This window comes from Pseudomonas sp. D3, assembly GCF_029320995.1.
GTDB classification, from domain to species: Bacteria; Pseudomonadota; Gammaproteobacteria; order Pseudomonadales; family Pseudomonadaceae; genus Aquipseudomonas; species Aquipseudomonas paraveronii.
The window spans coordinates 5,143,095-5,255,889 of record NZ_CP119772.1 but is presented as its reverse complement, the minus strand read 5'-3'; the positions used below and the strand labels follow the sequence as shown (position 1 = coordinate 5,255,889).

The following is a 112,795-nucleotide window of genomic DNA, read 5'->3' as shown; positions in this document are numbered from 1 at the left end:
CAAAGCCGCCGCTGCAGACGCTGCCGATCACGGTGCCGTGTTCGTCGACGATTTCCGCACCTTCACGCACGGGCGTGCGCTCTTGAGGCAGCAGGCCGACACGTTTGCGGCTTACACCGGCTTGCTGCTGGGTAAAGATCCGGTCGGCGCCGGGAAAGCCACCGGCACGTGCGCCGTCAGCGCGACGGGCCTTGGAGATCGCCCACAGCAGGCTGGCTTCGATCGGGGTGGTGTCGGTGTTCATATCGTGGCCGTACAGGCACAGGCCGGCTTCCAGGCGCAGCGAGTCGCGGGCGCCCAGGCCAATGGCCTGGACTTCGGTCTCGGCCAGCAGGCTGCGGGCCAGGCTTTCGGCGTGGGCGGCGGGCACCGAGATTTCAAAGCCGTCTTCACCGGTGTAGCCGGAACGGCTGACGTAGCAGTCCACACCCAGCAGGCGCAGGGATGCGAACTGCATGAAGGTCATCTTGGCCACTTCAGGGGCCAGGCGCGCCAGTACTTTCACGGCTGCCGGGCCTTGCAGGGCGAGCAGGGCGCGTTCTTCGAACAACGGCTCGATGGTGCACTGGTCGCCAATCTTGGCGCGCAGGTGCGCCAGGTCCTGGTCCTTGCAGGCCGCGTTGACCACCAGGAACAGCTCGTCATTACCCAGGTTGGCCACCATCAGGTCGTCGAGAATGCCGCCCTGGTCATTGGTGAACATGGCGTAGCGCTGCATGCCTACCGGCAGGTCGATGATATCCACCGGCACCAGGGTTTCCAGGGCCTTGGCGGCATTGGCGCCGGTCAGGCGGATCTGGCCCATGTGGGACACGTCGAACAACCCGGCCTGATCACGGGTGTGCAGGTGTTCTTTCATCACGCCCAGCGGGTATTGCACCGGCATGTCGTAGCCGGCGAAGGGCACCATGCGCGCGCCGAGTTCGATGTGCAGCGCGTGCAATGGGGTTTTCAACAGGGTTTCGGTGGACATATTCAGCTCCTGAAAAACGTGCGGACGCGCGTCTAAGCGTCAGCACTCGATAATGTTGACCGCCAAACCGCCACGGGCGGTTTCTTTGTATTTGCTTTTCATATCGGCGCCGGTCTGGCGCATGGTGCGGATAACCTTGTCGAGGGACACAAAATGCTGCCCATCACCGCGCAAGGCCATGCGCACGGCATTGATGGCTTTGACCGAGCCCATGGCATTGCGCTCGATGCACGGCACTTGCACCAGGCCGCCAATCGGGTCGCACGTCAGGCCGAGGTTGTGTTCCATGCCGATCTCGGCGGCGTTTTCCACCTGGGACACGCTGCCGCCCAATACTTCGCACAGCGCACCGGCGGCCATCGAGCAGGCCACGCCGACTTCACCCTGGCAGCCAACTTCGGCGCCGGAGATTGATGCGTTTTCCTTGTACAGAATTCCGATGGCGGCGGCGGTGAGCAGAAAGCGCACCACGCCGTCTTCATTCGCGCCGGGGATAAAGCGCATGTAGTAATGCAGCACTGCCGGCACAATCCCGGCGGCACCGTTGGTGGGCGCCGTAACCACGCGCCCGCCATTGGCGTTTTCTTCGTTGACCGCCAGCGCGTACAGGTTGACCCAATCGAGTACCGACAACGGGTCGCGCAGGGCTGACTCAGGGTTCTTGCATAGCTGGCGATGCAGGGCAGCGGCACGACGCTTGACCTTCAAGCCTCCCGGCAAGATCCCTTCGTTGCGACAGCCTGCGTCCACACAGTCCTGCATCACCTGCCAGATCTTCAGCAGACCGTTGCGGGTTTCGGCTTCGGGGCGCCAGGCACTTTCATTGGTCAGCATCACTTGGCTGATGGACAGCCCGTAGGTGGCGCAATGACCGAGCAAGTCCTTGGCGCTCTTGAACGGGAAGGTCAGGGGGGTGGCGTCTTCGACGATCCGGTCGGCGCCGGCGGCGTCTTCATCCACCACAAAACCGCCGCCCACCGAGTAGTACTCGCGGCTGCGGATCTGGATACCGGCGGCGTCAAAGGCGCGAAAGATCATGCCGTTGGGGTGATAGGCGAGGGGTTTGCGAATCATCGCCAGGTGTTCTTTCTCGTTGAACGCAATGCTGTGTTCGCCGAGCAGGTTCAAGCGGCCGTCGCTGCGCATCTGTGCCAGGCGCGCGGCGATGGTTTCTGTGTTCACGGTGTCCGGGTGTTCGCCTTCCAGGCCGAGCAGCACGGCCTTGTCGCTGCCGTGGCCTTTGCCGGTAGCGCCGAGTGAGCCATAGAGTTCCACCTTGACGCAGGTGGTGGCGCTCAGCAGGTCGTCACGGCGCAACCCCTCGACAAAGCGCGCGGCGGCGCGCATTGGGCCGACGGTGTGGGAGCTGGAGGGGCCGATGCCAATCTTGAACAGGTCGAACACGCTTAACGACATGGGTTGTTCTCCGGTTTCTTATTAGGTGTCGGGTGTACCCGATCAAAGTGTGGGAGGGGGGCTTGCCCCCGATGGCGGTGTGTCAGTCGATCAATAGATAACTGATCCACCGCTATCGGGGGCAAGCCCCCTCCCACATTTTTGATCCGGTTATGCGTAGCTCTCGATTGAAGGGCACGCACACACCAGGTTGCGATCGCCGAACACGTTGTCGACCCGGCCAACCGGCGGCCAGTACTTGCCGTCGATCAATGACGCCACCGGGTACACCGCTTGTTCACGGCTGTAAGGGTGGCTCCATTCGCCCACCAGTTCTGCGGCTGTGTGCGGGGCGTTTTTCAGGGGGTTGTCGTCCTTGTCCAAGGTGCCGTTTTCGACTGCGCGGATTTCTTCGCGGATGGCGATCATCGCGTCGCAGAAGCGGTCCAGTTCTTCCTTGGATTCGCTTTCGGTCGGCTCGATCATCAAGGTGCCGGCCACCGGGAACGACATGGTCGGCGCGTGGAACCCGAAGTCGATCAGGCGCTTGGCCACGTCATCTACGCTGATGCCGCTGCTGTCTTTCAACGGGCGCAGGTCGAGGATGCATTCATGCGCCACCAAGCCGTTGCTGCCGGTGTAGAGCACCGGGTAGTGCTCTTCCAGGCGACGGGAAATGTAGTTGGCATTCAGGATCGCCAACTGCGAAGCGCGCTTGAGGCCCGCGCCGCCCATCATGCTGATGTACATCCAGGTGATCGGCAGGATGCTTGCGCTGCCGAACGGCGCGGCGCACACCGCGCCTTCCTTGTGTGCCATGGTCGCGTGGCCGGGCAGGAATGGGCTCAGGTGCGATTTGACGCCGATCGGGCCAACGCCCGGGCCGCCACCGCCGTGCGGGATGCAGAAGGTCTTGTGCAGGTTCAGGTGGGACACGTCGCCGCCGAACTTGCCCGGCGCGCACAGGCCAACCATGGCGTTCATGTTGGCGCCGTCGATGTACACCTGGCCGCCGTTGTCGTGAATGATCCCGCAGATCTCGCGGATACCTTCTTCGAACACGCCGTGGGTCGACGGGTAGGTGATCATCAGCGCAGCGAGGTGGTCGCGGTGCTCGATGGCTTTGGCGCGCAGGTCTTCGATGTCGACGTTGCCTCGGGTGTCGCAGGCGGTCACCACCACACGCATGCCGGCCATGTGGGCGGTGGCCGGGTTGGTGCCGTGGGCCGATGACGGGATCAGGCAGATGTCGCGGCGCTCATCGCCACGGCTCTGGTGATAGGCACGAATCGCCAGCATGCCTGCGTATTCACCCTGGGAACCGGCGTTCGGTTGCAGCGAGATCGCGTCATACCCGGTGGCCGCACAGAGCATGGCTTCCAGCTCGGTGGTCAGTTGCAGGTAGCCGGCGCTTTGTTCGGCTGGGGCGAACGGGTGCAGGGCACCGAACTCGGCCCAGGTCACCGGGATCATTTCGCTGGCGGCGTTGAGCTTCATGGTGCAGGAGCCCAGCGGGATCATGGTGCGGTCCAGCGCCAGGTCCTTGTCGGCCAGCTTGCGCAGGTAGCGCATCAGTTCGGTTTCGGAGTGATAACGGTTGAACACCGGGTGGCTGAGGATCGGCGACTGACGCAGCAGCGCGGCCGGCAGGCTGCCTTCGACCTTGGCGGCGAAGTCCGGCAGGGCTTTACCGTCGGCGAAGAGTGCCCACAAGGTTTCGATATCGGCCTGGGTGGTGGTTTCGTCGACCGACAGGCCGAGACGCTCACCGTCCACCACACGCAGGTTGATGCGCTGGGCGCGTGCTTGATCGTGCAGGGCGGCGGTGCGCGCGCCGGTGTTGAGGGTCAGGGTGTCGAAGAAGTGTTCTTGCTCGACCTTCAGGCCCAGGGCGCTCAAACCGTTGGCCAGGATCGCGGTCAACTGGTGAATGCGCTGGGCGATCTGGGTCAGGCCTTTCGGGCCGTGGTACACGGCGTACATGCTGGCAATGTTGGCGAGCAGGACCTGGGCGGTGCAGATGTTGCTGGTGGCTTTCTCGCGGCGGATATGTTGCTCGCGGGTCTGCATGGCCAGGCGCAGGGCCGGCTTGCCGAAGCGGTCGACCGAAACCCCGACCAGGCGGCCCGGCATGTCGCGCTTGAACGCATCCTTGGTAGAGAAGTACGCCGCGTGCGGGCCGCCAAAGCCCAGCGGGACGCCGAAGCGTTGGGCGCTGCCGATGGCCACGTCGGCGCCGAACTCACCCGGTGGGGTCAGCAGGGTCAGGGCCAGCAGGTCGGCGGCCACGGCCACCAGGGCATTGGCGGCGTGGAAGCGTTCGGTCAGCTCGCGATAATCAAACACGTCGCCGTTGCTGGCCGGGTATTGCAGCAGGGCGCCGAAGAATGGGCTGACATCGCTCAGTTCGCGCTCATCGCCCACCACCACGTCGATGCCCAAGGGCTCGGCACGGGTGCGCAGCACGTCGAGGGTTTGCGGGTGGCTGTGGATCGAGGCGAAGAAGGCATTGCTGCCCTTGTTCTTGCTCAGACGTTTGCAGAAGGTCATGGCTTCGGCGGCGGCGGTGGCTTCGTCAAGCAGCGACGCGTTGGCAATCGGCAGGCCGGTGAGGTCGCTGATCAGGGTCTGGAAGTTCAACAGCGCTTCCAGGCGGCCCTGGGAAATCTCCGGTTGGTAGGGCGTGTAGGCGGTGTACCAGGCCGGGTTTTCCAAGAGGTTGCGCAGGATCGGCGACGGCGTATGGCAGTTGTAGTAGCCCTGGCCGATGTAGGTCTTGAACAGTTGATTCTGACTGGCGATGTCCTTGATCTTGGCCAGGGCCTCGGCTTCGCTCAAGCCATCTTCCAGGCCGAGCACGCTGGTGCCCTTGATGCTTTCCGGGATCACACTGGCGCTCAGGGCTTCCAGGGAATCAAAGCCCAGGCTGGCGAGCATCTGCAGCTCATCTTCCTGGCGCGGGCCGATGTGGCGGGCGATGAATTCGTTGGCGGTGCTCAAGTTGATCGTCATGGCGCGCTCCTCAGGCTTGTGCGTTGGCTTTGATCAGGCGGTCATACGCATCCTGATCCAACAGCGTAGCCACTGCATCGGCATCGGCGGGTTTAAAGCGGAAGAACCAGCCTTCGCCCATCGGGTCTTCGTTGACCAGTTCCGGGCGGCCCTCCAGCTCGGCGTTCACTTCGAGGACGTCACCGTCCAACGGCATGTACACGCCACTGGCGGCTTTGACTGATTCCACGGTGGACGCTTCGGCGCCCTTGTCGTAGGCCTGCAACTCCGGCAGTTGCACGAAAACCACATCACCCAGCGCGTTTTGCGCGAACGCGGTGATACCCACGGTGACGCTGCCGTCAGCTTCGGCGCGCAGCCATTCGTGATCTTCAGTGAAACGCAACTCGCTCATGGAAACTCCTCGGGGCCAGATTCGTCTGGTGGACGGGATTGGAATAATGGGGAGTTACTTAGCAATATCGCGGCCAATGTCATTAATTACTTATAAATCAATAACTTGATAAAAATGGCCTGCGCGATCGCGCCTGAGGCTGTAGCGATTTCGCTACACTTCGCCGCAAGAAAAAAAGCCTATGTGGATCAAAGCCTTGCATGGCGCGCAAAAAGCAGGGTTGTAGCGATATCGTTACGCTGTAGCGCTTTCAGTACAGATCAAGGTCGTATTTGATGACACGCTGCCCCTCCCCCATTTGATCCGTGTTCAGTCAGGGCTTGTTGGGGATGCCGTATTTGCGCAGGCGATGGGCGATAGCGGTGTGGGAGGTGTGCAGGCGGCTCGCCAACTGGCGGGTCGACGGGTAGCTGGTGTAGAGCTTTTCCAGGAGGCTGCGTTCGAAGTCTTCCACGGCCTGTTCCAGGCTGTCGATTTCGCTGTCGCTCTGGCGTGCGACCGAGGTGCCGGCGATGTCCAGGTCGCCGATGTCCACCAGGCTGCTTTCGCAGATGGCGGCGGCGCGGAAGATCACGTTCTGCAACTGCCGCACATTGCCCGGCCAGCGGTTGCCCAGCAATGCCGGGTAAGTACCGGGCGCCAGGCGGCAGACCGGGCGCTGGATCTGCGCACAGGCCTGCTGCATGAAGTAGCGTGCCAGCAGCAGGATGTCCTGGCCTCGCTCGCGCAGGGGCGGCACTTCGACATTGAGGACGTTGAGGCGATAGAACAGGTCTTCGCGAAAGGTGCCCTCGGCGACCATCTTTTCCAGGTCGCGGTGGGTGGCGCTGAGGATGCGCACGTTCACCTTCACTTCACGGTCGCCGCCTACTCGGCGAAAACTACCGTCATTGAGAAAGCGCAGCAGCTTGGCCTGCAGGTACGGCGACATTTCGCCGATCTCATCGAGGAACACCGTGCCCTGGTTGGCCAGTTCCATCAGCCCCGGCTTGCCGCCGCGCTGGGCCCCGGTGAAGGCGCCGGGGGCGTAGCCGAACAGTTCGCTTTCGGCGAGGTTTTCCGGTAGCGCCGCACAGTTCAACGCCAGGAACGGCGCACTGCAGCGCGCGCTGATAGCGTGGCAGGCCCGCGCCACCAGTTCTTTGCCGGTGCCGGTCTCGCCCTGGATCAACAGCGGTGCATCGAGCACCGCGACGCGCTGCGCACGCGCCTTGAGGGTGCGAATCGCCGGCGACTCGCCGAGCAGCGCATCGAAGCCTTCCGCATGGTCGTGGTGCAGGGCCGACAACTGTTCGCCGATGCGGTTGGGCTGGTAGAGGCTGAGCAGGGCACCGGCATCGGTGATCGGCGTGGCCTCCAGCAGCAGGGTCTGGCCATTGACGCTGATCTCGCGCAGAGGCAAGCGAAAGCCTTGCTCCAGCAAGGTGTCGAGCAATGCCGGGTCGTTGAACAGCTCGCTGATGCTTTCGCCGGCCGGTTCGCGACCGTACAGGGCGATCAACGCCGGGTTGGCCAGCAGGATCTTGCCCGCACTATCCAGGGCCAGCACCGGGTCGGTCATGGCCGCGAGCAGTGCGTCGAGTTGCAGGTGGCGGCGTTGGCCGGGGAGGATGTCCACCACCGTCACCGCCTGCACGCCGTTGACGCTGAACAGCGCGTCCCGCAGCTCTTCGAGGACTCCGGCGCTCAGGGTCGGCGCGTCGATGTAGACATTGGGCGGGATCATTTCTACCGCGTCCAGGTTGAGATTGCGCCCACCGAGCAAGGCCAGGACTTCCTGGGTAATGCCGACGCGGTCGATGAAGCTGACGTGGATACGCATGGGGCGGCTGACAATTCTGGGGAGCGAGAGGCGGCAAGTATGCCAGACAGGGGGGGAGATCAAAAATGTGGGAGGGGAGCAAGCCCCTCCCTCATTTTGACCGAGTTATGCGAGGTGTTCGGGTTTGACCGGATCACCCGGTTTTACATTCAACTGATGCCGAACGTCCTCGAACATCAAGTCGTACTGCTTGTGCATATCGCCGTTGAGCGTCGCGATCTTCGGCATCCCGTACTTCTGCGCGATATTCATCGCATGCCGGGCAAAGTCGAACGCCTGGTCCTTGGGCAGGAAAAACTCTTCCTTGAGGTCGTTGCCCTGCACCGAGCCATGCAGCTTGAACAGCATCCCCTGGCCTTCCTTGGGGTGCTGGCTGACTTCATAGTCGATGTGCAGGTTGTAGCTGTAGTCGGCGTTGTTCAGCGCGTGTCGTTCGATGTGCAAATGCCCGGGTTCAAAGGTAGCCATAGGCGTTTTTCCTCAACTTCACAGATAACGGATGCCTGGGGTTGCCGTGCTGATACGGGTGCCGGCGTGGCCCTGGACGATGGCTTCGATGTCCGAGAGTGAACCGATCACAGCGGTTTTGCCAGTCTGGCGCGCGAACTCGCAGGCCGCTTGCACTTTCGGCCCCATGGAACCGGCGGCGAAACCAAGCCTTTCCATTTCATCCGGGTGGGCCTGGCCGATGGCCTTCTGGGTTGGCTTGCCGAAGTCGATAAAGGCGGCATTGACGTCGGTGGCAATCACCAGCAAATCGGCTTCCAGTTGCGAAGCCAGCAGCGATGAGCACAGGTCCTTGTCGATCACGGCCTCGATGCCCTTGAGCTTGCCGTCTTCGCCGTACATCGTCGGGATACCGCCACCGCCGGCGCAGATCACGATGCTGCCTTTTTCCAACAGCCATTGGATCGGGCGAATTTCGAAGATGCGTTTCGGCCGCGGGCTGGCGACGACGCGGCGGTATTTATCGCCATCCGGGGCGATGGTCCAGCCTTTTTCAGCGGCGAGTTTCTCGGCTTCGGCCTGGGAGTACACGGGGCCGATCGGTTTGCTGGGTTTCTTGAAGGCCGGGTCGTTGGCGTCCACTTCAACCTGGGTGAGCAGGGTGGCAAACGGGACTTCGAAGTCCAGCAGGTTGCCCAGTTCCTGTTCGATGATGTAGCCGATCATGCCTTCGGTTTCCGCGCCGAGCACGTCCAGCGGGTACGGCGAGACGCTGGTGTAGGCCGCCGCCTGCAACGACAGCAGGCCGACTTGCGGGCCGTTACCGTGGGCGATCACCAGCTCGTTGCCGGAATGGATCTTGGCAATCTGTTCGGTGGCGATTCGGATATTGGCGCGTTGGTTGTCCGCTGTCATGGGTTCACCACGGCGGAGGAGGGCGTTACCGCCCAGTGCAACGACGATACGCATAATGCAATCCTTCTAGAGTTCAGCGTGTGAACACAGGACTAAGTGTGGGAGGGGGCTTGCTCCCGATGGCGGGCTAACATTCAATACTTGTATCGACTGATACGCCGCTATCGGGGGCAAGCCCCCTCCCACATTGACTGTGTTCCAGCAGTAAAAGTTAGATATCCGCCAACGTCGATACCAGGATCGCCTTGATGGTATGCATGCGGTTTTCCGCTTGCTCAAAGGCGATGTTGGCCGGGGATTCAAACACCTCTTCGGTCACTTCCACGCCATTGGCCAGGTTCGGATAACGCGCGGCGATGTCCTTGCCAACCTTGGTTTCGCTGTTATGGAAGGCCGGCAGGCAGTGCATGAACTTCACCCGAGGGTTGCCCGAGGCTTTCATCATCTTGGCGTTGACCTGGTACGGCAGCAGTTGCTCGATACGCTCGTCCCACGCTTCCACCGGCTCGCCCATGGACACCCAGATATCGGTGTGGATGAAGTCCACGCCCTTCACCGCCGCGACAGGGTCTTCGGTGATGGTGATGCGCGCGCCGCTTTCCTCGGCAAAGGCCTGGCACTGCTTGATGAAATCTTCGTGTGGCCACAGGGCTTTCGGCGCGCCGATGCGCACGTCCATGCCCAGCTTGGCGCCGATCATCAGCAGCGAGTTGCCCATGTTGTAGCGGGCGTCGCCCAGGTAGGCGTAGCTGATGTCATGCAGCGGCTTGTCGCTGTGTTCGCGCATGGTCAGGGTGTCGGCGATCATTTGGGTCGGGTGGAATTCGGCGGTCAGGCCGTTGAATACCGGCACACCGGCGAACTTGGCCAGCTCTTCGACGATTTCCTGCGCGAAGCCACGGTATTCAATGGCATCGAACATCCGGCCGAGGACGCGGGCGGTGTCTTTCATGCTTTCTTTGTGGCCGATCTGCGACGACATCGGGTCGATATAGGTGACGTGGGCGCCCTGGTCGTGGGCCGCTACTTCGAAGGCGCAGCGAGTGCGGGTCGAGGTTTTTTCGAAGATCAGTGCGATGTTCTTGCCCAGCAAGTGCGGACGCTCGGTGCCGGTGTATTTGGCGCGTTTGAGGTCGCGGGACAGGTCCAGCAGGTAGTTGAGCTCGCGAGTGGTGTGGTGCATCAGCGAGAGCAGGCTGCGGTTGCGCATGTTGAAAGCCATGGTGGATCTCCTTCTGTTTAGGTTATCCCCTTGGCCGACGCCTCGTGAGCGGCGGCCAAGGCGTGAAAATTAATAATCGATTGGGTCGCGGATGATCGGGCAAGTCATGCAGTGGCCACCGCCACGGCCACGGCCGAGTTCACCGGCGCTGATGGTGATGACTTCCACGCCGGCCTTGCGCAGCAGGGTGTTGGTGGAGGTGTTGCGGTCGTAGCCGATCACCACGCCAGGCTCCAGGGCTACCACGTTGTTGCCGTCGTCCCACTGCTCGCGTTCGGCGGCGAAGCTGTTGCCGCCGGTTTCGACGACGCGCAAGGCCTTGAGGTTGAGCGCTGCGGCTACGGTGTCGAGGAAGTTGGTTTTCTCCCGTTGGATATCGATGCCGTGCGGCTTGCTTTCGTCAGGGCGCAGGGTGAAGGCGACGATCTGGTTGACCACTTCAGGGAAGATGGTGACCAGATCGCGGTCACAGAAGCTGAACACGGTGTCCAAGTGCATCGCCGCGCGGGATTTTGGCAGGCCGGCAACGATCACTCGTTCCACGGCTTTGTTTTTGAACAGGTTGCGCGCCAACTGGCCGATGGCCTGGTGGGACGAGCGCTCCCCCATGCCGATCAACACGACGCCATTGCCAATCGGCATGACGTCACCGCCTTCCAGGGTGGCAGCACCGTGTTCCAGGTCAGGGTCGCCATACCAGATCTGGAAGTCCGCGTTGGTAAACTCGGGGTGGAATTTGTAGATGGCGCTGGCCAGCAGGGTTTCCTGACGTCGCGCCGGCCAGTACATCGGGTTCAGCGTCACGCCACCGTAGATCCAGCAAGTGGTGTCGCGGGTGAACTGGGTGTTGGGCAGCGGCGGCAGAATGAAGCTGGAGTGGCCGAGGAAATCGCGGAACATCTCGATGGTCTTGCCACCGAAGCTGCTCGGCAGGTCATCGGCCGACACGCCACCAATCAGGAACTCGGCGGTCTTGCGTGGCTCCAGGCTGCGCAGCCAGGAGCTGACTTCATCGACCAGGCCCAGACCCACTGTATTGGCGGTGATCTTGCGTTCCAGAATCCAGTCCAGGGCTTCGGGGATGGCGACGATATCGGTCAGCAGGTTGTGCATTTCCAGCACATCAATGTCCCGCTCGCGCATCTTGGTGACAAAGTCGAAATGGTCGCGCTTGGCCTGGGCCACCCACAGCACGTCATCGAACAGCAATTCATCGCAGTTGTTGGGGGTCAGCCGCTGGTGGGCCAAACCTGGGGAGCACACCATGACTTTGCGCAGTTTGCCGGCTTCGGAATGTACGCCGTACTTCACTTTTTCCGTGGTCATTACAGATCCTCCAGTGAACAACAATTACATAGTCAGGAAGCCGGCGTAGAGGCCGTAGGCAGCCACCAGGGCGCCAACAACCACTGCGGCGAAAATCAGCTTCTCGACGTTGGTGAAAATCGGTTTGCCCAGTTCATGCTTGGCCTTGGCGAACAGGATCGCGCCAGGGGCATAGAGCAGGGCGGAGAGCAGCAGGTATTTGGTGCCGCCGGCGTAGAGCAGCCAGACCGCGTAGATCAGTGCGATCGCGCCGATGATCAGGTCCTTCCTGCGGTCGGCCGAGGCGTTTTCGTAGGTTTCGCCACGTACCGCCAGCAACAGCGCATAGGCTGCCGACCACAGGTAAGGCACCAGGATCATCGAGGTGGCGAGGTAGATCAGCGACAGGTACGTGCTGGCGGAAAACAAGGTGATAACCAGGAACACCTGGACCATCGCGTTGGTCAGCCACAACGCGTTGGCCGGTACATGGTTGGCGTTTTCCTTACGCAGGAACTCCGGCATGGTGTGGTCTTTGGCGGCGGCGAACATGATCTCCGCACACAGCAGCACCCACGACAGCAGTGCGCCGAGCAGCGAGATGATCAAGCCGACGCTGATCAGCACCGCGCCCCAGTGGCCCACGACGTGCTCCAGCACGGCAGCCATCGACGGGTTCTGCAACTTGGCCAGTTCCGGTTGGGTCATGATGCCCAGCGAAAGTACGTTCACCAGCATCAGGAACAGCAGCACGGTGATAAAACCGATCACGGTGGCCTTGCCCACGTCGGAGCGTTTTTCGGCCCGCGCCGAGAAGATGCTCGCGCCTTCGATGCCGATGAACACCCATACGGTGACCAGCATCATGTTGCGCACCTGGTTCATCACGCTGCCCAGGTCGGGGTTTTTCAGGCCCCAGATGTCAGCGGTGAAGATGTCCAGCTTGAATGCAAACACCGCAATCAGCACGAACAGCACCAGCGGCACTATCTTGGCGACGGTGGTCACGAGGTTGATGAACGCCGCTTCCTTGATCCCGCGCAGTACCAGGAAATGCACGGCCCACAGCAGCACCGAGGCGCCAATCACTGCGGCCGGGGTGTTGCCCTCGCCAAAGATCGGGAAGAAGTAGCCGAGGGTGCTGAACAAGAGTACGAAGTAGCCGACGTTGCCCAGCCACGCGCTGATCCAGTAACCCCAGGCAGACGAGAAGCCCATGTAGTCGCCGAAACCGGCCTTGGCATAGGCGTATACGCCGCCGTCGAGGTCGGGTTTGCGGTTGGCCAGGGTTTGGAATACAAAGGCGAGGGTCAACATGCCTACAGCAGTAATCACCCAACCGATCAGAACGGCACCGACATCGGCGCTGGCTGCCATGTTTTGCGGCAGGGAGAAGATCCCGCCGCCAATCATTGAGCCCACGACAAGTGCAACCAGTGCACCAAGTCGAAGTTTTCCGGGAGATTCAGACATTGCATAACTCCAATGCAGGAGAAGAGAGAGCACAGAATAATTCTGTGTGCTATTCAAACAACTGACTTAGATCACATCATTGGCACATTCCATTGTGAATTAATGACTTAGGCCGAAAATGCTGCGGGCGCAAGGGCTTGGCGCAGCACCTTGTTGTAGAGCCTTTATGCGCTGTTTATTGTTAAGGTTTGCTAATTGCAGAGACATTTCAAGCTAGCCCCTTTTTGTGAATGTGCAAACTTTTTCCAGGGCGATTCGGCAAACCATTGATGTTCATAAAGTTCAATACATATTTAATTTATAAATTTCCCTAAACTCTAGTTATTGACATGCCTTTGGGTTATTAGAACCCGCGTTTTGTTCGCAATACCTGATAAACGCGGGAGCTCTCGTGCAAATTAGTTGAGTACACAATCGTTCGCTCATTTGTTTTTGACTCTGGAGAGTTCATGTCGCAATCGTCTGAAAAGCTTCGACTCAGCGCCTTGATCGCCCTGGTGGTGGGCTCCATGATCGGCGGGGGGATTTTTTCCCTGCCACAAAATATGGCCGCGCGCGCCGAAGTCGGCGCGGTATTGATCGGCTGGGCGATCACCGCCGTGGGCATGCTGACCCTGGCGTTTGTGTTTCAGACCCTGGCCAACCGCAAACCCGAGCTGGATTCCGGGGTGTATGCCTACGCCAAGGCCGGTTTCGGCGACTACATGGGCTTCTCGTCTGCCTGGGGTTACTGGATCAGCGCGTGGATGGGCAATGTCGGCTACTTCGTACTCTTGTTCAGCACCCTCGGCTACTTTTTTCCGGTGTTCGGCGAGGGCAATACGCCGGTGGCCATCGGCTGCGCCTCGCTGTTGCTGTGGGCCGTGCATTTCCTGGTGATGCGCGGGATCAAGGAGGCGGCATTCATCAACCAGATCACCACGGTGGCCAAGCTCGTACCGTTGCTGATGTTCGTGGTCATCGCCGGCGTGGCATTCAAGGCGGATATCTTCACGGCTGACATATGGGGCTTGGGCAAGCCGCAATTCGGCAGCGTGGCGGACCAGGTGCGCAATATGATGCTGGTCACGGTGTTCGTGTTTATCGGCATCGAGGGCGCCAGCGTGTATTCGGCGCGGGCGCAGAAACGCTCCGACGTGGGCCGGGCCACGGTGATCGGGTTTCTCGGCGTGCTGGCGCTGCTGGTGCTGGTGAACCTGCTCTCCTTGGGCATCATGAGCCAGCCGGAACTGGCGAAATTGCAGAACCCGTCCCTGGCCGGCGTGCTGGAGCACATCGTCGGGCCCTGGGGCGCGCTGCTGATCAGCATCGGTTTGGCGGTATCGCTGCTGGGCGCGTTGCTGTCATGGGCGCTGCTCTGCGCGGAAATTCTCTACGCCACGGCCCATGACAAGACCATGCCGGCCTTCCTGAAAAAGGAAAACGCCAACCAGGTGCCGGTCAACGCCCTGTGGCTGACGAATGTGATGATCCAGATATTCCTGGTCATCACGTTGTTTTCCGAAAGCACCTACACCACCCTGATTTACCTGGCCTCGTCCATGATCCTGGTGCCTTACCTGTGGTCGGCGGCTTACGCGGTGTTGTTGAGCGGGCGCGGGGAAACCTACGAAGGCGCCCAGCGCCAGCGCCTGAAAGATCTGCTGGTGGGCCTGATTGCACTGGGCTACGCGGTGTGGCTGCTCTACGCCGGGGGGCTGAAGTACTTGTTGCTGTCGGCGTTGCTGTATGCGCCGGGCGTGGTGTTGTTTGCCCTGGCCAAGCGCGAGCAGGGCCAGCCGTTGTTTACCCATGTGGAAAAAGGCATTTTTGCCTGTGTGATGGCGGGCGCGGGGTTGGCGGCATATGGGCTGTATAGCGGGGTGTTGCGGTTATGAGACTTTGGCGTTTTGATCAGCGCAGCTATGTGATGTGGTGAGCAGGGTGCATGAGTCGTGCTGGTGAGGGCCGCATCGCGGGCTGGCCTGCGATGGCGACCTTCAATTCACCACTGAGGCCGGTGCGACCCCAACTCTCCCGCCGGCAAATCCCACTGCAACGGTGTGCCGCTGATGGCCAGCGGCGCGAGCAATCGGTGCGCCGGTCCCCAGGCCGTTTGTTCCTCCACCAATCCCTGATCTTCAGGTGCCTCGGCCCGCAATGGCGGTTGCTCCGGAACCGGTCCGGCGTCCAGCAACAATTTTGCCGTGCGCGCCAACGACAACCGCGCCGAACCGCCACGGCCAGAGGCCAAACGCTCGCGCAGTGCCTGGATGGCGCTGGCTGCCATCAAGTAGCCAGTGGCGTGATCCAACGCCTGCAACGGTAGCGGTACAGGTTTATCCGCGTGTTTCCAGACCATGCCCGCGTCGGCGATGCCGCTGCTCATCTGCACCAGGCTGTCGAAGCCCCGGCGGTTGCGCCACGGCCCGCTCCAGCCATAGGCATTGAGGCTCACGTCGATCAGGCCGGGGGCGAGTTGTTGCAGTGTGCTGGCGGTGTAGCCCAACTGCTCCAGGGCATCGGCGCGGTAGCCGTGGAACAGGATGTCGGCCTCTTTGAGCAGACTTTCGAAAACCTGGCGGTCTGCGGCGGTTTTCAGGTCCAGGCGCGCGCAGCGTTTGCCCAGGGTCATTTCCGACACTACGCCTGGCTCGTTCCACGTCGGTGAGTCGATGCGCAGCACGTCCGCACCCAGCCCGGCGAGAAAACGGCTGGCGACGGGGCCGGCCAATACGCGCGTCAGGTCCAGCACCTTGATACCGGCCAGTGGTCGGGCCGCTGAGCCGCGCCAGGGTTTAGCGGTGGTGGTGTCGAAACTCTGGCGCTGAACCAAGGCCTCTGCATTCACCGCCAGGCCCTGCGGATGGGTTTGCCAGGCCTGCCACGTGCGCATCTGCGCGGCGCACCCGCCGGCCTCGACAATCGCCTGCTCCAGTTCAGCGGCATTCCAGGCCGCGACCTTGCTTGCCATCTGCGCACGCTCGGCGACCCTACCGAGCACCTGCTCGGCAGCGGCACGGTGATGGGGCGCGTTGGTGTGCAAGCGAATCCAGCCGTCGGCGCTGGCGTAGTCTCCGGCTACCGGGTCCCACAGTGGTGGCACTTGCCAACCGACGGGGCGGATCGAGGAAGAGCACCAGAACGAGGCGAGGCGTCGGTCCACGCTCACGCTGGGCAATCGCCCGGTCTGTTGCAGGATGAGGTGGGCAACGGCCTGACCGGCGGCGCCGATACTGGCGCCGGCCAGGTCGGTCACGGCGAAGATCGAAGGCAGGGCGCCGGCCTCGGTCAAGGTCAGTGGGGTGAGCGGTAGATCGAGTGCGGCTTGGATGGGAGTCAGCAGGTCAGTCATCGAAGGCCCTCCATAAGAGAAGGGCCACTATAGAAGATCATCACGCCGGTGTGACAACCCCCGGCGTCAATGGCAGGTCGATACTGGCGCTAAAACCGCCGTCGGGATGATTGGCCAGGATCAGGTTACCGCCATGGCGTTCCGCCGCCCGCCGTGCAATCGCCAGGCCCAGGCCGTGGCCCTGCGCCGTTTGGCCGGGCGCGCGGTAGAACGGCTCGCCCAACTGGCTCAGGTGCTCGGCCTCGACGCCGGGGCCGTGATCGCGCACGCTGATCAGGATGCGTTCGCCCAGGCGGCGAGCCTGCAATTCGATCGGTTGGCCTGGCGGATTGAAGCGCTGGGCATTGCGCAGCAGGTTATCCACGGCGCGTTCGATCATGGTCGGCCAGCCTTTGAGGCGCAGGTCGGGATCGGCGTTCAGTTGCACCACCTGGTCCGGCGCGCTGAGTTGGGCGTCCTTTTGCAGGGTCTTGAGCAGCGGGATGAGGTCCACCTCTTCGGCGCTGGCGTTGTCGGCGTCGACCCGGGCCAGTACCAGGATTTCGCTGATCAGCGCTTCCAGGCGGTCGCACTCGCGGGTCAGGCGTGGCCAGAGTTTTTCGCGCTCCTCGGGCCCGGCACGTTCGGCCAGGGCCAGGGCGATACGCAGGCGGGCCAGGGGCGAGCGCAGTTCGTGGGACACGTCCCGCAGCAACTGGCGCTGGCTGCCGATCAGGCTCTGCAGGCGCGCGCCCATGCGGTTGAAGTCGTTGGCGAGGACGCCGAATTCATCGCGGCGGTTGGCCAGTTGCGCCAGGCTGTTCTGCTGGTAGGTGGCCTGGCCGAGGTCATGCACCGCGCCGCGCAGACGGCTCAAGGGGCGGGTGATGGACAGCGTCACCAGCAGGCTGAACAGGGTCAGCACCACCAAGGCAATCGCCAATGCGCTCAACGGCCACATCAGGCTGTTGCGGTGCCAGGCGTCCAACTCCGGATGGGGGATGCGGTAGATCAGCAGGTAGGTGTCGCCGGTTTTCTCGCTGGTGTACTCGGCGGTCAGGCGCCGCCAGGGCAGGTGGCCATCCTTGCTGTCGTTCTGCCGGGCTTCGAAGGCGGCGGCGCGGCGCGGAAAGGTGCCGCGTACCACGGGCTCGCCGCTTTCGTTGAGTACTTGCACGTCAATGTGGTACTGGCGCTTGCGCTGTTGCAGCAAGTCTTGCGCGGCGTCCTCGCCCTGGGCTTCGTAGAGCTGGGTCCACTCTTGGGCCAGGTTATTGAGACCGGGATGGCGGCTGAGAATCCAGGCGTCCTGGTTGAGCATATGCCCCAGTAGGATCGACAGCCCGGCAACCAAGGCGATGGCCAGCCAGAAACTGGCCAGGATACGCCAGAACAATGAACGCACAGGAAACCCTCAAACAGGAAAAGCCCAGCGGCGCGAACCGCTGGGCTGGGGCAGTGAAGCTAGAACATTATTGCGCTTTTTGCGGCTGCTGCGCTTTCCAGGCCTGGAATTCCTTCCACTCGGCGCGGCGTTGTTCTTCCTTCTTGACGATCTCGTCGAATTTCTTCTGCTGGTCAGGCTTGAGCACGGCACGGACGTCGGCCTGGGTTTTCTGCCTGCCGGCGGCGATTTCATCCTGCATGGCTTTCTGGTCAGCGGCCGGGAGTTTGTCCAGGTACTTTTTGACCAGGTCTTTGCGAGCGTGCCATTGGTCGCCCATCAGCTTGCCGATCTGCTGGCGTTGTTCCTTGCTCAAATCCAGCTGGCTGAACGGGCCACCTTTGCCACGCGGACCGTGTTCACCGTCAAAGCCTGGACCCCCCATCATGTGGCCTTCAGGGCCGCCCATCGGGCCTGGGCCTTCAGGCATTGCTGCCATGGCAACGGTGGGCAGGGCTGCGGCGAACATCAGGGCGATTAGGGTCTTGCGCATGGTGATTCTCCTGTCTCTATTCCGGTGAGTCCGGATGTGAGTAGATTACGGAGATCAAGGTCAGCGGCGGTCAGGTGTGGGTAAAGCTTGGGTAAAGAGGGTTTTGGTGGAAGCTGACAAAACCCTGGGGGCCGAGCAGATCAAATGTGGGATCAGCGTGTTGCTGGGCTCATAGGCTGTAGTAGTAGCCGCGGCTGCGCAACGCCACGATCCGTGGCCGGCCATCCGGGTGCGGGCCGATCTTTTTGCGCAGGTTGCTGACGTGCATGTCGAGGCTGCGATCATAGAGGGTCAGCTTGCGGCCGAGGGCGATCTGCGCCAGTTCCTGTTTATCCAGCGGTTCGCCGGGCTGGCGCAGCAAGGCTTCGAGCAGGCGGCTTTCGGAAACGGTGAGGGTGAATTCCTGATTGTCGATGCTGACCACGCCGCGCACCGGGCTGAAGCACAGGTCGCCCAGTTCCAGTTGCGTTGACACGGCGGCCGGGTGGCTGCGGCGCAACACGGCGCGCAGGCGGGCAGTCAGCTCCCGTGGGTCACACGGCTTGGCCAGGTAGTCGTCGGCGCCCAGTTCCAGGCCGAGGATACGGTCCAGCGGCTCGCCCCGGGCCGACAGCATCAGCACCGGCAGCTCCGGATGGTCGTTGCGCAATTGCTTGAGCAACTCCAGACCACTGCCATCGGGCAGCATCACGTCGAGCACCACGGCCGCCGGGGCGCTGTCGGCCAAGGCTTTGCGGGCGCTCAAACCGTCGTGGCAGGCGCGCACCTGGAAGCCTTCCTGGCTCAACCAACTGGTCAGCAGCTCGCAGAGCTCCTGGTCATCATCTATCAGTAACAGCTCGCTCATGACTCACTCAATTTAGCCATTGTCGACGGCGACGGTGCCCACCGCTGGCGAAGATCCCGCACAGCAGGGCGATCAGTGCGACGGCCCCGCCGGTGACAAACCACTGCTGTTGCTCGGTCAGCCATCGGGTCAAGGCGCCGCCCTGTGTCTCTTTGAGTTGCTGGGCCAGGCGTTGGTTCTCTTGGCGCAAGCGACTCAGCTGGGCGCTTTCACGGGCAGCATCCGTGGTTTGCAGTTGCTTGCTCAGTTCTTCACGCAGCCGCTCGCTTTCTTTCAAGCGTTGCTGCAATTCGGTGATCTGGCTGCCGGCACTCAAGGACAGGGGCGTAGAACTGCCGGTGTTTGAGGTTTCTTCAGCGTGGGCCGTAGCCCCGATCATTAACACTGCCAACAGACACAACTGACGTAAGCGCATCGGAACTCCTGATTCCACACGAATATTCAGAACGTTGTCGGCAGGTTACCCAGAATAATGAGCAATTAGGAGTGCGCCGAACCGAATTGGTTCGGCGCGACCGGGGTCAAGGCAGGACTTGCTTGAACGGTTTGATCACTACATCCGCGTAGACGCCGGCCGCCATATACGGGTCAGCCTTGGCCCAGGCTTGGGCATCGGCCAGGGACGCGAACTCGGCAACGATCAGGCTACCGGTGAAACCGGCAGCGCCCGGGTCGTTGCTGTCGATCGCCGGGTGCGGGCCGGCCAACACGATGCGGCCTTCGGCCTGCAGCACTTTCAGGCGCTCGACGTGAGCCGGGCGCACGGACAGGCGTTTTTCCAGCGAGTTGGCAACGTCGGTGGCAATGATGGCGTAGAGCATGTCAGTCCTCGGTTTTCGGCGTAGTGGGGTCGGTTTCATGCAGGTGGCGCGACAGGTAGATGCCCTGGCCCACCAGGAACAATACGGTCATGCCCAGGCTGCCGAACACCTTGAAGTCGACCCAGTAGTTCTGGAAGGTGAAGGCCACAAATAGATTGGCGCCGCCGCAGAACAGGAAAAACACGATCCAGGCCACGTTCAGGCGTGTCCACACCGGCTCCGGCAGGGTCAGGGCATGGCCCATGATCCGCTTGATCAACAGGCGATCGCCAACGAAGTGGCTACCGATGAACGCCAGGGCGAACAGCCAGTTCACCACCGGGGCTTTCCATTTAAGGAAGGTTTCGCTGTGGAAGGCCAGGGTCAGGCTGCCGAAGACCAGGCAGGCGACCAGGGTCAGCCATTGGCTTTTTTCGAGTTTGCGCTGGGAGATGAAGATGGCGCCGTAGACCACGATGGAGCTGATGATCAGCACGGCGGTGGCGCTGTAGATGCCCCCGAAGGTCAGTTCATGGCCGGCGAGATCGATGACCCTGGGGTCGAGTTTGTAAACGATGAAAAACAGCAACAGCGGGATGAAGTCGATGAATTGTTTCACAGTAAGAGCCAGAAGCTGGATGTGGCGGCATAATAACAAACATCCTTGGTAGCGAAAGCGCCACCTGACTTGAGGTTACACACTTCCGTGAATGTTGATTTGCACTGCCACAGTACGGCCTCCGATGGCGCCCTGGCGCCTGCGGTATTGGTTGCGCGTGCGTTTGAAAAAGGCGTGCGAGTCCTGTCGTTGACTGACCACGATACCCTCGAAGGCCTCGACGAGGCCCGCGAAGCCGCCCAGGCGCTGGGCATGCAACTGGTCAACGGCGTGGAATTGTCCTGCACCTGGGGCGGCGCCACCATTCATGTGCTCGGCTACGGTTTTGACCAAAAAGCCCCCGCGCTGGTGGAGGCCATCGCCCAATTGCACGATGGCCGCTGGCTGCGCTCCGAAGAAATAAGCCGCAAGCTCGGCCTCAAAGGCATGCCCAACGCCCTCGACGGCGCCCGGGCTATCCAGCAGGAACTGGGCGACAGCGGCAACGCACCGGCCCGGCCGCATTTCGCCGATTGGATGGTGCGCGAAGGGTTTGTCCGGGACCGCGCCGAAGCCTTTCGCAAATGGCTGGGCGCCGGCAAACTGGGCGACGTCAAGCAGCATTGGCCGACCTTGGACGCCACCGTCGAGACCCTGCGGGCCTCCGGGGCCTGGGTCAGCCTGGCACATCCCTGGCATTACGATTTCACCCGCAGCAAGCGTCGCAAGCTGATTGGCGACTATATTGGTGCGGGCGGCCACGCAATTGAAGTGGTCAACGGGCATCAACCCGCCGAACAGGTTGGTAGCCTGGCGATTCTTGCCCGCGAATTTGGTCTGCTGGTCAGCGCCGGCAGTGACTTTCATGGCCCAGGCGGCTGGTCCGAGATCGGCGAATATCGCCCGGTCCCGGAAGACTTGCCGCTCTTGTGGGGGCGATTCAAGCATGACCCCATTATTGCCACCGTCTGAACAGGTAGAGCACGTGAGTCAATTCTTCCAGATTCATCCGGAAAACCCTCAGCCACGCCTGATCAAACAGGCCGTGGAGATCATTCGCGCCGGTGGCGTGGTGATCTATCCAACTGATTCGTCCTACGCCATCGGTTGTCAGATCGGCGACAAAAACGCGGTTGAGCGTGTCAGACGCCTGCGTCAGCTGGACGACAAGCACAACTTTGCGCTGATCTGCAGCGACCTGTCCCAATTGGGCCTGTTCGCCAAGGTCGACACGGGCACCTTCCGCCTGCTCAAGGCCCATACGCCGGGGCCGTACACCTTTATTCTCAACGCCACCCGCGAAGTGCCGCGCCTGTTGCTGCATCCGAAGAAGCGCACCATCGGCCTGCGTGTGCCGGAACACCCGATCGCCCTGGCGCTGCTGGCCGAGTTGGGCGAGCCGCTGATGAGCGTGTCGTTGATCATGCCCGGCGCCACCGAACCGCTGGAAGACCCCTACGAGATGCGCCAACTCCTGGAAAAACACGTCGACCTGATCATCGACGGCGGTTTCGGCGGCGGCAAGGCGTCAACCGTGATCAACCTGGCCGACGGCGACCCCGAAGTGATCCGTGTCGGCTGCGGCGACCCCGCGCCGTTTATGGTCGAGGCCTGAATGTCGGCCGTGGAAACCGTCGACAGCCAGGCCGGCGCCCAGCAGGAACTGCCGTTTGCCATGGTGTATGGCCAGGCGGTCATGGAAATGCCGCTGGACCTGTACATCCCGCCGGATGCCCTGGAAGTGTTCCTTGAAGCCTTCGAAGGTCCGCTGGATTTGCTGCTGTATTTGATCCGCAAGCAGAACATCAACATCCTCGACATCCCGGTGGCGGAGATCACCCGTCAGTACATGGGCTATGTCGAGCTGATGCAGTCGGTGCGCCTGGAACTGGCCGCTGAGTACCTGGTGATGGCCGCCATGCTCGCCGAGATCAAGTCGCGCATGCTGTTGCCGCGCTCGGAGACGGTCGAGGCCGAAGAAGACGACCCGCGCGCCGAGCTGATCCGCCGCCTGCAGGAGTACGAACGCTTCAAGGCCGCCGCCGAAGGCATCGACGGCCTCAGCCGCGTGGGCCGCGATGTGGTGGTGCCCAAGCTCGATGCGCCGGAAGCCCGGGCGCGCAAGCTGTTGCCGGACGTGAGCCTGGAAGAGTTGCTGATGTCCATGGCCGAGGTGCTGCGCCATGGCGACATGTTTGAACACCACCAGGTCAGCCGCGAGGCATTGTCCACCCGCGAGCGCATGAGCGATGTGCTCGAACGCCTCAAGGGCGGCGGTTTTGTGCCGTTTGTCGAGCTGTTCACCGCCGAAGAAGGGCGCCTGGGGGTGGTGGTGACCTTTATGGCGATCCTCGAGCTGGTCAAGGAGTCCTTGGTCGAGTTGGTCCAGAATGAGCCTTTTGCGGCTATCCACGTGCGGGCGCGAGCCGAATAAAGAGCTGAATCGATGAATCTGACTGAACCCCGCGAACTGGCCCCGCTGCTGGAGGCCTTTCTTCTGGCTTCGGGTAAGCCGCAATCCCTGGAGCGCCTGTTCGAACTCTTTGAAGAGGCCGAACGCCCTGAACCGCCGGTTTTCAAGAAAGCCCTGGAGATTCTGCGCAAGTCCTGCGACGGCCGTGCCTTTGAGCTGCGCGAAGTGGCGTCGGGTTATCGCCTGCAGATCCGTGAGAAATTTTCCCCGTGGGTCGGCCGCTTGTGGGAAGAACGCCCGCAGCGTTATTCCCGGGCGATGCTGGAAACCATGGCGCTGATCGCCTATCGCCAGCCGATCACCCGTGGCGAAATCGAGGACGTGCGCGGCGTGGCCGTCAACAGCCATATCGTCAAGACGTTGCTGGAACGCGAGTGGATTCGTATCGTCGGTTACCGCGACGTGCCCGGCAAACCGGCGATGTTCGCTACCACCAAGGTGTTCCTCGACCACTTCAACCTGAAAAACCTCGACGACCTGCCACCGCTGGCCGAATTGCGCGAGATGGAAACCGAGCCGGTACTCGACTTCGACGACGCCCCGGTCCCGGCGAGCCTGCAGGAACTGGCCGACGCCTCCGCCGAACCGGAAGAGCCGAAGGACGAAACCAGTTTCCACACCTTGCTGCTGGAATTGGACGACATGGAGCAGGGCATCAAGACCGACTTCGATGATTTGCTGCGTGATGGTGCGGCAGCGCCGGACGCCCAGGAGCTGCACGTTGAGGGGGCGGCTGAAGTTGAAATTGAAATCGAGTCCGAGTCCGAGTCCGAGCCTGAGCCCGAGGAAGACATCCTCGGCGTCGCCCAAGCCCGCGAAAAACTCCTGGCGGCCGTCGCCGCCCTCGAACAGCCGCCGCTGAGCGACGAAGAAGACGAAGCCCGCGCCCTGGCCGAAGCCATCGAGGCCGAGCGCCGCCAATTCGAAGACTGACGCGGTCCAATGTGGGAGGGGAGTAAAGCATGACTTCAACCAAAGACCCCTGCATCAGCCTGTGCAAGTTCAACGCCGACATCTGCGTCGGCTGCGGCCGCAGCAAGCGTGAGATCCGCGCCTGGAAGAAGCTCGACAAAGTCGACAAGCGCACGGTGCTCGCCGAAGCCGAGCTGCGCCTGTTGGCGTTGGGTGCCACCGGTCGGCGGAAAAGCCGCTGACTCGGCACTTATCGACTAGTCTCTGATGCGCAACGCGCGCCATGCGCGTATGATTCGCGACCCTTTGGCGATGTATTCGCCCAAAGCCCCGCTTTCAACACTCTTCAGGCCACGCCTGAATCGACCCACCGGGAGGTGCTTAAGATGAACGACAAAGACCAGAACGACAGCCAGGAAATCGGCCCTGCAGGCGAAAAACTGCAAAAGGTGCTGGCGCGTATCGGCGTGGGCTCGCGCCGCGACGTCGAAGCCTGGATCACCCAGAAGCGCATCAAGGTCAACGGCGTCGAGGCCACCCTCGGCCAGCGCGTCGACCTGCACGATGCAATCACTATTGATGGCAAGGTCATCAAGCGTGAAGAGGCCGCCGAATCGGTGCGCCGCGTGATCATGTACAACAAGCCCGATGGCGAGATTTGCACCCGTGACGACCCGGAAGGCCGTCCGACCGTGTTCGACAAGATGCCTAAGCCAAAAGAAGGCCGCTGGATCAACATCGGTCGTCTCGACATCAACACCACCGGCTTGCTGATGTTCACCACCGACGGTGAGCTGGCCAACCGCCTGATGCACCCGTCCTACGAGATGGACCGCGAATACGCCGTGCGTGTGCGTGGCGAAGTCGATGACGAGATGATTGCGCGCCTCAAGGCCGGCGTCGTGCTGGAAGATGGCCCGGCGAAGTTCACCGACATCAAGCAGGCTCCAGGCGGCGAAGGGTTCAACCACTGGTATCACTGCGTGGTGATGGAAGGCCGTAACCGCGAAGTACGTCGCCTGTGGGAATCCCAGGGCCTGGTGGTCAGCCGCCTGAAACGCGTGCGTTTCGGCCCGGTGTTCTTGAACTCCGACCTGCCGATGGGCCGCTGGCGCGAAATGAGCCAGTACGAAGTCGACATCCTCAGTGCCGAAGTGGGCCTGACGCCAGTCGCGATGCCGCAGATGAACGCCAAGAGCAAAGACAAGCTCGACCGTATGCAGCGTAAATCGTCGCGTCCGGTTGCGCGTACCGAGCGCGTCGCTCGCACCCTGCGCCCGGCGCTGAATGCACCGGCTACCGGCGGGCGTATTTCCCGTGAGCCGCACATTGAAGGTGAGCGTCGTCCAACGGCGCCATCGCGTCAGGAAGGCGAACGTGCGCCACGCACGCCGCGTCCTGCCGGCCGTGGTGAAGCGCCAAGCGGCGGTCGCGGTAATCGCGGTGAAGCCGGTCGCGGTGAGCCCGCAGGTCGTCCGGCAGACAACGCTAGCACCAAGCGCCCAGCCAAGCCCGCGCCGAAAAAGCGCCCAGGCTTGAAACTGGTGGCGGACGAGCCGTCGGGCAAGCGCCGTGGCGCACCGGCCGGTTCTGGCCAGCGTCCGGGTTTTGGTCGCAAGAAGCCGCAGTGATGTAAGCGCTGCATAAAAACGCCAACCCTCGGGTTGGCGTTTTTTTTGGATCTGCATTTGCAATGCAATCAACGGTGGGAGGGGCGGTGGATTTGATCAGAACGCAAAGGTGCCATCGAACACCGGCTTGTCATCCAGCGCCAACACCCCACTGGCGAAGATCAAATCCAGGTGATGGCTGCCTTTCTGCCCGCCACCCAACCCAAGGTGCAAGCCGCAGTGGCGTTCTTCGAACCCGGCGTTGCGCGCATACAGATCCTTGACCCCTTCATTGGTACCGATCCCCAGTTCCTCCACGCGGCGGTTCGATGGGTTGGCGTTCAGGTACTTGTTGAAGTCGTCCACCAGCCCGGGGATGTCACTGGCGACGCTGCAGATGGTCGAGTTTTCGATCCACAGCTCCAGCGGTGATTGCAGCACGCCATATTTGCGCGCGAAGGGGATGGTGCTGAGGAAGGTGCCGACAAACCGTACCTGACCATTGATGGCCTCGCTGTGGGTGGCGATCTCGCCGGGGGCCAGGTCATGGTTGCCGATGCCGTTGATATTGGTCCACTTCTTGATGCTGTTCAGCGGCGCTTGCAGGCGTGAGCCGTGCCGGTCGGTGAAGCTCAGCAGCGTGGCCTGGGACATGCGCCGGATCAGCGTGGCGTTGAGGTCGGCGATGCGTTGTGGCTCGACGCTGAAGGTGTCGTAGAAATAGTCGCCGTAGTCCTTGAACAGCAGGGATTTCTTCCAGTGCTCGGCCATTACGCCGTGCAAGGCGTGGATAAAGTCCGGGCCTTCGGCGCGGGGGTTGGGCAGGGTCGAGGCGTCGTAGAAAAACAGGTACAGGTCGCAGGTGTCGATGGCCTCGGCCAGGGTGGCGCTGGGGGCCAGGTCCAGGCGCTGCACCTGGAGGTTGAAGCGCGCGGCACTGCTGTGGGTGATCGCCTGGGCAATGGCCTCGTAGCGTTCGGTATGGCCCAACAGCACGGTCGGACAGCTCAAGCCGCTGAGGGCCGGGTGGTGGGCGAGGTAGTAGAGAAAGTGTTCGACGGCGCGGGCCTTGTCCATGACGAGTGTCCTTCTGTGCCTTGGGTAAGGGGGCAGGTGCAGCGCACTGCACCTGCCGGATGCCAGCCGGGGGTTAGAAAGGCCACATCGCCGTGCCAAAGGGCACGACGGCATCGGCTTGCATCATTTCAACGGCGGCCTCATGGGTCGGCGCTTCAAACCAATCGTCGAGTTGCAGTTCGGTTTCCAGGTCGTTTTCCAGTGCTTGCATGGTGTATCTCCTAGAGGACGTTGTTTGAGAACGGCTTGCCCGCGGGCTTCGCTGGGCAAGTGAAAGAACCTAGGTGAGAGTGTTTCGGAATGCAAAAAATTTATTGACACGGTCTCATTTGGATTTTTTGTTCTGTTTTTAGTGCGCGATTTTTTCCCCATGCAAAACAGCGCACTGCGGCTGGCGACTGCTCGGATATTTCCTACCGCCAATTATTTGTGAACTGACAGATACAGGCTGGGTGTAACGCAAGTTTTCCACGATGTAACGATTAATTTACGTGAAAGGCGCACGGTATCGGGCCGGCGCAGCGCTGTAAGGAATAGCTGACAGATTGTCGCGGTTGCTCGCCAGGGCCGTCCGCAAGCGGTCGAGCGGTGTACAATGCGCCGCGTTTTACTGTGACCCCCTTGCGTAACCACGCAAAAGGCCAAGACCTCAGGGTTTATCCACCCTGATCACTCCGCCTGGCCACGAGCCAGACGGGTTCGATTTCGTCACAGATAAAAACAAACAGGTGACGCATGACCGTTAGAACGACGCTGTATTCCTGGTGCCTGCGCTGGGGTTTGAGCGGCGCTGCTTGAGTCGCACATCAAGGCAGCAACCTGCATTCAACATTATCAAACCTTGCGTGAGAGCCTTTTCATGAGTGGACCCGATTCCTCTTCAGGCGAACTGAAACGTGGCCTGAAAAACCGTCATATCCAGTTGATCGCCCTCGGTGGTGCCATCGGCACCGGCCTGTTCCTGGGCTCGGCCGGGGTGCTCAAGTCTGCCGGCCCGTCGATGATCCTGGGCTATGCCCTCTGCGGCTTCATTGCCTTCATGATCATGCGCCAGCTTGGCGAAATGATCGTCGAAGAGCCGGTGGCCGGTTCCTTCAGTCACTTTGCCCACAAATACTGGGGCGGTTTCGCTGGCTTCTTGTCGGGCTGGAACTGCTGGATTCTGTACATCCTGGTGGGCATGTCGGAGCTGACGGCTGTCGGTAAATACGTGCATTACTGGTGGCCGGAGATCCCGACCTGGGTGTCGGCAGCGGCGTTTTTCGTGTTGATCAACCTGATCAACCTGGCCAACGTCAAAGTCTTCGGCGAGGCTGAGTTCTGGTTTGCCATCATCAAGGTGGTGGCCATCGTCGGCATGATCGCCCTGGGCAGCTACCTGCTGGTCAGCGGCAGCGGCGGCCCGCAAGCCTCGGTGAGCAACCTGTGGGCACACGGCGGCTTCTTCCCCCACGGCGTGGGCGGGTTGGTGATGGCCATGGCGCTCATCATGTTCTCCTTCGGCGGCCTGGAAATGCTTGGCTTTACGGCGGCCGAAGCCGACCAGCCACGCACCGTGATCCCCAAGGCGATCAACCAGGTGATCTACCGCATCCTGATTTTCTACATCGGCGCCCTGGTAGTGCTGTTGTCGCTGACACCGTGGGACAGCCTGTTGGTCTCCCTCAACGCATCCGGAGATGCCTACAGCGGTAGCCCGTTCGTGCAGGTGTTCTCGATGCTCGGCAGCAACACCGCCGCGCATATCCTCAACTTTGTGGTACTGACCGCCGCGCTGTCGGTGTACAACAGCGGCACCTACTGCAACAGCCGCATGCTGCTGGGCATGGCCGAGCAGGGCGACGCGCCGCGGGCGTTGGCGAAGATCGACAAGCGCGGCGTGCCGGTGCGTTCGATCCTCGCCTCGGCGGCGATCACCCTGGTGGCGGTGCTGATGAATTACCTGATCCCGCAACATGCGCTGGAGCTGTTGATGTCGCTGGTGGTGGCCACGCTGGTGATCAACTGGGCGATGATCAGCTTCTCCCACTTCAAGTTCCGCCAGCACATGAACCGCACCGGCCAGGTGCCGTTGTTCAAGGCGCTGTGGTATCCGTATGGCAACTACGTCTGTCTGGCGTTCGTGGCGTTTATCCTGGTGATTATGTTGATGATTCCGGGGATTCAGGTCTCGGTGTATGCGATCCCGGTGTGGGTGGCGTTCATGGGGCTGTGTTACTGGATCAAGAACAAGCGCAGTGCGGATCAGCGCCCGGCGACGGTAATGCCGGCGGTGGAATGACCGTTCGATGCTGTCGAGCAAACCCGGCCCTGTGCCGGGTTTGTTGTTTGAAGGGATGGGCGGGGCGCATTCGCGTATCCTTGGGCTCCCCTTAGAGGAACCCGTTGCTCATGCTGGTGATTTCCAACAACGTGCACCTGCCCGACGCCGAGATCGAGCTGACCGCCATTCGCGCCCAGGGCGCCGGCGGGCAGAACGTCAACAAGGTGTCGAGCGCGGTGCATCTGCGCTTTGATATTCCGGCCTCGTCGTTGCCGGAATTCTACAAGGAACGTTTGCTGGCGCTGCGCGACAGTCGGATTACCAGCGACGGTGTGCTGGTGCTCAAGGCCCAGCAATACCGCACCCAGGAACAGAACCGCGCCGATGCGCTGGAACGCTTGGTGGAGTTGATCCTCAGCGCCACCAAGGTGGAGAAGAAACGCCGCCCGACCAAACCGACCCTGGGTTCGAAGAAACGCCGCCTGGAGTCCAAGACCAAGCGCGGCAGCATCAAGGCCGGGCGCGGCAAAGTCGACTTCTAGGCGTCGCGCGCCTTGCGGGCCATGGGCGCTTGCCGGTACAGGTAGACACTCAGCAGCAACCCGCCCAAGGCGGCGAGGGCGGCGAACAGGAAAATCGACGCAAAGCCAAAGCCGGCCGCCACGGCCCCGGCCAGCGGGCCGGTGATCCCCAGCGACAAGTCGATAAACAGCGAGTACGCACCCACCGCTGAACCCCGGCTGGATGCAGGCACCAGATTGACCGCCTCAACCCCCAGCGCCGGAAACACCAGGGAAAAGCCAAAGCCGCTCAACGCCGCGCCCGCCAGTGCCAACTGGGCATCCGGCGCCAGCCACAGCAACAGCAGGCCAAGCACCTCCACCGACAGGCAGGCAATCGCCACGCGAAAGCCGCCGATGCGGTTGATCAAATTGCCAAACAACAGGCGCGCGCCGATAAAACTGGCGCCGAACAGGCTCAGTGCCCACACCGCGTTATCCCAATGCTGGGTGGTGTAGTACAGAGTGATGAAGGTGGCGATGGTGCCAAAACCGATGGAGCCCAGCGCCAGTGCGCAACCATGGGGCAATACCCGGCCCAGCACGTTCATGAAGGGCAGGCGCACCCCTGCAACAATCGGTGCCGGCTCTTTACGCCAAGCCAGCAGCAGGCCCACCGCCGACAGCAGCAGGATACTCACGCCCATGCTCCACAAACCGAGGTGACTGACCAGCAGCACCCCCAACGGCGCGCCGACTGCCAGGGCGCCGTAGCTGGCGATGCCGTTCCACGAAATGACCTTCGCCGTATTCGCCGCACCCACCCGGCCAATGCCCCAGCCGATGGCGCCCGAACCCACCAGGCTTTCAGCACTGCCCAGCACCAGGCGACCGATGAGCAGGCTGCCCAGGCTCAGCGCCGGCAGGCTGGAAAACCACGCCGCGAGCAACATGAACACCCCACTCAGGCCGCAGCCCGCCAGGCCGATCAGCACAGCGCGCTTGCTACCCAGATTATCGATGATGCGCCCGGCATACGGGCGGCTCAGCAGGGTGGCCAGGTATTGCACACTGATCACCAGCCCGGCGATCACCGCGCCAAAGCCCAGTTCACTGTGGACATAGCCCGGCAACACGGCCAGGGGAATGCCGATATTCAGGTAGCCGATAAAGGTGAACAGCACGATGGAAACAACTTGCAGCGTGACCGCCATGGGGCGCTGGGTATCTGGCATGGGAAGGGTCCATTGTCGCAGCAGGTAAAGATAGGCTGCTAATGATACCGATGCTTTGGCCCGCGCAGGGCAGTAAAAAGTCAAAGCGCCACTCTAAACGGCGTCAGGACCGGGCGGGCGCGAGCATTTGCGTGGTGACCAGGGCGGCCAAGGCGTTTTCCTGGGTGCCGAAGCGCTTGAGCAGGAGGGCTTGTTTGTCCGCGCTGAGACGGTTCCAAACGTCGACCATCTGCAGGGCAGTGTCGAGTACGGCGGTGTCGGGGCGATCGGGGTGCTTATCGGTCATGGCGGGTATCTCGGGAAATTCAGGCAGTGTGGAAAGCGCTCAAAGCTGCGCTTTCCACACGGTCTGGTACAGCGTCAGTCCTGGCTTTTGCGGTCGACTGGTTTTGCTTCTTTGGCCTCAGGCTGCTTGGCGCTGGCCTGCTGCGGTGTTGGCTGCTCAGTTGGGTGCAGGCTTGGGAAGGGGAGATTAGGTATCTCGTGCATCGTCGTCGCTCCTCGCAAAGTCTGTTTTTTTCAATCGCAGGTGATTCCGCGCTCTCAAAAAGCCTTGGCAGGATACAGCACTGTAAATGACAAAAAGACTTTTATATCGACGAATGGACAAACCTTCAGCGTTCAAGCGCAAGTGACAAGACGTCACACCGCTAGAACGGCACCTTCCCCAGGATCATGTCGCGGTACATCACGAAATCTCCCAGCAGGCTGTAGAACGGATGTTGGAAGGTTGCCGGGCGGTTCTTTTCGAAGAAGAAGTGACCCACCCAGGCGAAGCCGTAGCCGGCGATGGGCACCGCGAGCAGCAGGCCGACGGCGCCTTTGCCCAGGGCATACGCCAAAAGCCCAATCACCAGCGTGGTGCCGATAAAGTGCAGGCGTCGGCAGGTGCTGTTGCCATGTTCCTTCAGGTAGTACGGGTAAAACTCGGCGAAGCTGTTGAATCGCTTGATGTTTTCCACGGTGGCGGGCCCTTTGATTGTTATGCCGTCGAACACTTGTTCGGCGGGGAGCTTATTTGAGTCTAGAGTGATCAGTGGTAACAGCCAGTGACATTAGATGCCACTTTAGTATCCTTGGCTTTCTGGCTGCTGTTTCAGCCTGCTTTATTAAGAAGACGCCATGAGCGAACGAACAACTTCTGCAAGCTGGGTGATGGGGATAGTCAAGTCACTGGAAATGGACGGTCTGGATTGCCAGGTGTTGTTCAAACAACTGGGCCTGGACTATGCCGCCCTCGACGACCCCGATGCCCGTTTTCCGCAAGACTCCATGACTCGGCTCTGGCAGCGCGCCGTGGAACTGTCGGGCAACCCCGCGATTGGCCTGAACATGGGCAAAGTGGTGCGCCCGGCATCGTTTCATGTGGCCGGTTATGCGCTGATGTCCAGCAACACATTGGCGGAAGGTTTTATGCGGCTGGTGCGCTACCAGCGGATCATCGCCGAAAGCGCTGACCTGAGTTTCCGACTATTACCCGAAGGCTATGCGCTGATTCTGACGGTGCATGGCGATCACCTGCCGCCCACCCGACAGAGCGCCGAAGCCTCGCTGGCCTGTGCGCTGGCGCTGTGTGGTTGGTTGACCGGGCGTACCCTGCATCCGCGTAAGGTGCTGCTGCAAGGTGAGCAACCCGTCGACCTCGCGCCCTACAAACATGCGTTTCATGCGCCGTTGGAATTCAATGCGGTGTATGACGCACTGATTTTCGAGCGCGCCGATATGGATGCGCCGCTGCCCACGGCCAACGAGGCGATGGCGCTGCTGCACGATCGGTTTGCCGGTGAATACCTGGCGCGCTTCTCCGAAAACCGTGTGACGCACAAGGCGCGGCAGGTGCTGTGCCGCCTGTTGCCCCAAGGCGAACCCAAGCGTGAAGTGGTGGCCCAGACCCTGCACCTGTCTCAGCGCACCTTGCAGCGGCGTCTGCAGGAAGAGGGCACCAGTTTCCAGACGCTGCTGGACGACACCCGTCGCGAACTGGCCGAGCAATACCTGGCGCAGCCGGGCATGAGCCTGCTGGAGATCGCCTACCTGTTGGGCTTTGCCGACCCGAGCAACTTCTTCCGCGCCTTCCGCCGCTGGTTCGATGCCACGCCCGGCGAGTACCGCGCGCGGTTGCTGGAGGTGTCGACGGTCAGTGACGCCAGAACGCCGGGATGCACAGAACAAAGACTGTAATGATTTCCAGCCGGCCCAGCAGCATGCCCAGCGACAGAATCCACTTGGCCGCATCCGGCAGGCTGGCGAAGTTGCCGGCCGGGCCGATGGTTTCGCCCAGGCCCGGGCCGACACCGGAGACCGTGCTGGCGGCGCCGGTCAGCGCGGTCATCCAGTCCAGGCCGAGCAGCGACAAGGCCAGGGCGATCATGCTGATGGTGATGGCGAAGAAAAAAGAGAACGTCAGGATCGAGCGCACGATCTCTTCGTCGAGGCGGTGGCCGTTGTACTTCTGCTTGATCACCGCGCGCGGGTGAATCAGTTGGTTCAAGTTGGCCTTGAGCAGGATATAGGCGACCTGGAAGCGGAAGATCTTGATCCCGCCGGCCGTTGAACCCGAGCAACCGCCGATAAAGCCCAGGTAGAAAAACAGCATCAGTGAGAAGTTGCCCCACAGGCTGTAGTCCCCAAGTGCAAAACCGGTCGTCGTCACCACCGACGTCACGTTCAGCGCCACATGGCGCAGCGCATCCAGCCAATGCAGGTTGGTGGTCCACCAATACCAGGTGCCGAGTACCAGCCAGGTCACCACCAGCAACGCGAGCAAACCCTGCACCTGCTGATCCTTGATCAACGCCCGACGGTTGCCACGCAAGGTGGCGACATACAGGGTGAACGGCAGGCTGCCGAGGATCATCACCACCACCGCCACCCAATGCACCGCCGGTTGTTTCCAGTGCGCCAGGGACTCATCGGACGTGGAAAACCCACCGGTGGAAATCGCCGACATCGCATGGTTGATCGCATCGAACAAGCCCATCCCGGCCCACCAGAACGCCAGGCTGCCGAGGATGGTGATGCCCACATACGCCGCCACGATCAGCCGCGCCACCATGTGCGAGCGCGGCATGACCTTTTCCGAACGATCCGAGGACTCGGTCTGGAACAGGCGCATGCCACCAATACGCAGCAGCGGCAGGATCGCCACCGCCATGCCGATAAAACCGATACCGCCGAGCCAGTGCAGCAGCGAACGCCATATCAGAATACCCGGCGACATGCTGTCCAGCCCGCTCAACACCGTGGAACCGGTGGCGGTGATGCCAGACATGCTTTCAAAAAACGAGTCGGTGTAGCTGATGTTCTGGGTCAGGAAAAACGGCAGCGCGGCGAAGATGCACACCACCACCCAACTGCTCACCGTCAGCAGGTACATGTCCCGGGGGCGCAGGTGGATATGTTCCGGGCGACCCGGAATCACCAGGGCCAGGCCGGCGATAAAGGTAATCAGGCTGGCCCACAGGAACGACGGCAGGTCGCTGGTGCGTTCGAAGAGCACCAGGATGGCCATCGGCACGACCATGGCGATCGCGAGGGTGATCAGGAAGATGCCGATGATGAAACCAATGATGCGAAGGGTCGGCAACGCCATGAAGTCTGCTCGGGTGACAGGGGAAAGGCGCCATTCTACCTGGGGTGCAGGGCATGTAAACCGTGGCCGCCGATCGACGGCGTGTGCGTCGGCGCGTAGCTATGTAGCGCATGGCTGAAGGGGGGCGCAGGCACGATGGGCCGCTACGTTTCCTATTCGAGAGGCCACCATGCCGTCTGATTCATTCTTACCTGCACCGCTGACTGTCAAAGACACACCGCTACAGGTCGCGTTGCGCGAACAGTTAATGGCGCTCAATCGCCAGCTCGCTGAGCAGTTTCAGTCGCCACCGACGTTCCATTCATGTGTGCAGCATGCGTTCGAGCAAGCGTTCCCGACCTTGACGCCCAGCCTCGATGTGCGTCACGGCTTCATCCGACTGCCCGAGGCAACCATCCCTCCCACGACGTCAGAGGCGCAGCCTTCCACCGATGCCGAGTTGCTGCCCACGCTGTTCGATGCGGTGGTGCAACGTATCGTGGCTAACCAGCCATCGACATATGCGAGTCGCATGGCGACCCTGTTCCGGCTACCGGCGACTGGCGAAGCCCTGTTGCCCTTGAGCGGCATCACCCCGGCCGGGCTGGATAAGTTCCTCGACCGCCTGGCCGGTGGGCTGGGCACTGATTACAGCGCCTTTGTGCAAGCCTACTGGACGCGCGCGCGCAGCCTGACCGATGCGCGCACGCAGAAACAATGGTGGGTGCAAACCCGTATCGAACTGTTGAAAACCGAAGTGGCGCTGCTCGCGTCTGACCGCTTGCTCAGCCCCGCCGACCAGGACCTGTTCGACCTGGTGCTGCGTCACCCGGACGCCCAGGCACGACAGGCACTGCGCACTGACCGGCCGTGTGTCTATGGGGTTGCCCTCAAGGGGGCAATCGGCGCTGCGGATCTGACCTTGCGCGGGGCTTTTATGCTGACGTCCCGGGACCCGGAACACGCCGTGGTGAGGGCGCAGGGGGCGGTCAAACCGGTCCGGGTGCGGCCTGTCGAGCCGAGCATGAACGTTGGCACGGTGTTGCTGTTTCTACCGGACTACGGCCTTGAGGCATTTGATTCCCTGGCCAGCCTGGATCGGGAGCTGCACCGGCGCTTGAACCACCCCGTCGAATTTGCCGCCGTGCTAGATGGACTGGCTGCGGCGGACCAGGCGCAAGGCTTGGCGCGGCATCGGCAGATGAAGAACGCGGGGCAGGTGGTCTACCACGAACAGCTCGATTCGCCGTTCGACGAGAGTGTCGAGTCGCAATGCAGGTTGCTGTTGGATAACTTCACTTCAACCCTTACCCGCTACCAGTCGCTGGGTGAACACGCCGAGATGACTGAGTTACCGCAGGTGTTGGACCGGGTGACAGACCCTGGCCGCCTCTTCAGTGCGCGCGGGGTGTTGTTGGGCCGTGAAATCAAGCGCGGGCAGGCGCACATCAGGACGTTTCTCCATGATGCGTCCCCCGACGATAAAGACGCATGGCGGGTCGCGATAGCGGACTACTGGGACCTGTTGTCGAGCCTGCCGGATGCCGAGGGGCTGCCATCGCTTGCGCAATTCAGCGATAAATCGGCCTTGCTGGCCTACGCCAATGCACAGTTGCGCATCCGCCTCAAAGCGGACTATGCGCTGGACATTGACCCAGACGATGTCCTCGTCCATACCAAAGAGCCCTACATTCCTGCGACGATTGTCGTCCCGGGCGCGCCTGCTCCCGCGCCCCGCGAGCCCGGTACGCCGTTGTTTCAGCCTCGAAGCCGCACGCTGACCGCGCTGTCTCTGGAGAATGTCGGCGGGCTGGACTTTAACTTCACGCACTTTTCCAGGCTCAGTGAAAACACCCGCAAAAAGCCTGACGAGGCCTTGCTCCCTGAAGATCTAGAGCCTGCCCCAGTCTACGACGGGCTGACCCTGCAACAGGTCAAGGATCTGGTGCGCACGGTCAACGTCGGACAAGGTTATGAGAGCTTTCTGAAGGACCGTCTCATCACATCGCCGAGTGCTCTGGCGCTGAAACACACCTACGGCCAGGTCATGCTGCGGCAACTGCGACTCGACGCCATCGAGGCCAAGATCAACGGCGATTTTCTGCCGGACCGCCTGGCCCGAGGGTTCAATTGGGTGCGGGCGGTGCTCGACGCTCCCGTCGACAGTGATCGGCGCGAGTACGTCGAAGGGCACCGGATTCTTGTGCAGCACTTGAAACTGCGCGGTCAGCGCGTGCGCGGGGTATTGCTGTTCGGCACGGCTGCGGTCGGGGTCGGCTCGATCGTGGTGTACACCCCTCAGGCGCCGGACGGTCGCGTTTTCCATGAGTACGCCAAAGACCGTTTGATCAGTGACTTCATCATGAACAGCAGTTGGCGCGACTACTTGCTGGCGCGCGTGGAGCGGGTGTTTGAGCCTCAGGTCCGGGCGGTGCTCCGGGGGCGCGGCGACGTGTCGATGGTGAGCATGAGCCGGATTGCCAACAATATCTTCGAGGATGCTTATGAGGTCGAAGCGAACTTCGCGATCAACGACGCCGGGGCGCAATCGAAGAGCACCCAGCAAGTCAATGTCGAAACCGGCCTGAACGTGGCCACGGTGGCCTTCGACGTCCTGTCCATGGTGCTGCCGGTCAAGATCATGTTGCCGATCGGCTTGGCGCGCAGCCTGTTCTCGGTGTTCAACGCCGTCGAGGCGCTGGATCTTGGCGACCGCGCCGGTGCTGCGCAGTATTTCGTGCGGTCGATGGGTGAGTTGGTCGGTGCGCTGGTGGACGGCGCGGTCGGGGCCCGCGCCCCGGCGGTGAGCGCCAGGCCCCGCGTGTTGCCGGCGGAGCTGGCGCTGGGGAAAAAGCCCGAGGGCGTGGTGCCGTTGGCCGGATGGGAAGGCAAGGGCGTGCATCACACCGCCTCGAACGCCGCAGGTGCCCAGCGCTACTTCCTCAATGACGGCGGGCGTTGGTATTCGATCCTTGATGACGGCGACAAAGCCGCCTGGCGCCTCAGGGATGCGCGCAAGCTGACGCAATATCACTACTCGCCGCTTCGGCAAAATGCGTCGGGGCAGTGGGAAATCGGTTCCCATCCGGTAGGCGGACTCAAGGGCGGCAACGCGCCGGAGCGCGCCCTCAGGGATCTCTACCCGCGCCTGGATGACGTCCAGGCCAGGCGAGTGTTTGAGTCGTTCAACTTCCCGGCGGGGCGTGAAATCGAATATCGACTGGCCCTGGTCGAAAACCTGCGACTGAGGCTCTCCACGGCGGCCTTTGAGCCCTATCTGAACGTGCCGGTCCTGCGCTTTCAGTGGCGTCTGGACGGGATCGATCTACCGGACGTGCCCGCTGTGATTACACGGCGGCCATCGCCTGTCGAACCACCACCGCCGCCGTCACGCGCCCTTGCCCCGGCTCCTGAGGTGACGACCGTGCGTGCCCCAAACGAACAATTCATCGAATGGGGCAGAACCCTCGACCCGGCCGAGCTTGAGGTGGTGGATGCGACACGGGGCATCTATCGGCGGGTTGCAGGCGATCCGCAGTGGCTGGGCCAGGAGTACATCGAGATGGATCGGCGCTATTTCGCAATTTTGCCCAGGGACGCCGCGATGCCCAATAAAGTCTTCATTCGTGATCCTGCGCAACCGGCCAGGTACTTCATAGACTTGGAAAACCTGGTGCGCTCCGGCATCTACAATCAGCCCCGGCAGGCGAGGTTTGCCAGCGGTGACGGGCTGTGGGTCATTGCCAGTGGCGTGGCCTTGAAAAAGCCGATCACGGTCTATGTCCGCGAGGCGTTTGCGCTGTTGACCACCCGCTGCCAGGTGGAGCTTGCCCAGATCCTGTTCAATCGGGCCAACCCGGGGGGGCTGACCCAATTGGGCCAGCGTTCGCTGATACGTACCTTGCGGGACTGGCAGTTATGGCTGCCCACGGCGCAAGCGCGACTGGCCGATCCGTTTTCGTTACTTCCACCCGCCCGCACACTCAGCGACGGCAATTGGCAGCTACCGAACGCGCCGGGGCATTATCGCCGTCTGGACTTTCGTCCGGAGCCCGTTGCAGTGCCGCTGTTCAACGCGCTCCCGCCTGGCGCCGACAGCCGCTTGAGAACCTTGATGAGTGAGGTGGTAACCCGCTGTCGCTACGGCGTCCTGGGCGGTTATGACTTTCCCGGAGAGTTGCTGTTCAGGCGCCCTGGCGATGTCAGGCTGTACTGGCTGAGACTGCGCCGCGTGGTCGGGGATCGAATCGCCACAGATGTCCAGGTTGCGCCCTACAAGAGCTTGATGGATGAGCCGACGCGCAGACTGGTCACGCAGGCTGAGGTCAGTCATAACCTGGTGCCGCTGATGGGCGGCATTCAATTGACGACGCCCGCCGCGTCACCGCAGATTTTTATCATTCGGGTGTGATGCCTTCGACTGCCGATGTAAAAAAAATGCCCCGAGCAGGTCGGGGCATTCTTAATGGCGCTTAGGTGTCAGCCGTGATCAGAACTCGTGATCAGCGTTATCCGGGTTCAGGTCGCTGATCCCCAGCTTGCCCGCAGCCGCTTCGATCGAGCCGGTCTGCTTGACCAGTGCGGCGATGGCATCGCGCACGATCTGGTTGCCCGCGTCGTTACCCGCGGCGATCAACTGGTCGTAGTGCTCACCCTTGTTGGCGTGGTCAACCATGACCTGGAGCTTCGCTTCGGTCGCCGCCAGGTCCGCTTTCAACGCGGCGTCGGCAGCCGGGTCGGCCTTGGCCACCAGGGACGACAGGCTGGCGCCGGTCATTTTGCTGCCGTCAGCGCGGGTGTATTCGCCCAGGTAGACGTTGCGGATGCCCTTGGCGTCGTAGAAGTGCGAGTTATGGGTGTTGTCGCTGAAGCAATCCTGCTCGTCTTCCGGCGAGTTGGCTTCCAGGGAAACCTTCATGCGCTCACCGGCCAATTCGCCGAGGGACAGGCTGCCCATGCCGAACAGCATTTTGCGCAGGCCATCGGTGGCCGGTTCGGCCTCCAGGGTGGCGCGGTAGTTGTCTTCGACGTTGGGCTTCCAGTTGCCGACCATTTCTTCCAGGTCGCTGACCAGCAATTGGGTCACGGCGCGCAGATACGTGCGGCGGCGCTCGTTGTGGCCGCCGGTTGCACCGTCACCGGTCAGGTAGTCCGACGCAGGACGGTTGCCGGCGCCCGGGCCGGTGCCGTTCAGGTCCTGGCCCCACAGCAGGAACTCGATGGCGTGGTAGCCGGTGGCGACGTTGGCTTCGGAACCGCCCAGCTCATTGAGGCTGGCGAGTTTTTCCGGGGTGATGTCCTTGACGTCGACCTTGTCTTCGCCGACCTGGATCTCGGTGTTGGCGATGATGTTGGCCGTGGCGCCTGGGTTACCCAAGGCGTGCTCGTAGGATTTGTCGGTGTAGTCGATCAGGCCTTCGTCCAGGGGCCAGGCGTTCACTTGGCCTTCCCAGTCGTCGATGATGGTGTTGCCGAAGCGGAACACTTCGCTCTGCAGGTACGGCACGCGGGCGGCGACCCAGGCGGTGCGGGCGGCTTTGAGGGTCTCGTCGTTCGGATTGGCGAGGAAGGTGTCGACCGCAGTTTGCAGGGTTTTCGCCGTGGATTCGGCATCGCTGTACACCGCAAACACCATGTCAGCGTAATGCGCGACCACGGCCTTCGCGGCGGCTTCGTCGACCTGACCGGCGGAAGTGGCAGCCGCTGGCGCGGCAGTGCTGGTGGCCGGGGTCGGCGCCTGGGGCGCGGCGGCCTTGTCTTTACCTTCGCCGCAACCGGCGAGAGAAATGGCAATGGCCAACAGACTGGCGGTGGCCAGGGGCATACGAATCATGGTGAACATCCTGCTTCGGTTGTTGATGGGGCGCGTGGGCGCGCGCAAAACTGCAACATAATGCGAAGGATTTGCATTCTGTGTAAAGGGGTAATGCGCGGTAAATATGAAGTCTCGTTTTATCGTTTCAGAGAATCGCCGCGTTATTGCGCTCGGCCTGCTTCAAATACGCCGCCAATTCCCGAGCCTGCAACGGTTTGCTGTAGTGGTAGCCCTGACCCTCGTGGCATCCCTCGGAGATGATGTAAGCCTCCTGTTCTGCGGTTTCCACACCTTCGGCGATCACCTGCATGCCCAGGCTTTTACCCAATTGGATAATCGCCCGCACGATGGTGGCGTCGTCGTCATCATCGAGTAGGTCCTGCACGAAGCTCTTGTCGATCTTGATCTTGTCCAGCGGCAGGCTTTTCAGATAGCTCAGCGATGAATAACCGGTGCCGAAGTCATCGATGGCGATCAGCGCCCCGGAGCGGCGCAGGCTCAGCAGGTGTTGCGCGGCGGTGCTGATGTCTTCCATCAGGCCGGTCTCGGTCACTTCCAGTTCCAGGCTGCGCGGCGGCAAGCGATAGATCTGCATCAGGTTATTCACCACCCGCGGCAATTCGGTGTGGTGCAGTTGCACGGTGGACAGGTTGACGGCCATGCGCAAGTCGGTGAAGCCCTGGTCATGCCATTCGCGCAATTGGCGGCAGGCCTGGTCGAGCACCCATTCACCAATCGCAATGATGGTGCCGTTCTGCTCCGCCAGGGGGATAAACAAGTCCGGCGGTACCAGGCCGTGTTCCGGGTGCTGCCAACGAATCAGCGCCTCGACGCCGACCACGCGGTGGTCGCGGTAGCTGATCTGCGGCTGGTACACCAGGTAAAACTGGTTGCGGCTCAAGGCGTCGCGTAGGTCTTTTTCCAGTTCGCGGCGTCGGCGCATTTCGCTGTCGACGCTGGCGATATAGAACTGGTAACGGTTGCGCGAGCGGCTCTTGGCCAGCGTCATGGTCTGTTCGGCTTTTTGCAGCAGTTTTTCGGTGCTGTCGCCGTCTTCCGGGAACAAGGTAATGCCGATGGTGGCGCGCAGGCGAATCTGCTCACTGTCGAGGGCAAACTCCGCTTCCAGGTCATCGAGGATGCTTTGCGCCAGCTCGGCGGCTTCGTAGGGCTGGTCGATATCGGCCTGCACCAGGGCGAACTGGTCGCCGCCGAGGCGGGCGAGGGCGCCGAGGCGGCCACTGTGGGCGCGCAGGCGATCAGCCAGGGCCAGCAGCAGTTTGTCACCGGCCTGGTAGGTGAACTGCTCGTTGACGCTTTTGAAGTCATCCAGGCCCACGCACAACACTGCCACGCGACGTTGCCGGCGGCCGGCGTCGATCAGGATCTTGTCCAGTTGCTCCTGCAGTTTCTGGCGGTTCGGCAGGCCGGTGAGAAAATCGTACTGGGCCATGCGCAGCAGGCTGGATTCAGCTTTGTGGCGCAGATGGGTGTTGCGTTCGATGGATTCGAGCAACTGGTTGGCCGTGTTGATCCACAGCCCCAGCTCATTGCGCTCGTGGCCCTTGATCTGGGGGATCTTGTGCTCGCTGGGGCGGTCGGGGTTGATCGACGTCAGGTGCTCGATAATCCGCGACAGCGGCTTGGTCAGCAGCCAGTGATACACCAGGTACAGCACCAGGCCCATGGCCAATGCGCGCAGCACGCCGGAAATAAAGATGATCACCGAGCTGACAATAAAACTCTTGCCGTAGGTGGCCGTGTCGAGGGTGATGCTCAGGTCGCCGTAATACTCGCTATAGGGGCCTTTGCCGACCAGGGCGGTGGTGAACGTGCGTTCCTGGCCGAGAATCAGGTCGGTCAACCAGCGGCTGGAGGATTGCTGCAAGGCGCGGCTTCTTTGCGCGAGCATGGTTTCGTTGGGATGGCCGATGGAGGCCATGCGCACCGCGCCGTCCTGAAACAGGCCTTCGATCACCTGCATGCCCATCTCGCGGTCCAGGCTGTAGACGGCCTGGGTCGAGGGGTCGCGGAACATGTCGAGGATGCGCTGGGCATCATCGGCCACGGCCTGGCGCGTCTTGTAGGCATCGAAAACGATCTGCGCCACGCTCAGCGCCACGCCCACGATCAATGCCGAGAGCAGCACAACCCGTAGCAACTTCACCGACAAGCTGTTTTTGAGTTCCAGCTTCAAAGGGGCATTCCTTGTCTCATGCGGGTGGCCTTCAATATGCCATGAGTATTGGCAATCTGGTGATGGCAGTCAAAGGAACATTGCGCGGCCATGCTCTATGACGTCATGGTTGGCCAGTCTGTTGCAGGTGGGGCTGTCAGGCGGGGAGGAATTCAGGTGATGGCGGACCGGTTTTGTTCCGCCACCTTTTACGCGCACCCGTCAGGGAGGGGGGTATGTCTTCTCAATCAGAATTTGATTTGCTGCTGTTGATTCGTTGCGTTTGCGCCAGCACTCGTTGCGTTACTTAGAAGGTCTTTTGCGACACCCATGGCCATACTGGCGGCTTGCTCTGCCAACGGCAGTAACACCGGGGCGAGTGCTGAGGCTGCTGCTCCTAATCCTGCTGCGCCTGCGATCATAAGTTAATTCTCCGACATTGAATGAAAGGGACATTCCTCTCACTGCCTGGGTGGCAATTTCCGAGTAGTTGGTTCCGTCATGCCCGGCTGGCGCCGCCGTCGAACGCACACAAAAAAGCCCGGCAATCGCCGGGCTCTTTTTACTGCAAGCGTTGCTTAGGCAGTGAAGGTCTTGCCTTCGAACTGCTCAGCCACGAACTTCCAGTTGACCAGGTTCCAGAACGCTTCCACATACTTTGGACGCACGTTGCGGTAGTCGATGTAGTAAGCGTGTTCCCAGACGTCGCAGGTCAGCAGCGGGGTGTCGCCGCTGGTCAGCGGGTTGCCGGCGCCGATGGTGCTGGCCAGGGCCAGGGAACCGTCAGCCTTTTTCACCAGCCAGCCCCAACCGGAACCGAAGGTGCCGACGGACGTCTTGGTGAATTCTTCCTTGAACTTGTCGAAAGAACCGAACGCAGCGTTGATGGCTTCAGCCAGCGCGCCGGTCGGTTGACCGCCGGCGTTTGGCGCCAGGCAGTTCCAGTAGAAGGTGTGGTTCCAGACCTGAGCGGCGTTGTTGAAGATACCGCCCGAAGAAGATTTGACGATTTCTTCCAGGGTCTTGCCTTCGAACTCGGTGCCAGGCACCAGGTTGTTCAGGTTCACGACATAGGTGTTGTGATGCTTGTCGTGGTGGTATTCCAAGGTTTCCTTGGAAATGTGCGGCTGCAGGGCATCGTGTGCGTAGGGCAGCGGCGGCAATTCGAAAGCCATGATGATTCTCCTAATCAGGTCAGTTGCGGTGAGCGCAAGGCCGATCACGGGCGGCCAAACAAGCGCCGGGGAGTTTGTACTCTTTGCGGCGCAGGGTCAGGATCATAGCACCGGGGGTGTGGCAAAACCACGCAACAACTGTGTGGGATAGAGGTTCCAGAGCGTTTTGGAATATTCATTACGCGCTGATCAATTGATAGGCCACGCTGAACATCATCGCCGCCACCAAAAGGTCGAGTAGACGCCATGTCGTCGGACGTGCGAGCCACGGGGCCAGCCAGGCGGCGCCCAGCGCCAGCGTGGCGAACCACAGGAACGAAGCGCTGGCCGCGCCGGCTACGTAGGCGCCGGGTTCGGTCTGTTGGGCGCCCAGCGAGCCAATCAGCAGCACCGTATCCAAGTAAACGTGGGGGTTGAGCAGCGTGACCGCCAACGCGCTGAGCAACACGGCGCGCAATGAGCGCACCTTGTGGGTGTCGCCCTGGTCCAGGCTCTGTTTCGAACAGGCCCGCCGCAGCGCGCAGGCGCCGTACCACAGCAGGAACGCGGCGCCGCCCCAGCGGGCAATCCCCAGCAGAATCGGGCTTTGCGCCAGTACCGTCGCCAGTCCGAATACCCCGGCGGCCACCAGCAGCGCGTCGCAGACGACACACAGGGCCGCCACCGGCAGGTGGTGTTCACGACGCAGGCTTTGCGCCAGCACAAAGGCATTCTGCGTGCCGATGGCCATGATCAGCCCCAAGGCGACCAGCAGGCCGTTCATATAGCTTTGCCACATAGTTGAAGATCCTTGCTCAGGCCGAAACGATGCTGGCTATCTTCCCAGGCATGGCTGTATAAGAAAAACAAATATTGCTGATCGCCCATTAGAGAAACTGATGTTCGACTATAAATTGCTCTCCGCCCTGGCGGCGGTGGTGGAACAAGCCGGCTTCGAGCGCGGCGCCCAGGTGCTGGGGGTGTCGCAATCGGCGATCTCCCAGCGTATCAAGCTGCTGGAGGCTCGGATCGGCCAGCCGGTGCTGGTGCGGGCCACACCGCCGACGCCCACCGATATCGGCCGGCGTCTGCTCAACCATGTGCAACAGGTACGGCTGCTGGAGCGCGACTTGCAAAGCCAGGTGCCGGCGCTGGATGAAGAAGGCATGCCCGAACGCCTGCGTATCGCATTGAATGCCGACAGCCTCGCCACGTGGTGGGCCGAGGCCGTCAGCGACTTTTGCGCCGAGCAGCATTTGCTGCTGGACCTGGTGGTAGAAGACCAGACCGTCGGCCTCAAGCGCATGCGTGCCGGTGAAGTGGCGGCCTGTATCTGCGCCAGTGAACGCCCGGTGGCCGGTGCGCGCAGCCTGTTGCTGGGCGCGATGCGCTATCGGGCGCTGGCGAGCCCGGCGTTTATCGCGCGGCACTTCCCCAGCGGTGTGCGCGCCGATCAACTGGCGCGCACGCCGGCCTTGGTATTTGGCCCGGACGATTTCCTGCAACACCGCTACCTGGCCGCGCTCGGGGTGGACGGCGGTTTCGAGCACCATTTGTGCCCCTCGTCCGAAGGGTTTATCCGCTTGGCGGAAGCCGGGCTCGGTTGGGGCCTGGTGCCTGAACTGCAGGTCAGCGACCAATTGCAAAGGGGCATATTGGTCGAGTTATTGCCAGATAAGCCCATCGATGTGCCGCTGTACTGGCATCATTGGCGCAGTGGAGGGCAACTGTTGGGTTTGTTGACTGACCATCTGGCTCAGGCCTGTGGTCAATGGTTGGTGCCGTTGGACTGATGGCGGGCGTCAAGGCAACAGCGATGAAAAACGAAAGAACACGGAGTAACACATGAAGATTCTGGTCACCGGCGCAAGCGGCTTCATCGGCGGGCGCTTTGCGCGTTTCGCCCTGGAGCAGGGCCTGGACGTGCGGGTTAACGGGCGGCGCGCCGAAGGTGTGGAGCACCTGGTACGGCGCGGTGCCGAGTTTATCCAGGGTGATTTGAATGATGCCGACCTGGTGCGCGAGCTGTGCCGCGACGTCGAAGCCGTGGTGCATTGCGCCGGCGCCGTCGGGCTGTGGGCGCGCGCTCAGGACTTCCATCAGGGCAATGTGCTGGTGACCGAAAACGTCGTCGAAGCCTGCCTCAAACAACGGGTTGGGCGCCTGGTTCACTTGTCGTCGCCGTCGATCTACTTCGATGGGCGCGACCACCTGGGGCTGACCGAGGACCAAGTGCCCAAGCGCTTCAAGCATCCCTATGCCGCCACCAAGTACCTGGCCGAGCAAAAGGTCTTCGGTGCCCAGGAATTCGGTCTCGAAGTCCTGGCCCTGCGTCCGCGTTTTGTCACGGGCGCTGGTGACATGGGCATCTTCCCGCGCCTGCTGAAAATGCAGCGCAAGAACCGCCTGGCCATCGTCGGAGACGGCCTGAACAAGGTCGATTTCACCAGCGTACACAACCTTAATGAAGCGCTGCTCAGCAGTTTGCTCGCCACCGGTTCGGCGTTGGGCAAAGCCTACAACATCAGTAACGGCACCCCGGTGCCGGTGTGGGATGTGGTGAACTACGTGATGCGCCAGATGGATTTGCCTCAGGTCACGCGGTATCGGTCCTACGGTTTGTCCTACAGCGTCGCGGCGTTGAACGAAGCATTCTGCGCGATGTGGCCCGGGCGCCCGGAACCGGCGTTATCGCGTCTGGGCATGCAGGTGATGAACAAAGATTTCACCCTCGACATCAGTCGCGCGAGGCATTATCTCGACTATGAGCCCAAGGTCAGCCTGTGGACGGCGCTCGACGAGTTCTGCCACTGGTGGAAGGCTCAGGAACCGGGGCTGAAGTAAGCTCACAAGCGGCAACACATCGGGAACCGAATTCAGCGTTCCGGGTCGATCAGTGCGGCGCGACAGCGGTTTATACTCCCGTCGCCCGGCTTTCCAGGTAGCCATTTCACGATTCAGGGTTGATTCATGCGCAACGATGCCAACGACGATTTCGACAATGTTCCCAGCCTGCGGGCCGACACCTTGGACGATGATGATTTCGTGCCGACCGCCGCCACCTCCGTGCGCTCGCGCAACACCCCCGTGGTCAAGGTCAAAAGCGCCAGTACCGGCCCGCTGTGGGCCTTGGTCGGCGCGCTGCTGATCGCCTTTGCCGGCCTGGCCTGGTGGAGCTTCCAGCAGATTTCCCTGATGGGCCAGCAACTGGTTGCCACCCAGGAAAGTTTTGCACGCATCAGCGAAGAAGCGGCAGGGCGCCTGCAGGATATTTCCGGCAAGTTCGTCGCCAGTGAAGCCAGTGTGAACAACGGCAGCGAAGCGCTGAAACTGCAGATCAGGCAGCTGGAAACCCAGTTGCTGGAGCAGGGCAAGCAGCAAGTCGGCGTGGCCGGCCAGGCCACCGAGCTGGACAAGCGCCTGGCCCAAATGACCGCCGGCACCACCGACCTGTCCAACGCCAACGCCAAGTTGCAAGGCCAGGTGCAAGCGTTGACCGACGCTGTGGCCGGCCTCAAGGCGGCGCAAGGGGAGGCCGCCAAGCGCGATAGCGAGATCAGGGATCTGGTCGCTGACGTGGCGGCCTTGAAGAAACAGGGCAGCCCGAGCGCCGCCATCGCCCGTCTTGAACAAGACATGGTGGTGCTAAAGAGCGCGCAGGACAACCAGCCGGCCAATAGCGACGCGCCGACCAATAAAGAGTTCGACGTGTTCCGCATTCAGACCACCCGCAATATCACCACCTTGCAGAGTCAGGTGCAGAACCTGAACCAGCGCCTCAATTCGCCGGCCGCAGCCTCGCCCATCGGCCAGTAAAGGTCTTGGGGAATGTCACCATCTGGTGACATTTTCCTTGTCCTTCGTTACATGCCCTCATGCCGCCCTTGTTTAGACTCCGGTCATCCCGCCAAAAATAATAAGGGCCTGCCATGACTACCCAACCACAGCCTGCCGGCAGTTGGCTGAACGCACCCGCCCATCATGCCTGGCTCGCCAGCGAAGGCCAGCGCCTGCTGTCATTCGCCAAGGCCTCGCGCCTGGCCGACGGTTTCGGCAACCTCGACGATAAAGGCCAGTTGCCGGCTAATGCGGTTGCCGAAACCATGAACACCGCGCGCATGACCCATAGCTTCGCCATGGCCCACGCGATGGGGCTGCCGGGGTATGCCGAGCTGGTCGAGCACGGGGTTGCCGCCCTCAGCGGCCCGCTACGCGATAACACGCACGGTGGCTGGTTCGCCGCGCCCCACGCCGTGGATGGCAATACCGGCAAGGCTGCCTACCTGCACGCCTTTGTCGCCCTGGCCGCCAGCTCTGCAGTGGTTGCTGGCGCACCCGGCGCACAAGCCCTGTTGAACCAGGCCATCCAGATGATCGAGCAGTTTTTCTGGAGCGAGGAGGAGGGCGTCATGCTCGAATCCTTTGCCCAAGACTGGAGCGGTCTCGAAGCCTATCGCGGCGCCAACAGCAACATGCACGCGACGGAAGCGTTCCTGGCTCTGGCCGATGTCACCGCTGACACACGCTGGCTGGACCGCGCGCTGCGCATCGTCGAGCGCGTGATCCACACCCACGCTGCCAGCAACCGGTTCATGGTGATCGAGCATTTCGACACCCAGTGGACACCCTTGTTCGGTTACAACGAAGACAACCCCGCCGACGGCTTCCGCCCCTATGGCATCACCCCAGGCCACGGTTTCGAGTGGGCGCGGTTGGTGTTGCACCTGGAGGCTGCACGCCTGCAAGCCGGGCTGGCCACGCCGGACTGGCTGGTGACCGACGCCAAGGGCCTGTTCGCCAGCGCTTGCGACTACGCCTGGGCCGTGGATGGCGCCCCCGGCATCGTTTACACCCTGGACTGGAACCAGCGCCCAGTGGTGCGTGAACGCCTGCACTGGACCCATGCCGAAGCCAGCGCCGCCGCGCAGGCCCTGTTAAAACGCACCTTCGATCCACATTACGAAACCTGGTATCGGCGTTTCTGGGAGTTTTGCGACGCCCATTTCATCGACCGTATCCACGGCAGTTGGCATCACGAACTCAGCCCACAGAACCAACCCAGCAGCAAGATCTGGGGCGGCAAACCGGACCTGTACCACGCCTGGCAAGCGGTCTTGCTGCCGACGCTACCCTTGGCGCCCAGCATGGCCAGTGCATTGGGTCGCGGGTGCTATGTCACCGAGTTGTGACATTTGTGCGTCCCTTTGTTACCTGCGCTTGAAAAATCCCTGTTTAAACTCCGTGCAGCGCAAGCTCTAGACTTGCATGCATAACAACAAGAAAAGGTACTCAGATGAACGCGATTAATCGCCTCGCCGTCGCTATTTCCATTGCCTCGTTGTTTCCCCTCAGTGCATTTGCCGCCGACTCGAAAGGCACGGTTGAAGTTGTGCATTGGTGGACCTCGGGCGGTGAAAAAGCGGCTGTAGATGTCCTGAAGGCCCAAGTTGAAAAAGACGGCTTCACCTGGAAAGACGGTGCTGTCGCAGGTGGCGGTGGCGCCACGGCCATGACCGTGCTGAAAAGCCGCGCGGTTGCCGGCAACCCACCCGGCGTAGCCCAGATCAAAGGCCCGGACATCCAGGAATGGGCGTCAACCGGCCTGCTCGACACCGACGTCCTCAAAGACGTCGCCAAAGAAGAAAAATGGGACTCCCTGCTCGATAAGAAAGTCTCCGACACCGTGAAGTACGAAGGTGACTACGTCGCCGTACCGGTCAATATCCACCGCGTGAACTGGCTGTGGATCAACCCGCAAGTCTTCAAGAAAGCCGGTATCACCAAGAACCCAACCACCCTCGAAGAATTCTACGCCGCCGGCGACAAACTGAAGGCCGCCGGCTTCATTGCGCTCGCCCACGGTGGCCAGCCGTGGCAGGACAGCACGGTGTTCGAAGCGGTCGTTCTCTCGGTGATGGGTGCCGATGGCTACAAGAAAGCCATGGTTGACCTGGACAACGGCGCGTTGACCGGTCCGCAAATGGTCAAGGCGCTGACCGAGCTGAAGAAAGTCGCGACCTACATGGACGTCGATGGCAAAGGCCAGGACTGGAACCTCGAAGCCGGCAAAGTCATCAACGGCAAGGCTGGCATGCAGATCATGGGTGACTGGGCCAAGTCCGAGTGGACCGCCGCGAAGAAAGTCGCCGGCAAAGACTACGAGTGCGTAGCCTTCCCGGGCACTGAAAAAGCCTTCACCTACAACATCGACTCCCTGGCGGTGTTCAAGCAGAAAGACAAAGGCACTGCGGCCGGTCAGCAGGACATCGCCAAAGTCGTGCTGGGTGAGAACTTCCAGAAGGTGTTCAGCATCAACAAGGGTTCGATCCCTGTGCGTAACGACATGCTGAACAAAATGGAATCCTACGGTTTCGACTCCTGCGCCCAGACTGCGGCCAAAGACTTCCTGGCCGACGCCAAGACCGGCGGCCTGCAGCCAAGCATGGCGCACAACATGGCCACCACTCTGGCCGTGCAAGGCGCGTTCTTTGATGTCGTGACCAACTACATCAACGACCCGAAAGCCGACCCGGCCGATACCGCCAAGAAACTTGGCGCTGCGATCAAGTCTGCCAAGTAACGGTTGACCGGGTGGGGGAGCCCTGGCCCCCGCCCGGCATGTTCCTGTAGTCCTTTTCCCTTGTATTGGATTTCCCCATGAGTTCTGTTGCTGTGTTCAGCAAAGCCTCGCCGTTCGATGCACTGCAGCGCTGGCTACCCAAACTGGTGCTGGCGCCGAGCATGTTCATCGTGTTGGTGGGCTTCTACGGCTACATCCTGTGGACGTTCGTGCTGTCGTTCACCACGTCGACGTTCCTGCCCAGCTACAAATGGGCGGGCCTTGCGCAGTACGAGCGGTTGTTCGACAACGACCGCTGGTGGGTGGCGAGCAAGAACCTGGCGCTGTTCGGCGGGATGTTCATCGGTATCACCTTGGTGATCGGCGTGACGCTGGCGATTTTCCTCGACCAGAAAATCCGCCGCGAAGGCTTTATCCGCACCATTTACCTGTACCCGATGGCGCTCTCGATGATCGTCACCGGTACGGCCTGGAAATGGCTGCTAAACCCAGGCATGGGCCTGGACAAACTTCTGCGGGACTGGGGCTGGGAAGGCTTCCGTCTCGACTGGCTGATCGACCCGGATCGCGTGGTCTATTGCTTGGTGATTGCTGCCGTGTGGCAAGCCTCCGGCTTCATCATGGCGATGTTCCTGGCCGGCCTGCGGGGTGTGGATCAATCGATCATTCGTGCCGCGCAGATCGACGGCGCGAGCCTGCCGCGCATCTACTGGAGCGTGGTGCTGCCAAGCCTGCGTCCGGTGTTCTTCAGTGCGGTGATGATCCTGGCGCACATCGCGATCAAGAGCTTCGACCTGGTGGCGGCGATGACCGCTGGAGGTCCTGGCTACTCGTCCGACCTGCCGGCGATGTTCATGTACTCGTTCACTTTCAGCCGTGGCCAGATGGGCATGGGCTCGGCCAGTGCAATCCTGATGCTCGGTGCGATCCTCGCGATCATCGTGCCGTACCTGTACTCCGAGCTGAGGACCAAGCGTAATGACTAGTCTTGCCGCAAAACCTGCCATCAGCCTGAGCCGCATCGCAATCTACGCGGTGCTGATCCTCGCGGTGCTGCTGTACCTGGTGCCGCTGGTGGTGATGTTGCTCACCAGCTTCAAGACCCCGGAAGACATCAGCACCGGCAACCTGTTGAGCTGGCCGACCGTGGTCACCGGCATCGGCTGGGTCAAGGCCTGGGCCACGGTGGATGGCTACTTCTGGAACTCGATCAAGATCACCGTGCCGGCCGTGCTGATTTCCACCGCCATCGGTGCGTTGAACGGCTATGTGCTGTCGTTCTGGCGCTTCCGTGGTTCGCAACTGTTCTTCGGTTTGCTGTTGTTCGGCTGCTTCCTGCCGTTCCAGACCGTGTTGCTGCCGGCCTCGTTCACGCTGGGCAAAATGGGCCTGGCGAGCACCACCACCGGCCTGGTGTTTATCCATGTGGTCTACGGCCTGGCGTTCACTACGCTGTTTTTCCGTAACTACTACGTGAGCATTCCGGATGCGCTGATCAAGGCGGCGCGCCTGGACGGTGCAGGTTTCTTCACCATCTTCCGCCTGATCATCCTGCCGATGTCGACGCCGATCATCATGGTCTGCCTAATCTGGCAGTTCACCCAGATCTGGAACGACTTCCTGTTCGGCGTGGTGTTCTCCAGCGGCGACTCGCAGCCCATCACGGTGGCGCTGAACAACCTGGTCAACACCAGCACCGGGGCCAAGGAATATAACGTGGATATGGCGGCGGCGATGATCGCCGGGCTGCCGACCCTGCTGGTCTATGTGATCGCAGGCAAGTATTTCGTGCGCGGCCTCACGGCCGGCGCGGTCAAGGGGTAATCATGGCTACGCTTGAACTTCGCAATGTAAACAAGACCTATGGCGCCGGCCTGCCCGACACCTTGAAGAACATCGAACTGTCGATCAAGGAAGGCGAGTTCCTGATCCTGGTCGGCCCGTCGGGGTGCGGCAAGTCCACGCTGATGAACTGCATCGCGGGCCTTGAGACCATCACCGGTGGCGCGATCATGATCGGCGACCAGGACGTCAGCGGCATGAGCCCCAAGGATCGCGACATCGCCATGGTGTTCCAGTCCTACGCGCTGTACCCGACCATGAGCGTGCGTGAAAACATCGAGTTCGGCCTGAAGATTCGCAAGATGCCTCAAGCCGATATCGACGCCGAAGTGGCGCGGGTGGCCAAGCTGTTGCAGATCGAACACTTGCTCAACCGCAAACCGGGCCAACTCTCCGGCGGTCAGCAACAACGGGTGGCCATGGGCCGCGCCCTGGCGCGTCGGCCGAAGATCTACCTGTTCGACGAACCGCTGTCCAACCTCGATGCCAAGCTGCGCGTCGAGATGCGTACCGAAATGAAACTGATGCACCAGCGTCTGAAAACCACCACCGTCTACGTCACCCACGACCAGATCGAAGCGATGACCCTGGGTGACAAAGTGGCGGTGATGAAGGACGGCATCATCCAGCAGTTCGGCACGCCGAAAGAGATCTACAACGACCCGGCCAACCTGTTTGTGGCGAGTTTTATCGGTTCGCCGCCGATGAACTTCATCCCCCTGCGCCTGCAACGCAAGGATGGTCGCCTGGTGGCCCTGCTCGACAGCGGCCAGGCCCGTTGCGAGCTGCCGCTGAGCATGAGCAATGCCGGCCTGGAAGACCGTGACGTGATCCTCGGCCTGCGCCCGGAGCAAATCGTGCTGGCGACGGGTGAGGGCAGCGGTTCGTCGAGCATTCGTGCCGAAGTCCAGGTCACCGAGCCGACCGGCCCGGACACCCTGGTGTTCGTGCAGCTCAATGACACCAAGGTCTGCTGCCGCCTGGCGCCCGATCTGGCACCGCAGGTGGGCGAGACCCTGACCCTGCAATTCGATCCGGCCAAGGTGCTGCTGTTCGACGCCAACACCGGCGAGCGCCTGGGCACTGCCGCGTCTTTGCCCACCCAGGACCGTGCCGACAACGTGGCTCAGTTCAAGGGTCGATGAAAATATAAGCTGTTGTTTTTGAAAGAAAAAGTGAACCGCGTTAGATAAAAACAGTTTAATAACAATAAAGACGAGGATGTAGGGATGAAAAAGCAACACAACAACACTCGGCTGATCTGCCAACTGTCAGCAGCGGCAGCCCTGGTCTTGTCCGCCAATGCGATGGCGGCCGATGCGTTCAGCGCCGATTCCAAGTGGATGACCGGCGATTGGGGTGGCGAGCGGACCAAGCTGATCGAGCAAGGTATCGACATCAAGGCTGACTACGTTGGGGAAGTCGGTGGCAACCTGAGCGGCGGCTACAACCACGACAAAACGGCGCGTTACGCTGACCAGTTCGGTCTGGGCGTGGCACTGGACCTGCAAAAACTGTGGGGCTGGGATAACACCCAGGCGAAGATCCAGTTGACCAACCGTAATGGCCAGAACATCTCCAACGACCGTGTCGGTGATCCGCGTGCCGGCACCTTGAGCTCGTCTCAAGAAGTGTACGGCCGTGGCCACATGGTGCGTCTGACCCAGTTCTGGATTCAGCACCAGATGTTCGACAACAAGCTGGACGTGAAGCTCGGTTACTTCGGTGAAGGCGAAGACTTCAACACCTTCCCGTGCGACTTCCAGAACCTGTCGTTCTGCGGCTCCCAAGTCGGTAACTACGTCAGCTCCTGGTACAACTGGCCGGTCGCCCAGGCCGCTATCCGCGTGAAGTACAACATCACGCCTGAGCTGTATGCGCAGATCGGTGCGTACAACCAGAACCCGTCGCAGTTGGAGCACGGTAACGGTTTCAAACTCAGCGGCAGTGGCACCAAGGGCACCGTGATCCCGGTGGAATTGGTCTGGTCGCCGAAGGTCAATAACCTGCCGGGCGAATACCGTGTGGGTTACTACAAAAGCGCCGCCGATGCTGCCGATGTACGTGAAGACGTCGACGGTAACGATGCGGCCACCACTGGCAAAGCTTACCGCACCCACAGCAGCAAAAAAGGCTACTGGTTCGTTGCGCAGCAGCAACTCACTACCCACAACGGCGACGCTTCCCGCGGCCTGAACATTGCGGCCAACGCCACGTTCCACGACAAGGACACCAACACCGTCGATAACTACCAGTCGATTATGTTGGTGTACAAAGGGCCTTTCGACGCGCGTCCAAAAGACGATGTGGGGATTGGTGCCGCTCGTCTGCACGTTAACGATGACGTGAAGAAAAACGCCGAACTGCTCAACATCGCCAATGGCGTGAGCGACTACGACAACCCGCTGTACGCGCCGCTGCGCAGCACCGAGTACAACTACGAAATCAACTACGGTTTCCACGTCACCAACTGGCTGACCGTGCGTCCCAACCTGCAATACGTTGTCCACCCGGGCGGCGTGGATAAAGTCGACAACGCCTTGGTAGCCGGTCTGAAAATTCAGTCGGTGTTCTAACGCTGTTGCGATAAGCTCTTCCTCTCTGTGCGCATTTTGCGGATAGCCATGGCTATCCGCTTTTTTTTGGGTTGCACTGTGAAGATATTCAGGACCGTGTCACATGCATGAGCATCCACTGCAACGCTTTTTCAAATCCCTGCGCGAGCGTCCGGTATTCGCCTGGGAGCGCTTCCAGGTGCGTGACGTGTTGGTGATCGACCATCCGCTCTGCCAGGCGGTATTCAGCCGGCAGGGCGCGCAATTGCTGCATTTTCAGCCTCGTGGACAGAAACCCTGGTTGTGGTGCGCGGCCAAGTGGCCGCAAGTCGGCGCTATTCGTGGCGGCGTGCCGGTGTGCTGGCCGTGGTATGGCCGGCATCCCAGCGAAAATGCGTGGCCGTCCCATGGTTGGGCGCGGCTGATCGACTGGAAACTGCTCGACAGCAGCACCGACGACAACGGCGTGCGCCTGCACTGGCAGTTGCAGTTGTGCGACTGGCAGGTGGACTTGCACGCGCACCTGGGCGAAACCCTGGAACTGCGCTTGAGTACCGAGCATCAGGATGAGCTGCCATGCCAACTGAGCCATGCATTGCACGCTTACTGGCGTATTGGCAACGTCGGTGAGATAGCGCTGTCTGGGCTTGACGGCGTGCAAGGGTATGACCAGCTCAATCGCCAGGCTTGCCAGCAGGAAGGCGAACTGCGCGTGGAGGGCGGGTGTCAGCGGGTGTTCCAGCATGAGGGCGAGTTACAGCTCAAGGACCACGCCTGGCAGCGCGAGTTGTGCATCGACACCGGTGACAGCGCCGACACCGTGGTGTGGCACCCGGGCAGTCGGCCGCTGTTGGGCGTCAGTTTTAATGAGGCGTCGGGGTTTGTGTGCGTGGAGTCGGCGATGGCCGGGGCCAGTCTGGCGCCGGGGGAGAGGGCGCATTTGAGTTTGCAGGTCCGGGCTGGGGTTTAGCGCTGTTGCTATACCGTCTTCGCGGGCTTGCTCGCGAAGAGGCCGGGACTGCTGGAGGCATTGTCTGCCTCAGTTGAACTCATCTCCAACCGGATACCGGCTGTCATTCAAGCTCTCTTTGATCTTGCGCAGATGCGGCTGGAAATCCACGCCACGGCGCAAGGTCATGCCGGTTGCCAGTACATCCAGCACCGTCAGTTGGATGATCCGCGAGGTCATCGGCATATAGATGTCGGTGTCTTCCGGCAGCGGAATGTTCAGGCTCACGGTGCTGACCTTGGCCAGCGGTGAGTTCTCGGCGGTCACGCCCAGCACCGATGCGCCGTTTTCCCGGGCGATACGCGCCACTTCCACCAGTTCGCGGGTACGCCCGGTGTAGGAGATGATCACGAACAGCTCGCCGGTGTGGGCCACCGAGGCAATCATGCGTTGCATCAGCACGTCGGCATGGGCAGTCACCGACAGGTTGAAGCGGAAAAACTTGTGCAACGCATCCATGGCCACCGGTGCCGACGCGCCGAGGCCGAAGAAGTGGATCTGGCGCGCCTGGATCAACAGGTCCACGGCCTTGCTGATCAGGTTCGGGTCGAGGGCCTGGCAGGCGCTGTCCAAAGAGGCAATGGCGCTGCCGAAGATCTTCTGGGTGTAGGCCTCGGGGTTATCATCGGCCTCCACTGCGCGACTGACATACGCCGCACCGCTGGCCAGGCTTTGCGCCAGCTGCAATTTAAGTTCAGGGTAACCGCTGACACCAAACGAGCGGCAGAAACGGTTGACCGTCGGTTCACTGACCGAGGCGGCTTGGGCGAGGGCTGCGATCGAGAAGCGGGTCGCCTGCTGTGGGTTGAGCAGGATGACCTCGGCGACTTTTTTCTCAGCCTTGTTCAATTCTTCGAGGCGGTTCCGGATCTGTTCCAGAAGATTTCGCACGCGGTCCATACAGTCTTTCCTTGGGGCGACGATGCAAATAAAGGGCGGTCATCAATCGACGAGTGGCTCTTTGCGGTGGCCTATCCTACTGAGGGTAGCTGAACACCACCACTCGGAATGCGTATTTCGGGAAAATGTTGTGGTTATTACTACATTTTTCCTTGAGTGATGCCTTGAAAAAAGGTATTTGTAGCTTAACTTGATAAAAGAACAAACATCATGCCTTCGATAACCGTAGAACCCTGCACCTTTGCCCTGTTTGGCGCGTTGGGTGATCTGGCGCTGCGCAAGTTATTTCCTGCCCTCTATCAACTCGATGGCGCCGGGCTCTTGCACGACGACACGCGCATCCTGGCCCTGGCCCGTGAAGCCGGTTCCGAGCAACAGCACCTGGCGCATATTGAAACAGAACTGCGCAACTACGTCGGCAAGGAACTGGACGAGGCTATCGCCCAGCGTTTCCTGGCGCGCCTGACGTATGTTCACGTCGATTTCATGAATGCGGATGACTACGTGGTCCTGGCTGAAAAAGCCGGCACCTCGCAACGCCTGATTGCCTACTTCGCCACGCCTGCGGCGGTGTACGGGGCGATCTGCGAAAACCTGTCCAAGGTCGGCCTGGCGGACAATACCCGCGTGGTGCTGGAAAAACCCATCGGCTCGGACCTGGAATCTTCGCGCAAGGTCAACGACGCCGTCGCGCAGTTTTTTCCGGAAAACCGCACGTACCGCATCGACCATTACCTGGGCAAAGAAACCGTCCAGAACCTGATCGCCCTGCGTTTCGCCAACAGCCTGTTCGAGACCCAGTGGAACCAGAACTACATTTCCCACGTGGAAATCACCGTGGCCGAGCAGGTCGGCATCGAAGGCCGCTGGGGTTACTTCGACAAGGCCGGGCAACTGCGGGACATGATCCAGAATCACCTGCTGCAACTGCTTTGCCTGATCGCCATGGACCCGCCGGCCGACCTGTCCGCCGACAGCATCCGTGACGAGAAGGTCAAGGTGCTCAAGGCCCTGGCGCCGATCAGCCCGGATGGCCTGACCACCCAAGTGGTACGCGGCCAGTACATCGCCGGCTACAGCGCCGGCAAGCCGGTGCCGGGTTACCTGGAAGAAGAGAATTCCAACACTCAGAGCGATACCGAAACCTTCGTCGCCCTGCGTGCCGATATCCGCAACTGGCGCTGGGCCGGCGTGCCGTTCTACCTGCGCACCGGCAAGCGCATGCCGCAAAAATTGTCGCAGATCGTCATCCACTTCAAGGAACCGTCCCACTACATCTTCGCCCCCGAGCAGCGCCTGCAGATCAGCAACAAACTGATCATCCGCCTGCAACCGGACGAAGGTATTTCCTTGCGCGTGATGACCAAGGAGCAGGGCCTGGACAAGGGCATGCAACTGCGCAGCGGGCCACTGCAACTGAATTTTTCCGACACCTATCGCAGCGCACGGATTCCCGATGCCTACGAGCGGTTGTTGCTGGAAGTGATGCGCGGCAATCAGAACCTGTTTGTTCGCAAAGATGAAATCGAAGCCGCGTGGAAGTGGTGTGACCAGTTGATCGCCGGGTGGAAAAAATCCGGTGATGCGCCCAAGCCGTATGCGGCGGGTTCCTGGGGGCCGATGAGCTCCATTGCACTGATCACGCGGGATGGGAGGTCGTGGTATGGCGATATCTGAATTGAAACTGCCTCAGGGCGTCACTGCCCGTGAGTACCGTTCGCCTGCGTTGCTGGCGGATGGCCTGGCCAATGACGTGGCCGAGCAACTGCGCGCGGCCATCAGTGCTCGTGGCGAAGCGACCCTGGTGGTGTCCGGTGGCCGCAGCCCCGTGGCGTTTTTCCAGAACCTGGCCAAGCAGGGCCTGGACTGGTCCAAGGTCACCATCAGCCTGGCCGACGAGCGCTGGGTGCCGGTGGAACATGCCGACAGCAATGCCGGCCTGTTGAAGAAATACCTGTTGCAAGGTCCGGCAGCCAAGGCCAAATTCCTCAGCCTGTACAGCGCCGCTGCCAATCTTGAAGACGCCGCCGAGCAGGCCGATCGCCTGCTGGCCGAACTGCCGGCTATTGATGTGCTGGTACTGGGGATGGGCGACGACGGCCACACCGCGTCGCTGTTTCCCAACAGCCCGAACCTGAGCGAGGCCCTGCAGGCCGACGGTACCCGCCGTTGCTGGCCGATGCTGGCGCCGACCGTGCCGCGCCAGCGCCTGACCATGAGTCGCGCGCTGCTGGCCACGGCGAATTACACCGTACTGTCGATCTCCGGCAGTTCGAAATTGACCACCTTGAGCGCCGCGCTGGCCAGTGACGACGTTGCTGCCATGCCGATTCGCGCGTTTTTGCAACCTACATTAGAGATTTACTGGTGCCCATGAGCCAAGGATCAGCCGCGATGAAAAGCCCTCAATCGACCGTGTCCATGGCGGATAAAGTTGCCCTGATCGACAGTCTCTGCGCCAAGGCGCGGATACTGCCAGTGATCACCATCGCCCGCGAACAGGACATCTTGCCGCTGGCCGACGCCCTGGCAGCCGGTGGTTTGACCGCGTTGGAAGTGACCCTGCGTTCCGAGTTCGGCCTCAAGGCCATTCAGGTCCTGCGCGAGCAGCGTCCGGAGTTGTGTACCGGCGCTGGCACCGTGCTCGATCGCCATATGCTCGAAGCGGCCACCGTTGCCGGCTCGCAATTTATTGTCACCCCCGGCATTACCCGCGACCTGCTTGAAGCCTCGGTACACAGCCCGATCCCGCTGCTGCCGGGTATCAGCAACGCCTCCGGGATCATGGAAGGCTATGGCCTGGGTTATCGCCGCTTCAAGCTGTTCCCGGCGGAAGTCAGCGGTGGCGTCGCAGCCATCAAAGCCCTGGGCGGCCCGTTTGGCGAAGTGAAATTCTGCCCGACCGGCGGCGTTAGCCCGGCCAATATCAAGAGCTACATGGCGTTGAAAAACGTGATGTGCGTGGGCGGTAGCTGGATGCTCGACCCCGAGTGGGTCAAGAACGGCGACTGGGCACGTATCCAGGAAGTCACCGCTGAGGCGCTGGCACTGCTGGACTGAACTGATTTATCGAATCGTTGTTGCTGTGCTTAACGGCATTTTTTGCGGTGCGCTTGGTCGGTGTGCCGCTTTTTTTTGCCTGCAGGAAAGCTGAACCCAACACACACGTCCAAATGTGGGAGGGGGCTTGCCCCCGATAGCGGTCTATCAGCCAATATTTTCGCTGACTGTCACTCTGCTATCGGGGGCAAGCCCCCTCCCACATTTTTTAGTCCGTGTTGAGTGCGGTGATGGCGTTGATCAGTACATGGATGTCTGCGGTTGATGTCCCCGCCCCAGCGTCACCCGGATGCTTTACGGTGCGCTTGGCCGGCGTGGCGTTTTTTTTGCCTGCGCAAAACCTTGAACCCAACACACATCCAAGTGTGGGAGGGGGCTTGCCCCCGATAGCGGTCTATCAGCCAATATTTTCGCTGACTGTCACTCTGCTATCGGCGGCAAGCCCCCTCCCACATTTTTAGTCCGTGCTCAGTGCGGTGATGGCGCTGGCCAGTACATCGATGTCCGCCGCGGACGTCACCAAGCCCGGCGTCACCCGGATACAGGTGCCAAACGACGCGCCCACTCGAGTGGTGGTGAACAGGTTGTAGTCCCTGAGCAGTCGGTCTGCCATCACTTGCTGATCGCGCCCGATGAACGTGAACGCCGTGATCCCGCAATACAATCGCGGGTCATCCGAGGTCAGCACTTCAATTCCCGGTAATGGCCGCACCTGGCGCACCCACAGATCCCGCAGGTAATTCATCCGTGCGCCTTTGGCCGCCGCGCCGCCCAATGCGCGGTGTTCTTCAAATACCAGTGGCAAGGTCATCAGCGCCGGGAAGTTCGGCGTGCTGTACGGCGTGCGGGCGCGCACGTCGGTGGCAGGGTAGTGGAACTCACCCATGTCCGGGTCGATGTCAGCCAGGCGTTCGGTGGCTATGTAAAGAAAGCCCAGAGTCAGCGGCGCGCCGATCCATTTGTGCAGGTTGAAGCCGGCGAATGCGATACCCAGCTCGGCGAGGTTGAACTCGATCTGGCCGAGGGCGTGGGCGCCGTCGAGGATCACATCGACAGCGTGTTCGCGCGCCGCTTTGGCAATGGCCGCGACCGGCATGACCAGGCCGGTGCGGTGGGTCACGTAGGTCAACGCCATCAGTTTCAGGCGGGGATATTGGGTGAAAGCATCGCGATAGCTTTGCAGCAAGCTGTCGAAACTGGCCGGGTGGGTATGGGAAATTTCGATCACTTCCACCCCTCTGTAGCTGGCCAACCAGCGCATGGCGCCCTTGACCGTGTCGTACTCCAAGTCGCTGATCAGCACTTGGTCGCCCGGCTGCAGGCAGTTGTAGTTGCGGATCAGCGACTGCAAGGCTTCGGTGGCGTTGCGGGTGAAGGCGACCGACTCGGGGTCGGCGTCGATCAGCTCGGCCAGTTGGCGGCGGATCTCGACGTTTTCGCCTTGCTCGAAACGCTGACGCACATGCACCGCGTTACTGCGGTTGATAAACGCGACGTGCTCAAGGTACTGCGCTTGCACCGCGCGGCTCATGCGCCCGAAGTAGCCATTTTCCAGGTTGATCGGGCCCGGCTCCAGTTCGTAGTGGTCGGCGATGGCCTGCCAGTGGGGTTCGTTGGCTGCATTCCATGGCATGGCGTGGGTTCCTAATGGCGAGGCGCGGGTTTGCCGTGCTTGGCGCGCAGCGGTTCCAGCAGTTCGGACAGGCCGTTGTGGTCGATTTCCTGCATCAATGCCAGCAACCCGCCCAGCTCGCCGTGGGGGAAACCTTCACGGGCGAACCAGTTCAGGTAGGGGCCAGGCAGGTCGGCGATGATCCGTCCCTTGTATTTGCCGAAGGGCATTTCGCGGGTGATCAGCAGTTCGAGTTTTTCGGGATTCATGATGGCTCAGGCGTTGGCATCGAGGTCTTGGAAAATACAGGCATTCTGCATGAAGGCCAAATGACAGATCATGCAAATAACGCACATACAGAACGTTCAAATATTTTTAAGATATTGAAATTAAAAGAGAAAGTCGTTTTTTAAAACCTGGCACGGCCGCTGCAATCATTCAGACAACCTTTCTCAACCGGCATAAGGAATTGAAAAATGACTGATATCAATAAAGAGTCCATCTCGGTACTGAACGACCTGATCGAAACCAGCATTGACGGTCAAAAAGGTTTTAAAGAGTGCGCTGACGACATCAAACATCCAGAACTCAAAGCGCTGTTTGCCAAGCGCTCCGCAGACTGCACAACCGCTGTGGCCGAGCTGAAAACCGCCGTGCGTGCCCTGGGTGGCGATCCGGAAAATTCCGGCAGCGTTGCCGGCGCCCTGCACCGTGGCTGGGTCGATGTGAAGTCGATGGTGACCGGTAAAGACGAAGAGGCTGTATTGAACGAAGCCGAGCGCGGTGAAGATCACGCACTCAAGGCTTACAAAGAAGCGATCGAGAAGATCAACAAGCACAACCTGCTGGGTATCCGTGACCTGGTTGAGCGTCAGTACCACGGCGTGCAACGCAATCACGATCAGGTCAAAGCCCTGCGTAACCAGGCTCGCGCTCAGTCGTGAGTCGTCGCTGAATAAAAAATCCCCGCCGATGCGGGGATTTTTTATGGGAGCTGATCAGCCGATGGTGATGGCCGGCAGCTCGGTCAACGTCACGACCAGTTGCTTGCGTGGCGCGAGGATCTCCGCCTCGCCATCCACCACCAGTTCATCGCGCTGGTTGAACACGCGGGTGGCGATACGCACGCGGAACTTCGGCAGCTTCTCGAGGATTTCCAGACGCACGGTCAGGGTGTCGCCGATTTTCACCGGCTTCTGGAAGCTCATCTGCTGGCCGATATAGATCGTGCCCGGCCCAGGCAGCTCACAGGCAACAGCCGCACTGATCAGGGCGCCGCTGAACATGCCGTGGGCAATTCGCTCCTTGAACATGGTCGCCTTGGCAAATTCGGCATCCAGGTGCAGGGGGTTGTGGTCGCCGGACATGGCGGCGAACAACTGAATATCGCGCTCTTCGACGGTCTTGCTGTAGCTGGCGGTCTGGCCGACTTCGAGGGCTTCGTAAGGGGTGTTGGTTACCTGGGTCATCTAAACGTGCATCCTGTGGCTAATCGATAATTTAATTGGCTGATTTTAAACGAAAAATTATTCGCAGCGAGCCGGCCTGCGTAAGGTCAGGGCTTGGTCGAGCCACGTCAGCACATCCGCGGTGACTTCGTCGCGGTTGGTTTCGTTGAACACTTCGTGACGCGCCTGCGGGTAGATATTCAGTTGCAGGTTCTGGCAGCCGGCCTCACGCAGGGCATGGGCCAGGCTTTTAAGACGCTTGCCTTCACTCACCGGATCACATTCGCCGCCGATCACCAGGATCGGCAAGCCCGGATCGATCTGCGCGAGATTGGACGCTTTGCTGATTTGCTGCAAGCCACCCAGCAGGTCGAACCACAGTTGGTTGGTGCAGCGGAACCCGCAGAGCGGGTCGTGGAGGTAGCGGTCGACTTCATCCGGGTCACGGCTGAGCCAGTCGAAAGCCGTGCGGTTGGGCTTGAACGCTTGGTTGAACGAGCCGAACGACAGGCACTCAATCAGCGCACTGCGGCCGCGTAAGCCCTGGCGCAGGCGTTCGGCACGGGTGATCAGCCGCGCGGCGCGGTACAGCGCCACCGGCTGGAAATTCGAACCGCTGAGAACCGCCCCATGCAGGCTGGCGCTGTGGTGCAGCAGGTAGGCCTGGGCGATATAGCTGCCCATGCTGTGGCCCAGCAAAATGATCGGCACTCCCGGCAGTTGCTGGCCGATGTGCTGGTTGAGGCTGGCCAGGTCGCCCACCACCTTGTTCCAACCGTCCTGCTCGGCGAACAGGCCCAGGGTGCCCTCGTCGGCGGTGCGGCCATGGCCACGCTGGTCCAGGGCAAACACACCGTAGCCCGCCCCGCACAACGCTTCGGCCAGGCGCACATAGCGCCCGCCGTGCTCGGCCATGCCATGGGACACCATGATCAACGCCTTCGGCGGCGCTTCCGGCAGCCATTGATTGACGTACAGGCGGCTGTGGTCGTTCGCGGTCAGCCAGAAAGTGGTGTGGTTCATGGCGCTTCCTTTGCTCAGGGTCGTTGCAGTGTATAGCTCATCCTCGGACAGCCGTCTGATCAGTACAGACCCTTGTAGGAAGATTCACGCAATTAATGACGCTCTTTCCTGTATTTGCCTGTTTGGCCATAGCTGCTAACGTCCCCGAAGCTCCGCTTTTTATAGCAGCAGAAAAGCGGCTGGGCACATTCAGGTAAGAGGACAAGAATAATGCAACCTGATTTCTGGAATGACAAACGCGCGGCGGGCGTTCCCAACGAGATCGATCTGAGCGCCTACAAGTCGGTGATCGAAGTCTTCGAGCGTTCCTGCAAGGCCTTTGCCGACCGTCCGGCGTTCAGCAGCATGGGCGTCACCCTGACCTACGCCGAGCTTGAGCGCCAGAGTGCGGCGTTCGCCGGTTACCTGCAGCAGCACACCGACCTCAACCCGGGCGATCGCATTGCGGTGCAGATGCCCAACGTGCTGCATTACCCGATTGCCGTGTTTGGTGCGCTGCGTGCGGGGCTGATCGTGGTCAACACCAACCCGCTGTACACCCCGCGTGAGATGCGACACCAGTTCAAGGACGCCGGCATTCGTGCCCTGGTCTACCTCAACCTGTTCGGTTCACGGGTGCAGGAAGTCTGCACCGACACCGAGATCGACTACCTGATCGAAGCGAAGATGGGCGACTTCATGCCGGCAGCCAAAGGCTGGCTGGTCAACACCCTTGTCGACAAAGTGAAGAAGATGGTCCCGGCCTATCACTTGCCGCGTGCGGTGTCGTTCAAGCGCGCCTTGCGCATGGGCGCAGGGCAGGGCGTGACGCGCCACCCGGTGACCCTCGATGACATCGCCGTGCTGCAATACACCGGCGGCACCACCGGCTTGGCCAAGGGCGCGATGCTCACCCACGGCAACCTGGTGGCGAACATGCAGCAGGTGCGTGCCTGCATGTCGCAGACCGGCGAGGATGGCCACCCGCTGATCAAGGAAGGCCAGGAAGTGATGATCGCGCCGCTGCCGCTTTACCACATCTATGCATTCACCGCGAATTGCATGTGCATGATGGTCTCCGGCAACCACAACGTGTTGATCACCAACCCGCGGGACATCGCGGGTTTTATCAAGGAACTGAAAAACTGGCGCTTCACCGGCTTGCTCGGGCTCAACACGTTGTTTGTGGCGTTGATGGACCACCCCGACTTCAAGAGCCTGGACTTCTCCCATCTCAAACTCACCAACTCCGGTGGTACGGCGCTGATCAAGGCCACCGCCGAACGTTGGGAGCAGCTCACCGGCTGCGCGATTGGCGAAGGGTATGGCCTGACGGAAACGTCGCCGGTGGCCAGCACCAACCCGTATGGCAACAAGTCACGCCTGGGCACCGTGGGCATCCCTGTGCCGGGTACGGCGATGAAGGTGATCGATGACGACGGCGTCGAGTTGCCCCTGGGCGAGCGCGGCGAGTTGTGCATCAAGGGCCCGCAGGTGATGAAGGGCTACTGGCAGCAACCGGCCGCCACCGCCGAGGCACTGGACGCCGAGGGGTGGCTCAAGACCGGTGATATTGCCGTGATAGACGAGGATGGATTTATACGCATCGTGGATCGCAAGAAGGACCTGATCATCGTCTCGGGTTTCAACGTGTACCCCAACGAGATTGAAGACGTGGTGATGGCTCACCCTGCGGTGGCTAATTGCGCGGTGATCGGCGTACCGGATGAACGCACGGGGGAGGCGGTGAAGCTGTTTGTGGTGGCGCGCGCCGAAGGCGTGAGCCTTGAGGAGTTGAAGAGCTACTGCAAGACCAACTTCACGGGGTACAAAGTGCCCAAGCACATCGTGTTGCGTGAGTCGTTGCCGATGACGCCGGTGGGCAAGATCCTGCGGCGCGAGCTGCGCGACATCGCCTGATTTGATAGGCAGTCAATAATGTGGGAGGGGGCTTGCTCCCGATGGCAGGAGATCAGTCACCAAATGTGTTGGCTGATTCACTGCCATCGGGAGCAAGTCCCCTCCCACATTTGTCTGCGTTTATCCCGTTAAGCCTTGTTCTAGAGCCATTTCTTTGCTTATAGAATTTTTGCTCTAAAAATGACTATTGGTTATTCATGAGTCATGTTTATGACTGTAGGGGCCTCTTTTGGCTCTAGTCGGCCCTTGGCAAAGCTGCTACTCTCGGCGCGCTTCGTGACCTCTCGGCCTGCTTAAACGCGCCAGACTCACCTAAAAAACACACACCAATAATAATCGCATCAAATGCGATGATGAATTCGCGTCGCTGAGGAGTGGGCTTCCATGAACGTAGACTTTTGGAAGGATAAGTACCCCGCCGGGATTGCTGCAGACATCAATCCAGACGAGTATCCAAATATTCAGGCGGTACTGAAACAGTCCTGCCAGCGCTTCGCCAACAAACCGGCTTTCAGCAACCTGGGCAAGACAATCACCTACGGTGAGTTGTACGAATTGTCCGGCGCTTTCGCTGCGTACCTGCAACAGCATACCGATTTGAAGCCTGGCGATCGAATCGCCGTGCAACTGCCCAACGTCCTGCAATACCCGGTCGCTGTGTTCGGTGCCATCCGTGCCGGCCTGATCGTGGTCAACACCAACCCGCTGTACACCGCGCGGGAAATGGAACACCAATTCAATGACTCCGGGGCCAAGGCCCTGGTCTGCCTGGCCAACATGGCGCATCTGGCTGAAAAAGTCGTGCCCAAGACCGCCGTCAAACACGTGATCGTCACTGAAGTCGCCGACCTGCTGCCGCCGCTCAAGCGCCTGCTGATCAACAGCGTCATCAAGTACGTGAAGAAAATGGTCCCGGCCTATCACTTGCCCAAGGCGATCAAGTTCAACGACGTGCTGGCCAAGGGGCACGGCCAACCGGTCAATGACGTCAGCCCGGCCAGCAGCGACGTGGCGGTGCTGCAATACACCGGCGGCACCACCGGCGTGGCCAAGGGTGCGATGCTGACCCACCGTAACCTGGTGGCCAACATGCTGCAGTGCAAGGCGCTGATGGGCTCCAACCTCAACGAAGGCTGCGAGATCCTGATCACCCCGCTGCCGCTGTACCACATCTATGCGTTCACCTTTCATTGCATGGCGATGATGCTGATTGGCAACCACAACATCCTGATCAGCAACCCGCGTGACCTGTCGGCGATGGTCAAGGAACTGTCGAAGTGGAAGTTCAGCGGCTTTGTCGGCCTGAATACGCTGTTCGTGGCGCTGTGCAACAACGAAGGCTTTCGCAAGCTGGACTTCTCTGGGTTGAAAGTCACCCTGTCGGGCGGCATGGCCCTGCAACTGGCGGCGGCCGAGCGTTGGAAAGCCGTGACCGGCTGCGACATCTGCGAAGGCTACGGCATGACCGAGACCAGCCCGGTGGCGACGGTCAACCCGATCCAGAAGATCCAGATCGGCACTATCGGCATTCCGGTGCCGTCGACCTTGTGCAAAGTCATCACCGATGACGGCGTCGAGCTGGCCCTGGGTGAGGTCGGCGAGCTGTGCGTCAAAGGCCCGCAGGTGATGAAGGGCTACTGGCAGCGCGAAGATGCCACCGCCGAGATCCTCGACAGCGAAGGTTGGTTGAAGACCGGTGACATTGCGATCATCCAGCCGGACGGCTACATGCGCATTGTCGACCGCAAGAAAGACATGATTCTGGTCTCCGGTTTCAACGTTTACCCCAACGAACTGGAAGACGTGCTGGCGACCCTGCCGGGCGTGCTGCAATGCGCTGCCATCGGCGTGCCGGACGAGAAGTCCGGGGAGCACATCAAGATCTTCATCGTGGTCAAGCCAGGTGCCACCCTGACCAAGGACCAGGTGATGGAGCATATGCGCGCTAACGTCACCGGCTACAAGGTGCCCAAGGCCGTTGAATTCCGTGATGTCTTGCCGATCACCAACGTGGGTAAGATCCTGCGTCGAGAGCTGCGCGATGAAGAGCTGAAGAAGCTGGGCCTGAAAAAGTAACCCAAAAAAACCCCGCCAATGCGGGGTTTTTTAATGACTGGATTGGAATGCAATCCAGTGTAGGAGGGGGCTTGCCCCCGATAGCGGTGGATCAGTCACCAGATTCAGCGACTGACACTCTGCAATCGGGGCCCCCTCCCACATTTGAAATACAGTGCTTAGAGGACAAGCTGCGCGAAGCTGACGCCCGCACCGGCTGGGCGCACATCCTTGAGGAACGAGTCCTTGTCTGCGCTCAGTTCCAGCGTGATTTCCGGCTTGCGCTTGCCGGCATTGCGCACCACCAGGCCTTCGAGCTTTTCACGCAGGAACACCGTCGGCACCTTCAAGTGCAGCAACTGGTCAGTCTCGGCGTTGTGCAGCAACAAGTGAATCCACTCGTACTGGCCCACTGCGATCCGCGCCACCGGCAGGTCGAACCACCAGATGTTGCGTTTGCGGTCCAGGTCGGTGAAGTGGCAGTTGTTGACGCCGAGTACGGCACCGCCCAGTTCCTGGTTTCTGCGGGCGATGGCCTGTGCTTTATTGAGTTTCATAACCTTCCTACGGGATCTGTTATTCAGCGTCGTAGCCTGAATGTGCCGCGCATTCTCGTGGGTTGGCCGCAAAACATAAAGCCAAACCTGCTGCCGGCGATGAAATGCGTGCGCAAAATAATTGAAACTCTGCCGAACAGCCTCGGGTCAATCTCTACGTAATGACCAAAACCCCTCGATTGTTCCAGGAGAAATACCATGAGCAGCACATCGGATAAGGTAAAAGGCGTCGCGAACGAAGCTGTTGGCAACATCAAGCAAGGTGTTGGCAAAGTGACCGGCAACGACAAGCTGCGCGCTGAAGGTGTGGTCCAGGAAAAAAAAGGTGAAGTGCAGAAAGCCGTAGGCGATACCAAGGATGCGGTGAAGAAAGCGATCAAGTGATCCTCGATCGCTGGCTGGGTTCATCCCGCCCGACGGCCATCCACGGATGGCCGTTTTTGTGTCACCTGAAGCGGTTAATCTTTCGAAATTGTTTCAAGGTCGCCAAATAGGCTACCTTGATGTAGAAAACGGCCCCTGAGTCGCCCATGAACCTGATCTTTTTGCGGCGAAAGGAGACGCTATGATTTTCCCGGTACTCGATGGTCTCAAGCTGCACAAAGTGCTGGCGCGCACGGTGACGGAGTTCGTCAACGACGAGATGTCCACCTACGCCTCGGCGCTGGCCTACCAGATGCTGTTTTCCTTGTTTCCGTTCCTGCTGTTCCTCATTGCGTTGATCGGTTTCCTGCATTTGCCGGACTTCTTCACCTGGCTGCGCTTGCAGTCGGAACTGGTGTTGCCGCCCCAGGCCCTGGAGCAGGTCAACCCGGTGATCGACCAGTTGCAGCAGTCCAAGGGCGGCCTGCTCTCGGTGGGTATCGTGATTGCCCTGTGGACCGCGTCGGCCGGTGTGCGTCTGATGATGAGCGCGATGAACGCCGCCTACGACGTGGTCGAAGGGCGGCCGATCTGGAAGCGTTTCCCGCTGTCGGTTTTCTACACCGTCGGCATCGCCGGCATGTTGCTCGCCGCCGCCGCGCTGATGGTGCTCGGCCCGCAGGTCATGGAATGGCTGGCAGGGCAGATCGGCATGCAGGAATTCGTGGTCACGCTGTGGACCATCCTGCGTTGGCCGCTGATTGTGATCCTGCTGATGTTCGCTGTGGCCCTCATGTACTACGTGATGCCCGACGTGCAGCAGAAATTCCGCTTCATCACCCCAGGCTCGGTGTTGGCGGTGGTGGTGTGGATCGTCGCGTCCCTGGGCTTTGGCTACTACGTCAAAACCTTCGCCGACTACAACGCCATGTATGGCAGCATCGGTGCGATCATTGTTTTGCTCCTGTACTTCTATATTTCCGCCGCCGTGCTGTTGCTGGGGGCGGAGATGAATGCCGTGATCGAGCACATGTCGGCCGAAGGCAAGGAGCCAGGGGAAAAGACATTTGATGAAAACACCCGCTCAGGTGAAAAAAAGCACGTCTCCGGCCTTGGCCGGGACCATTCCAAGCCCACTCCCGACGAAGTCTGATCGATGATCCATGAAATCCTGAAAATGGGCGACGAGCGCCTACTGCGTATCGCCCCGCCGGTCCCGCCGGAAATGTTCGACAGCCCCGAACTGTGGCAATTGATCGATGACATGTTCCAGACCATGGAACACGTCGGCGGTGTCGGCCTGGCCGCACCGCAGATCGGCGTTGACCTGCAACTGGTGATCTTTGGTTTCGAGAGCAGCGAACGCTACCCGGATGCCCCGGCTGTGGCACAGACAATCCTGATCAACCCGCTGATCACACCGCTCAGTCCGATCATGGAAGAGGGCTTCGAAGGCTGTCTGTCCGTGCCCGGCCTGCGCGGCGCGGTGGACCGTTACCAGCAGATCCGCTACGAAGGCTTCGACCCCAAGGGCGAGCCGATCATACGTATTGCCGATGGTTTCCATGCGCGGGTGGTGCAGCACGAGTGCGATCACCTGATCGGCCGCTTGTACCCGTCGCGGATTAGCGACTTCAGCAAGTTCGGGTTTATCGAGGTGATGTTCCCCGACATGGACCCGAATGCCGACGACTAGCTTCCTGGCACGATACAAGCCCAATGGTGGGGTTGGTCAGCCAGCACGATTGCGACGGGGCTGTCACCCACTCTCCTGGGCGGTTACACGCCTCGTGCCAACCCCATCGCGATCATCGGCTTGTTGCGCTTGTAGCGCACCAGCCGTTCGCTGAGGGATTGGGGCAGCACCGTGTCCTGAGTAAACCCCATGCGCCCATACACACCTTCCAGGTCGGGATGGCACAGCAGCCAGACTGAACCCTCCCGATCGGACGCCGCCTGAAGAATCAAGCGCGCCGCCAGCCCCTGGCCGCGATAGGCCGGGTCGACAAACACCCCGGTCAGCCATTGCCCGCCCACCACGGGCGTCAGGCACAAGCCGGCAACAATCTCGCGGTCCCGCGCCACCCACAGACGTCCGCCCTTGAGTGCCTTCATTGGCGAATTGTGCTGGCGGTAAAACTTGTTCAGCAGCGGCCACAGGGGCTCTGCCAGCGGTTCGAGGTGCAAGTCGGGCATGGTATTCAGGCAGGCGTTATCAAGGGTCGGGGATTATAAGCGCCTTCTGCGCGGCAATAGGTGGTATACCCAATGTTACATCCCCTGTAAGTGGAGCATGCATCATGGCCAAAGGTATGGATTCAAAGAAAGCCGCGAAGAAGAAACCGGCAAAGACCGCCGATGAAAAACGCGCGGACAAGAAAACCAAGAAATCCGAGACAGGGCTGTTCGGTCACTGAGTTAAACGTGTAGAAGCCTACGATCTGCAAGCTGTTCCCGCCTCACCGCACAGAGCAGGACACACCTGCTCTATGCTGCCGACGCCCAACTACCGTGATGGCACCCCATGCCGGGAAATCAACGTCCTGGCGCACGGTTTTACTGCGCGACCGAATAGCCCGATTGGCCGTATCGCTTAGATCGCGGCCAGGGTTTCTTTCACCGCCTGCACCTGCGGCTCTGCCGTCTTCGCGGCTACTTGCTGTTCTTGCTGTTGTTTCAGACGATCGGCCACTTGCTTGGTGATCGCATCCTGTTTTTCCTGCGGCATTGTCTGCACTTCTGCTTCGGTCAAACCCTGCTCCTTGAGCAGTTGTTCGCGAATGCGTTCGGCCGGGGTTTTGCTCATGTAATCGGTGAAGTCTGCGCGCGCGGCGCTCGTGGTAGAACCGGCTGCGGGCACATCCGTGGTCGCCGGGGTGGCGGCCGTTGAGGCCTGCAACTGTACGCGGGTCTTGGCGAAGGCTTCGTCGATGCGGCTGGCGGCCTTGTCCAAGTCCTTCTGCGCAACCGGTGCGGTCACGCTTTGCTGAGCCGCTTGCAGTGTGCCGCTGTACAGCGTGCTGGCGGCGGCGTTGGCGGGGTCCATGTCGGGTCGCTTGATCTGTTGAACGGTCGACAAGGCTTGAGTGTTGTTGTTAACCAGCATGATCGGTCACCTGTGGAAATGTACGGTGCATCTGCTGGAGCAAATAACGTGCCGGGCGCCAACCCCCTGGTTTTACTGGAGCTGGCGCGGCCATCGCGGCAAACATTGTCCCGTCGACGGCCAAGCGTTGCCGTCAACGGGCGATGTTTTCCAACGCCCGGTGGCGTATGGCACCCCTGGACATTCGCTGATTTATCGCACGAGGTTTCAGTCGATGATGGGTTCAAGGCCTGGAAGATTCAACTCACCCTGGGTGACCTTCAGCGGTTCTTCACCCTTGGGCACCTTATGAGAGGTGAAAGAGAATGTCGCAGTGATGTGCCGATGTTCCAGATCGATCTTCCAGATGCGTAATTTCCCGCTGCTGGGCTGGTAAGTCCAAGGGTTCGGTCCAAGCGCATGGTAGTAATAGACCTGAACCTTGCCTTTTTCTTGGGCAACATCATATGAACCAGGCTGGATATCTTTAGCCAAATGAAAGCTCATCAGCCGCTGGCCTTGATTGCTCTTGGCGTCTATAAAAATACCTTCAGGAAAATCGTGAAATTGGATGTTTTCGGATGTGAAGTTTCCAATGGGATGGTTGATGTTCGCTGTTACCAAGCCATCTACAGGCTGCGATTTCAGGGCCTGTGACCGATCGTTATCCATGAGCGTACGCCTTCGAGAGGTTATAGGAATTGGGCGCGCCCAATCACTTCGCTGTCAGTCAAACGTCGGTAACGGGTAGCGTCTACTGTCAATGTTGACAGGTAGGCCGCGTTATCCGATGGGCGGTACGAAGCGAGCGTTTTGCCGATTCTGTCGCAGGCCCCGGTACGGCGCAGTACGTTGAGTCCTTTTACGTTGTCGTTCTTGGGATTAGTCGTGGCCGTCGAGGGCGAAGGTCTTAAAGCCGGCGTGCTGGCCGAGGTGCTGGTAATACGCCGCAACCGCCGGGTAGAGCGGGCGTTCCATGGGGGTCATCTGCCAGCGATGAACCGAGAGGCCGATGAGGATATCGGCCAGGGTGAATTCGTCGCCGGCCACGTAGGCGCCGGTCTTTGCCAACTGTTGTTCCAGCAGGCCCATCTTGTCGTTCCAGGCTTGTACGCCGGCTTTGATGCGTTGCGGGTCCTGATGGTCGGGGCTGTTGCGCACCAGGGCCTGGAAGGCATAGCCCCAGGAAGGGTTGAGCTCGGTGGCTTGCCAGTCCATCCACTGTTCGACCCGGGCGCGGGGTGCGGGGTCGAGAGGCAGCAGGTCGTGGCGTTGGTAGAGGTTCACCAGGTAACGACAAATGGTGTTGGATTCCCACAGCACTCCGTGGTCGTCGATCAGCACCGGCACTTGGGCGTTGGGGTTCAGGGCAAGGAATTCGGCGGATTGGGTCGGCTTGAAGCCGATGCCCCAGTCTTCGTGCACGTAGTCGATGCCCAGTTCCTGGCAGGTCCAGAGCACTTTGCGCACGTTGATGGAAGAAGCGCGACCCAAGATTTTCAGTGAGTGTCCCATGGTGCTTCCCTGGCAGTGGAGAACAGTCAATCTAGCAGGGGGCGGGCACTACGGCGATGGCTTCAAGCGGGCAGGGTAAAAAAATGTGGGAGGGGGCTTGCTCCCGATAGCGGTGGATCAGTCACCAGATGTGGTGACTGTCACGCTGCAATCGGGAGCAAGCCCCCTCCCACATTTTTGACCGAACAGGGCTTTAGCCGCGTGGTGTGTGTTGGTCCATGGCTTTGCCCACTAGCAATACGCTGAGCTCCCTCAACTGATGAATTGCCAAGGCAACATCGCAATGCCAGTCGCGTCCTACAAACGTCCTACGTACTTTCCCGCACCTGCAACTCAAATCCCATATCCACCACCGGCTTGGCGATCTTGTTACCCGCCATGATCGTCAGCAAATGCTCCGCCGCGCGCCGACCAATGGCTTCGCGCGGGGTGCTGATGCTGCTCAGGCGCGGCACCATGAACGAGGACGCTGGCAGGTCGTTGAAGCCCAGCACGGCCACGCGCTCCGGTACGTTGATGCCATGACGCAGGGCTTCGAGCAGCGCGCCTTGGGCCAGGTCGTCGTTGCCGAAGAAGATCGCATCCACATCCGGATGCGCCGCCAGCAACTGCAGGAACAGTTCGCCGCCCAGGCCCACGGAGGAAGGGCGTGGTGTCAGCAGTTCCAACGCCGGGTCGTACAGGCCGGCTTGTTGCAGCGCCCGGCGGAAGCCTTCGCCGCGCAGCAAGGTGCGTTGGTCCAGTTGCGCGCCGATATACGCCAGGCGCTTGCGCCCCCGCGAGATCAAATGCGCTGCCGCTGTCTCACCCGCCGCCAACTGCGAAAAGCCCACACAGTTCACGCCAGCGTTGGGGTCCAGATCCATCATGTACACACACGGCACGTTACTGGCCTCGACCATCCGTCGCGCGCTTTCGGTCCGATCGAACCCGGTCAGCAGCAAACCCCGTGGCTGATAGGCCATGTAGTTGCGCAGCAGGGTCTCTTCTTCGTCGCGCGAATAGTGGGAGTTGCCGATCAGTACTTCAAAGCCCTTGGGCCGCAGCACCTGATGGATCGCTTCGAGGGTTTCGATAAACAGCAGGTTGGACAGCGACGGCACCAGCACCACCACCGAATGGCTCTGGGCCGAGGCCAGGGCGCGGGCGGCGGGGTTGACCACGTAGTTCAGTTCGGCGGCGGCCTGTTGCACTTTTTCCACCAGTTCGGTGGCAACGGTGCTGATGCCACGCAAGGCGCGGGAGGCGGTAATCGGGCTGACGCCGGCCAGGCGGGCGACTTCATTGAGGGTCGGACGACCCGTGGTGCGCGTATTTTTATCGTTCTTGGAGGTCATCAGGCGGCTTGCCAAACAAAAATCGAGGCACTAAGGTAGCGCTGTCTCCAAACGGCTGCAAATGCTAGAGCGCTGGGTTGCCTGATCCGGTTCAAATGCTTGGAGCGGATGCACGCGTCACTCCATAAAAAAAGACAAGACGGCGCGGGAAAAGCCTGTTTTTGCACTAGCCTTACAGCGTGCAAAGGTAGCGCTATCTGCGTCCTGAGGTGTTTCATGAGTCAACCTGTTACCGCCCTGGTTATCATGGGTGTTGCCGGCTGTGGCAAGACCAGCGTCAGCGAGGCCCTCTGCCGCCTGAACGGTGCCACGCCCATTGAAGGCGACAGCTTTCACCCCGCCGCGAACATCGAAAAGATGAGCGCCGGCCACCCCCTCGACGACAACGACCGCGCCGGCTGGCTCGACATCCTGTGCGATGAATTGCGCCGTTCGCTCAAGGCCGGTGAACACCCGGTGCTCACCTGTTCCGCGCTGAAAAAGAAATACCGCGACCACCTGCGCGAAGCAGCGCCGGGTCTGGGCTTTGTATTTCTGGAACTGAGCCGCGAAGTCGCCGCCGACCGCGTGTCCCATCGCCCCGGCCATTTCATGCCGGCCAGCCTGATCGACAGCCAGTTCGCCACCCTCGAATCGCCCGTCGGCGAGCCGCTGACCCTGGCCCTCAATGCCAGCGAAGACAGCGTCAAGGCGTTGGCCGAGCAAACCCATGCCTGGTGGCTCAAACACGGCTTTGAACCTACTCGTTAATTTTTTGCCGGATAAGATAGCGCTATCCCCGGCGACAAATTCAACACCGGCTTTAATAACAACAACAAACAGGAGAGACCCCCCATGTTTGGCATGTCCCACGAGTCCTACCTGCTGCTTGATGCAGTGGTCACTATCATTGGTCTGATCTTTTTGATCACCAAGTTCAAGGTTCACCCATTTATCGCGTTGATCATCGCCGCGGGCTTCCTCGGCCTGACCTCGGGCATGCCGGTGGACAAGATCATCAAGGCCTTCCAGGACGGCTTCGGCGGGGTGCTCGGCTTTGTCGGCATCATCCTCGCGCTGGGTACGATGCTCGGCAAGATGATGGCCGAATCCGGCGGTGCCGATCAGATCGCCCAGACCCTGATCCGCGCCTTCGGCAAGGAAAGGGTCCAGTGGGCAATGATGTTCGCCGCGTTCCTGGTAGGCATCCCGCTGTTCTTCGAGATCGGCTTTGTGTTGCTGATCCCGCTGGTGTTTATCGTCGCGCGCCGCACCGGTGTGTCGCTGATCAAGATCGGTATCCCGTTGCTCGCCGGCCTGTCGGCGGTCCATGGCCTGGTGCCACCGCACCCGGGGCCGCTGCTGGCCATCGGCGTGTTTGGCGCGGACATCGGCAAGACCATTCTGTACGGTCTGATCGTCGCGCTGCCGACCGCCATCATCGCCGGCCCGATCTTCGGTACGTTTATCGCCAAGTACATCCCGGGCAATCCGTCCCAGGAACTGGTCGACCAACTGGCCCGCGAGCCGGAAAACAAGACGCTGCCGAGCTTCAGCATCACCCTGATCACCGTGCTGCTGCCGGTGTTCCTGATGCTGCTCAAAACCTTTGCCGACATCGCCTTGGCCGACGGTCATGTGGTGCGCAACTGGATGGACATGATCGGCCACCCGATCAGCGCCCTGCTGCTTGCGTTGCTGCTGTCGCTGTACACCTTTGGCCATCGCCAGGGCATCCACTCCAAGCAAATCCTCAAGCTGCTCGACGCCAGCTTGGCGCCGACTGCCGCGATCATCCTGATCATCGGTGCCGGTGGTGGTTTCAAACAGATGCTGGTGACCAGCGGCGTGGGCGACGTGATCGGCCATATGGCGGTGAACGCGCAGATCAACCCGATCCTGCTGGCGTGGCTGGTGGCGGCGGTGATTCGTATTGCCACCGGTTCGGCGACGGTCGCGACCATCACTGGCGCAGGCATTGTTGTGCCGGTGGTGGGGATGATTCCGGGGGTTAACCGCGAGCTACTGGTGTTGGCGACGGGGGCGGGATCGTTGATTTTGTCTCACGTCAACGATGCGGGGTTCTGGCTGGTGAAGCAGTACTTCAACATGACTGTGGCCGAGACGTTCAAGACCTGGACGGCGATGGAGACCATTCTGTCGGTGGTGGCGCTGATCTTCATCATGTTGCTGTCGTTGGTGGTGTGACAGACACACCCTAAGGCAAGGGTGCAAACCCAATCCAAATGTGGGAGGGGGCTTGCCCCCGATAGCGGTGTTTCAGTCACCCGATACAGTGACTGACACCCTGCCATCGGGAGCAAGCCCCCTCCCACATGTTTGACCGCGTTAGACGCCGGTTTTTGGTAAGAGCCCATCCGCCCGGAACATCCCGCGAATCCCGCGCACCGCCTGGCGAATCCGGTCCTGGTTCTCGATCAGCGCAAAGCGCACGTGATCGTCGCCATATTCACCAAAGCCAACCCCCGGCGATACGCAAACCTTGGCTTCGAGCAGCAGCTTCTTGGCAAATTCCAGCGAACCCATAGCGGCATACGCCTCGGGAATCTTCGCCCAGACGTACATCGCCGCCTTGGGATTCTCCACCATCCAGCCCAGTTCATGCAGGCCCTTGACCAGCACATTGCGGCGCTGACGGTACTGCTCGGCGATGTCTTTCACGCACTGTTGGTCGCCTTCCAGTGCGGCAATCGCCGCCACTTGCAGCGGGGTGAAGGTGCCGTAGTCGTGGTAGCTCTTGATCCGCGCCAGGGCGTTGACCAGTTCCGCATTGCCCACCATGAAACCAATGCGCCAGCCGGCCATGTTGTAGCTTTTGGACAGGGTAAAGAACTCCACCGCAATGTCCTTGGCGCCCGGCACCTGCATGATCGACGGGGCTTTCCAGCCGTCGTAGACGATGTCGGCGTAGGCCAGGTCATGCACCACCAGCACGTCGTACTGCTTGGCCAGGGCGATCACCCGCTCGAAGAAATCCAGTTCCACGCACTGCGCGGTCGGGTTGGACGGGAACCCCAGGATCATCATCTTCGGCTTGGGGATCGAACCGCGAATCGCCCGTTCCAGCTCGGCGAAAAAGTCCACGCCCGGAATCAATGGCACCGAGCGCACCTGGGCGCCGGCAATCACGGCACCGTAGATATGAATCGGGTAGCTCGGGTTGGGCACCAGCACGGTGTCGCCCTGGTCCAGGGTGGCCAGCATCAAGTGCGCCAGGCCTTCCTTGGAGCCGATGGTGACGATGGCTTCCGACTCGGGGTCGATATCCACTTCATAACGGTCTTTGTACCAGCGCGAAATCGCCCGGCGCAGGCGCGGAATACCCTTGGAGGTGGAGTAACCGTGGGTGTCTTCACGCTGGGCGACGGTGACCATTTTCTCCACGATGTGCGGTGGAGTCGGGCCGTCAGGGTTACCCATGCTCAAGTCGATGATGTCTTCGCCGCGCCGACGCGCAGCCATCTTCAGCTCGGCAGTGATATTGAAAACGTAGGGGGGGAGTCGATCTATGCGCGCAAAGCGGCGCGGCGAACCTTGGTCGGCCATTGTTGCCTCGAGAGTACGTAAGCGCCCGGAACCGTCCGAGCGACGTCGGCCACTGCGGTGGCCTGCGGGCAGACAATACGGTCGATGATGGCCAGTTGTCCAGATACGTAGGAAAAATTTCTACATGGAGCGCAGCCTGGATATACCCCTATACTCGATATGGGTTTTTCCCTCATAAGAAGGAGACTGTTCAGATGGATCAGCAGACACAACAACCGTTAGAACCGCGCATGGAAGAGGGCAAGGCCCTGGTGATCGCTGGGGTGCAGGGGCGCTATTCAAAGGCCACCGTGGGGGATATTCCGCAGTTGTGGGACGTGTTCGATAGCTGCTTCAAAGAAATCAAAAAGCGTGTAGGCGGTTTTACCTACGGGGTTTGCCATAACCCGAAACACGATGAGTTCGACTACCTCGCCGGGGTTGAAGTGCCCGCCAAGGGCGATGTGCCGAGCAATTTCGAGTTCATCGAAATCCCGGCGCATCACTATGCGGTGTTCGCGCACTACGGCCCGGTACAGGCGTTACCGCAGACCTACGAGCGGATCATGTTCGAATGGTTGCCGCACTCCGGTTACGCAATCGCCGGCCCGGATTTTGAGCGGTACAGCGCGGATTTTGATGTAAGTAAGGGCATCGGTACTGTAGAGGTCTGGTTGCCGGTAGCGCCTGAGTAAGGGCTCCCACTGTAGGCGCGAGCAAGAACCTGGCGTCGCTCGCTCCTGCGAGGGCTGCAATCGCCAATGACGAAGGTTGTGTTCAACCGCCAAAACTCAGTTGGTAGCCCTGAGAGGATTGCCGTATGGCTTTCGCAACATCAGGTGCTAATCGGCAGTAATCGTCTTCACGTTTAAGCACGATCTCAAGCGTTTGCAGCAGTGCTTGAATACGTTCTTCAGGCTTTTCGACTTCGCAGGTTCTTGCAAACTCGAGGATGCCCAGACGTGAAGCGAAAAAGGACTTGTTGCCGACCATGTCCAATGCGAGCGTGTCGTCGGGAATGTACGCCGTGGTATTCACAATGTCGTAAGCCGGTGCTAGTCGTGTATCGGCGTTGACTGGGTCGCTGTAGAGCACGCCGAAATTCTTCAGATGCGCATCACCGTTGCCCACTATGCAACTGAGCGCCACGCTGTCGAATAATTGGTCGAGCGAGCTGCGTTGATGGGCAGGTGAACAGAAGACACGCACAGCCTTGGCCATAGCGCCGTAGCTCTTGGTGTATTTTTGCTCGGCAGACAGGCCCATCAGCGTGGTCATATCTTCGAAGCCCAGTGGGTTGAGCTGCTCGTCCCGGTCAAAGCGTCGCATGATGAAGAGTTTCTGGTTCTGCGACAGGTAAAACGGTGGTGTGGGTATGCCTGCATCCCTGGCGATGGACATGCACAGGTATTCATTGATAGCCAACCCCGGAAACTCGTCGCGCCCGCTCTTGATGATCAGGTCATTGGTTTTCGAGGTGATTCTCTGCTCGGGCGTTTGAGGTTTTTCGGGCACCAGCACTTTGGGTTGTACGCCAGAAATGCCTGCTCGCAAGATGTAGCGATCCACCAGGTCAGCGAACAGATCTTCCGTGCCGTCCCAGGCGAGAATCTCCTCGATGTTCTCGCCACTCGAAGGAGGGCTGTTACGTTGGATCAACTCGCTCACTTGATCCGAGCAGACGAACACCCGGCCAATGGGTGCGCTGCTGCCTGACAACGCAAGCAGCAACATTGGGTCGACTTTCACCGTCTTGGCGAGACGATTGCGCAATTGCTCAAGCACGTAACCTTCCGGCAGATTCATCTGGAAGATGGGGTGCAAGTCTCTACGACGATACTCATCTGCGCGAACGGGCATCGAGAGGCTTATTGCGCTTTGTGCGTTTGCTTTGTCGCTGTATCGGAACAGATAGTCGTCGGCGCTTACCCGCACGCTTCCACTCTCGCCTTGAGGGGTATGAACGCGCAGAGTGGGGCTATTCATTGAACAAGTCCTCCAGTTCCTCCAAGGTCGGCATGGTCACGGGAACCAATTTGATCTCGCTGCCCAACGCCGCAATCACACGGGCATAGGCATTCATGGAAACCGAGAGGCTGCCTTTTTCGATTTCAATAAGTTTTTGCCGGGTAATTCCCGCCAGCTTTGCCAGGTCCACCTGTTTATAGCCACGATTGAGGCGCATGGAGCGGATTTGTTTGGCGAGTCGTTGGGTGATAACTGAAATATCCATGTAGCGTATTCATTACTTTAGATTTGATAGGTCATGTATACGTTACATTTAAGGTGTGTCAAGGCCATCCCGACCAAACACCCAACTCAACCTGCGCTCATACCCAACCCGCGCTTTATACGCCTCCCCGCGATCCACCCAGCCAAGCCCGAGGTACAAGCCCATCGCCGCGACGTTGTGTGTGTCCACCGACAACTCCAGCGCCTTGATCTGCGGCCAGGCCTGTAGCGCAGCGTCGGGTAGCGCCTGCAAGCAGGCTTTGCCAAATCCCCGGCCCTGCTGGGTTCGGTCTACCTGTAACGCGTGCAGCGTGGCGCTGTGTGCATCGGCCCAATGGGGCAGGCACGGCGGGCGTTTGAGCAGAAGGAAGGCCACGGGAATATCGTCGGCCAGCAGCACGAAGCCCTTGATGCCGGGGCTTGGGTTGACCAGCAGGGTGTTGAGGGCGCAATACATGTCGCCGCAAAACGGCAACTGCTCAGGGTGAACTTCGATGGCGCCGACTTGCTGTGTCTGCACAGCATTCAGCGCCTCGTAGGCGACAAGGCGGGTTTGCATCGGGGTGTCCGAACGGCTGCAAAGAAGGGCGCAGTCTATCGGGTTTGCACCGCGCGAAATGAGTTTTCAGCGGGGTGTCGATCGGGCGACAGGGCTTGCCGGGTTTGCTGCTGACCTTGCAGGAAGGCTGCGTCGGCCAGGGGCGGCTGGCGGTGGAGGAAATGTGCGGCGAGGACGAAATATTTCTGCCGATATGGGAGGAGTCCTACGTGATGGCCTTACATCCGCAGCCTGACCCGCAATGCGGGAGGGGGCCTGCTCCCGATGGCGGCGTCCCCGTCAATGCTGCCGTGACTGACCGACCGCGATCGGGAGCAAGCCCCCTCCCACAGGTTGATCGTCATGGCCCGGACGGGCTCAGTCGAGCATCTTGCCCAACAACCAACTCCCCGCCGGCCCCGGCGGATGCTGCCGCGACCACAGCGCATCCACCGCCACCGAGCGCGGCCAACTGCGCGCCTTGAGTTCGACCAACTGGCCGCCGCCAAAACGCTCCACCAGCCAGCGTGGAATCGGCGCCCAGCCAAACCCCAACTGCGCCATCTCCATCAGCATCAGGTAACTGGGCGCCGACCACACCCGTCCGGATGCCCGGGTTTCATTGGGGTTGATGATGCTCGCCAGGCGCAGTTCCCGGTGCTGCTGCAAGGCCTGGACGCTGACGTTGTCCTGCTGCGCCAACGGGTGTTTGGGCGAGACGAACAGCGCGATTTCCGTGCGTTCTTCAACCGGTGAACAGGTCAGGTCCGGCGGATACGCCTCCTGCTTCTCGATAAATGCGATCTGCGCCCGGCCGCTTTGCACCAGGGCGATCAAGTCTTCGCATTCGGCGATCAAACACTCCAGTTCAAGGTCCGGGTAGCGCTGTTCAAAGGCACTGAGGGCGATCTCGAATCGGTCGGACTGGTACGTATCGGACATGGCGATACTCAGCTTCGGCTCCAACCCCTGGGATAGCTGGCTCGCCGCCAATTCCAACCGACTGCTGGCCTCTAGCACCTGCTCGGCGCGTTGCAGCAGCACATGGCCGGCGGCGGTCAGCGTCGGCTTGCGGCTGCTGCGGTCGAACAGCAGCACATTCAGGTCAATCTCCAGGCTCGCGACCGCCGCGCTGACGGTGGACTGGCTCTTGCCCAACTTGCGCGCCGCCGCCGAAAACGAGCCTTGGGTCGCGGCCTGAACAAAGGCCTGGAGCACTTCATGGGAGGCCATGACTATCGCCTTGATCGATGGTTATTAGTTATGAAGTATCGATACAAAGCGCAATGATGGCAACCACAGTCACTCACGGAGCCGGGTCATGAACCCTACCAAGTCGATTACTGAACGCGTGTGCCAGGCCATCGGTTTCGAGGCCCTGGCGTTGTTGATTTGCACGCCGTTGCTGGCGTGGATCATGGACAAGCCCGCCCTGGAAATGGGCATGGTCACCCTGGCGATCAGCCTGATGGCGCTGACCTGGAACGTGATTTTCAACGGCCTGTTCGACCGCCTCAAGGCACGCCTGCAACTGGTCAACAACGGCTGGACCCGTGGGCTGCACGCCTTGCTGTTTGAAGGCGGGCTGGTCCTGGTGTGCGTGCCGTTGATTGCCGCGTGGCTGAACGTCAGCCTGATGCAGGCGTTTATCCTCGATATCGGCGTGTTGCTGTTTTTCCTGCCGTACACCTACGTGTACCACTGGGGCTACGACGTGGTGCGCGAAAAGTTCCTACAGAAACATGCCGCCCGACGCCTCGATCCGCTGGCCGGTGATCCAGTGGCTGCCGTCCGCCAGCAGGCTGGCAATGGCCCCGCCGATATCATCCGGTAACCCGGCGCGGCCCAGGGCGGTGTTGTTGGCGACCATCGCGTTGAGGTTGGCGTTGTCGCGCACGGCGCCGCCGCCGAAGTCGGTTTCGATGGCGCCAGGCGCGAGGATATTGACGCTGATACCGCGCGCGCCGAGTTCTTTGGCCTGGTAGCGGGTCAGCACTTCCATGGCGCCTTTCATCGCTGCATACGCGGCATAGCCGGGCAGGCTGAAACGGGCTAGGCCGCTGGAGATATTGAGGATGCGGCCACCGTCACGGATCAGCGGCAGCAGTTTTTGGGTCAGGAAAAACGGGCCTTTGAATTGAATCGCCACCAGTTGGTCGAACTGGGCTTCGCTGGTTTCGGCAAAGCTGGCGTGGATGCCGATACCGGCGTTGTTGATCAGAAAGTCGAAGTCATCCCGTGCGAAAACACGCTTGAGCACGTCGCCCACGTCTTCGACGAACGCGCCGAAGGTCGCGCTCTGGCTCACATCCAGTTTCAGCATGGCGGCGCGGCCGCCCCATTGTTCGATCTGCGCGACCACCGCCTGGGCCTCATCCGCCTGGCTGTGGTAAGTGCCGATGATATCGACGCCTTGTGCCGCCAGGCGCAGCGCGGTGCTTCTACCCAAGCCGCGGCTGGCGCCGGTGATCAGTGCGATTTTACGGGTCATGGTGCAGTCCTCTGATGTGATCGAGGGAATGAGTGTATTTGTCCGCCTATAACGTGATAAACAGCGGTAAAGCGAAATCACTGGCCGGATAAGGCGAACAATCCCATGAACAAACTGGAGTTGCTGCGCACCTTCGTGCGCGTCACCGAACTGTCGAGTTTTACCCGCGCCGGCGAGAGCCTGGGGCTACCGCGTTCCACCGTGTCCGAGCATGTGCAGGCGCTGGAAGAACTGCTCGGCGCGCGCTTGCTGCAGCGCACCACGCGCAAGGTGCAGGCGACCCAGGACGGCCGCGTACTGTATGAACGCAGCAAGGACTTGCTCGCGCACATGGAGGAACTGGAAGGCTTGTTTCGCCAGGACGAAACACAACTGACCGGGCGCATTCGCGTGGACCTGCCGACCATGATGGCGCGGGATTTGATCCTGCCGCGCCTGCCGCACTTCATGGACGCGCACCCGTTGATCGAGCTGGAAATCAGCACCACCGACCGTCAGGTCGACCTGCTGGCCGAGGGGTTCGATTGCGTGCTGCGCGTCGGTGCGCAGCCGGACCAGTCGGTGGTCGCGCGGTTGTTGTGCAGCATGCCGATGATCAACTGCGTGAGCGCCGGCTACCTGCAGCGCTATGGCGTGCCGCAGACCCTGGCAGACCTGGCCGATCACCATTTGGTGCATTACGTGCGCCCGCTGGGCTCGCGCTCGGCGGGGTTCGAATACCTGCAGGGCAACAAGGTGCAGCGCCTGCCCATGGTCGGGCGAGTCACGGTCAACAGCACTGATGCCTACAAGTCCGCCTGCCTGGGCGGCTTCGGGATCATCCAGGTGCCGGCGCTGGGCATTGGCGATCAGTTGGCCAGTGGCGAACTGGTGGCGGTCCTTCCGGATTACCCGGCGCCGCCGTTGGACGTGTCCCTGCTCTACGCCGGGCAGCGCCATTTACCGCTGCGGGTGCGGGTGTTCATGGACTGGTTGGCCGCGACGCTGCAAGCCCAGCTCTAACGCCGCGCCGACAACTGCTGCGGGGCCAGGAAGGCGTCGTGGAAGTAGTCCCGGAACGCCTGCATCGCGGGGGTAAATACGCGCTCGCGGTGCCAGGCCAGGCCGACGCTCATGGGCGCCACCGGGTCGGTCACGGTCAGGGTCTCGATGCGCTTGCCTTCCAGGGACCAGGGCCGATGGACCAGGTCCGACAGGATCGCCACGCCGCTGCCATTGGCGACCATGCTGCGCACGGCTTCCACCGAACTGGTGCGCAGCCGCACTTTGGGCGTTTGCCCGGCCTGTTCCCAATAGCGCATGGCACTGTGTTCGGCCTCGTCGACGGTCAGCAGGATGTAGGGCTCGCGGGCCACATCCGCCAGGCTGACGGCGCCGCGTTCACACAACGGGTGATGGCTGGGCAGCCACAGGCGGCGTTCGGAGTTGAAGAGGATTTCCGAGACGATGTCCGGGTGGGTGAGGTTGGCGGTGAGCACCACGGCCATGTCGAACTGGCCGTCGAGCAGGCCGTGTTCGATAGCCTGGCGCTCCTGCTCGAACACCTCGATGGTCACGTCCGGGTGCCAGTGTTCCATGCGCTGCAGGTGGTGCGGCAGGAAGTAACCGAGCACCGTGTAGCTGGCGGCGACCCGCAGCACGCCGCTGGCGCGGTAGTCGGGCAGCGGGCTGTTCAGCGCGTCGTCGACACTGCGCACGATCACATAGGCGCGGTTGAGAAAGTGCCGCCCGGCGTCGGTCAGGTTCATGCCCTGCGCGGTGCGCACGAACAACTGCACGCCGAGCATCGCTTCCAGCTCTTTGATCGCCGTGGTCACGGCCGACTGGGAGATGTTCAGGTGAATCGCCGCCTGGGAAATCTGGCCGATCTCGGCGGTGGCGACGAAGTAGCGGATTTGGCGCAAGGTCAGTGACATGGCGATATCTGTTTTTCAGAAGATAGGTCATCTGATAATAGATCTTCCCAAGGGGTCAAGCCGCAGCCTACTTTTCAGCATCACCTTTGGCGGAGCGCCTTTTCATGCGGGCAGTGGATTTCAATTCAGACATGGGCGAAGGCTTCGGCCCCTGGACCATCGGCGATGGCGTCGATTCGGAGCTGATGGCTTATATCAGCTCGGCCAATATCGCCACCGGCTTCCACGCCGGCGACCCCGGCACCATGCGCCGCACCGTTGCACGCGCCAAGCAACTGGGGGTCGCCATCGGCGCCCATCCGGGCTTTCGCGACCTGGTGGGCTTCGGTCGCCGCCATATCAACGCACCGGCCCAGGAACTGGTGGACGACATGCTCTACCAGCTCGGCGCCCTGCGCGAAATCGCCCGGGCCCAGGGCGTGCCCCTGCAACATATCAAACCCCACGGCGCGCTCTACATGCACCTGGCCCGCGATGAAGACGCCGCGCGGCTGTTGGTGCAGAACCTGCAAGTCATCGAGCCGACGCTGTTGCTGTACTGCATGCCGAATTCGGTGATCTGGCGCATTGCCAAGGAGCTGGGGCAGCCGGTGGTGCGCGAGTTTTACGCCGACCGCGAGTACGATCTGACCGGCTCCATCGTGTTCACCCGCACGGTGCGCGTGCTGAACCCTGCCACCGTCGCGGCGCGGGTCCTTCGGGCTTGTCAGACGGGTCTTGTACGCACCGTAGAAGGCGAAGACCTGTTTATCGAATTCGACTCCATCTGCCTGCACAGCGACACCCCCGGCGCCCTGGAATTGGTCGAAGCGACCCGTGAAGCCCTGGACCAAGCGGGCATTGTGGTCAGAACACCCAAATAAGATCGAACCCTTACTTTTTTGTCTGCCTTTCTATAACGACTCCAAGAGGAACAGACATGGCTGAAACGTCCCCCATCCGCTACAGCTTCGGCGCCGATGAACACCTGTTTGCCGAGGTCAGCGACAGCATGTCCCTGCAGGCCTTTTTCAAAGGCATGGCCGTGACCCGCGCCGTGGAACGCCTGGCATTGGACGGTGTGCTGGATGTGTGTCTGGCCAACGCATCGTTCCAGATTCGCTTCGACCCGGACCGCATTGCGCCCCATGTGCTGCTCGACGCGGTGCAAAGCGCCGAAGCCCAGGCCGTGGCCGAACGCACCTTGCACACGCGCATTATCGAAATCCCGGTGCTCTACAACGACCCCTGGACCCACGAAACCTTGATGCGCTTTCGCGACCGCCATCAAGACCCCAGCGGCACCGACCTAGAATACGCAGCGCGCATCAACGGTCTGGCCGATGTCGACGCTTTCATCGCGGCCCACAGTGGCGCACCGTGGTTTGTGTCGATGGTCGGCTTTGTCGCGGGCTTGCCGTTCATGTTCCAGATGGTCGAGCGCGAACGGCAGTTGCAGGTGCCCAAGTACCTGCGCCCGCGCACCGACACGCCGAAACTGACCCTCGGCCATGGCGGCTGCTTTGGTTGTATCTACTCGGTGCGCGGCGCCGGTGGCTACCAGATGTTCGGCGTCACCCCGGCACCGATCTACGACCCGGCGCAGCAGTTGGCCTACCTCAAGGACCACATGGTGTTCTTCCGGCCGGGCGACATTGTGCAGTTCAAGCCAATCGACCGTGAGGCCTACGACCTGGCCGTCGCCGAGGTCGACGCAGGACGTTTCGACCTGCGCATCCGCCCGCTGGAATTTTCCCTGGATGCGTTTCTCGCCGACCCCGTCGGCTACCCGAAAACCCTGCAGGAGGCGCTGGCATGATCAAGGTGCTCAAACCCGGCCTCGCCACCTCTGTGCAGGATCTTGGCCGCGAAGGCTACTACCACTTGGGCATTCCGCCATCGGGCGCGTTGGATCAGTACGCGCTCAACGCGGCCAACCATTTGGTGGGCAATCCACCGGGCGCGGCCGGCCTGGAATGCACGCTGATCGGCCCCGAGCTGGAATTTCAACAGGACGCCTTGGTCGCACTCAGCGGCGCCTTGATGTCGCCGCGCCTGGACGGTGAAGTGGTCCACCAGGACACCGCGTTCCACGTGCGCGCCGGGCAGGTGTTGCGCTTCGAATTTCCCAAGGCCGGTGCGCGCGCTTATCTGGCGGTCGCCGGCGGCATCGACGTGCCGTGGGTGCTCGGCAGTCGCTCGACCTACACCCTCGGCGCACTCGGCGGTTTTCACGGGCGGCGCTTGCAGGCGGGGGATGAGTTGCCTATCGGCGAGCCCACTGGGCAGGGGCGGGCGGGCAACAGTTTGCCGATGGCCTTGCGCCGCTCCGTCGGCGGCGATGTGACCTTGCGCGTGGTGCCCGGCCTGTATTACGAACGCCTGACGGAGGCGGCCAAAAGCAGTTTTTTTGCCGAGCCGTGGACGGTGGGTTCCGAGGCGGACCGTATCGGCTATCGCTTCAAGGGCGGCAGTGCATTGAGCTTTCAGCCACGGGAGCAGCCGTTTGGTGCGGGGTCCGATCCGTCGAACATCGTCGACAGTTGCTACCCGATCGGCTCGATCCAGGTGCCGGCCGGGCTGGAACCGATCGTGCTGCATCGGGACGCGGTGTCGGGTGGCGGGTACGCGATGATCGGCACGGTGATCAGTGCAGACCTGGACTTGATCGGGCAGATGCAGCCGAACCAGCGGGCGGGGTTTGTCGCGGTCAGCCTGGAGCAAGCGTTGGAGGCGCGGCGGGTGTACAAGAAGCGATTGAAGGCAATGGCCGGACTCTTCAATACCTGAAACACCCCAAAGCGAAATGTGGGAGGGGGCTTGCTCCCGATTGCAGTGGGTCAGCTACCAATAAGCTGACTGACCCGTCGCTATCGGGAGCAAGCCCCCTCCCACATTTGATCCTGCGGTGTGTCAGAAGAGTTTGGTGAATAACCAGTACAAGCTACCCGACAGCAGAATCGCCGCCGGCAACGTCAACACCCAAGCCATCAGCAAATTGCGGATGGTCTTCATCTGCAAACCACCACCGTTCGCCACCATGGTCCCCGCCACGCCGGACGACAACACATGGGTGGTCGACACCGGCAAGCCAAACATATCCGCAGCGCCGATGGTCAGCATCGCCACCGTCTCGGCCGAGGCGCCTTGGGCATATGTCAGGTGTGTCTTGCCGATCTTCTCGCCCACGGTCACCACGATGCGCTTCCAGCCGACCATGGTCCCGAGCCCCAGCGCGATGGCCACGGCGATCTTCACCCACAGCGGAATAAAGCGCGTGGAGTTGTCGATCTGCTGCTTGAACAACTGCAGCTTGCCTTGGGTGTCGGCGTCGAAGTTGCCGACCTTGGCCTTGTCCATCAAGCGGATGGTTTCGCTGGTCAGGTACATGTCGTTACGCACGTTGCCTACGGCCTCGGCGGGGACTTTGGCCAAAGAGCCGTAGCCTTTGACTTCGTCACCGATCTGGCCGGCGAGGGCGGCGAGGGCCGGGATCAGCTCGGGCGTGGCGTCCTTGGTCCGCACGTAGGTCGAGAGGATGGGGCGCGGGTCGCCCGGCAGCGCTTGCGGCGCGCTTTTCATCAGCGCGACCTGGGTCACTTCGGCCACTGCGGCAAACTGCAGCGATTGTTCGGCGGGCATGGCGCGGTTCAGCGCATACGCCATCGGCAGGGTGCCGACCAGGATCAGCATGATCAGCCCCATGCCTTTTTGCCCGTCGTTGGAGCCGTGGGCGAACGACACACCTGTGCAGGTGAGGATCAGCATGCCGCGAATCCACCATGGTGGCGGGGTGTTGCCTTTCGGCGCCTTGTACAGCGCACGGTTTTTCACGAAAGCGCGCAAGGCCAGCACCAGCAGCGCGGCAAACGCGAAGCCGATTAGCGGCGAGAGCAGCAGGGCATAACCGATCTTGATCGCTTGGCTCCAGTCCACGCCGCTGGTGCCATCACGCCCGTGCATCAGGGCATTGGCCACGCCGACGCCGATGATCGAACCGATCAGGGTGTGGGAGGACGAGGCCGGCAGGCCGAGCCACCAGGTGCCGAGGTTCCACAGGATCGCCGCGATCAGCAGGGCGAAGATCATCGCGAAACCGGCCGAGGAACCCACCTGCAAAATCAGCTCGACCGGCAGCAGGGCAATGATGCCGAACGCCACTGCGCCGCTGGAGAGCAGCACACCGAGGAAGTTGAAAAAACCTGACCACACCACCGCGAATTGCGGCGGCAGCGAGTTGGTGTAGATCACCGTCGCCACGGCGTTAGCGGTGTCGTGGAAGCCGTTGACGAACTCGAAGCCCAGGGCGATCAGCAGCGCCACGCCCAGTAGCAGGAACGGCGTCCAGGTGGTGACCACCGTGCCCAGTTCGTGCATGTCGTGCATCAGGCTGTAGGCGGTGAACAACAGGCCCATAGCGAGCACGGCGAAGAAAATGATCACCGTTACCAGGCCGGGTTTTTTGTCCAGCCTGGGTTGGGTATCGACGGATGACGTATGCGTTGAAGCAGTCAGGGACGGGGTGGCCATGCCGGAGCATCCAGTATCGGGGAGGATGTCGCCCATGATCATTGCAGAATGTTACAGCGATGCTGCGATAGGTCATTATTTCGTGAAATGGATGTGCCGCCGATCTGAAAAATGGCCATAAGCTGATGTCAGATTGCAATCAATTGCGCACGCCAGCTCCCACGGTTGATCCCGTTTCAGGTCGAGAGGGCTCAGTAGTCTTTGCGCTTTCTGAAGGCCCAGCGCCCGGCAATCAAGGTGAAGGTCGCGACCAGTGCCACCAGAATCCAGAAGCCTTCCGGATCTTGGGAAAGCGGCACCCCGCCCACGTTCATGCCGAAAAAACCGGCGATGATATTGATCGGCAATGCCAGCACCGTCACCACCGTCAGCGTAAACAGCGTGCGGTTGCTTTGTTCGTTGAGGTTGGCGGCGATTTCTTCTTGCAACAACTTGATGCGTTCGCCCAGGGCCGTCAGGTCGTTGATGATCAGCGCAAATTCCTCGGTGGATTTGCGTAATTCCTTGACGTCTTCCTTTTGCAACCACTGCGGCGGGCGGTTGAGCAGGCGCAGCAGCGAGCCCGGCTCCAGCGCCAGCAGGCGTTGCAGGCGTACCAGCACCCGGCGCATGGCGCCCAACTCAGAGCGGTTGGTGGACAAGCGCGAGGAGAGTAATTGATCTTCGATATGGTCGACGCTGATGCTGGTCTTGCGCACGATCTGCGTCAGTACCTCGCCCTGGTCGCGCAGCAGGTGCACCAGCAACTCCAGCGGCGAGCGGAAGCGTTCACCGGCCTTTACCGATGAGCGCAACTTATCCACCGAATGCAGCGGTTGCAGGCGCGCGCTGATCAGCAAGCGACTGCGGGCGCAGACCCACAACGTGGAAATATCCGACGAGACCATGCTGCTGAAGTTGAACACCACGTCGTTGACCACCGCCAGCAAGGCCGAGTCGACGTGTTCGATACGGGTGGAGCGCGAGCCCTCATGCAGGGCTTCAAAAAACTCTTCAGGCAAGGCCAGGTGCGCCTGCATCCAGCGCTCGCATCCGGCGTGGGCCAGGTTCAGGTGCAGCCATAGAAACTCCTCCGGGTCTTGCGGTTGCTGCAAGGCCTGGAGGGCGGTGGCTGAGTCAATTTGCTCAGCCTTCTCGCCAGGGCGAAAACGGAAACCGTAAAGCAAGCCAAACAGATCGGAATCCTGGTGGCTGTGGTCAATGCTGTGGTTCATGGAGTCTCACAGAGAAAGGACCTGTAGGACGTTTCACAGGTTCGCGTGGGCGAATCATTGCAAGGAAGTTTGACAGTTTTGTGACGGTTTTCGACGTGTTTCGCTTTGGTGACACGTTATTGACCGCTTGTCGAAATGGGCTCAAGAAGCGCCTAGCACGGCCGATTCAGGACACAAGAACCGCTGTAGGTGGTGGCGCCTTCGACGACAGGGAGGTCATGACGTATTCGTACCTTTTCCTTGTTTTGAGGCTTTTTTCGATGACTTTTTTGCGAACATCCCTGCGCGCACAGATCCTGTCGCTGCTCGGTGGCAGCCTGCTGGCGATGTTGTTAATCGCCCTGGCCTGTTTCAACTTCCTCTCCAACGGGGTGCAGAGTTACCGCAGTTTGCTCGAAGGGCCGTTGCTCACTTCACAGTTGATCGATGAGGCCAACCTGCAATTCAAGGTGCAGGTGCAGGAATGGAAAAACGTGTTGTTGCGCGGCAAACAGCCTCAGGACCTGGAGAAATACTGGGGCCAGTTCCAGGACCGGCAACGCGATGTGCAAGGCATTCTCGCACGGCTGGTCACCCAGACTGCCGGTGACCCGGCGCTGAACCAGCGTATCCAGAACCTGCGTCAAGAACACCAGCAGCTTGGCGTTTCCTACCAGAAGGGCCGCGATGCCTACGTGGCCGCCGGCGCCGACCCGAGCGTCGGTGACACCGCGGTCAAGGGCGTGGACCGCCCCGCCAGTGAGCAGATGAGCGCCCTGGTCAGCGACCTGCGCGCCCAAAGCACCGAACAATCCCAGACCATCAGCGCCCATGTCGAGCGCACGGTGATGGTGGGCCTGACGATTATGTTGCTGTCCGGCGTGTTGATTGGCTTGTTCAGCCTGTGGTTGATCAACCGCAACCTGATCCTGCCGATCCGTGGTTTGATCGATTATGTGAGCCAACTGAGCCACGGCCGTTTTGCCGAGCGTGTCGCCAGTCGTCGCCAGGACGAACTGGGGCAGTTGGCGGAGGCGGCGAACACCTTGCGCGACTTTTTGGCCGAAACCTTCAGCCGCCTGCAGCGCAGTGCCACCGACCTGGTCGGCGCCAGCAGTGAGTTGAATTCGATAGCCGGGCAGATGGCGACCGGTACCCATGATCAATTCAGCCGTACCGACCAGGTGGCCACGGCCATGACCGAAATGTCGGCCACCGCCCAGGAAGTGGCGCGCCACGCCGCCAGTGCCTCACGTGCGGCAGATGATGCGGATCACTCGGCCCGCGAGGGCGGTGAAGTGATGAAAGTCACTATCGCCACCATCGGCCAGATGCGCACTGAAATCCTCAACACCGGCACCATCATCCGCCGTCTGGAAACTGACAGTGTGCGCATCGGCAAAGTGCTGGAAGTGATTCGCGGGATCGCCGAGCAGACCAACCTGCTGGCGCTTAACGCCGCGATCGAGGCGGCACGGGCGGGCGAGGCGGGGCGTGGGTTCGCGGTGGTGGCCGATGAAGTGCGCAGCCTGGCGCAACGCACGGCGGCGTCGATCATCGAGATCAACCAGATTATCCAGGCCGTGCAAACCGGCGCGGTCGATGCGGCCGAGGCGATTGTCACGGGCCAGTCGTGCAGCGATGACAGCGTGGAAAAAGTCACCCAGGCCGGCGCGATGCTCGCTCACATCACCCAGGCCATTGAAGCGATTCGCGACATGAACCGTCAGATCGCCACGGCGGCCGAGGAGCAGACGTCGGTGGCCGAGGATATTTCGCGCAATATCACCCAGATCACCACCGTGGCCACCGCCAACCTCGACAACGTGAAGCGCACCGAAGCGGCGAGCCAGAATCTGCGCGGCTTGTCCGGCGAGTTGAACGAGGTGACGGCGCGACTGGGCGCTTGATCAGGCGGCCATAAAAAAACGCGCCACCCGAAGGTGGCGCGTTTTTTTTCAGGTTTTTACTCAGGTGTCTTGCTTGTCTTCCAGCACGGTGCCGGTCTTGGCGTCGAGTTTCACTTCAAAGCGCTTGCCGGCGGTGTCGGTCAGTTCAACTTCGTAGACCAGTACGCCGCTGTTGTTGTGGTCCAGCTCGGTGTCGGTAATCTTGGCGCCTGCGTGTTTGGCCACGGCGGCGGCGTTGAGTTTCTCGAAAGGCATTACGGCACCGGATTTGAGCAGACCTTCGATATGATCCGGGCGGACATCGGCCTGGGCCAGGCCGGCGGTCAAGGTCAGGGCGGTCACGGCGAACAGGGCGGTCAAGGTTTTCATGGTGTGTATCCTTTTTCGGTGAGCTGTTTAAGTGGCGCCAGATTAACCGGCGCAACTTAATTCATCCTTAATGGCACACTGACTTATTCAGTATTTATGGTCGTTCAGCAGATCCTGCACGCTGGACGACGGCCAGCGCTTGTAGAACTTCAGCAGTTCAGCGGCGCGGTTGGTGAAGATGCCGTCGACGCCTGCCTTCATCACTTTCTCGAAGTCCACGGGTTCATCCACGGTGTAGACGTGTACCAGCAGGCCCTTGTCGTGGGTCAGCGTGTTCATTTCAGGCTTGACCAGGTCGGTGTAGCTCTGGTCGCCGTGGGCGGTCAGCTCCGCCGACGGGCCGGTGCCGATGGCGCCGAGGCTCTTGGCTTCGTCGACCCATTTTTCGAACTCGGCGGCGTCTTTCGGTTCTTGCTTGGCGTAGTAAGCCGCCTTGGTCGGTTCGCCGGATTCGGCGAAGGTTTGCTTGGATTTCGGCTCGATGCTGCCTTCACCTACCCACAGCAGCAGGATTTTCGGGGTGTTCGGCATCTCTTTCTGCAGCTCTTTCAGGCTGGCCGTTTCGAAGGTTTGCAGCACCACGCGGCCCTTGCCCTGGCCGACACCGGTGTTGCTCTTGCCCAGCTTGGAGCCGGCGGAGCTCAACCAGCCTTTATCCAGCAGCTTGTTTTTCAGGTCGGCTTCGATGCCCGGGAATTGCTTGGGCTCTTTGGTTTCGATGTACAAACCCGGTTTGTGCTGCGGGTTGCCTTCGGCGATCTTGATGATGTCGTCCAGGCTGAGGATTTTCAGGCCGACGAAGCCGGGGCGAGCGCGGTCCGGGTAGGCGGCGTTGAACCAACTGCCGGCGTCGAGGGTTTGCAGTTCTTTCCAGGTGAACTCGTTGGCCGGGGCGTCTTTGCGCTCGGGGAACTTGCTGCCCACGTCGGTGGTGCGTTGCAGGTTGTTGTCGTGCAGGGCGAACAGTACGCCGTCCTTGCTGCGCTGCAGGTCCAACTCCAGGTAGTCGGCGCCCAGGTCGCGTGCGACCTTGTAGGCGGCGGCGGTGGACTCGGGGGCGTCGTAGGACGCGCCACGGTGGGCGATCACGGCAGGGTAGGGGATGCCTTCGTTAGTTGCCAATTCAGCCGGGCTGATCGGGTCGGCAGCCTGCGCCTGGCCAAGGCCGAGCATCAGGGCGAGCAGCAAGGCGCTCCCTATAGTGGCGGGCACCGGGCCGTTGGTAAACGTGACAGGCATATGCGGAGTCCTTTCGTGTCGGTAGCTTTGAGAAGGCTTCCTTTTTAACAACTGATGATCAAAGGCGCTATCACCAAACCGACATTAACGTGCGCACGCGCCAATTTTCTGGGTTTTTTTGCGCGGCTTTGCAGTACTCTTGCCGCAAACCGCCCCGTAAGAGGGCAGTACTTTCCGCCACGCGTGTAAACCATCTTTCCAGTCCCCGTAGGACTTTTCAGTGAGGTTTACCATGCGCATCACCTCCGAGCTTATCTGCCAGGCCGCCGACCAGCTTCACGGTTTTGTCGGCCTCAACCGCAAGACTGGCCAGTACATCGTGCGTTTCAGCGAAGACTCCTTCGGCATGGACGTGGCCGATGACGGCATCATTCCCACTGCCGAATTTGTCTGGCTACCGGCCCCCGAGCACGCCATGACGTTGTCCCGTGAGCGCCTGCAATTGCTGCTCGATCAGAACATCGACGACCGCATCAACATCACCGAGCCGCTGCGTGTGTACATGCGGCGGGTGGAGATCCCGCAGATCAGTGCGTTGCGCAGCCTCGTCAGCTAGCCCGACAGCCTGTGTGTCCTCGATGAGGATCACACGTGCGAGCGCTTGCGGCCGCCTCTCAATGCTGGAATGCGTAGTCGCGCTCGACCTTGCACACGCGTGTGTGAAACGCCGAGTACCAGGTGGAACGCCCTTGCTCGCGTACCGCCCGATGCTCGGCCTGCTGTTTCCAGGCGAGGATGTCGGCCTCGTTGCGCCAGTACGATACGGTGATTCCCACGCCATCCTCCCGCGCCGATTCAACCCCGAGACAGCCCGGCTGCTCACGCGCCAGTTCCAGCATGCGCGTGGCAGCCTCGCCGTAACCGTGGTCATCGGCGGTGCGCAGTGAGCTGAAAATCACCGCGTAGTAAGGCGGGGCGGGGGTGTGGGCAATCATACCGAGGTCTCCTGGCAGGCCTTGAGCAGGGCAATCGCCAGTGGCGGCGTGACGCCCTGGCGCGCGGCGCGTTCGGGCTGGAACAGGGTGGCGACGAAGAACGGATGGTCCAGCAGCTCCACGGCGCGCAGGTCGCCGGCCGAGTCGTGGCCGCTGGGGATCAGAGCGCCTTCCAGCAGTGCGCTGGCGAAGTCGGGGTTGATGCCGTAGCGGCAGCGATAGCCTTCATGAATATCGAGTGTGCCGTAGGCGTCGGCGATACGGGTGTAGGCGACCAGGCGCACGGTGTCGCTGGCCTCCACCAGAGCGCAACTCAGTGGCGCGATCACTGCACGTTGGGCATTCGGGACCAACTCGCCGTGTTCGGCATCGGCCCAGCCCAACACATTGCGGGCATATTCCAGCACCGCGTGTTGAAAGCCGCCGCAGGTACCGAGGAAAGGGCGCCGCTGTTCGCGGGCAAAACGGATCGCGTGCAGTGCGCCGTCGGTGTCGCGGTACGGGCTGGCGGGCACGCACCAAAAACCATCGAAACCTTGTAGTTCGGAGGTGGCGCTGAGGGTGTCGGTCTCCAGCCATTGAAGGTGAACCGTCAGGCCCAAGGCGGCGGCGGCCTGTTGCAGCGCCACGGGAATGGCTTGGTGCGCAATCACATCGGGGTTGTAATCGCCGATCAGGGCGAGGTGCAGCGTGGTGGCTTTCATTTGAGGCTTCCCCTGGCTTGTCGTGTCCTGGTGCGCACTATAGATTGGCGCTCACGCAATCAATATTGGCGTTTACCCACATGTTCAATGCAGTCGCGCACTATCAGATTGATTACCCCGACTTGTCGCTGATCCTTGCCCTGGTGCGCGGTGGCAGCCTGGCGCGGGCGGCGGCGTTGTTGCGGGTGGATGTGTCGACGGTGTTCCGCGCCGTGCGGCGGCTGGAGGCTGCGCTGGGCCAGACGTTGTTTGAAAAAAGCCGCGCCGGCTACCTGCCTACCAGCCTGGCCAGCCACTTGGCGCAGCAGGCCGAACGCGCCGAACAAGCCCTGGAGGCCGCGCGCATCGGCGTGGAACAGGGCGGTGAAGTGATCAGCGGCACCGTGCGCCTGACCTGCACCGACTCGGTGCTGCAAGGCTTGTTGCTGCCGGCGCTGGCGCAGTTCATGCCGGATTACCCGGCGCTGACCCTGGAACTGAGCACCTCCAATGATTTCGCCAACCTCAGCCGCCGCGATGCCGACATCGCCCTGCGCCTGACCCGCACACCACCGGAGCATCTGGTAGGGCGTTGCCTCGGCACCGTGCGGTATCAGGTGTGCGCCAGCACAGATTTTGCGCGTCAGCACGCAGGACGCGAGCTGGCGGAGCTGGCCTGGATCGCGCCGGATGACTTCCTGCCCGATCACCCCACCGTCGCCTGGCGCCGTGCGCAGTTGCCGGGCGTGCGTCCCAGCTATCGCTGCAACAGCATGTTGTCGGTCACCGAACTGGTGCGGGCGGGGCTGGGCGTGGCAGCGCTGCCGGATTTTCTGTTGGATGAACGCCTGCAACCGCTGGGCCCCGCTTTGGCGGGGCATGACACGGCGCTATGGCTGCTGACGCGCCCCGATTGCCGGGCATTGCGCTCGGTGGTCACGCTGTTTGATCAATTGGGGCGGCATGTGCGATTGAGCCCCTGACACCCCGCCGGCTGAATGTCTGGTGGATTTACGGTTTTCGCACAAACTGCTCATGCATCTCACACGTCAGGGTCTCGATACGCTCGGTCAGTTGCTTGGTCATTTCCGTCAGCCGGGTGTTCTGCTCCAGCAGTTCCAACAGCTGTTTGCTGGTGTTCTGCGTCTCGGCCTGGCGCTCGGCATTGGCGACGGCCAGCGCTTCACGGTGCTGCGCGTCGGCCTCGGACTGGGCTTTGTCGCGAGCGGCCTGGCGTGTCTGGGCCAGCAGGATCAGCGGCGCCGCGTAGGCCGCTTGCAGGCTGAAGGCCAGGTTGAGCAGGATGAACGGGTAGACGTCGAAGTGCGTGATGCCGGTGACGTTGAGCACAATCCACACGGCCACGATCAAGGTTTGTGCGCCGAGGAAAGTCGGTGTGCCGAAGAAGCGTGCGAAGGCCTCGGCCTTGAGGGCGAAGGTGTCGTTGCCAAAGGTCGGCGCCAGGTGGGCGTGGCGTCGATGGAAGCGCAGATAATCGACGGGGACGTCTTTGGGTTTGTCGGGTGTGGGGGTCATGGAGAACTCGGGTCATCAATGTTTAAGACAGGTGTCCACTATAGCCTTGGCGATCTGTCTTACGCATGAATAACCTGGGGACGACATGGTTGCCTACGAGGAGTAGGGTGAAAACCTCAGGCGGAATGGGCGATCGCGTAGTTGCTGGCATTGACCCGGTTACGCCCGGTGTCTTTGGCCGCGTACAACGCGCGATCCGCCGCATTCAGCCAGGTGGCGGCATCGGTGAAGACGAGTTGGAAATCGGCCAGGCCGATGCTCAGGCTCACGCGCAGCTCGGGGATTTGCGGGTTACGGTAATTGCTGAAGGTTTCGCGTATACGCTCCATGACCCGTGCGGCTTCTTCCAAGGGCATTTGCGGAAGAATCACACAGAACTCGTCGCCTCCGTAACGGCCGGCCAAATCGTTTTTCCGCAGGTTGCGCCGTATCTCCACGCTCAGTTGCCGCAGCACGGCGTCGCCGACGATATGGCCGTGAGAGTCATTGATTTGTTTGAAGTGATCGATATCAATCAGTGCGATGGTGGCGTGGCTTTGTTGCTGCTGGCACTTGTGGAACTTGAGGTGCAGCAGATCTTTCCACGAACCGTGGTTGAGCAGGCCGGTGAGGCTGTCGGTGCGGCTCAGTGCGCTGAGGGCACGTTTATGTTCCGACAGTTTGATCGCCAATTCGTAGCAGACCCAGCCGATGGCCATGGGGTACAACGTCAACATCGGCAGGCAGGTGTAGACCTGGAGCGGGCTGACGTCGGGGTTGAAGCGCATGCCGAACAGCGCCCATGCCACCCCGATCCCTGCGCCCTGCGCGAGCAAACCGCGCAGGAACAGGCGCCTGCCGCCAGCGGCGAAGTTGTTCATGGTCATCATCGAGAGGATGGTCACGGCCGTCAGCGGTGTGAACTGGGCGGCGGCGGCCCAGAAGCCGCCGCACAACGAGTCATACAAAATGTTGCGCTGTTCGGCGTGGTAAGGGAAGGGGGAGCGGATTGACAGTTGGTACGCCACATGTGCCCACGCGAGCCCATTGAACAGCAGGAGCGCCCACACCCAGCTCGGCATCGCGAGCGGGTACAAGCCGCCGATGACACTGATGCAGCCGATACCCAGGCCGATGATCCTTGGCTTGTAAATACGCCTGGCAAATGAAAGCCCTTTGCCTCGTCTGTTTTCCATAGATTTCCGGGTCAGCTCTTTTTCGCAGATTCGGCCGCGCGCGCGTGCAGGGAGAACCGTTGATCGGATAATACTTGTGAATATTGTCAGTTATTTGCGTAGGAATAATCAGTGGCCTTCCAGGCCATTCGCGCAAAACAGAGGGCAAATAGGCCAAAAGCGACCTGGTATGTCGCGTATGCAACGGTTGTTTACTGCGAGCGGGGAGCGCCAGCTTCGTAGCCGGCCAGAAACATATCGATTGCCGACTCGATCACTCGGGCCTGTTCGGTGACGTCGAGGGTGGGTTGGCCCAGGGTGATCTGCGGCCAGAATGCGAACGCCTTGAGCAGGCTTTGAATCTGGTGCGCGGCGAAGGCCGGGTCGGTACACGTGAGCCGGCCATCTTCCTGGGCGGCGCGCACCCACTGAGTAAAGCCTTCTTCGCGCAGGCTCAAGCGGTTGACCATGTCCTGGGCGCGTTCCGGCGAGTGAATGGTGGCGGCGATGGCGACCCGGGCCAGGTCGAGGAAGTTAGCGTCCGACATCATCTTCATCTTGGCTTGCAGCAAGCCGCGCAGTTGTTCACGCAGCGGGCGATCGCTGGCGTAGTTCACGTCGAGTTGCGCGACGCTGCTGGCCCAGAGTTGATGCAGGATTTCGGCGAACAACTCTTCCTTGCTGGGGAAGTGGTTGTACACCGTGCGCTTGGAAACGCCGGCGGTGGCGGCGATCTTGTCCATGCTGGTGACCTCGAACCCGTTGACCCGAAACTCAGCGATAGCGGCGGCCAGGATGGCTTCGCGCTTGCGGTCGGTGAGACGTTGAGGGACAGACATGGACAGGGATCGACTCTAAGAGGAAAATTACACTCGGTAGTTTACTTGCTCCGGGTTTTGTTGCAATCTTGAAACTACACTGTGTAGTGTAATTTTATGAGCGGTCCGTAGGAGTTACCTGGTAATGGCCACGATTTCAACCCGTCTCGCTCCTTCGCCTGTGCTACCCAAGCCTGCTCAACAGGAACAGGGCACCTTCAGTAACCACGCCCCCGTGCAGCGCGCCGGCTTCGGCAAAACCTTGGGCATTTTCTACAAGATGCTGTTTCACAAGCCGCGCAATACGCGGCCGGTAGGGGCGATTCCGGTGCAACCGCTGACCCGCGAACAGCTATTGGCCGCTCCCGACCACAGTGTGTATCGCCTGGGGCATTCCACCGTGCTGCTGAAAATGCGCGGCAAATTCTGGCTGACCGACCCGGTATTCGCCGAGCGCGCTTCGCCGTTCAGTTGGGCCGGCCCCAAGCGATTCCACGCACCGCCGATCAGCCTCGAAGACCTGCCGCCCTTGGAAGCGGTGATTCTTTCCCACAACCATTACGACCACCTCGACCGCAAGGCCGTGATCCAACTGGCCGACAAGACCCGCTACTTCCTCGCACCGCTGGGCGTTGGCGACATCCTGGTGAAGTGGGGTGTGGATGCCAGCCAGGTGCGGCAACTGGATTGGTGGCAGGGCAGTGAAGTCGATGGCATTCATTTTGTCGCCACCCCTGCACAGCATTTTTCCGGGCGCGGCTTGTTTGATAGCAACCAGACGCTGTGGTGTTCCTGGGTGATGATCGATGGCGCGCGACGCGTTTTTTTCAGCGGTGACACCGGTTATTTCGACGGTTTCAAATGCATCGGCGAACAGTACGGACCGTTTGATCTGACCCTGATGGAAACCGGTGCTTACAACGTCGACTGGCCCCACATACACATGCAACCGGAGCAAACCCTACAGGCGCACATCGACCTTAAGGGCCGCTGGCTGCTGCCGATTCACAATGGCACCTTCGACCTGGCCTTCCACGCCTGGCACGAGCCTTTCGACCGCATCATGGCGTTGGCATGGGAGCGCAACGTGCTGATTACCACACCGGCCATGGGGCAGGCGTTCAGTTTGAACCAGCCCGAGCGAGGCGTTGCGTGGTGGTTGGAGGTGGAGGTTCAGGGCAGCGAAGAAGCGCTTGCGAACTGACGGTCGGGGAAATCGGAAAAAGGAATTTTCAAGGTGTTTCAGGCCTACGACAAACGCCAGATGAGAGTGCGATGATCTCGGGAAAGTCAATTTCCGGGAGTCGGCTCTGATGGACAATAAATGTGGGAAGTCTTTGCAGTCGCCTATGTCTTGTCGGCGGGAAGCGTTTTTACCCGCCTGTGCGGAACCGGCGAGTTTGGCGCATGGCCCCTCCAACACTCACATCGAAACGGGGACCACGACTGCACTGGGCATCGGCTACGTCCCTGATGCGCATCTTGGTGCTGGCGTCGTAATCCCCGGCTATAACGTGCCGGCCCTGCCGCTAAAACCCGTGCGCGACGCCGCGCTGTCACTGATCGCCTTGAGTGGTGTCGACCCCAGTGAAGCGGGCAGGGTGGAAGCCCCCTTGGTGCAGCACACCGGCACTCCCACCGTCACCCACTCGTTGGCCGGCAGTCGCGTGGGGTTCGCCGATCGGCTTGTGCATGGCAATGATCAGACGCCGATTGAGCACAGCGCAGCCTTCCTGGAAGCGCTGGACATGCTGCGTCGGGCCGGGGCCCAACTGGTGGCGGTGCCTGCAGAGCGGGCTGATGACACCCTGCGCTTCACCCTGCATTCGCGCAATGAAATCGACGAGCGTGTGAGCGAGTATCGGCTCGATGCACTGGTGTCCGAGAGCCAGAGCGCTGCGTTCCATGCCGCGTGCTGGAGCGGCTACCCGAGCCTTGGTGAGCCACTGGGGGGCGGGGCGATGCTGTGGTTCTATGGCGCGCAGTGGGCGAAAGACTCGCTGAAGGTGCTGGTGCAGGGTTATCGCAGCGCGCGTCGCTTGACTGAGGTGTAGGCAACGCTACCCGCTGCGTTGAACAATCCTACGGTTTGAACGACCTGCGTCGCGCAGCCTGGGTGGAGTGGGGTTTTTAGACTGGTGTGCGGATCAATGTTGGTCCTTCATCGTTTCTTACCCCTTCCAGGAGGTGCTTCATGTTGGGTATTGGTTATGGCATGGGTGTGTTTGTTAACCAGGTGCAGCGGTTGCTGCCTGTGCAGTTTTCATCGGGAGCTTCAGCGCCGGTTTCCCCGGGAACGGAATATGCCAGCGTTCGCGAGCTCAGCGAGCAAATGGCCCGGCCCGGTGGGCTCACTTCGGCAGATCTGGTCAGTTATCTGCAGGCGCGCATTCGTAAGCTGGACCCCAAATTAAGCTCGATCATTGAACTCAACCCCGAGGCGTTACAGATTGCCCGCGCGCTTGATCTGGAGCGCGCCAGTGGCAAGGTCCGTGGGCCGCTGCATGGCATTCCCGTGTTGCTCAAGGACACTATCGAGACGGGGGACACCCAGCAAACCAGTGCCGGCGCCTTTGGGTTGGTGGGTAGGGCGGCGTCCAAGGACGCTTTTATCGTCGAGCGACTGCGCCAACAGGGAGCCGTGATCCTGGGTAAAACCAACTTGACGGAACTGGCTGGCTTTCGCGGTGGGCCCGATGGTTTGAGTGCGCGGGGCGGGCAAACGCGTAACCCTCATCAAGCAGGCGCAGAGGTGGGCGGCTCAAGTTCGGGGTCGGCCGCTGCGGTCGCCGCAGGCTTCGCCCCCTTGGCGGTGGGTACCGAGACCAATGGCTCGATCATCGTGCCCGCGGCGTTCAACGGGGTGGTTGGTTTCAAGCCTGGTGTGGGTTTGTTGAGCCGCAGCGGCATCATTCCAGCCAGCCATCGACAGGACACGCCAGGTCCGATGGCGCGCTCGGTGTTTGATGCTGCGTTGATGCTTAACGCCATGTCGGGCCGCGACCCTCTCGATTCTGCGTGTGTGGATGCTCCCCAAGGTATTGATTACACCGCGTTGCTCAAGCCTGGTGCCTTGCAGGACAGGCGTATCGGTTATCCCGTGACCTTTTCCGCGAATGGCGAACGTTTAACGGTGGATAACAGTCCGCAATTCAGCCAAACGCTTGAAGTGCTTCGCACGCAAGGCGCGGTTCTGGTGCCGGTCGATATGCGATTGGCCGACGCCTCACGCTATGACGAACTTTTGTTCGCCGATGTGAAGGACGAATTGAACGACTACCTGGGCAAGCGCGAGGGGTTGCCGGTCAAGTCCGTGCCCGAGTTGATCGCGTTCAACGAAAAACGCGATGGCACCGAAACCGATCACCAACCGACACTCAAGGAGATCGACGCGTCCACCCTCACCGCCGACGAGCGCCAGCCGCTATGGGACGCAATGATCCAGGATTTTCGTGGCACGGTGGATGAACTGATCGACCGGGAAAACCTCGACGCCGTGGTCTCGGACTTTGATACGAACAGCTACTTCGCAGTGGCGGTGGCCGGCTACCCAGGGATTTGCGTGCCGTCCGGGAAGAATGAGGACGGTATGCCGACCAGTGCGTACTTCTTTGGTGCCCGTGGGGCTGAACCCACACTGCTTGCTGTGGGCCATGGCTATGAGCAGGCAGCACAGAAGGTCTCCAGACCCAGCCTCTAAACCGCCAGGCAATGCTTACACTCTGTTCTGGACTCTACGCACGTGTCGGTTGAGGGGTTGGTGAATCAATTGATGCCGCTGCCGAACCCATCAATCGAGACATGATGTTTTGTGCCGCGGGTTCACTTGGCGGAGTGTCAAACTTGCGCGCACTCATCCCCCATCCAGGCGCAAAACCCGGGAAAAACACCAACCCTTCGGCCTCCAGGCGAAACGCCAGGGTCAGGCGGACGTCATCCTCCACGTCGCCCTGGGTTTCAAACCGTTGAATCGCATCCACCGCCACGCCGGCCTGGCGCGACAGCTCTTCGCGGCTCCAGCCCAGCATGACGCGGGCCTGCACGCTGTGCTTGGCGGTGAATTGATGCAGGACGATTTGCTGTTCTACGAAAGAGCTCATTGCCAGAGAGGACATGGGTTGTCTCCAGGGTTCGACGGGGAGGGCAAACTATACTGTGTTTTTGTACAGTTGTTTTGACCGCTCATCAACTGGAATTTTTTCCGGCGCCGACACCGCTCTGTTTTGAGGCTAGCACGGTGGTATTCCTGTTCGGGTCGAACGCTGCATTGGCTAACTCGCCTCAGCCCCCGGCACCTCGCGAATAATCAAATGATCCAGATTCTCGATATCCGCGCTGAACACCCCGAATGTCTGCTCGGGGTTTTTCTTGCTCGGTACCTGCTTGAACTGCGGCGTCACCCCGTAAAAGAAGCAATATAACGGCCGTTCGCTGCTGGCTGCAGCCTTGATCTGCTCGAGGAACGCTGTGCGCTTGCGGTAACTCTCGATGAGTTTTTTGTTCAGGTAGACGTTGACCGAGTAGGGCTTCTTGTCGAGCCATACCTTCTTTTCGAAGTCGATGCGAAAGCTGCTGGTGTAGTCCTTGATCGCTTTGATCCTGCCCCAATAGATCAGGCCGTGGTTGTCCTGCAGGTACTCGATCTTCTTGAAAAACGCCGCATAAGACGCAGTATGCTCGCCGATCTTCAGCGGCATCGCCTTGAGCTTGTCCTTGTCGTCGAGGTTCGACACATAGCATTCCACCGGGTGGGCGAACACACTGGTTTTATCCGGGGTAGTGTCGTTGGAACCGACAGACACGCTGGTGCGGGCTGAAGGGGGATTCGCCGGGTCTTGTGGCGCTTGCCCTTCAGTGCCCGCCAGCGGGGTTTTGCGCGGGTAGGTGCGCCGGGTCAGGACAAATTCCGATGGGAAGTGTTCCTCGCGCTCGTCCTCGCTGTCGTCCGTAGCCGGCTTGTGGCGGCTGACGTAACGGCAACCCTCGATATGCCGGGTGCCTGGGGTGTTTTTAAAATGCGGGGTGCGCCGGTAATTGACGTTTTTCGCGTTGAAAGTGCTCAGCACGTTGCCCGCTTCAAAGGCCGCGCGGCATTCAGCGTTGGGACAGAGGAAGCTGTCCTGGTCAGAGTCGTAGGCGTCGGTTTCGTCGAAATTCAACTCTCGCACGTCATAGATCGACAGCTTGTCGTCGAGACTCAGGCTGTAGGCCGTGTCGAATTTCATGGGCTCGGGTCCGTGAGAAGTTTGGCTACTAGAGAGTCGGATATTACGCAGATATCAGCAGGAAACCGCAACCTGTCGCGCCCCAGCGAGGCGGCGATGGGATCGATTCGATCTCCCGCCTAACCCGCCGCCCGTATCACCGCTGCAGCCTGGCCTGCTTCTTCTTCTTCCCGTGAAAATGCCGAAAATGTGCATCCTGCGCCGCCGCCAGCAACTCCCGATCCCCGCGCGTATCGCCCCAGGCCCGGAGCCGATACTCCCCCAGGTCCCCATACTCCGCCTCAAGCCGCAGCACCTTGTTCTCGCACCGGCAGTTATTCCCTGTGAGCCTGCCGGTCAATACGCCGTCGAGCACCTCAAGCTCGGTCCCGATCAACTTGATCCCAAGCCGATCGGCAAACGGCTGCAACACCAATGCCGGCGACGCCGAACATAAGGTCACCACCGCCCCCGAGCCCAGCTCCTGCTCCACCGAAAGCACCCCCGCCGGCCGCATCAACCGCGCCCAATTGCGCTGGCAGTACTCCTCGGCCTTCTGCTGCACCCACGTCTTCTCGACCCCGGTCATAAAGGTACGGATCAACTGCGCCTTCAACTCATCCCGGCTGATCTGCCGTACAAGAAACCGCAGCCCAGGCAGCGCCAGCTTGACCATCCGGCCGTAGAATTCGCGGGCGCCAAAGGCAAACTTGAGGAAGGGCACGAAACTGTCGTGATGGGTCAGGGTGCCGTCGAAGTCAAAGACGGAAAGTACTTTGGCATCCACGGGGCCGGCTTCGAGCATGTCTGGTTTCACGGGTGGTCCTTGATCAGGTGGCGCGGGTTCTCATAACGATGTGACTGGCACCCATTACAGGGGTTCAGGCGAATAACGGTTATGCAATTCAGATCAGCCATGGGCAGTGCTGTTGTTCTTTTGCCCGCAATGATCAGGGCAGTTTACCCGGTCGGGCATAGGAATGAACGTCGTGAGACGTGTATGCCTGCAAGGTGAAAGTATTTGTTTGCTGTGGCGCAAGCGCGGTCTGATGTGGAGCGAACAAGCGTTAGGTCTCCGCGCTTTTTACACGATACAGCGCCGACATCTGTTCGATTTCTGCAAGGATCTCCTCCCTGAGTGCTGCTGGCTTAAGAACCTCAACGCTGGCGCCTTGACTCAAAATCCAAAGTCGCAAGCCCTGGCTCAAATGCAGTTCGCAACTCAGGTGCCAGCGTTCCGTGTCGTGGGGCTGTAAATGCTGTTGTGAACTGAGCCAGTTCTCGCTCAGGCGCTGATACATCTTTTCATCGATCAGCAACTCCAGCTGGATGGGATGTTCGTTCTCCAGCCCAATCAAGCTCTTCAATGAACGGGTATTACGAATGTCGTACTCAGCGGGTACCTGAGCGGGTTCAAACCCTGCCGCTTTCGCGGATTTGAATCGGTGTACTGGCCAGGCATAAGGCGTGTCCGGGTCTCTGCCATCCACGACGAGTGACAGGTAGATGTTAGCGTCCTGAAAGGACAGGCCCAATGGTGTCAACCGATAAGGCTTGGGGGTTGGCGCGCCGCGTGGCTGGTACAGCACGTCCAGCATGCTCCCCTCCAGCAACGCGTCCTGGATGGTTTGAAAGACCTGAGGCTCGACCAATCCCGGCTGTAAATTCAGAAAACGGGTGTTGCTGACCACCTTCTTGGTCCAGTCATACAGTCGGTGGGAATGTTTATTCAAAATCGACTGGGCGTGCTCGTACAGCTCCTGAAGATTACCGCCTAGCGTGCGGCTGGTGTACGGGCGGGCATGGTCGATGACCATGATCAAATTCATTGCGTCAGTGGGTTTGAGCACGAACCTCGACAACTCCTTGTCTGCCCAATACACGTATTCCCGGCCTTCCTTTTTGCGCTTGATACCGTAGCGTTTGTCCTCTAGCAGGGCTTTGAGGTTGCGCTGAATCGTCCGGTTGTCCACCTCGATGGACTGGGCTCGAAGTCTTTCTTGGAACTGTGCCACGCGCAAGCCGCACGGCGTTGCCGTGCCGCCCCGTGTGGGAATCATTGCCAGGAGTAGATCGAGGCGAAACCTCTCTTCCAGGCGTTTTCCTGACATCTCATGCATCCTCTATTGCGACACAGTTTGTCGTTCAGAGGGTGGATGATTCCTTTCGAGAAATCAATCTGATGCCGGAGCCGAGAAATGGCCACGCCCAAGCCTGCAAATGTCGTCAACATACTTGAGGCTTTTCTGCCCGAGCTTGAAGTGCTGGAGTTCCGTGAATCCAGTGCACATAACGGTCTGGGGGCGGGATTGGGCATGCCGACTCTGCGGATTGTTGAAATGTATGAGCGTCACGGGGCTGTGTCATACGCTGAAGCGAAGGCTATGAATCCTTTGAATGCGCCCTTGGCACGAGAATCATTTCTCCTGCTCTACGCGCAGCTTCGACGAGCAGCACTCGACCATGATGCAGAGGCACTAAATGACCTCGGTTGGTTATGGCTGGATGGGCGCACGTTGATCGAGGACCCCGCGATTGCCCTGCACCTTTTCCGGCTGGCTGCGGCGGACGATTTATCTGAAGCCTTTTTCAATCTAGGGCAGCTGTATACCTACGGAATAGGTGTCGCCGTCGATGAGCAAATGGCCCAGCGCTGGCTGAAAAAGGCGTTTAAAGCAGGTATCCGCGAGGCTGCTTTGGAGGTTGCATGGCTTTACGACGCGCGGAATCGAGAAGGCAGTTGTGAAGCTTCACAGGTTGAGGCCGATAACCGGAAGGCATTTCGTTGGTACCGAAAAGCTGCTCGTGCCGGCGATACTGCGGCGTTTGCACGCCTTGGGAAGAGTTACCTGGAGGGCAATGGCGTTTCGCGTCACGTCTCAAAGGGGCTTTTTTGGTTGCAGCGCGCAGCGCTCAGTGGTGATGCGGCGGCGGCGGATGCCTTGGAATATTTTTATGAGGATGGGCTGTACATGCCGGATCCTCAGGGACGTATGCGTTTATTTTGGGCCTCATATGCCGAAGGTCTGCGAGATGCACTTGAGTGCCGATAACGTGGGCGTAGGTCGCAGTATTCAACAGTGTTTTAAATGAAAAAAATTAAGGACGGGTAATGATTACGTTGAGAGACGGCGGCTCCTTCAGCATTGATGCTCTGGTTGCAAAAGTTGAGGGGTTGGGGGGTTCCATGGTGTTGGGTCCCATCACGGTCGTGTTGACCGAGCACAATAAGCCGGACTCGTTGGATTACTGGATTAGAACCAATGGGGCTCATCGAAAAGACCAGATGCAAGCGGAAACGCAAGTGGTCGACCAGTTGGTCGCCACCGGTCGTTTTGATCGCGTCAAAATGAACTGTCCATCGACCGGGCATCGTTGCACTGGACTGAGCGTGATTTCAAAGCCTCGCGCCGAGCACACTCAGGCATCCACGATTACTGTGCCTGATTGTGAAGAAATGGAGGCGGCCGCATGGCTGGTCGACCGCTTCAAGGCTGCGTCGCCGAACCTTGCCTATGCCAACCTCAATGCGGCCGGAAGCTATCGAGGTTGGGTTGCTGACTTTAAAATTCCTCTGTTGGATGGTCGTTCACTGAGCCTGGATCTTCGAAAGGAAAAGGATCTGTTTCTCCTGTTTGTCCTGGCGGTGGTGTGGTCTCGGACAGGCCCTTGGGAGAATGCCGTCTATTTTGTGGCCTGGATGAAGCTGGCTCACAAAGACATTCCTGCGTTATGGAAAAACAATGCATTTGTAGAAGTAGAGTGCAGTAACCGCGAGGTCTCCATGGCGCAGACCTTAGGTCAGTGCCTGGCCCCCGAGACCCGCAAGCAGGTCAGTTTCAGGAAAGATGTTTACGCGAGTGTAGGGATACTTGCCCAACACTGGGACAGTATCAAACGTGAGATCGACGTCATGATCACCACTCGCCAATACGCGGATTTTTTCGACTATATGCGTTCATTAAAAGGCTTGGGGACTAGCCAGAAAAGTATGCTGATAAAGATCCCGCTGATCATGCGAGAGTTGCGTTGTCAGCTTTATCCCTCAATTCCAGGCGAGTTCTGCTGTGTACCGGATGCCCGGGTCTATGAGGCGTTAAGTGCAATGAGCCGGGACCACAACAAGCATATAAACCTGATGCATCACGCTGGCAGTGTAAAAAAACTGATCGACGCTTCTGCGAAGATCTATCAGCTGTTCGGTGATCTGTATGACCTGCCGTTGTTCGCTTATGTAGACCTCGATCTACCCGGTAAGTGAGAGTTGGAGGAGAGGCCGGTCTAAAGAAGTCCGACGCACTGGCTCACTCACCTGCGAGATACACCGCCAGGACGCTTTGCGAATCAACTGGGTGAAGGCGCGCATTTGCGCCAACGCAAAAACAAAAAAGGGCTGCCAGTTGGCAGCCCTTTTTGCAGAACCCGTTTCATTGTTGATGAGGCGGGTTCAGGTTTTGATGCGATTTCACGGGCTAAAGAATCAGTCCCAGCTCAACGCACCGCCAGTCTGATACTCGATCACACGGGTCTCGAAGAAATTCTTCTCTTTCTTCAAATCCATAATCTCGCTCATCCACGGGAACGGGTTGGTCGTCCCTGGGTACTCTTCCTTCAAGCCAATCTGCGACAGACGACGGTTAGCGATGAACTTGAGGTAGTCCTCCATCATCGCCGCGTTCATGCCGAGTACTCCGCGTGGCATGGTGTCGCGCGCGTATTCGATCTCCAGTTGCGTCCCTTGCAGGATCATCTGGGTCGCTTCTTCTTTCATCTCGGCGTCCCACAGGTGTGGGTTTTCGATTTTGATCTGGTTGATCACGTCGATCCCGAAGTTCAGGTGCATCGACTCATCGCGCAGGATGTACTGGAACTGCTCGGCCACGCCGGTCATTTTGTTGCGGCGGCCCATGGACAGGATCTGGGTGAAGCCGCAGTAGAAGAAGATGCCCTCGAGGACGCAGTAGTAGGCGACCAGGTTGCGCAGCAGTTCTTTGTCGGTGTCGACGGTGCCGGTTTCGAATTTCGGATCGGAGATGGAGCGCGTGTATTTGAGGCCCCAGGCGGCTTTTTTAGCGACCGATGGGATCTCGTGGTACATGTTGAAGATTTCGCCTTCATCCATCGCCAACGATTCGATGCAGTACTGGTAGGCGTGGGTGTGGATCGCTTCTTCGAAGGCCTGGCGCAGGATGTACTGGCGGCACTCCGGGTTGGTGATCAGGCGGTACACGGCCAGGACCAGGTTGTTGGCGACCAGAGAGTCGGCGGTGGAGAAGAAGCCGAGGTTGCGCATGACGATGCGGCGTTCGTCGTCGGTCAGGCCTTCGGGGTCTTTCCACAGGGCGATGTCGGCGGTCATGTTGACCTCTTGCGGCATCCAGTGGTTGGCGCAGCCGTCGAGGTATTTCTGCCAGGCCCAGTCGTACTTGAAGGGCACGAGTTGGTTGAGGTCGGCGCGGCAGTTGATCATGCGCTTTTCGTCAACGGCGACACGGGCGGAGGCGCCTTCGAGTTCGGCGAGGCCTTCGGCGATGTCAAGTTTGTCGAGGGCGGCCTTGGCGCGGATGATCGCGGCGGAGTCGTTGGCGGTGACGGCGCGGGCTTCGATGGCAGCGGCGGCGCCGGCACCGTCGAGGCGGTCCATGTTGGCTTCGGTGGCGTGGCCGGCGTTGGCGCCTTTGGTGGCTACTTCGCCGTCTTCTTCTTTGTCGAATTCGTCCCAGCTCAGCATGACGTGTCGTCTCCTGCGTGAGGGCTCAAAGGTGCCCGTGTGAAACCGGATGGTTGGGTGTTCACACGGCCCTCGGGCCGCGGTGGATCTTAAGGAATCGTTTGTTGCAACCGCTAGCGCAGGCATTAAACGCAATGGGGTGAACGGGTGCTCTGCGTGAGGCTTGAGGGGCGGAGCGATAGATGCATGCTCCTGCGGAGGCCTCAGGTCTGGCTCTTCATCCCCGTGTAAAGGGATATTGCAGGCCCGATTTACCCGCGCATTATAGGGAAAAAAACGGCTTTGTGTTGCTGCGCATGCGCTCTGAACGTAGACAAAAAGCCCGGTATTTGAGCCAGCGTGAGGGTTTACAGGGGTTTGGTGCAGGGGGATTTTTTTGACGGACGGTGGGCTATTTATCGCGAGGGGCAAACGAGGGGGTTTTGAGAGGCGGTACGGTGTGGTGGGTGTGAAGCCGGTTCTTGGCCGCAAGAGCAATTTCTTGCGGCAAATAAGATCACCGTCAGTGTGAGTTAACGAAGTTGTTACCCGTTAGAGCAACCGTTACCCATCACGTGATAGTTAAGAATGTGACGCTGACCTTTGGAATCTTCATATTCCATTTTTACCGGGACTACTTCACATACTTCTGGAACGCTGCTCATGGACACTACTTTGGCGATGTCCAGGTGAGTGCTGTAGGTGTAGTCCTCAACAATCGGGGCGTTCTGGCCGGCTACGTCAGTCGGGGCTTCCTCGGCCAGGGCGGCGGTGGCGCACAAGCTGCTGAGGGCCATAACTAATAAAGCTTTCATTTCTCTATTTACCTTCTTCAGGGCGAAAGGGGCCACGGGGCCTTTTGGAGGCCACGTGTGTAACTTAGGGTTGTTTAGCTCGGATTAACGTGCCTTCGTGGGGGCTGTTACGGTGTTAATCAGGTTGCCTTGTTGGCGGAATCGATTTTAGGCCTGCGGGTTATATTCATATACCCGTGCTTTTGATAAACACTATTGGTGGTTTTTGTAACAATCCCCCGCTGAAGGTTTTTTACGTGCCCTACAGGCGTTGCCGGCTGCGGGCCAGAGGGGTAAAAGGGATATCAGGGCAGTTTGTAGGGTCTTGTTACTACCATCGTCGAATGGTTCTATAGGTTCACCCCGGCTACAACTGGGGTCATACAAAAACAACTATTTCACCGAGGTAAGAAAGATGAGTGCGGCTTCCCTGTACCCCGTTCGCCCCGAAACAGTAGCCAATACGCTGACTGACGAGGCGACCTACAAGGCCATGTACCAGCAGTCGGTGGTCAATCCCGATGGTTTCTGGCGTGAGCAAGCCAAGCGTCTGGACTGGATCAAACCTTTCACCACGGTGAAGCAGACCTCTTTCGACGATCACCATGTCGACATCAAGTGGTTTGCCGATGGCACCCTGAACGTTTCCTACAACTGCCTGGACCGTCACCTCGCCGAGCGCGGCGACCAGGCGGCGATCATCTGGGAGGGCGATGACCCTGCCGAAAGCCGCACCATCACCTATCGCGAGCTGCACGAACAAGTCTGCAAACTCGCCAACGCCCTGCGTGGCCAGGACATACACCGCGGCGACGTGGTGACTATTTATATGCCGATGATCCCCGAAGCTGCGGTCGCCATGCTGGCCTGTGCCCGCATCGGTGCGATCCACTCGGTGGTGTTTGGCGGTTTCTCGCCGGAGGCCTTAGCCGGTCGCATCATCGACTGTAAGTCGAAAGTGGTGATCACCGCCGACGAAGGTATACGCGCCGGTAAGAAGATTCCGTTGAAGGCCAACGTCGACGACGCGCTGACCAACCCGGAAACCAACAGCGTCCAGAAAGTCATCGTGTGCAAGCGCACCGGTGGCAGCATCAAGTGGAACCAGCATCGCGACATCTGGTACGAAGACCTGATGAAAGTGGCGGGCACCGTGTGTGCGCCGAAAGAGATGGGCGCCGAAGAAGCGCTGTTCATTCTTTATACCTCCGGCTCCACCGGCAAGCCTAAAGGCGTGCAGCACACCACTGGCGGCTACTTGCTATACGCGGCCCTGACCCATGAGCGCGTGTTCGACTACCGCCCGGGCGAAATCTTCTGGTGTACCGCCGACGTCGGCTGGATCACCGGCCACACCTATATCGTCTACGGACCACTGGCCAATGGCGCGACCACGCTGATGTTCGAAGGCGTGCCTAACTACCCGGACATCACTCGGGTGGGCAAGATCGTCGACAAGCACAAGGTCAATATTCTCTACACCGCGCCGACGGCGATCCGCGCGATGATGGCGTCCGGCACCGCCGCCTGCGAAGGCGTTGATGGCAGCAGCTTGCGCCTACTGGGTTCGGTGGGTGAGCCGATCAACCCGGAAGCGTGGGACTGGTACTACAAGAACGTCGGCCAATCCCGTTGCCCGATCGTCGATACCTGGTGGCAGACCGAGACCGGTGCCACCCTGATGAGCCCGCTGCCGGGCGCTCATGCGCTCAAGCCGGGTTCGGCGGCACGGCCGTTCTTCGGCGTGGTGCCAGCATTGGTGGACAACCTGGGCAACATCATCGAAGGCGCTGCCGAAGGCAACCTGGTGATTCTCGATTCGTGGCCCGGCCAGGCCCGTACCCTGTACGGCGACCATGACCGTTTCGTCGATACCTACTTCAAGACCTTCCGTGGCATGTACTTCACCGGTGACGGCGCCCGTCGCGATGAAGATGGCTACTGGTGGATCACTGGCCGT

Annotated in this window: 107 protein-coding genes and 1 pseudogene (2 of these 108 only partly in view); 48 read left to right on the top strand and 60 right to left on the bottom strand. The window is 60.5% G+C overall.

The features are described from left to right. From gcvT to arcD (P3S72_RS24210), 10 genes are all read right to left on the bottom strand, one after another. Positions 1-973: the 5' portion of a glycine cleavage system aminomethyltransferase GcvT gene (gcvT, locus tag P3S72_RS24255; protein ID WP_276194612.1), read on the bottom strand. Its footprint begins 152 nt before the window's first position; the window shows 973 of its 1,125 coding nt (coding positions 1-973); its start codon is at positions 971-973; the stop codon falls past the left edge of the window. 39 nt (positions 974-1,012) lie between these two features. Next, positions 1,013-2,389, bottom strand: coding sequence for an L-serine ammonia-lyase (locus P3S72_RS24250; RefSeq protein ID WP_253398452.1), 1,377 nt, complete (start codon positions 2,387-2,389; stop codon positions 1,013-1,015). A gap of 150 nt (positions 2,390-2,539) precedes the next feature. Next, positions 2,540-5,380, bottom strand: a complete 2,841-nt coding sequence (gene gcvP, locus P3S72_RS24245) for an aminomethyl-transferring glycine dehydrogenase (protein WP_276194611.1) — start codon at positions 5,378-5,380, stop codon at positions 2,540-2,542. A gap of 10 nt (positions 5,381-5,390) precedes the next feature. Further along, positions 5,391-5,774 (bottom strand): glycine cleavage system protein GcvH, encoded by a 384-nt coding sequence (gene gcvH / locus P3S72_RS24240; protein ID WP_247408160.1) that lies wholly within the window; start codon positions 5,772-5,774, stop codon positions 5,391-5,393. Between the two features lie 313 nt (positions 5,775-6,087). Further along, on the bottom strand, positions 6,088-7,596 hold the full coding sequence (locus P3S72_RS24235; RefSeq protein WP_276194610.1) for a sigma-54-dependent transcriptional regulator: 1,509 nt from the start codon (positions 7,594-7,596) through the stop codon (positions 6,088-6,090). 105 nt (positions 7,597-7,701) lie between these two features. Then, entirely contained in the window at positions 7,702-8,064 is a 363-nt protein-coding gene (locus tag P3S72_RS24230; RefSeq protein ID WP_247404757.1) for a DUF5064 family protein, read from the bottom strand. Positions 8,065-8,082: 18 nt separating this feature from the next. Next, complete coding sequence (gene arcC, locus P3S72_RS24225) at positions 8,083-9,012, bottom strand: carbamate kinase (protein ID WP_247404754.1); 930 nt, start codon at positions 9,010-9,012, stop codon at positions 8,083-8,085. Between the two features lie 157 nt (positions 9,013-9,169). Further along, positions 9,170-10,180 (bottom strand): ornithine carbamoyltransferase, encoded by a 1,011-nt coding sequence (locus P3S72_RS24220; protein WP_247404751.1) that lies wholly within the window; start codon positions 10,178-10,180, stop codon positions 9,170-9,172. Positions 10,181-10,249: 69 nt separating this feature from the next. Then, positions 10,250-11,506 (bottom strand): arginine deiminase, encoded by a 1,257-nt coding sequence (arcA, locus tag P3S72_RS24215; RefSeq protein WP_247404748.1) that lies wholly within the window; start codon positions 11,504-11,506, stop codon positions 10,250-10,252. Between the two features lie 24 nt (positions 11,507-11,530). Next, entirely contained in the window at positions 11,531-12,958 is a 1,428-nt protein-coding gene (gene arcD, locus P3S72_RS24210) for an arginine-ornithine antiporter (RefSeq protein WP_247404746.1), read from the bottom strand. A gap of 449 nt (positions 12,959-13,407) precedes the next feature. Here arcD (P3S72_RS24210) and arcD (P3S72_RS24205) point away from each other — a divergent pair, with 449 nt between their 5' ends. Beyond that, complete coding sequence (gene arcD, locus P3S72_RS24205; RefSeq protein ID WP_276194609.1) at positions 13,408-14,835, top strand: arginine-ornithine antiporter; 1,428 nt, start codon at positions 13,408-13,410, stop codon at positions 14,833-14,835. Between the two features lie 107 nt (positions 14,836-14,942). Here arcD (P3S72_RS24205) and P3S72_RS24200 read toward each other — a convergent pair whose 3' ends face one another. The 7 genes from P3S72_RS24200 to P3S72_RS24170 form a co-directional block, all read right to left on the bottom strand. Beyond that, a complete protein-coding gene (locus P3S72_RS24200) occupies positions 14,943-16,292 on the bottom strand; it encodes a CoA transferase (RefSeq protein ID WP_276194608.1) in 1,350 nt (449 codons plus the stop codon). Positions 16,293-16,332: 40 nt separating this feature from the next. Next, complete coding sequence (locus tag P3S72_RS24195) at positions 16,333-17,676, bottom strand: HAMP domain-containing sensor histidine kinase (RefSeq protein ID WP_276194607.1); 1,344 nt, start codon at positions 17,674-17,676, stop codon at positions 16,333-16,335. 67 nt (positions 17,677-17,743) lie between these two features. Continuing rightward, the gene (locus P3S72_RS24190) at positions 17,744-18,208 is read right to left on the bottom strand and encodes an LTXXQ domain protein (protein WP_276194606.1); all 465 of its coding nucleotides are present in this window, start codon (positions 18,206-18,208) and stop codon (positions 17,744-17,746) included. A 169-nt stretch (positions 18,209-18,377) separates the two neighbouring features. Next, entirely contained in the window at positions 18,378-19,055 is a 678-nt protein-coding gene (locus P3S72_RS24185) for a response regulator transcription factor (protein ID WP_169883602.1), read from the bottom strand. A 7-nt stretch (positions 19,056-19,062) separates the two neighbouring features. After that, the gene (locus P3S72_RS24180; RefSeq protein ID WP_276194605.1) at positions 19,063-19,470 is read right to left on the bottom strand and encodes a translation initiation factor 2; all 408 of its coding nucleotides are present in this window, start codon (positions 19,468-19,470) and stop codon (positions 19,063-19,065) included. A gap of 106 nt (positions 19,471-19,576) precedes the next feature. Beyond that, on the bottom strand, positions 19,577-19,876 hold the full coding sequence (locus P3S72_RS24175) for a YciI family protein (RefSeq protein ID WP_276194604.1): 300 nt from the start codon (positions 19,874-19,876) through the stop codon (positions 19,577-19,579). Position 19,877: 1 nt separating this feature from the next. Continuing rightward, positions 19,878-20,474, bottom strand: coding sequence for a septation protein A (locus tag P3S72_RS24170; protein ID WP_276194603.1), 597 nt, complete (start codon positions 20,472-20,474; stop codon positions 19,878-19,880). A gap of 87 nt (positions 20,475-20,561) precedes the next feature. On the opposite strand from P3S72_RS24170, the gene P3S72_RS24165 reads away from it, so the two are divergent. From P3S72_RS24165 to rluB, 6 genes are all read left to right on the top strand, one after another. Continuing rightward, complete coding sequence (locus P3S72_RS24165) at positions 20,562-21,425, top strand: PHP domain-containing protein (RefSeq protein WP_276194602.1); 864 nt, start codon at positions 20,562-20,564, stop codon at positions 21,423-21,425. 13 nt (positions 21,426-21,438) lie between these two features. Beyond that, entirely contained in the window at positions 21,439-22,068 is a 630-nt protein-coding gene (locus P3S72_RS24160; protein WP_276194601.1) for an L-threonylcarbamoyladenylate synthase, read from the top strand. A gap of 120 nt (positions 22,069-22,188) precedes the next feature. Beyond that, a complete protein-coding gene (locus tag P3S72_RS24155; protein WP_276197987.1) occupies positions 22,189-22,887 on the top strand; it encodes a ScpA family protein in 699 nt (232 codons plus the stop codon). Positions 22,888-22,899: 12 nt separating this feature from the next. Beyond that, positions 22,900-23,859: an SMC-Scp complex subunit ScpB gene (scpB, locus tag P3S72_RS24150; protein ID WP_276194600.1), complete on the top strand. Its 960-nt coding sequence runs from the start codon at positions 22,900-22,902 to the stop codon at positions 23,857-23,859. Between the two features lie 29 nt (positions 23,860-23,888). After that, positions 23,889-24,080 (top strand): DUF1289 domain-containing protein, encoded by a 192-nt coding sequence (locus P3S72_RS24145; protein WP_247406128.1) that lies wholly within the window; start codon positions 23,889-23,891, stop codon positions 24,078-24,080. A gap of 144 nt (positions 24,081-24,224) precedes the next feature. After that, a complete protein-coding gene (rluB, locus tag P3S72_RS24140; protein WP_276194599.1) occupies positions 24,225-25,469 on the top strand; it encodes a 23S rRNA pseudouridine(2605) synthase RluB in 1,245 nt (414 codons plus the stop codon). Between the two features lie 96 nt (positions 25,470-25,565). Here the strand turns inward: rluB and P3S72_RS24135 are convergent, their stop codons facing one another. Next, positions 25,566-26,525 carry a leucyl aminopeptidase gene (locus tag P3S72_RS24135; RefSeq protein WP_276194598.1) on the bottom strand — a complete coding sequence of 320 codons (960 nt, stop codon included), beginning with the start codon at positions 26,523-26,525 and terminating at the stop codon, positions 25,566-25,568. A 73-nt stretch (positions 26,526-26,598) separates the two neighbouring features. After that, complete coding sequence (locus tag P3S72_RS24130; protein ID WP_003175756.1) at positions 26,599-26,736, bottom strand: hypothetical protein; 138 nt, start codon at positions 26,734-26,736, stop codon at positions 26,599-26,601. Positions 26,737-27,384: 648 nt separating this feature from the next. Here P3S72_RS24130 and P3S72_RS24125 point away from each other — a divergent pair. After that, positions 27,385-28,806, top strand: a complete 1,422-nt coding sequence (locus P3S72_RS24125; RefSeq protein WP_276194594.1) for an amino acid permease — start codon at positions 27,385-27,387, stop codon at positions 28,804-28,806. Between the two features lie 110 nt (positions 28,807-28,916). Then, positions 28,917-29,330: an alternative ribosome rescue aminoacyl-tRNA hydrolase ArfB gene (gene arfB, locus P3S72_RS24120; RefSeq protein WP_017847165.1), complete on the top strand. Its 414-nt coding sequence runs from the start codon at positions 28,917-28,919 to the stop codon at positions 29,328-29,330. Here arfB and P3S72_RS24115 read toward each other — a convergent pair. The 3 genes from P3S72_RS24115 to P3S72_RS24105 all read right to left on the bottom strand — a co-directional run bounded on the left by P3S72_RS24115 (position 29,327) and on the right by P3S72_RS24105 (position 31,485). Beyond that, complete coding sequence (locus P3S72_RS24115; protein WP_276194590.1) at positions 29,327-30,523, bottom strand: MFS transporter; 1,197 nt, start codon at positions 30,521-30,523, stop codon at positions 29,327-29,329. The two genes, arfB and P3S72_RS24115, sit on opposite strands and share 4 nt — an antisense overlap. Positions 30,524-30,626: 103 nt before the next feature. Continuing rightward, positions 30,627-30,809: a hypothetical protein gene (locus P3S72_RS24110; RefSeq protein WP_276194589.1), complete on the bottom strand. Its 183-nt coding sequence runs from the start codon at positions 30,807-30,809 to the stop codon at positions 30,627-30,629. Positions 30,810-31,173: 364 nt separating this feature from the next. Further along, positions 31,174-31,485 carry a DUF962 domain-containing protein gene (locus P3S72_RS24105; RefSeq protein ID WP_276194587.1) on the bottom strand — a complete coding sequence of 104 codons (312 nt, stop codon included), beginning with the start codon at positions 31,483-31,485 and terminating at the stop codon, positions 31,174-31,176. A gap of 160 nt (positions 31,486-31,645) precedes the next feature. Between P3S72_RS24105 and P3S72_RS24100 the strand changes: the two genes are divergently transcribed. Further along, positions 31,646-32,704: an AraC family transcriptional regulator gene (locus P3S72_RS24100; protein WP_253398413.1), complete on the top strand. Its 1,059-nt coding sequence runs from the start codon at positions 31,646-31,648 to the stop codon at positions 32,702-32,704. Here the strand turns inward: P3S72_RS24100 and P3S72_RS24095 are convergent. After that, positions 32,661-34,115 (bottom strand): TrkH family potassium uptake protein, encoded by a 1,455-nt coding sequence (locus tag P3S72_RS24095; RefSeq protein ID WP_276194586.1) that lies wholly within the window; start codon positions 34,113-34,115, stop codon positions 32,661-32,663. The two genes, P3S72_RS24100 and P3S72_RS24095, sit on opposite strands and share 44 nt — an antisense overlap. A 169-nt stretch (positions 34,116-34,284) precedes the next feature. Here P3S72_RS24095 and P3S72_RS24090 point away from each other — a divergent pair, with 169 nt between their 5' ends. Continuing rightward, positions 34,285-38,505, top strand: a complete 4,221-nt coding sequence (locus P3S72_RS24090) for a DUF6543 domain-containing protein (protein WP_276194584.1) — start codon at positions 34,285-34,287, stop codon at positions 38,503-38,505. 78 nt (positions 38,506-38,583) lie between these two features. Here the strand turns inward: P3S72_RS24090 and P3S72_RS24085 are convergent, their stop codons facing one another. The 4 genes from P3S72_RS24085 to P3S72_RS24070 all read right to left on the bottom strand — a co-directional run bounded on the left by P3S72_RS24085 (position 38,584) and on the right by P3S72_RS24070 (position 44,038). Continuing rightward, a complete protein-coding gene (locus tag P3S72_RS24085; RefSeq protein WP_276194583.1) occupies positions 38,584-39,927 on the bottom strand; it encodes an imelysin family protein in 1,344 nt (447 codons plus the stop codon). Between the two features lie 127 nt (positions 39,928-40,054). Further along, complete coding sequence (locus tag P3S72_RS24080) at positions 40,055-42,106, bottom strand: bifunctional diguanylate cyclase/phosphodiesterase (RefSeq protein ID WP_276194582.1); 2,052 nt, start codon at positions 42,104-42,106, stop codon at positions 40,055-40,057. Positions 42,107-42,663: 557 nt separating this feature from the next. Beyond that, on the bottom strand, positions 42,664-43,260 hold the full coding sequence (locus P3S72_RS24075) for a Fe-Mn family superoxide dismutase (RefSeq protein ID WP_003212997.1): 597 nt from the start codon (positions 43,258-43,260) through the stop codon (positions 42,664-42,666). Between the two features lie 178 nt (positions 43,261-43,438). Further along, on the bottom strand, positions 43,439-44,038 hold the full coding sequence (locus P3S72_RS24070) for a LysE/ArgO family amino acid transporter (protein ID WP_276194579.1): 600 nt from the start codon (positions 44,036-44,038) through the stop codon (positions 43,439-43,441). Positions 44,039-44,138: 100 nt separating this feature from the next. Here P3S72_RS24070 and P3S72_RS24065 point away from each other — a divergent pair, with 100 nt between their 5' ends. The 10 genes from P3S72_RS24065 to P3S72_RS24020 all read left to right on the top strand — a co-directional run bounded on the left by P3S72_RS24065 (position 44,139) and on the right by P3S72_RS24020 (position 55,186). Continuing rightward, complete coding sequence (locus P3S72_RS24065) at positions 44,139-45,032, top strand: LysR family transcriptional regulator ArgP (RefSeq protein WP_276194578.1); 894 nt, start codon at positions 44,139-44,141, stop codon at positions 45,030-45,032. Positions 45,033-45,084: 52 nt separating this feature from the next. Beyond that, positions 45,085-46,083 (top strand): NAD(P)-dependent oxidoreductase, encoded by a 999-nt coding sequence (locus P3S72_RS24060; RefSeq protein WP_276194577.1) that lies wholly within the window; start codon positions 45,085-45,087, stop codon positions 46,081-46,083. Positions 46,084-46,209: 126 nt separating this feature from the next. Then, positions 46,210-47,055: an ATPase gene (locus P3S72_RS24055; protein WP_276194575.1), complete on the top strand. Its 846-nt coding sequence runs from the start codon at positions 46,210-46,212 to the stop codon at positions 47,053-47,055. Between the two features lie 113 nt (positions 47,056-47,168). Beyond that, positions 47,169-48,428 (top strand): AGE family epimerase/isomerase, encoded by a 1,260-nt coding sequence (locus tag P3S72_RS24050; protein WP_276194574.1) that lies wholly within the window; start codon positions 47,169-47,171, stop codon positions 48,426-48,428. A 104-nt stretch (positions 48,429-48,532) separates the two neighbouring features. After that, a complete protein-coding gene (locus tag P3S72_RS24045; RefSeq protein WP_276194573.1) occupies positions 48,533-49,819 on the top strand; it encodes an ABC transporter substrate-binding protein in 1,287 nt (428 codons plus the stop codon). Between the two features lie 77 nt (positions 49,820-49,896). Continuing rightward, positions 49,897-50,805 (top strand): sugar ABC transporter permease, encoded by a 909-nt coding sequence (locus tag P3S72_RS24040; protein WP_003175732.1) that lies wholly within the window; start codon positions 49,897-49,899, stop codon positions 50,803-50,805. Then, positions 50,798-51,643, top strand: coding sequence for a carbohydrate ABC transporter permease (locus tag P3S72_RS24035; protein WP_046382285.1), 846 nt, complete (start codon positions 50,798-50,800; stop codon positions 51,641-51,643). Before P3S72_RS24040 ends, P3S72_RS24035 begins: the two co-directional genes overlap by 8 nt. A 2-nt stretch (positions 51,644-51,645) precedes the next feature. Next, positions 51,646-52,806: a sn-glycerol-3-phosphate ABC transporter ATP-binding protein UgpC gene (ugpC, locus tag P3S72_RS24030; RefSeq protein ID WP_276194572.1), complete on the top strand. Its 1,161-nt coding sequence runs from the start codon at positions 51,646-51,648 to the stop codon at positions 52,804-52,806. An 84-nt stretch (positions 52,807-52,890) separates the two neighbouring features. Further along, a complete protein-coding gene (locus P3S72_RS24025; RefSeq protein ID WP_276194570.1) occupies positions 52,891-54,237 on the top strand; it encodes a carbohydrate porin in 1,347 nt (448 codons plus the stop codon). A 103-nt stretch (positions 54,238-54,340) separates the two neighbouring features. Then, positions 54,341-55,186 (top strand): D-hexose-6-phosphate mutarotase, encoded by an 846-nt coding sequence (locus P3S72_RS24020; protein WP_276194569.1) that lies wholly within the window; start codon positions 54,341-54,343, stop codon positions 55,184-55,186. Between the two features lie 69 nt (positions 55,187-55,255). On the opposite strand, the gene P3S72_RS24015 is transcribed toward P3S72_RS24020, so the two are convergent. Then, positions 55,256-56,116, bottom strand: a complete 861-nt coding sequence (locus P3S72_RS24015) for a MurR/RpiR family transcriptional regulator (RefSeq protein ID WP_253400433.1) — start codon at positions 56,114-56,116, stop codon at positions 55,256-55,258. 219 nt (positions 56,117-56,335) lie between these two features. Between P3S72_RS24015 and zwf the strand changes: the two genes are divergently transcribed. From zwf to P3S72_RS24000, 3 genes are read left to right on the top strand one after another with little or no spacing between them, the layout of a single operon-like run. Next, on the top strand, positions 56,336-57,802 hold the full coding sequence (gene zwf / locus P3S72_RS24010) for a glucose-6-phosphate dehydrogenase (protein WP_276194568.1): 1,467 nt from the start codon (positions 56,336-56,338) through the stop codon (positions 57,800-57,802). Beyond that, entirely contained in the window at positions 57,789-58,502 is a 714-nt protein-coding gene (gene pgl / locus P3S72_RS24005) for a 6-phosphogluconolactonase (RefSeq protein WP_276194567.1), read from the top strand. The genes zwf and pgl overlap by 14 nt, the downstream gene beginning before the upstream one ends. A gap of 17 nt (positions 58,503-58,519) precedes the next feature. Beyond that, complete coding sequence (locus P3S72_RS24000) at positions 58,520-59,185, top strand: bifunctional 4-hydroxy-2-oxoglutarate aldolase/2-dehydro-3-deoxy-phosphogluconate aldolase (protein WP_253398378.1); 666 nt, start codon at positions 58,520-58,522, stop codon at positions 59,183-59,185. A 457-nt stretch (positions 59,186-59,642) separates the two neighbouring features. Here P3S72_RS24000 and P3S72_RS23995 read toward each other — a convergent pair whose 3' ends face one another. Together P3S72_RS23995 and P3S72_RS23990 are read right to left on the bottom strand one after the other, a co-directional pair. Further along, positions 59,643-60,818: an aminotransferase class V-fold PLP-dependent enzyme gene (locus P3S72_RS23995; RefSeq protein WP_276194566.1), complete on the bottom strand. Its 1,176-nt coding sequence runs from the start codon at positions 60,816-60,818 to the stop codon at positions 59,643-59,645. An 11-nt stretch (positions 60,819-60,829) separates the two neighbouring features. After that, the gene (locus P3S72_RS23990) at positions 60,830-61,066 is read right to left on the bottom strand and encodes a DUF3820 family protein (RefSeq protein WP_003213031.1); all 237 of its coding nucleotides are present in this window, start codon (positions 61,064-61,066) and stop codon (positions 60,830-60,832) included. A 207-nt stretch (positions 61,067-61,273) separates the two neighbouring features. On the opposite strand from P3S72_RS23990, the gene P3S72_RS23985 reads away from it, so the two are divergent. Then, the gene (locus tag P3S72_RS23985) at positions 61,274-61,741 is read left to right on the top strand and encodes a PA2169 family four-helix-bundle protein (RefSeq protein ID WP_247407664.1); all 468 of its coding nucleotides are present in this window, start codon (positions 61,274-61,276) and stop codon (positions 61,739-61,741) included. A 54-nt stretch (positions 61,742-61,795) separates the two neighbouring features. Here the strand turns inward: P3S72_RS23985 and P3S72_RS23980 are convergent, their stop codons facing one another. Continuing rightward, positions 61,796-62,266, bottom strand: coding sequence for a MaoC family dehydratase (locus tag P3S72_RS23980; RefSeq protein ID WP_247407665.1), 471 nt, complete (start codon positions 62,264-62,266; stop codon positions 61,796-61,798). Between the two features lie 57 nt (positions 62,267-62,323). Next, positions 62,324-63,268 (bottom strand): alpha/beta hydrolase, encoded by a 945-nt coding sequence (locus P3S72_RS23975; RefSeq protein ID WP_276194557.1) that lies wholly within the window; start codon positions 63,266-63,268, stop codon positions 62,324-62,326. Between the two features lie 210 nt (positions 63,269-63,478). On the opposite strand from P3S72_RS23975, the gene fadD2 reads away from it, so the two are divergent. Further along, positions 63,479-65,167 carry a long-chain-fatty-acid--CoA ligase FadD2 gene (gene fadD2, locus P3S72_RS23970; RefSeq protein WP_276194556.1) on the top strand — a complete coding sequence of 563 codons (1,689 nt, stop codon included), beginning with the start codon at positions 63,479-63,481 and terminating at the stop codon, positions 65,165-65,167. A gap of 384 nt (positions 65,168-65,551) precedes the next feature. Continuing rightward, positions 65,552-67,243 (top strand): long-chain-fatty-acid--CoA ligase FadD1, encoded by a 1,692-nt coding sequence (fadD1, locus tag P3S72_RS23965; RefSeq protein ID WP_276194555.1) that lies wholly within the window; start codon positions 65,552-65,554, stop codon positions 67,241-67,243. Between the two features lie 158 nt (positions 67,244-67,401). On the opposite strand, the gene P3S72_RS23960 is transcribed toward fadD1, so the two are convergent. Beyond that, positions 67,402-67,779, bottom strand: coding sequence for a hypothetical protein (locus P3S72_RS23960; RefSeq protein ID WP_276194554.1), 378 nt, complete (start codon positions 67,777-67,779; stop codon positions 67,402-67,404). A gap of 198 nt (positions 67,780-67,977) precedes the next feature. Here P3S72_RS23960 and P3S72_RS23955 point away from each other — a divergent pair, with 198 nt between their 5' ends. The 3 genes from P3S72_RS23955 (at position 67,978) to def (ending at position 69,838) form a co-directional block, all read left to right on the top strand. Next, positions 67,978-68,163 (top strand): CsbD family protein, encoded by a 186-nt coding sequence (locus tag P3S72_RS23955; RefSeq protein ID WP_276194553.1) that lies wholly within the window; start codon positions 67,978-67,980, stop codon positions 68,161-68,163. Between the two features lie 181 nt (positions 68,164-68,344). Further along, positions 68,345-69,295, top strand: a complete 951-nt coding sequence (locus P3S72_RS23950) for a YihY/virulence factor BrkB family protein (RefSeq protein WP_276194552.1) — start codon at positions 68,345-68,347, stop codon at positions 69,293-69,295. 3 nt (positions 69,296-69,298) lie between these two features. Next, a complete protein-coding gene (gene def / locus P3S72_RS23945; RefSeq protein WP_276194551.1) occupies positions 69,299-69,838 on the top strand; it encodes a peptide deformylase in 540 nt (179 codons plus the stop codon). A gap of 83 nt (positions 69,839-69,921) precedes the next feature. Here the strand turns inward: def and P3S72_RS23940 are convergent, their stop codons facing one another. The 5 genes from P3S72_RS23940 to P3S72_RS23920 all read right to left on the bottom strand — a co-directional run bounded on the left by P3S72_RS23940 (position 69,922) and on the right by P3S72_RS23920 (position 74,082). Beyond that, a complete protein-coding gene (locus P3S72_RS23940; protein ID WP_276194550.1) occupies positions 69,922-70,338 on the bottom strand; it encodes a GNAT family N-acetyltransferase in 417 nt (138 codons plus the stop codon). A 397-nt stretch (positions 70,339-70,735) separates the two neighbouring features. Then, positions 70,736-71,248 (bottom strand): hypothetical protein, encoded by a 513-nt coding sequence (locus tag P3S72_RS23935; RefSeq protein ID WP_276194549.1) that lies wholly within the window; start codon positions 71,246-71,248, stop codon positions 70,736-70,738. Positions 71,249-71,455: 207 nt separating this feature from the next. Then, positions 71,456-71,899, bottom strand: coding sequence for a hypothetical protein (locus P3S72_RS23930; RefSeq protein WP_276194548.1), 444 nt, complete (start codon positions 71,897-71,899; stop codon positions 71,456-71,458). Between the two features lie 210 nt (positions 71,900-72,109). Next, on the bottom strand, positions 72,110-72,742 hold the full coding sequence (locus tag P3S72_RS23925; protein WP_276194546.1) for a glutathione S-transferase: 633 nt from the start codon (positions 72,740-72,742) through the stop codon (positions 72,110-72,112). A gap of 308 nt (positions 72,743-73,050) precedes the next feature. After that, entirely contained in the window at positions 73,051-74,082 is a 1,032-nt protein-coding gene (locus tag P3S72_RS23920; protein ID WP_276197986.1) for a LacI family DNA-binding transcriptional regulator, read from the bottom strand. 213 nt (positions 74,083-74,295) lie between these two features. Between P3S72_RS23920 and P3S72_RS23915 the strand changes: the two genes are divergently transcribed. Both P3S72_RS23915 and P3S72_RS23910 read left to right on the top strand, forming a co-directional pair. After that, entirely contained in the window at positions 74,296-74,829 is a 534-nt protein-coding gene (locus P3S72_RS23915; protein WP_276194544.1) for a gluconokinase, read from the top strand. An 84-nt stretch (positions 74,830-74,913) separates the two neighbouring features. Continuing rightward, positions 74,914-76,266, top strand: coding sequence for a GntP family permease (locus P3S72_RS23910; protein ID WP_247398496.1), 1,353 nt, complete (start codon positions 74,914-74,916; stop codon positions 76,264-76,266). Positions 76,267-76,407: 141 nt separating this feature from the next. On the opposite strand, the gene alaC is transcribed toward P3S72_RS23910, so the two are convergent. Continuing rightward, complete coding sequence (alaC, locus tag P3S72_RS23905; protein WP_247398499.1) at positions 76,408-77,625, bottom strand: alanine transaminase; 1,218 nt, start codon at positions 77,623-77,625, stop codon at positions 76,408-76,410. A gap of 194 nt (positions 77,626-77,819) precedes the next feature. Here alaC and P3S72_RS23900 point away from each other — a divergent pair, with 194 nt between their 5' ends. Further along, positions 77,820-78,299, top strand: a complete 480-nt coding sequence (locus tag P3S72_RS23900; RefSeq protein ID WP_276194541.1) for a GyrI-like domain-containing protein — start codon at positions 77,820-77,822, stop codon at positions 78,297-78,299. 82 nt (positions 78,300-78,381) lie between these two features. On the opposite strand, the gene P3S72_RS23895 is transcribed toward P3S72_RS23900, so the two are convergent. Genes P3S72_RS23895 through P3S72_RS23885 form a run of 3 tightly spaced genes read right to left on the bottom strand, consistent with a single transcriptional unit; the run spans position 78,382 to position 80,395 of the window. Then, entirely contained in the window at positions 78,382-79,590 is a 1,209-nt protein-coding gene (locus P3S72_RS23895) for a type II toxin-antitoxin system HipA family toxin (protein WP_276194539.1), read from the bottom strand. Beyond that, the gene (locus P3S72_RS23890) at positions 79,583-79,837 is read right to left on the bottom strand and encodes a helix-turn-helix domain-containing protein (protein WP_276194537.1); all 255 of its coding nucleotides are present in this window, start codon (positions 79,835-79,837) and stop codon (positions 79,583-79,585) included. Before P3S72_RS23890 ends, P3S72_RS23895 begins: the two co-directional genes overlap by 8 nt. Before the next feature lie 48 nt (positions 79,838-79,885). Beyond that, positions 79,886-80,395, bottom strand: a complete 510-nt coding sequence (locus P3S72_RS23885; RefSeq protein ID WP_276194535.1) for a GNAT family N-acetyltransferase — start codon at positions 80,393-80,395, stop codon at positions 79,886-79,888. An 89-nt stretch (positions 80,396-80,484) separates the two neighbouring features. Here P3S72_RS23885 and P3S72_RS23880 point away from each other — a divergent pair. Then, a pseudogene (locus P3S72_RS23880) lies at positions 80,485-80,616 on the top strand (LysR family transcriptional regulator); the annotation flags it as partial. A 136-nt stretch (positions 80,617-80,752) separates the two neighbouring features. On the opposite strand, the gene P3S72_RS23875 reads toward P3S72_RS23880, so the two are convergent. Continuing rightward, positions 80,753-81,607 carry a LysR family transcriptional regulator gene (locus tag P3S72_RS23875; RefSeq protein WP_276194533.1) on the bottom strand — a complete coding sequence of 285 codons (855 nt, stop codon included), beginning with the start codon at positions 81,605-81,607 and terminating at the stop codon, positions 80,753-80,755. Positions 81,608-81,695: 88 nt separating this feature from the next. Between P3S72_RS23875 and P3S72_RS23870 the strand changes: the two genes are divergently transcribed. After that, the gene (locus tag P3S72_RS23870; RefSeq protein ID WP_276194531.1) at positions 81,696-82,208 is read left to right on the top strand and encodes a multidrug/biocide efflux PACE transporter; all 513 of its coding nucleotides are present in this window, start codon (positions 81,696-81,698) and stop codon (positions 82,206-82,208) included. Here P3S72_RS23870 and P3S72_RS23865 read toward each other — a convergent pair. Next, a complete protein-coding gene (locus tag P3S72_RS23865; protein WP_276194530.1) occupies positions 82,107-82,865 on the bottom strand; it encodes an SDR family oxidoreductase in 759 nt (252 codons plus the stop codon). The genes P3S72_RS23870 and P3S72_RS23865 overlap by 102 nt on opposite strands. A gap of 105 nt (positions 82,866-82,970) precedes the next feature. Here P3S72_RS23865 and P3S72_RS23860 point away from each other — a divergent pair, with 105 nt between their 5' ends. After that, on the top strand, positions 82,971-83,867 hold the full coding sequence (locus P3S72_RS23860) for a LysR family transcriptional regulator (protein WP_276194529.1): 897 nt from the start codon (positions 82,971-82,973) through the stop codon (positions 83,865-83,867). Here P3S72_RS23860 and P3S72_RS23855 read toward each other — a convergent pair. Then, entirely contained in the window at positions 83,864-84,781 is a 918-nt protein-coding gene (locus tag P3S72_RS23855) for a LysR family transcriptional regulator (RefSeq protein ID WP_276194528.1), read from the bottom strand. The genes P3S72_RS23860 and P3S72_RS23855 overlap by 4 nt on opposite strands. A gap of 104 nt (positions 84,782-84,885) precedes the next feature. On the opposite strand from P3S72_RS23855, the gene P3S72_RS23850 reads away from it, so the two are divergent. The 3 genes from P3S72_RS23850 to P3S72_RS23840 are packed head-to-tail and all read left to right on the top strand — an operon-like array spanning position 84,886 to position 87,550. Then, the gene (locus P3S72_RS23850; protein ID WP_276194527.1) at positions 84,886-85,644 is read left to right on the top strand and encodes a 5-oxoprolinase subunit PxpA; all 759 of its coding nucleotides are present in this window, start codon (positions 84,886-84,888) and stop codon (positions 85,642-85,644) included. 56 nt (positions 85,645-85,700) lie between these two features. Then, a complete protein-coding gene (locus P3S72_RS23845; RefSeq protein WP_276194526.1) occupies positions 85,701-86,579 on the top strand; it encodes an allophanate hydrolase subunit 1 in 879 nt (292 codons plus the stop codon). Then, positions 86,576-87,550, top strand: coding sequence for a biotin-dependent carboxyltransferase family protein (locus P3S72_RS23840; protein WP_276194525.1), 975 nt, complete (start codon positions 86,576-86,578; stop codon positions 87,548-87,550). The genes P3S72_RS23845 and P3S72_RS23840 overlap by 4 nt, the downstream gene beginning before the upstream one ends. A gap of 123 nt (positions 87,551-87,673) precedes the next feature. On the opposite strand, the gene P3S72_RS23835 is transcribed toward P3S72_RS23840, so the two are convergent. Both P3S72_RS23835 and P3S72_RS23830 read right to left on the bottom strand, forming a co-directional pair. Further along, on the bottom strand, positions 87,674-89,290 hold the full coding sequence (locus P3S72_RS23835) for an inorganic phosphate transporter (RefSeq protein ID WP_276194524.1): 1,617 nt from the start codon (positions 89,288-89,290) through the stop codon (positions 87,674-87,676). Between the two features lie 191 nt (positions 89,291-89,481). Further along, entirely contained in the window at positions 89,482-90,504 is a 1,023-nt protein-coding gene (locus P3S72_RS23830; protein WP_276194523.1) for a transporter, read from the bottom strand. A 260-nt stretch (positions 90,505-90,764) separates the two neighbouring features. On the opposite strand from P3S72_RS23830, the gene P3S72_RS23825 reads away from it, so the two are divergent. Then, positions 90,765-92,393, top strand: coding sequence for a methyl-accepting chemotaxis protein (locus P3S72_RS23825; protein ID WP_276194522.1), 1,629 nt, complete (start codon positions 90,765-90,767; stop codon positions 92,391-92,393). Positions 92,394-92,453: 60 nt separating this feature from the next. Here P3S72_RS23825 and P3S72_RS23820 read toward each other — a convergent pair whose 3' ends face one another. Beyond that, positions 92,454-92,762 carry a PepSY domain-containing protein gene (locus P3S72_RS23820; RefSeq protein ID WP_276194521.1) on the bottom strand — a complete coding sequence of 103 codons (309 nt, stop codon included), beginning with the start codon at positions 92,760-92,762 and terminating at the stop codon, positions 92,454-92,456. Between the two features lie 87 nt (positions 92,763-92,849). After that, positions 92,850-94,001: a glycerophosphodiester phosphodiesterase family protein gene (locus P3S72_RS23815; RefSeq protein WP_276194520.1), complete on the bottom strand. Its 1,152-nt coding sequence runs from the start codon at positions 93,999-94,001 to the stop codon at positions 92,850-92,852. 232 nt (positions 94,002-94,233) lie between these two features. Between P3S72_RS23815 and P3S72_RS23810 the strand changes: the two genes are divergently transcribed. Further along, positions 94,234-94,557, top strand: a complete 324-nt coding sequence (locus P3S72_RS23810; RefSeq protein ID WP_247407529.1) for a DUF2025 family protein — start codon at positions 94,234-94,236, stop codon at positions 94,555-94,557. Positions 94,558-94,615: 58 nt separating this feature from the next. Here P3S72_RS23810 and P3S72_RS23805 read toward each other — a convergent pair whose 3' ends face one another. Both P3S72_RS23805 and P3S72_RS23800 read right to left on the bottom strand, forming a co-directional pair. After that, complete coding sequence (locus tag P3S72_RS23805) at positions 94,616-94,936, bottom strand: antibiotic biosynthesis monooxygenase (RefSeq protein WP_276194519.1); 321 nt, start codon at positions 94,934-94,936, stop codon at positions 94,616-94,618. Then, entirely contained in the window at positions 94,933-95,640 is a 708-nt protein-coding gene (locus P3S72_RS23800; protein ID WP_276194518.1) for a CTP synthase, read from the bottom strand. The genes P3S72_RS23805 and P3S72_RS23800 overlap by 4 nt, the downstream gene beginning before the upstream one ends. An 80-nt stretch (positions 95,641-95,720) precedes the next feature. Here P3S72_RS23800 and P3S72_RS23795 point away from each other — a divergent pair, with 80 nt between their 5' ends. Next, complete coding sequence (locus P3S72_RS23795) at positions 95,721-96,602, top strand: LysR family transcriptional regulator (protein WP_276194517.1); 882 nt, start codon at positions 95,721-95,723, stop codon at positions 96,600-96,602. 28 nt (positions 96,603-96,630) lie between these two features. Here P3S72_RS23795 and P3S72_RS23790 read toward each other — a convergent pair whose 3' ends face one another. The 3 genes from P3S72_RS23790 to P3S72_RS23780 form a co-directional block, all read right to left on the bottom strand. Beyond that, the gene (locus tag P3S72_RS23790) at positions 96,631-97,155 is read right to left on the bottom strand and encodes a DUF1003 domain-containing protein (protein ID WP_247400561.1); all 525 of its coding nucleotides are present in this window, start codon (positions 97,153-97,155) and stop codon (positions 96,631-96,633) included. Positions 97,156-97,271: 116 nt separating this feature from the next. Continuing rightward, positions 97,272-98,330: a diguanylate cyclase gene (locus tag P3S72_RS23785; protein WP_276194516.1), complete on the bottom strand. Its 1,059-nt coding sequence runs from the start codon at positions 98,328-98,330 to the stop codon at positions 97,272-97,274. Between the two features lie 191 nt (positions 98,331-98,521). Continuing rightward, positions 98,522-99,148, bottom strand: a complete 627-nt coding sequence (locus P3S72_RS23780; RefSeq protein ID WP_276194515.1) for a TetR/AcrR family transcriptional regulator — start codon at positions 99,146-99,148, stop codon at positions 98,522-98,524. Between the two features lie 124 nt (positions 99,149-99,272). On the opposite strand from P3S72_RS23780, the gene P3S72_RS23775 reads away from it, so the two are divergent. From P3S72_RS23775 to P3S72_RS23765, 3 genes are all read left to right on the top strand, one after another. Further along, positions 99,273-100,331, top strand: coding sequence for an MBL fold metallo-hydrolase (locus P3S72_RS23775; protein ID WP_276194514.1), 1,059 nt, complete (start codon positions 99,273-99,275; stop codon positions 100,329-100,331). Between the two features lie 196 nt (positions 100,332-100,527). Continuing rightward, on the top strand, positions 100,528-101,181 hold the full coding sequence (locus P3S72_RS23770) for an amidase family protein (RefSeq protein ID WP_276194513.1): 654 nt from the start codon (positions 100,528-100,530) through the stop codon (positions 101,179-101,181). 140 nt (positions 101,182-101,321) lie between these two features. Further along, positions 101,322-102,827 (top strand): amidase family protein, encoded by a 1,506-nt coding sequence (locus P3S72_RS23765; protein ID WP_276194512.1) that lies wholly within the window; start codon positions 101,322-101,324, stop codon positions 102,825-102,827. Between the two features lie 34 nt (positions 102,828-102,861). Here P3S72_RS23765 and P3S72_RS23760 read toward each other — a convergent pair whose 3' ends face one another. From P3S72_RS23760 to P3S72_RS23745, 4 genes are all read right to left on the bottom strand, one after another. Continuing rightward, a complete protein-coding gene (locus P3S72_RS23760; RefSeq protein WP_247400605.1) occupies positions 102,862-103,242 on the bottom strand; it encodes a helix-turn-helix transcriptional regulator in 381 nt (126 codons plus the stop codon). Between the two features lie 156 nt (positions 103,243-103,398). Next, positions 103,399-104,352 carry a hypothetical protein gene (locus P3S72_RS23755; protein ID WP_247400607.1) on the bottom strand — a complete coding sequence of 318 codons (954 nt, stop codon included), beginning with the start codon at positions 104,350-104,352 and terminating at the stop codon, positions 103,399-103,401. 136 nt (positions 104,353-104,488) lie between these two features. Beyond that, positions 104,489-105,136, bottom strand: a complete 648-nt coding sequence (locus tag P3S72_RS23750; protein ID WP_276197985.1) for an HAD-IB family hydrolase — start codon at positions 105,134-105,136, stop codon at positions 104,489-104,491. Between the two features lie 262 nt (positions 105,137-105,398). Beyond that, a complete protein-coding gene (locus P3S72_RS23745) occupies positions 105,399-106,442 on the bottom strand; it encodes a WYL domain-containing protein (protein ID WP_276194511.1) in 1,044 nt (347 codons plus the stop codon). 87 nt (positions 106,443-106,529) lie between these two features. Here P3S72_RS23745 and P3S72_RS23740 point away from each other — a divergent pair, with 87 nt between their 5' ends. After that, positions 106,530-107,384, top strand: a complete 855-nt coding sequence (locus tag P3S72_RS23740; protein WP_276194510.1) for a tetratricopeptide repeat protein — start codon at positions 106,530-106,532, stop codon at positions 107,382-107,384. A gap of 59 nt (positions 107,385-107,443) precedes the next feature. Beyond that, the gene (locus P3S72_RS23735; RefSeq protein WP_276194509.1) at positions 107,444-108,592 is read left to right on the top strand and encodes a hypothetical protein; all 1,149 of its coding nucleotides are present in this window, start codon (positions 107,444-107,446) and stop codon (positions 108,590-108,592) included. 219 nt (positions 108,593-108,811) lie between these two features. Here P3S72_RS23735 and P3S72_RS23730 read toward each other — a convergent pair whose 3' ends face one another. Beyond that, complete coding sequence (locus P3S72_RS23730) at positions 108,812-110,062, bottom strand: ribonucleotide-diphosphate reductase subunit beta (RefSeq protein WP_276194508.1); 1,251 nt, start codon at positions 110,060-110,062, stop codon at positions 108,812-108,814. 524 nt (positions 110,063-110,586) lie between these two features. Next, complete coding sequence (locus P3S72_RS23725; protein WP_276194507.1) at positions 110,587-110,856, bottom strand: DUF2790 domain-containing protein; 270 nt, start codon at positions 110,854-110,856, stop codon at positions 110,587-110,589. A gap of 394 nt (positions 110,857-111,250) precedes the next feature. On the opposite strand from P3S72_RS23725, the gene acs reads away from it, so the two are divergent. After that, positions 111,251-112,795 carry the 5' portion of an acetate--CoA ligase gene (gene acs, locus P3S72_RS23720; RefSeq protein ID WP_276194506.1) on the top strand. The gene runs 411 nt beyond the window's last position, so the window shows 1,545 of its 1,956 coding nt (coding positions 1-1,545); its start codon is at positions 111,251-111,253; its stop codon lies off the right edge, out of view.

Excerpts from the sequence above, each read along its gene's own strand:
- P3S72_RS23960 (WP_276194554.1), bottom strand. The coding sequence starts at position 67,779 with ATGAAACTCAATAAAGCACAGGCCATCGCCCGCAGAAACCAGGAACTG.
- P3S72_RS24230 (WP_247404757.1), bottom strand. The coding sequence starts at position 8,064 with ATGGCTACCTTTGAACCCGGGCATTTGCACATCGAACGACACGCGCTG.
- P3S72_RS24020 (WP_276194569.1), top strand. The coding sequence starts at position 54,341 with ATGCATGAGCATCCACTGCAACGCTTTTTCAAATCCCTGCGCGAGCGT.
- P3S72_RS23780 (WP_276194515.1), bottom strand. The coding sequence starts at position 99,148 with ATGTCTGTCCCTCAACGTCTCACCGACCGCAAGCGCGAAGCCATCCTG.
- P3S72_RS24220 (WP_247404751.1), bottom strand. The coding sequence starts at position 10,180 with ATGGCTTTCAACATGCGCAACCGCAGCCTGCTCTCGCTGATGCACCAC.
- P3S72_RS23755 (WP_247400607.1), bottom strand. The coding sequence starts at position 104,352 with ATGAAATTCGACACGGCCTACAGCCTGAGTCTCGACGACAAGCTGTCG.
- P3S72_RS23745 (WP_276194511.1), bottom strand. The coding sequence starts at position 106,442 with ATGTCAGGAAAACGCCTGGAAGAGAGGTTTCGCCTCGATCTACTCCTG.
- P3S72_RS24235 (WP_276194610.1), bottom strand. The coding sequence starts at position 7,596 with ATGCGTATCCACGTCAGCTTCATCGACCGCGTCGGCATTACCCAGGAA.
- P3S72_RS24070 (WP_276194579.1), bottom strand. The coding sequence starts at position 44,038 with ATGTGGCAAAGCTATATGAACGGCCTGCTGGTCGCCTTGGGGCTGATC.
- P3S72_RS23885 (WP_276194535.1), bottom strand. The coding sequence starts at position 80,395 with ATGCAAACCCGCCTTGTCGCCTACGAGGCGCTGAATGCTGTGCAGACA.
- arcD (WP_276194609.1), top strand. The coding sequence starts at position 13,408 with ATGTCGCAATCGTCTGAAAAGCTTCGACTCAGCGCCTTGATCGCCCTG.
- P3S72_RS23835 (WP_276194524.1), bottom strand. The coding sequence starts at position 89,290 with ATGGCCACCCCGTCCCTGACTGCTTCAACGCATACGTCATCCGTCGAT.
- P3S72_RS24110 (WP_276194589.1), bottom strand. The coding sequence starts at position 30,809 with ATGACCGATAAGCACCCCGATCGCCCCGACACCGCCGTACTCGACACT.
- P3S72_RS24095 (WP_276194586.1), bottom strand. The coding sequence starts at position 34,115 with ATGGCGTTGCCGACCCTTCGCATCATTGGTTTCATCATCGGCATCTTC.
- P3S72_RS24065 (WP_276194578.1), top strand. The coding sequence starts at position 44,139 with ATGTTCGACTATAAATTGCTCTCCGCCCTGGCGGCGGTGGTGGAACAA.
- P3S72_RS23935 (WP_276194549.1), bottom strand. The coding sequence starts at position 71,248 with ATGCTGGTTAACAACAACACTCAAGCCTTGTCGACCGTTCAACAGATC.
- P3S72_RS23735 (WP_276194509.1), top strand. The coding sequence starts at position 107,444 with ATGATTACGTTGAGAGACGGCGGCTCCTTCAGCATTGATGCTCTGGTT.
- P3S72_RS24055 (WP_276194575.1), top strand. The coding sequence starts at position 46,210 with ATGCGCAACGATGCCAACGACGATTTCGACAATGTTCCCAGCCTGCGG.
- gcvH (WP_247408160.1), bottom strand. The coding sequence starts at position 5,774 with ATGAGCGAGTTGCGTTTCACTGAAGATCACGAATGGCTGCGCGCCGAA.
- P3S72_RS23870 (WP_276194531.1), top strand. The coding sequence starts at position 81,696 with ATGAACCCTACCAAGTCGATTACTGAACGCGTGTGCCAGGCCATCGGT.
- P3S72_RS24075 (WP_003212997.1), bottom strand. The coding sequence starts at position 43,260 with ATGGCTTTCGAATTGCCGCCGCTGCCCTACGCACACGATGCCCTGCAG.
- P3S72_RS23860 (WP_276194529.1), top strand. The coding sequence starts at position 82,971 with ATGAACAAACTGGAGTTGCTGCGCACCTTCGTGCGCGTCACCGAACTG.
- P3S72_RS23790 (WP_247400561.1), bottom strand. The coding sequence starts at position 97,155 with ATGACCCCCACACCCGACAAACCCAAAGACGTCCCCGTCGATTATCTG.
- P3S72_RS24200 (WP_276194608.1), bottom strand. The coding sequence starts at position 16,292 with ATGACTGACCTGCTGACTCCCATCCAAGCCGCACTCGATCTACCGCTC.
- P3S72_RS24135 (WP_276194598.1), bottom strand. The coding sequence starts at position 26,525 with ATGGACAAGGCCCGCGCCGTCGAACACTTTCTCTACTACCTCGCCCAC.
- fadD1 (WP_276194555.1), top strand. The coding sequence starts at position 65,552 with ATGAACGTAGACTTTTGGAAGGATAAGTACCCCGCCGGGATTGCTGCA.
- P3S72_RS23910 (WP_247398496.1), top strand. The coding sequence starts at position 74,914 with ATGTTTGGCATGTCCCACGAGTCCTACCTGCTGCTTGATGCAGTGGTC.
- P3S72_RS24045 (WP_276194573.1), top strand. The coding sequence starts at position 48,533 with ATGAACGCGATTAATCGCCTCGCCGTCGCTATTTCCATTGCCTCGTTG.
- P3S72_RS23930 (WP_276194548.1), bottom strand. The coding sequence starts at position 71,899 with ATGGATAACGATCGGTCACAGGCCCTGAAATCGCAGCCTGTAGATGGC.
- ugpC (WP_276194572.1), top strand. The coding sequence starts at position 51,646 with ATGGCTACGCTTGAACTTCGCAATGTAAACAAGACCTATGGCGCCGGC.
- P3S72_RS23760 (WP_247400605.1), bottom strand. The coding sequence starts at position 103,242 with ATGTCCTCTCTGGCAATGAGCTCTTTCGTAGAACAGCAAATCGTCCTG.
- P3S72_RS24190 (WP_276194606.1), bottom strand. The coding sequence starts at position 18,208 with ATGCGCAAGACCCTAATCGCCCTGATGTTCGCCGCAGCCCTGCCCACC.
- P3S72_RS24125 (WP_276194594.1), top strand. The coding sequence starts at position 27,385 with ATGAGTGGACCCGATTCCTCTTCAGGCGAACTGAAACGTGGCCTGAAA.
- P3S72_RS23990 (WP_003213031.1), bottom strand. The coding sequence starts at position 61,066 with ATGAATCCCGAAAAACTCGAACTGCTGATCACCCGCGAAATGCCCTTC.
- P3S72_RS23725 (WP_276194507.1), bottom strand. The coding sequence starts at position 110,856 with ATGAAAGCTTTATTAGTTATGGCCCTCAGCAGCTTGTGCGCCACCGCC.
- P3S72_RS23925 (WP_276194546.1), bottom strand. The coding sequence starts at position 72,742 with ATGGGACACTCACTGAAAATCTTGGGTCGCGCTTCTTCCATCAACGTG.
- P3S72_RS23820 (WP_276194521.1), bottom strand. The coding sequence starts at position 92,762 with ATGAAAACCTTGACCGCCCTGTTCGCCGTGACCGCCCTGACCTTGACC.
- arcC (WP_247404754.1), bottom strand. The coding sequence starts at position 9,012 with ATGCGTATCGTCGTTGCACTGGGCGGTAACGCCCTCCTCCGCCGTGGT.
- P3S72_RS23795 (WP_276194517.1), top strand. The coding sequence starts at position 95,721 with ATGTTCAATGCAGTCGCGCACTATCAGATTGATTACCCCGACTTGTCG.
- P3S72_RS23875 (WP_276194533.1), bottom strand. The coding sequence starts at position 81,607 with ATGGCCTCCCATGAAGTGCTCCAGGCCTTTGTTCAGGCCGCGACCCAA.
- zwf (WP_276194568.1), top strand. The coding sequence starts at position 56,336 with ATGCCTTCGATAACCGTAGAACCCTGCACCTTTGCCCTGTTTGGCGCG.
- P3S72_RS23850 (WP_276194527.1), top strand. The coding sequence starts at position 84,886 with ATGCGGGCAGTGGATTTCAATTCAGACATGGGCGAAGGCTTCGGCCCC.
- P3S72_RS24185 (WP_169883602.1), bottom strand. The coding sequence starts at position 19,055 with ATGAGCGAGCTGTTACTGATAGATGATGACCAGGAGCTCTGCGAGCTG.
- P3S72_RS24040 (WP_003175732.1), top strand. The coding sequence starts at position 49,897 with ATGAGTTCTGTTGCTGTGTTCAGCAAAGCCTCGCCGTTCGATGCACTG.
- arcD (WP_247404746.1), bottom strand. The coding sequence starts at position 12,958 with ATGTCTGAATCTCCCGGAAAACTTCGACTTGGTGCACTGGTTGCACTT.
- P3S72_RS23950 (WP_276194552.1), top strand. The coding sequence starts at position 68,345 with ATGATTTTCCCGGTACTCGATGGTCTCAAGCTGCACAAAGTGCTGGCG.
- P3S72_RS23980 (WP_247407665.1), bottom strand. The coding sequence starts at position 62,266 with ATGACCCAGGTAACCAACACCCCTTACGAAGCCCTCGAAGTCGGCCAG.
- P3S72_RS23750 (WP_276197985.1), bottom strand. The coding sequence starts at position 105,136 with ATGCTCGAAGCCGGCCCCGTGGATGCCAAAGTACTTTCCGTCTTTGAC.
- P3S72_RS24090 (WP_276194584.1), top strand. The coding sequence starts at position 34,285 with ATGCCGTCTGATTCATTCTTACCTGCACCGCTGACTGTCAAAGACACA.
- P3S72_RS23855 (WP_276194528.1), bottom strand. The coding sequence starts at position 84,781 with ATGTCACTGACCTTGCGCCAAATCCGCTACTTCGTCGCCACCGCCGAG.
- scpB (WP_276194600.1), top strand. The coding sequence starts at position 22,900 with ATGAATCTGACTGAACCCCGCGAACTGGCCCCGCTGCTGGAGGCCTTT.
- P3S72_RS23890 (WP_276194537.1), bottom strand. The coding sequence starts at position 79,837 with ATGGATATTTCAGTTATCACCCAACGACTCGCCAAACAAATCCGCTCC.
- P3S72_RS23765 (WP_276194512.1), top strand. The coding sequence starts at position 101,322 with ATGTTGGGTATTGGTTATGGCATGGGTGTGTTTGTTAACCAGGTGCAG.
- P3S72_RS24035 (WP_046382285.1), top strand. The coding sequence starts at position 50,798 with ATGACTAGTCTTGCCGCAAAACCTGCCATCAGCCTGAGCCGCATCGCA.
- P3S72_RS23845 (WP_276194526.1), top strand. The coding sequence starts at position 85,701 with ATGGCTGAAACGTCCCCCATCCGCTACAGCTTCGGCGCCGATGAACAC.
- P3S72_RS23895 (WP_276194539.1), bottom strand. The coding sequence starts at position 79,590 with ATGAATAGCCCCACTCTGCGCGTTCATACCCCTCAAGGCGAGAGTGGA.
- P3S72_RS24145 (WP_247406128.1), top strand. The coding sequence starts at position 23,889 with ATGACTTCAACCAAAGACCCCTGCATCAGCCTGTGCAAGTTCAACGCC.
- P3S72_RS23865 (WP_276194530.1), bottom strand. The coding sequence starts at position 82,865 with ATGACCCGTAAAATCGCACTGATCACCGGCGCCAGCCGCGGCTTGGGT.
- P3S72_RS24000 (WP_253398378.1), top strand. The coding sequence starts at position 58,520 with ATGAAAAGCCCTCAATCGACCGTGTCCATGGCGGATAAAGTTGCCCTG.
- P3S72_RS24100 (WP_253398413.1), top strand. The coding sequence starts at position 31,646 with ATGAGCGAACGAACAACTTCTGCAAGCTGGGTGATGGGGATAGTCAAG.
- P3S72_RS24060 (WP_276194577.1), top strand. The coding sequence starts at position 45,085 with ATGAAGATTCTGGTCACCGGCGCAAGCGGCTTCATCGGCGGGCGCTTT.
- P3S72_RS23805 (WP_276194519.1), bottom strand. The coding sequence starts at position 94,936 with ATGATTGCCCACACCCCCGCCCCGCCTTACTACGCGGTGATTTTCAGC.
- P3S72_RS23740 (WP_276194510.1), top strand. The coding sequence starts at position 106,530 with ATGGCCACGCCCAAGCCTGCAAATGTCGTCAACATACTTGAGGCTTTT.
- P3S72_RS23730 (WP_276194508.1), bottom strand. The coding sequence starts at position 110,062 with ATGCTGAGCTGGGACGAATTCGACAAAGAAGAAGACGGCGAAGTAGCC.
- P3S72_RS24175 (WP_276194604.1), bottom strand. The coding sequence starts at position 19,876 with ATGCTCTACGCCATCATTGCCACCGACGTTGCCAACTCGCTGGAAAAA.
- P3S72_RS24050 (WP_276194574.1), top strand. The coding sequence starts at position 47,169 with ATGACTACCCAACCACAGCCTGCCGGCAGTTGGCTGAACGCACCCGCC.
- P3S72_RS23940 (WP_276194550.1), bottom strand. The coding sequence starts at position 70,338 with ATGCCCGACTTGCACCTCGAACCGCTGGCAGAGCCCCTGTGGCCGCTG.
- P3S72_RS23840 (WP_276194525.1), top strand. The coding sequence starts at position 86,576 with ATGATCAAGGTGCTCAAACCCGGCCTCGCCACCTCTGTGCAGGATCTT.
- P3S72_RS23900 (WP_276194541.1), top strand. The coding sequence starts at position 77,820 with ATGGATCAGCAGACACAACAACCGTTAGAACCGCGCATGGAAGAGGGC.
- P3S72_RS23800 (WP_276194518.1), bottom strand. The coding sequence starts at position 95,640 with ATGAAAGCCACCACGCTGCACCTCGCCCTGATCGGCGATTACAACCCC.
- P3S72_RS23955 (WP_276194553.1), top strand. The coding sequence starts at position 67,978 with ATGAGCAGCACATCGGATAAGGTAAAAGGCGTCGCGAACGAAGCTGTT.
- P3S72_RS23995 (WP_276194566.1), bottom strand. The coding sequence starts at position 60,818 with ATGCCATGGAATGCAGCCAACGAACCCCACTGGCAGGCCATCGCCGAC.
- rluB (WP_276194599.1), top strand. The coding sequence starts at position 24,225 with ATGAACGACAAAGACCAGAACGACAGCCAGGAAATCGGCCCTGCAGGC.
- arcA (WP_247404748.1), bottom strand. The coding sequence starts at position 11,506 with ATGACCACGGAAAAAGTGAAGTACGGCGTACATTCCGAAGCCGGCAAA.
- P3S72_RS24180 (WP_276194605.1), bottom strand. The coding sequence starts at position 19,470 with ATGCGCTTACGTCAGTTGTGTCTGTTGGCAGTGTTAATGATCGGGGCT.
- P3S72_RS23785 (WP_276194516.1), bottom strand. The coding sequence starts at position 98,330 with ATGGAAAACAGACGAGGCAAAGGGCTTTCATTTGCCAGGCGTATTTAC.
- P3S72_RS23915 (WP_276194544.1), top strand. The coding sequence starts at position 74,296 with ATGAGTCAACCTGTTACCGCCCTGGTTATCATGGGTGTTGCCGGCTGT.
- pgl (WP_276194567.1), top strand. The coding sequence starts at position 57,789 with ATGGCGATATCTGAATTGAAACTGCCTCAGGGCGTCACTGCCCGTGAG.
- P3S72_RS23810 (WP_247407529.1), top strand. The coding sequence starts at position 94,234 with ATGCGCATCACCTCCGAGCTTATCTGCCAGGCCGCCGACCAGCTTCAC.
- P3S72_RS23975 (WP_276194557.1), bottom strand. The coding sequence starts at position 63,268 with ATGAACCACACCACTTTCTGGCTGACCGCGAACGACCACAGCCGCCTG.
- P3S72_RS24025 (WP_276194570.1), top strand. The coding sequence starts at position 52,891 with ATGAAAAAGCAACACAACAACACTCGGCTGATCTGCCAACTGTCAGCA.
- P3S72_RS24115 (WP_276194590.1), bottom strand. The coding sequence starts at position 30,523 with ATGCCAGATACCCAGCGCCCCATGGCGGTCACGCTGCAAGTTGTTTCC.
- P3S72_RS24130 (WP_003175756.1), bottom strand. The coding sequence starts at position 26,736 with ATGCAAGCACTGGAAAACGACCTGGAAACCGAACTGCAACTCGACGAT.
- gcvP (WP_276194611.1), bottom strand. The coding sequence starts at position 5,380 with ATGACGATCAACTTGAGCACCGCCAACGAATTCATCGCCCGCCACATC.
- alaC (WP_247398499.1), bottom strand. The coding sequence starts at position 77,625 with ATGGCCGACCAAGGTTCGCCGCGCCGCTTTGCGCGCATAGATCGACTC.
- arfB (WP_017847165.1), top strand. The coding sequence starts at position 28,917 with ATGCTGGTGATTTCCAACAACGTGCACCTGCCCGACGCCGAGATCGAG.
- def (WP_276194551.1), top strand. The coding sequence starts at position 69,299 with ATGATCCATGAAATCCTGAAAATGGGCGACGAGCGCCTACTGCGTATC.
- P3S72_RS23985 (WP_247407664.1), top strand. The coding sequence starts at position 61,274 with ATGACTGATATCAATAAAGAGTCCATCTCGGTACTGAACGACCTGATC.
- P3S72_RS24250 (WP_253398452.1), bottom strand. The coding sequence starts at position 2,389 with ATGTCGTTAAGCGTGTTCGACCTGTTCAAGATTGGCATCGGCCCCTCC.
- P3S72_RS23825 (WP_276194522.1), top strand. The coding sequence starts at position 90,765 with ATGACTTTTTTGCGAACATCCCTGCGCGCACAGATCCTGTCGCTGCTC.
- P3S72_RS23775 (WP_276194514.1), top strand. The coding sequence starts at position 99,273 with ATGGCCACGATTTCAACCCGTCTCGCTCCTTCGCCTGTGCTACCCAAG.
- P3S72_RS24085 (WP_276194583.1), bottom strand. The coding sequence starts at position 39,927 with ATGATTCGTATGCCCCTGGCCACCGCCAGTCTGTTGGCCATTGCCATT.
- fadD2 (WP_276194556.1), top strand. The coding sequence starts at position 63,479 with ATGCAACCTGATTTCTGGAATGACAAACGCGCGGCGGGCGTTCCCAAC.
- P3S72_RS23830 (WP_276194523.1), bottom strand. The coding sequence starts at position 90,504 with ATGAACCACAGCATTGACCACAGCCACCAGGATTCCGATCTGTTTGGC.
- P3S72_RS23815 (WP_276194520.1), bottom strand. The coding sequence starts at position 94,001 with ATGCCTGTCACGTTTACCAACGGCCCGGTGCCCGCCACTATAGGGAGC.